This is a genomic window from Sphingomonas sp. NFR15, from assembly GCF_900103265.1.
Classification (GTDB): Bacteria; Pseudomonadota; Alphaproteobacteria; order Sphingomonadales; family Sphingomonadaceae; genus Sphingomonas; species Sphingomonas pollutisoli.
On record NZ_FMWX01000002.1, the window covers coordinates 172,778 to 285,310 of the forward strand.

Sequence of the window (112,533 nt, forward strand, 5' to 3'; positions counted from 1 at the left end):
CGGCATCGGCGCCTCGGCGCAGTGCGACGGGCAGGTGCTCGTCACCGAGGATATGCTCGGGCTATTCGAGCGCACGCCGCGCTTCGTCAAGACGTTCGACGACATGGCTGGCCGCATTTCCGCCGCGGTTGAGACCTATGCGCGCGATGTCCGGTCGCGCACGTTCCCGGGCGTGGACCAGACGTATCTGCCGAAGGACTGAGCCACTTCCCCTTGCTATCGCGGACCGCTAAGGTCCGCGCCTTCCCCGCCCGATTGGAGTTATGCGTTGGCTGTCCCGCCGAATACCGATGCCGCTTTCCTGCGCGAAGTCGATGAGGAGCTGCGCCGCGACCAGCTCGCTGGCGCGTGGCAACGTTACGGGCGGATCGCGATCGTCGCGATCGTCGCCGCGCTGGTCGCGTTCGGCGGCTATCTGCTGTGGCGCAGCCACCAGCAGTCCGAAGCGGGCGCCAAGGCCGAGACATTGCAGAAGGTGTATGACGGCATCGCCGCCAAGGATGCCGCCGCCGCCAAGCCGCTGCCCGATCTCGCCAAGGCGAGCGAGCCCGGCTACCGCGCGCTCGCGCAGTTCACCCAGGCCGATCTGCTGCTTCAGAAGAACGATCTGCCCGGCGCCGCCAAGCTGTTCGCGGCCATCGCCGCAGACAGCGGCGTCGGCCAGCCGTTCCGCGATCTCGCGCTGATCCGCCAGACCAGCGCCGAGTTCGACACGCTCAAGCCCGACGTGGTCGTCTCGCGGCTGCGCGATCTCGCCAAGCCGACCAACCCGTGGTTCGGCAGCGCGGCGGAGCTGGTCGCGATCGCCTATCTGCGCATGAACAAGCCCGATCTGGCCGGGCCGCTCTTCGCGCAGATCGCGCGCAATGAGGATGTACCCGGCACGATCCGCCAGCGCGCCGTGCAGATGACGGGCGCGCTCGGTGTGGATGCCGTCGATCAGGCTGAGGACAAGAAGGCGAAATGAAGACGAGGATATTCCTGGCCGCGACGGCATCGGCTGCACTCGCGCTCAGCGGCTGCGCCGCGCTGAAGGGCTCCGGCCGCCACAAGACGCCGACGCTCGGCGAGCGGATTCCGATCCTCGCCTCCGAAAGCGCCGCCGACGCCGACAAGACCATCGCCGACGTCCAGGTGCTGCTGCCCGAGGCGACCGCAAACGACACCTGGGCACAGCCCGGCGGCAGCGCCGCCAAGTCGCTCGGCCAGCTCGCGCTCGGCACGTCGCTGGCGCGGCAATGGACCGCGCAGATCGACGGCGGCTCGAACCGCCAGCGGCTCGGCTCGGCGCCGATCGTCGCCGACGGCAAGCTGTTCGCGGTCGATGTCGATGCGACGATCCACGCCTTCGACGCGGCGAGCGGCGCCAAGATCTGGACCGCAGACATCGCCAAGGGATCGGAAAAGAAGAACCGCTCCGCCCGCTTCGGCGGCGGCGCGAGCTTCGACGACGGCAAGATCTTCGCGACCGACGGCCTCGGCGATGTCGTCGCGTTCGATGCGAAGGACGGCAAGGAACTGTGGCGCGTCAAGCCCGGCGGCCCCTTGCGCAACGCGCCGACCGTCGCGCTCGGGCAGGTCTATGTGCTGAGCCAGGACAACCAGCTTTTCGCGCTTTCGCAGGCGGACGGCTCGATCGTCTGGTCGGGTTCGGGCTCGCTGGAGACGCAGGGCGTGTTCGGCGTGGCCGCACCGGCGGTCGCGCAGGGTACCGTGGTCGCGGGCTTCTCCTCGGGCGAATTGACCGCCTACCGCTATGAAAACGGCCGCACGCTCTGGCAGGATGCGCTGTCGCGCTCGAGCATCTCGACCTCGGTGTCCTCGCTCGCCGATATCGACGCCGATCCCGTGATCGATCGCGGCACCGTGTTCGCGGTCGGCCAGGGCGGCCGCACCGTCGCGATCGAGATCGCCTCCGGCCAGCGCCAGTGGGAGCAGAATTTCGCGGGCATTTCGACGCCGTGGGTCGCGGGCGAGTGGCTGTTCCTGGTCACCGACGACGCGCGGCTGGTCTGCCTCGCGCGCGGCACCGGCAAGGTGCGCTGGATCGCGCAGCTCCAGCATTACAAGAGCGACAAGATCGTCCCCGACGATGCGCCCAAGAAGAAAAAGAAGAAGAAGGAAAAGCACAAGAACCCGATCACCTGGTACGGCCCCGTGCTGGCCGGCGGGCGTCTGGTGCTCACCAATTCGCTCGGCCAGATCGTCTCGGCCGCGCCCGAGACCGGCAAGGTGCTCGCGACGATCAACGCCAAGCAGGGCTTCACCCTGCCGCCGATCGTCGCGAAATCGACGCTCTACGTGCTCGATCAAAAGGGGCATGTGACCGCGTACAAGTGAGCGGCCCCAACACACCGTTCGTGCCGAGCGAAGTCGCGGGACACGCGAGCGCCTCCCACAAGCCGTTCGTGTCGAGCGAAGTCGAGACACCTGCTTTGGGCTGATCCCCCGACTACGATCGGGACGAACGGGGTAGCGGACAAGCATACCGGCACGGGGGTGACGAAACCGCGCGCGTGCCGTAAGGGAGCGGGATGCCCAATCTCCCCGTGGTCGCGATCATCGGCCGGCCCAATGTCGGCAAATCGACTCTGTTCAACCGCCTCGTCGGCAAGAAGCTCGCGCTCGTCGACGATCGCCCCGGCGTCACGCGTGATCGCCGCGAGGGCGATGCGACGCTGATCGGGCTCGATTTCCGCGTCATCGACACCGCCGGCTATGAGGATCAGGACGCCGCCTCGCTGCCCGGCCGGATGCGCCAGCAGACCGAGGCGGCGGTCGCCCAGGCCGATGTCGCGTTGTTCCTGATCGACGCACGCGCCGGCATCGTCCCGCTCGACGAGGAAATCGCGCGATGGCTGCGCGGATCGACCACGCCGATCGTGCTCGTCGCCAACAAGGCCGAGGGCCGCGCGGGCGAAGCGGGCATCATCGAGGCGCTCGCGCTCGGCTTCGGCGACCCGGTGCAGCTTTCCGCCGAGCACGGCGAAGGCATGGGCGAATTGTTCGAGGCGTTGCTGCCGCACCTCGAACGCGACGAGGAAGCGCCCCTCGAAGAGCCCGAGGATGAGGAATTTTACGAACAAGGCCCGCTCAAGCTCGCCATCATCGGCCGGCCCAACGCGGGCAAGTCGACGCTCATCAACAAGATGCTCGGCGAGGACCGGCTCATCACCGGCCCGGAAGCGGGCATCACGCGCGATTCGATCGCGATCGACTGGACGTGGGAAGGCCGCCCGGTCCGCCTGATCGACACCGCCGGCATGCGCAAGAAGGCGCTGGTTCAGGACAAGCTCGAGAAGCTCTCGGTCGCCGACGCGCTCCACGCGATCGACTTCGCCGAAGTGGTCGTACTGCTGCTCGACGCCACGCGTGGGCTGGAGGCGCAGGATCTGCGGATCGCCGATGTGGCGTTGCAGGAAGGCCGCGCGCTGATCGTCGCGATCAACAAATGGGACGTCGCGGAAAACGCCAGCAGCCTGTTCAACGGCATCCGCAGCGCGCTCGAAGAGGGGCTCAGCCAGGTCAAGGGCCTGCCGGTGCTCACCGTCTCGGCGGCGACCGGCAAGGGCATCGACACGCTCATCAAGGTTGCGTTCGAAACGCGTGAGGCGTGGTCGCGCCGTGTCGGCACGGGCGAACTCAACCGCTGGTTCGAAAAGGCGGTCGACGCCAATCCCCCGCCCGCCCCCGGCGGCAAGCGGATCAAATTGCGCTATCTCACCCAGGCCAAGACGCGTCCGCCCGGCTTCGTACTGTTCGGTACGCGCGTCGATCAACTGCCGATGAGCTACCAGCGCTATCTCATCAACGGCATACGGCGCGATCTGGGCTTCGGCGCGGTGCCGGTGCGGTTGACGTTACGCGCGCCGAAGAACCCGTTCGATCGTTAGGAAACCGTCGCTCCGGCGCGGGCCGGGGCCGCTGGGTGTTGCGCGACCCGGGTGCCCGGCACGCACCGGCCTGGACCTGCGTCGGGGCGACGGCATCGTGGATATCGCGCCGGGCGGGCGGCTGAGGCGACGCGTGGCGCCTCAGCTTCGCAGCCGCTCGATCGCCTGCGCCAGCGCCACATAGAGCTTGCCCATGTCCGACGACAGCAATGTCACGCCCAGCGGCGAGCCATCGCGTTGCGCGAGAATCGCGCGCAGCATAGCTTCGAAATCGTGGATGTAGCGGTTGACGTGGTCGCGGAAGCGATCGTCATCGTCGTACAGCCGGGCGATTTCACGCGCCTCGCCGCCGTCGAGCAGCCGCACCGCGCGGCGCGTGAACACGCCGCGATCGCCGCGCAGATAGGCGGCCCAGGCGCTGTCGGCGACTTCGGTCGAAAAGGTCTTGGCGATGTCGATCGAGGCCGAATTGAGCGCTTCGATCAACAGCGAGACACGGCGCGCGAAACTTTCCTCCTCGGCCTTCTCGCGCTCGTTGCGCGCCTGTTCGACGCGCGTCTCGACGATCGCGCTCGCCGCGCTTATCGTGGCGATCTGCTCGGCGATCCGCGCGGCGACGCCTTCGGCGACACGCGCCGCCTCTTCCGCCGCCTCGCCGATCGCGGTGAGGTTGAGGTCGAGCGAGGAGGTCGCCGCGCGCTGCATCGCGTCCGCGCTCGCGGCTTCCAGCGCGGCGGCGGCCTCCGGGATCACGCTGGCGAGCGTCTCGCGCGCGCTCGCGGCGGCCGCGCTGGCGGTATCGCGCACGCGCAGCAACGCATCGACGAGGCGCGGCGCGGCATCCTCCGCGAACCGGTTGGCCTGTCCGATCGTCGCCTCGACCGAGGCGCCAAGCTCCGCCGCCTTGCCGGTACTCTCGGCGAGCGTCGCGCGCAGCGTGCCCGCGAGCGTCTCCGCCTGGTCGCGCTGGCCCGAGATGACGAAGGCGACCGATTCGATCGCGTCATGCGTGTCTTCGGCGGCGGTGACGAGCGCGGCCAACTCGGGCCGGGCGTCGCCGACCAGACGGCGGCTCGCGCCGATCCGCTCGTCGAGCCGCGCGAGCGCGGCGGGAACCGTCTCGTCGATCTCGCGCGTCGCCGAATCGAGCGCGACCAGCAGCCGCTCGGTCGTTCCGATCGTCGTCGTGGCGATCTCGTCGCCGGCGCGGATCGTTTCGGACATGCCCTGGGCCGAGGCGCGCAACGCCTCGATCGACACGGCGAGTTCGCGCGCGCGCGCGGCCTGACGGTCATGGAAGCCGTCGAACTCGGCGGAGAGATGATCGGCACCGGCGCCGAGCGTCTCGACCATGTCGGTGGTGGCGTCGCGCTGCGCCGCCAGCCGCGCGGCGATCCGGTCGATCACGGTCTCGATGTCGGCGATGCGTGCGGCGAGCGCCTCCGCGCTATGCTTGGCGGCATGGTCGAGCGCAGCCTGATGCGTGCCGAGCATCGCCAGCATCGCCTCGCCCTGCGCGCTGATCCCCTTGCGCGCCTCGTCGACCGCGCCGGCGGTGCGATCGAGCAGGCCGTCGACCGATGCCGACATCTCCGCGCTCACCTGTTCGAGCCGCGCCGCCGCCGATTCGCTGGTCGCCTTCATCCGCATCAGATTCGCGGCGAGCTTCTGCGCGGCACCGCCCGCGACCTGATCCGCCTCGCGCCCGCGCGCGGCGAGCGCGGCGAGCTGCGCGTCGAGCGCGGTCGCGCTCTCGCTCGCCACGATCGCGGTGTGCTTGAGCTGCTCGGTCAGCGACGCCGTCTCCTCGCCCGCGCGCGGCAGCATCGCGATCAGCGTCTCGAGCTTGGCGCAGGCATCCGCCGAGAGCGCGGCGAGCGACTTGGCGTTGGCATCGGCCCGCGCGATCTCGGCGGCGATGCCGCTGCCGATGCCGCCGAGCCGCGCGGTCGCGGTCTCGCCCAGCATGGTCAGGGTCGCGGCCTGCTCGGCGAGCCGTTCGCGATTGTCCTCGATCGTGCGCGACAGCGCCGCCACCGTGGTTTCGAGCGACGCCGCCTCGGCACGCATCGCGCGCGCGGTGCCGGCGAAGCGATTCGCCTCGGCGCGGCTGGTGCGCAACGCGAGCAACAACCCGATGCCGATCAGCGCGGGCGGCACGCACAGGGCGGCGATGAAGACCGCCAGCTCCATCGGCGGCGTCTCCGCGAGGCGGTTCCAGCTCAGCGCGAGCATCGCGCCGATCCAACCGACCGACACCACCGCGCCGAGCACCGGCAGCACCCGGCCCGATCGTGGTTCCGGCGCCTCGTCGAAATCGAGCAAGTCTTGCGGCGTGTCCGTCAGCGGCTCTTTGATATGCTCTCCGCCTCCGGCGCGGTCGCCGGCCGAAAAATCGCCCGCGCTCGGGCGAAGATCAATGATGCGAGAACCCCCGTTCATTTGCCCGTGTTTACCATGATTCACGCACCGGGGAAGCGAATTGCGAAACCTTGCCTTAACGTTCGTCGTGATATTCGCTCCATTATGGCTTATGATCCCGGAGCAATCGATGCGACCCTGGCGGCGGCGGTGGGCGACGAGCCCGAGCTGATCGCGGAGCTGCGCGGCGCCTTCCTCGACAGCGCCAACCGCGCGCTCGACCAGCTCGAAGCGGCACACCGGGCGCAGGAATGGCGGCTGGCGGCAAGCCGGCTCAAGGGTCTCGCCGCCAGCTTCGGCGCGGTCCGGCTGATGGCGGTGGCGAACGAAGCCGCCGAGGCTCAGCCGCTCGACATGGCGATCGTGCGCCGGCTGCGCCGCGCGGTGGAGCGGCTCTAACCCCCTCCGTTTGTCCCGGGCGCAGGTGCATTCGGCCCCGCTCGACATGGGCGGCGCGCCCATGTTTCCGCATCACCTTTGCCTTTGCCGGCAACACCGCCTAATGGCCCCCCGATGCTGGCGGGCCTGATTTTTGCGACGGAAGATGCCGAGGATCGTGCGGGGACGCTGGCGGAGACGCTTCCGTTCGGTGGACTGACACTCATCGAATTCCAGGCGCGGCTGCTGATCGCGGCCGGCGCGACCCAGATCGTGCTCGCGGTCGCGCGCATGACGCCGGGGCTGCTCGGCGCGATCAGCCGGATCGGGCGGCGCGGGGTCACCGTCGATGCGGTGCGCACCGCGGCCGAGGCGGTCGAGACGCTCCATCCGCTCGCGCGCGTCGCGGTGGTCGCGGACGGCGTGGTCACGACCGGGGACACGGTGGCGCTGCTCGCCGCCGAACGGGGCGACACCTTGCTCGTCGCCGACGACGGCGACGACCGGTTCGAGCGGATCGGCGTTTCGACCGCATGGGCCGGCCTCGCGCTGATCGAGGTCGCGCGGATCAAGGATGTCGCGGCGATGCCGCACGATTATGATTTCCAGTCGACCTTGCTGCGCATCGTCGCGCAATCGGGCGCGCGCCAGATCCGCCTGCCGAAGAGCGCGGAATCGACCCACGGCATCGAGCGCGATTCGCAGGCGCTGGCACGCTGGGGCAACGCGATCGTCGCGACGCTGATGGCACGGCCCGAGCGGTGGGCCGATCGCTATGCCACCGCCCTGCCCGCGCGCCTGTCGCTGCCGCCGCTGCTCGCGCGCGGCGCGCCGAGCTGGGCGTTCAGCCTGGGCGCCGCTGTCGCCGGGCTGGGCGGATTGGCCGCGATCCTGTCGGGCTGGCTCGCGATCGGCCTCGTCGTGCTGCTCGCGGCGATGCTGCTCGCGACGATCGGCCACACGCTCGCCTGGTTGCGCGACGAGGCGTTGCCCGCGCGCCTGCTCGCGGTCGCCGCGCCCGGCATGGCGGCGGCGAGCCTGCTCGCGGTCGGCGGCGCCACGCATTTGGCGCTCGGCTGGGCGCTGGCGCTCGGCGCGGTCATCGCCGGCGGACTGGTCGAGCGGATCGCGCTCGCCGCCTGGCCGCACCGTTGGTGGTCGAGCCTCACCGCCGCGCCGATCGTGATGCTGCCGTTCGCGCTGTTCGGCTATCCGCTGGTCGCGCTCGGCGCCGCCGGCCTATATGCCACAGCGACGCTTGCCGCCGCGATTGAGACGCTGATCGAAAAGCCTTAAGTCCGTCTTAACGATGCCCGGTTAAGCGTGCTGGCATGTCGATCAGCGATCGCGATCCGAATCCCGGCGGAAGGGCCGCCGCCCCCACGCTGCTGGCGCGCGCGGCGGCGGCGGATTTGCGCGCCGACCGGCGGCTCACCACCGCGATCGACGATATTTTCCTCGGCGACGACGGCCGACTCGACGATCGCGCGCGCGCCGCGCTCGCCACCACGCTCGAATCGGTGCTCGGCGCGATAGAGGCCGCGATTCGCATGCATGCCGCGCGCCTGCTCACCGCGCTCGCACAGCCGCGGCTCGCCGAACTGATCGCCGATGGCGTGTCCGCGCTCGATCGGCTGCGCGCGGCCGGGCTGCTGCGTGACCCGGAGCTGATGCACGAGCTGATCGGCCGCGTGCGCCAGGGCCTGATCGCCGACGCGCTGCCGATCGAACCGCCGGGCCGTGCCGACCAGCCGAGCCTGCTCGCCCGCCTGTCGCGCCATGCCGATCAGCGCGTCGCGCGCGCCGCCGTCGCGCTGCTCGCCGCGGAGGGGCATCGCAAGGCGCCGATCCTCGTCGGCGCGGCGCCGCGGGGCGATCTGCCGGCGCCGATCCACCGCCGGCTGGCATGGTGGATCGCCGCCGCGCTGCGCGCGCGCCCCGCCTCGGGCGACATCGACGCGCTCGACCGCGCGCTCGCCGAAGCGGCTCGGCACAGCATCGCCGCCTATGACGAGAACGATCGCCTCGAAGCGGTCGCGACTCGCCTCGCCGCCGCGCTCGACGCGGGCGCGGAAGAGCTCGCCGCGCTGCTTGGCGATGCGCTGGCCGACCAGCGGCTGTCGCTGTTCATCGCCCTGCTCGGCCATGCGCTGGGCCTCGCTTATGCCGATGTGCGCGATCTGGTGCTCGAGCCCGATGGCGAGCGGCTGTGGCTGGTGCTGCGCGCGCTGGAGCTGGACCGCGCGGCGATCGCGGCGATCGGGGTGGCGCTGTGCGAGGCCGATCCGCGCCGCGACATCGAACGTTTCGCCGAGACGCTCGACACGATCGCCGCGATCGAGCCCGAGCGCGCGCGCGCGGCCGTCGCCCCCCTCACGCTCCCGCCCGAATATCGCGCCGCGATGGTCGCGGTCGCGCGGGGGACATGGGCATGAACGCGCACGATCCGGTGCCGCCGCTGGTGCGCGGCCTCGTCGATCCCGATGGGCGATTGGTCGAGGCCGACCAGCGGCTCGAGGATCTCAACGCGCGCGCGGGCGGCGCGATCGGCGAACCCATGGCGGTGCCGCAACTGGCGCGGCTCGCGCGGCTCGCGCAGCGGCTCGGCATTCTCGTCTCGCGCGGCGTCGTCGCGGCGGACGGCGCGGACGATCTCGATTTGTGGGTGCGCGCCGAGCCGGGCGCGGCGGGCGTGTCGCTCGCCATCACCGGCTGGCGCGGCCGCCCCGCCTGGACCGCGCCCGATGCCAGCATCGAGGCCGACCACGCATCGCTCGCCACCGACGCGGACTGGCGCTGGGAGACCGATGCGGCGTTGCGGCTGACCTTCCTCACCCCCGATGTCGGCACGCGCCACGGCTTCGATGCCGATTCGCTGTTGGGGCAGCCGCTTACCGCCCTGTTCGTGCTCGGCGAGGACGAGAGCGGTGGCTTCCCGATCCTCGGCGGGCTGGCGATGCGCGAGCGGTTCGAGGATCAACCCGCGCGGCTGCGCGCGACGGGCGAGCCGCTGCGCCTCGCCGCCGCCCCGCGCAGCAACATGCGCGGCGAGTTCGTCGGTTTCATCGGCGCGGCGGCGGTCGATCGCCCGCAGGCCGCGCGGACGATCGACGATGCCGGCGGCGCGTTCGCCGCGAGGCTCGACACCGCGTTGCGCGCGCCGCTCGGACGGATCATCGCCAACGCCGACAGCATCAACGCCCGCTCGGACGGGCCGCTGCGGCAGGATTATGTCGATTACGCCGCCGATATCGCCAGCGCCGCGCGGCATCTGATCGGGCTGGTCGACGATCTGGTCGATTTGCAGGCGATCGAGCGGCCCGACTTCCAGGTCGCGATCGAGACGATCGACCTCGCCGATCTCGCGCGCCGCGCCGCCGGGCTGCTCGCGGTGCGCGCCGCCGATGCGAAGGTGCGGATCGACAAGCCCGCACTCGGCGAGGCCCTGCCCGCGCGCGGCGAGTTCCGCCGCGTGTTGCAGATCCTCGTCAACCTGATCGGCAATGCCGTGCGCTATTCGCCCGAAGGCGGCGTCATCTGGGTGCGGGCCGAGCGCGACGGCGCGGCGGCGGCGATCATCGTCGCCGATCAGGGCAAGGGCATCGCCGAGGCGGATCAGGCGCGGATCTTCGAGAAGTTCGAACGCGTCGATCCGCGCGAACCCGGCGGCAGCGGCCTCGGCCTGTATATCGCGCGGCGGCTGGCGCGCGCGATGGACGGCGAGATCACGCTCGACAGCGCCCCCGGGCACGGCGCCCGATTCGTCCTGACCCTGCCAGCAGCTTGATCCTCCCCGTCCCGGCAGGGATCACCCCAGCGCGGCCGCCGCGTAAACCTCGGGCTTGAACCCCGCCAGCAGCATGTCGCCGCTTTCCAGGACCGGCCGTTTGATCATCGACGGCTGCGCGATCATCAGGTCGATCGCCTTGTCGCGGGTGAGATCGGCCTTGTCCGCCTCGGGCAGTTTGCGGAACGTCGTGCCAGCGCGATTGAGCAGCGCCTCCCAGCCGAGCGTGTCGCTCCACCGCTCCAGCGTCGCCCGGTCGATCCCCGCCTTCTTGTAATCATGGAACGCATACGCCACGCCATGCGCGTCGAGCCAGCTCCACGCCTTCTTCATCGTGTCGCAATTGCGGATACCGTAGAGCGTCGTCATCGTACCTCATCACCCCCGAGAAAGCGCCCGAACACCACGATCGGCTGCCGCTCCAGCCCCAGCGCCTCATAGAAACCGAGCGCGGTCGCATTGCCCTCGCGCACCATCAACTGCACCTTCGGCACACCGCGCGCGGCGAGCCACGCCTGCGCCGCCGCCATCAGTGCGCGCCCCAGTCCGCTCCGCCGCCGCTCGGGCGCGACGGCGAGATAATAGATCCAGCCGCGATGCCCGTCGAACCCGACCATCACGCTGCCGATGGCGTCAGTGCCGTCGCGCGCCACCAGCACCGTCGAGGTCGCGGTGGCGAGCGCGAGCGCGAAATCGGCATCGGGGTCGTTCCACGGCCGCGTCAGCCCGCACGCGCGCCACAGCGCGACCACCGCGGCCGCGTCGCTGGCGCTCGCCTCCGCGATCATGCGATGCCCCGCAAGTGCAGCTTGTAGCCGATGTGGCTACGCTCCCAGCCGAGCCGCTCGTAGAAACGGTGCGCGTCGATGCGGTCGCGCTGCGTGGTGAGCTGCACCATCCCGCATCCCGCCGCGCGGCACTGCTCGACCGCCCAGTGCACCAGCTCGGCGCCCAGCCCCTGCCCGCGCAGGTCGCTCGCGATCCGCACCGCCTCCAGATGGCCGCGCGACGCACCTTTGCGCGAAAGGCCGGGCAGCACCGCGATCTGCACCGTGCCGACCACGCGCCCCTCGAACTCGGCCACCACCAGCCGCATCTTCGGGTTCGCGGTGATCGCCGCGAACGCCGCGAGATAGCCCGGATCGAGCGGCAGGCTGGCGTCCTCGCGCGCGGCCCCCTTGATATCGTCGGCGAGCATCGCAACGATCGCGGGCAGATCGTCGCGCGTCGCGTCGCGCATGTGCAATCGGGCCATCCGATCCTTCCGGCAAAGCGCGGCTGATAGCATAGCTGTAAGAAGACGAAAGTCCGTCGCCCCGGCGAAGGCCGGGGCCGGCTTGTTGTTTTGCGAGCCGGCTGACCCACACCCAACGGCCCCGGCCTCCGCCGGGGCGACGATCACCCGATCCGCGCCAGCGTCGCCGCGTCCCGCGTACCGTGATACCAACGATCGAGCGCCGCGCCGAACACCGCCCCACCGCCCGCCGCCTCGAACAGCGTCAGCGAGGAGCGCAATTTCACCGCGTCGACCGGTCCGAACACCGCCTCGGGCGCGCTCGGCGGCAGATCCTGCAGCGCCGCGGTGATCTCGCGCAGCCGCGCGCCCAGCACGGGATGCGCCAGATACGCCCGCGCCTCGTCGAGCGACTGGATCGCGTAGCGCCGCGCCATCGCGCTCGATCCCAGCCCGGCGATCTGCGGGAAGATGAACCACATCCAATGGCTGCGCTTGGCGCCGCGCCGCATCTCGGCGAGCGCGGTCGCATAGCTGTCGGCCTGCGCCTCCAGGAAGCGCTCGAGATCGAACGAGTCGCTCATTCGGCGAGCAAGCTGTGAATCTGCGACACCACCGCCGCGCCTTCACCCACCGCCGCGGCGACGCGCTTGGTCGATCCGGCGCGCACGTCGCCGATCGCGAACACGCCGGGCAGGCTGGTCTGGAGCGGCAGCGCCGATCCGCCGGTGACGATGAAGCCCTTGTCGTCGGTCTCCACACACCCGTCGAGCCAGTCGGCATTGGGGTCCGCGCCGATGAACAGGAACAGGTGGCGCAAGGCGCAGCGCTTGACCGCGCCGGTCGCCTTGTCTTGGAACAGCGCGGCGGTCAGCCCGGTCGCGCGGTCCCCTTCCAGCCCGATCACTTCGGAGCCGACATGGATCGTCACGTTGGGCAGCGCCGCGATCCGCTCAATGAGGTAGCGCGACATCGTCTCGCGCAGGTCGCGCCGCACGACCAGATCGAGATGATCGACCTTGCCGGCCAGGAACACCACCGCCTGCCCCGCCGAATTGCCGCCGCCGACCAGCGCGATCCGCTCGCCCTCGCACAATTTCGCCTCGATCGGTGAGGCCCAATAGGAAACGCCGTCGCCGTCGAACGTGGCGAGATTGTCGATCGCCGGCTTGCGATAGCGCGCGCCGCTCGCGACGATCACCGATCGCGCCTGGATCGTCCCCCCGCCCGCCAGCACCAGCGCGAGCGGATCGCCCGAGGCTTGGCGCTTGGTGCAGTCGAGCCGCTCCACCGCGAGCGGCACCGCCACCTCGGCGCCGAACTTGAGCGCCTGGCTGAACGCGCGCCCGGCCAGCGCACGCCCCGAAATGCCGGTCGGGAAGCCGAGATAATTCTCGATTCTGGACGACGCGCCCGCCTGCCCGCCAGTCGCGCGTTCGTCGAGCACCACCACCGACAGCCCCTCGGACGCGGCATAGACCGCCGCCGCCAGCCCCGCCGGCCCCGCCCCGACGATCGCGACGTCGTACAGCTTCTCGGGATCGAGCTTGGGGGTCATGCCTAGGCACGCCGCCGCCTCGGTGTCGCTCGGGCGCTTCAGGATCGTGCCGTTCGGGCACACCATCAGCGGCAATTCCTCGGGCAGCACGCCGATCCGCTCGATCAGCGCATGGCCCTCCGCATCGGTCTCGGCGTCGAGCACGAGGTTGGGATAGCCGTTGCGCGTCAGGAATCCCTGCAACCGCACGATATCGGCGCTGCCTGGCACGCCGATCAGGATCGATCCGGCCCCGCCTTCCTCGATCAGACCGACCCGGCGCAGGATCAGCGCGCGCATCACGATCTCGCCGAGATCGGCCGATCCGACCATCAGCGCGCGCAAATGCGCCGCGTCGAACGGCAGGGCGGTGCAGCCGTCGGCGCCCGCCACCCCGGCGGCGATCGTCGGCCGCCCGGAAAGCTGCGAGACCTCGCCGCTGAACTGGCCGGCGTGATGGACGGTGATGCCCGCTTCCCGGTTGAGCCCGTCGCGCCGCGTCACGTCGATCGTGCCGTCCAGCACCAGCCACGCCGGCGCGCCGACGTCGCCGATCTCGTACAGCGCCTCGCCCGGCGCGAAATGCCGCGCCGGCCCGCTCGCGAAGCGGCGCGCGACCTCGATCTGCCCCGCGTCGAGGGTCGGAAACATCTGGTGGCTGCGCGTGTCGAGCGTGCTCATGCGCCGAGTATCGGCGATCTGGCGGGCACCGCGCAAGCCGATACCTTCGGTTGGGTCCGTTACGGACGCGGCGGCGGTGCCGGCTCCAGGAAACCGCGCGACAGGCCGTGATACAGCCGCTCGGGCGAGATCACCGCGCTCACCGCGTCGGCGATCAGCGCGGTCGCGAACAAGGGCAGGATCATGCCCCGGCTCGCGGTCGTTTCGGCGATGATGATGACGGCGGTGAGCGGCGCGCGCACCACGCCGACGAAATACGCGACCATGCCGAGCGTGACCACCGCTCCGCCCGGATCGTTCGGAAACGCCGCCGCGACGAGATGGCCGATCCCGGCGCCCACCGCCAGCGACGGCGCGAAGATGCCGCCCGGCGTTCCGCTCAGCGTCGTCGCGAGCGTCGCGATCGCCTTGCCCGGCCCGAACCACAGGGAACCGCTGCCGCCCTCGACGAGATGCTTGGTCGCGTCATAGCCGGTCCCCCACAATTCCCCGCCGCTAGTGATGCCGAGCACCGCCACCACCAGCCCGCATCCCGCCGAGAACAGCACCGGGCGCGACCGCAGCCGCTTCAGCCACGGATGCCGGGGCGAGCCGAACGCCAGCACGATCCGGCTGAACAGCCCGCCGCTCACCCCGCCGACCACGCCCGCGACCGGGCAGATCAGAATCACCGACAGGATCGGCAGCGTCTGCCGCATCGTCCCGAAATAGACGTAGTCGCCCGCGATGCCGAGGCTCACCAGCCCCGAGATCATCACCGCCGCCATCACCAGCACCGCGACGCGCTGTTCGTAGGCGGAGGCGAGTTCCTCGATCGCGAAGGCGACTCCGGCGAGCGGCGTGTTGAACGCCGCCGCCACGCCCGCAGCACCACCCGCGATCAGCACGCCCGCGGTGATCGGCACGCGCAGCAGCCGGTGGACCGCGATCATGATCGCCGCGCTGATCTGCACCGTCGGCCCCTCGCGCCCGACCGAGGCGCCCGCGAACAGCATCGTCACCGTCATCGCGATCTTGGCGATCGCGGTGCGCAGCGACACCAGCGGCCCCAGCGAAGACCGTTCGGGCGTTCGGCTCGCCGCGATCACCTGCGGGATGCCCGATCCGCGCGCCTGCGGCACCCAGCGGAGTGTCGCCCAGGTGATACCCGCGAAGATCGCCGGGCTGAGCAGCAGCGGCGCATAGGGCCAGCGCGCCACGCCTTCAGCGAACAGATGCTGCGCCCAGTCGCCCGCCTTGGCGAACAGCAGCGCGACCAGCCCGAGCGCCACCGCGCCGATGCCGGTCGCGATCCGGCGGCGCAACACGCCGAGCGCGAGGTCGCGGCCGTCCTTGCGGCCACGCAGCCAGCGCAGCGCGCGCAGGCGTGCCACCGATATCCACGATCGCGTCATCCCCCGCCTGTGACAGATGGTGCGCCGCAGCGCCACCCGTGCGGACGCGGGAGATGACGTGAAACCTTCCTGTTCACCCGCGCACGCGCGAGTCCCGGGCCGCAAGAGCCGCCAATCGTCGTTCTGCTTGGCGCTGGGTTCCCGCGTTCGTGCGAAGAGAAGCTGACGATCCCCGCCCCGCCCGCTACGCTGCCTTATGCCCGATCTCTCCGCCATCGTCGCCGACATCGCCGCCGAAATGGCCGACGCGCCCGATCGCGGCGCGGTCGCCGATTACATCGCGCCGCTCGGCGCGGTCGATCCGCGCCGCTTCGGTATCGCCGTCATCGACGCGGACGGCGTCTGCCACATGGCGGGCGATGCCGACCAGCCGTTCTCGGTGCAGAGCGTCGCCAAGGTGTTCGGCCTCACCCTCGCGCTCGGCGCGGGTGGGGACGCGGTGTGGACGCGCGTGGGCCGCGAACCCTCGGGCACCGCGTTCAACTCGATCGTGCAGTTGGAGACCGAACGCGGCATCCCGCGCAACCCGTTCCTCAACGCCGGCGCGATCGTCGTCTCGGACATCCTGCTCGGCAACCGCCAGCCCGCCGAGGTGATCGCCGAACTGCTCCGCTTCGTCCGCGCGCTCGCCGGCGAGGACGCCATCTTCGTCGACGAGTCCGTCGCCGCCGCCGAGCAGGCGACCGGGTATCGCAACAAGGCGCTCGCCAATTACATGCGCGCGTTCGGCAACCTCCACCATGATGTCGATCGCGTGCTCGGCGTCTATTTCCACCAATGCGCGCTCGCGATGAGCTGCCGCCAGCTCGCGCTCGCCGGGCGCTATCTGATGCGGGGCGGGCGCAATCCCTCGACCGGTCATTCCGTCGTGTCGCCCCAGCGCGCGCGCCGCATCAACGCGCTGATGCTGACCTGCGGCCATTACGACGGTTCCGGCGAATTCGCCTTCCGCGTCGGCCTGCCCGCCAAATCGGGCGTCGGCGGCGGCATCCTCGCGGTCGCGCCCGGCAAGGCGAGCGTCGCGGTCTGGTCGCCCGGCCTCAACGAACGCGGCAATTCGCAACTCGGCACGCTGGCGCTCGAACGGCTGGTGCAGCGTACCGGCTGGTCGGTGTTCGAGGGGTGAAGCGCCCCCGTTCGTCCCGAGCGAAGTCGAGGGACAAGCCCCGAATACAGATGCCTCGACTTCGCTCGGCACGAACGGCTATGATCTGATCGCTCTGTCGATCAGGGAGGCGACACATGCGCGTGATGGTGATCGTGAAAGCCACCGAGGACAGCGAGCGCCCCCTGCTCCCGACCGCCGTAGCGCTCGCGGAAATGGGCGCCTTCAATCAGCGACTGATCGACGCCGGCATCATGCCGCCGGGCACCGGCATGGGGCTCAAGCCGTCGTCGGAGGGCAAGCGCGTCGCCTTCGACGGCGCGGACCGCACCGTCATCGACGGCCCGTTCGCCGCGACCCGCGAGTTGGTCGCGGGCTTCTGGGTCTGGACCGTCAAGGACATGGAGGAGGCGGTCGCGTGGGTGAAGCGTTGCCCCAACCCAATGCCCGGACCGAGCGAGATCGAGATCCGCCCGGTCTATGAGCTGGAGGATTTGCGGTAACGCCGTCGGTACGCCTCGGCATGCCCCGCCGCCAGCAACCGCTCAATCCACCGTCACGCGCCCGCGCCCGGCCTTGATTCCGGATCGCTTGACCTTGCCCTCCACGCGGCGCGTCTGCGAGGCCTTGGTCGGCTTGGTCGGCCGGCGCTTCTTGGGCACGATCGTGGCCTCCTGGATCAGCGCGATCAGCCGCTCGCGCACCTCCTGGCGGTTCTCGTGCTGCGAGCGCGACCCTTCGCTGCGCAGCACCAGCACCCCGTCGCGCGTCAGCCGCGATCCCGCCAGCACCGCGATCCGGTTCTTCACCGGCAGCGGCAATCCCGGCGAGTTGCCGACATCGAAGCGCAGGATCACCGCGCTGTCGGTGGTGTTGACATGCTGACCGCCCGGCCCGCCCGAACGCGTGGTCGATTCCTGAAGCTCGCTATCGTCGATCGAGATCGAGCGCGTGATGGGAATGGCGACCATCGCGTGATGATAGCCGATCGCGACCGCTTGGAAAACGGGCGCGTCGCGTTCAGCCGCCGAACCCGGCCTTGACGAACCGCTCGGGCAGCGGCGCCTCGGCGATGATCGGCTCCTTGCCCGCGCGCGGCACGGTCAGCGCGGCGGCGTGGAGCAAAGTCTCGCCGCCGCCGCGCCCATAGATCGGATCGCCGACCACCGGCGCGCCGAGCGCCTCGGCGGCATGGACGCGGATCTGGTGGGTGCGCCCGGTCTCGGGGGTGAATTCGACGAACGCGCGCCCGTCCTTCACCGCGATCACGCGCCAACCGGTGCGCGAGGGCTTGCCGGCGGGGTCGCCGCGCATCCGCCAGCCGGTCGCGGCGGTGCTCACCTTGGCGAGCGGCAGGTCGATCAGCCCCGATTCGCCGTCGGGCACGCCCTCCAGCACGGCGAGATAGCGTTTCTGCACCAGCCCCTGTTCGAACGCCTGCTGGAACCGCGCGTGCGCCTTCGGATTGCGCGACAGCAGCAGGCACCCCGAGGTGTCGCGATCGAGTCGATGCACCGGATGCGGCCAGCGCTTGAACCCGAAGGTGAGGCTGTCGAGATGGTTTTCGAGGCTGATCGAGCCGTCGCGCGGGCGATCGACCGGCAGCCCGGCGGGCTTGTCGATGACGAGCGCCTCGCCGTCGAGGAAGAGAACATGGTTGGCAAGCATGAACCCGCCTTGCCACCGCAAGCGCGCGCATGCCAGAGCGGTTCGACGATGCGACGCTACCTGACTTCCGGGAAGAGACTGTTGGCATGGGCTGCGCTCGCCGCGCCAGCGCTGGCGATGGCCGCCACCCCGGAGCAATTGTGCCCCGGCCAGTGGGTCACGCCCGGCCCCGACGGCCGCGTGCTCGGGCACATCCCGTACCGCGAGGCGCCGCTCAGCGATCTCGTGTCCGCCCCCGCCGGCTTCGCGCTCGGCCAGCCCTGCTATGTCCAGCGTGACGCCGCGCCCGATCTCGCGCGGATGCTCGCCGCCGCCGCGGTCGCACCCGGCGTCGGCAACCGGCTGCGCGGCGTGTCGTGTTTCCGCTCGATCGAGCATCAGCGCGCGGTGTTCTGCAGCCAGATCGGCCCTGGCAAGAAATGCCACGACGCCGCCGAGCGCGCGCGCTCGGTCGGGCCGCCGGGGCATAGCGAGCACGCCACCGGCTATGCGATCGACTTCGGAATCCGCCCCTCGGGCGGGTGCGGCGACGTCAACCCCTGCCTCGCGCGCACGCCGGCGGGGCAATGGCTGATCGCGCACGCCCATGAATATGGCTTCGAGCTGAGCTTCCCCGCCGGCAACGCGCAAGGCGTGACGTGGGAGCCGTGGCACTGGCGCTGGGTCGGCGCGTCGATCACCACGCCGGGCGCGGCGCGCGCGCGGCTGCTGTTCGCACGCGCGCGCCGTGAATTTCCGGCCATTCCGGCGGTCATCGACGTCGCCGACGGCTGGATCGGCGTGATCCGCCCGGCCGCCCCGGCCCCCGCGCCGAGCGTGCCCGCGCCGGGATCACCGTATCTGCAAGGCCATCCGCAAAGCTATTTCATCCAGCCGCTGCCCACCCCGACGCCACAGCCGAGCCCGCTCTATCGCCGGAACCGGCGGCGGGGGTGACGCCCACGTTCGTGCCGAGCGAAGTCGAGGCACGAACGGGTGAGATAAGGCACCTAAACCGCCTCGATCACGTCCTTGGCCGGCGCGCGGCGCCTCTCGGTGAACCAGATCGCGATCAGCGAGAGTTCGTAGAGCAGGATCAGCGGCACCGCGAGCATCACCATCGACCATGCGTCGGGCGGCGCCAGCACCAGAGCGATCGCGAAACAGCCGACGATCGCATAGCGCCGCGCGCCGGCAAGCTGCTTGCGCGTAACGATGCCGGCGCGTTCGAGCAGCATCAGCACCACCGGCAGCAGGAAGGCGATGCCGAACGCGAACAGGAACTGCATCACGAAATCGAGATATTTGTCGACCGCCGGAAGCGCGGTCTGCTCGATCCCGCCGACATTGCCCTGATAGCTCAGCAGGAAGTGCAGCGCCGCCGGCACCGCCGCGAAATAGGCCATCGCGGCTCCGGTCGCGAACAGGAACGGCGTCGCGATCAGGAACGGCAGCAGCGCGCGCTTTTCCTTGCGGTACAGGCCGGGCGAGACGAACTGCCAGAGCTGGTTGGCGATCACCGGGAACGAAACCATCAGCCCCGCGAACAGCCCCACCTTGATCTGAACGAAGAACGCCTCGAACAGACCGGTGTAATAGATCCGCTTCTGCCCCGCCTGGATCAGCGGGTGGACCAGGAAGCCGAAAATCGGCTCGGCGAAATACAAGCACACCGCGAACGCCACCGCCAGCGCGCCAAGGCTGTAGAGCAGCCGTCGGCGCAGCTCGGCGATATGCTCGAGCAGCGGCGCGCGCGACGCGTCCAGTTCATCGACCGGCGCGTTCACGACGCCGCCTTGTCCAGGTTCACCGGCGCCGGTGCCTCGGCGGCCACCACGGTCGGATGCTCGACATAGATCGGCGGCCCGTCCTCGCTATAGTGGCGTTCGGAATCCGGCAGCGCGGGCATCACCGGCGGCGCATCGAGCGCGTCCGGCTGCGGCGCGTCGAGCGCGGGGGTGGGCGGATGCTCGCGCATGATGCGCTCGTTTTCCGCCGCCCATTTCTTTTCCATCTCGTGCAGTTCGGCCTCGCGCACCATCGTGTCGAAGCCGCTGCGGAACTGCTGCGCCACCCCGCGCATGCGCCCGACCCAATAGCCGGCCACGCGCATCGCCTTGGGCAGATCCTTGGGCGGAATCACCAGGATCGCGACCGTCCCCAGGACGACCAACTCCATCGGCTGGAAATCGAACATGCTACGGCGCAACCTTCTTCGTGATACGCCTTAGCGGTCCTCGCGAACCTTCTCGCCGTGTGCGTCGAACGCAGGCTCGGCGGCGGGCTTCGCCTCGATCCGGCTCGGCGTGCGCGGCTCGTCGTCCTCGGCCATGCCCTTCTTGAACGATTTGATGCCCTTGGCGACATCGCCCATCATGCTCGAGAACCGGCCACCGCCCAGCACGAGGATGGCGAGCACGCCGAAAATGAGCCAGTGAATTGGACTACCGAAACCCATCATGTTTCTCCTAGGTATCCTTTCTATCTAGTCCTCTTCCAAGGGATTTGCCACCTCGTTCGTATCGGTGCCCGCATCCGCCGCGATCTCCAGCGCGAGATCGGCCGGATCGAGCAGCCCGGCCGCGCGCAAATCCTCCAGCCCCGGCAGGTCGCGGCGGCTGGCGAGTCCGAAATGGGCGAGGAATTCAGGCGTGGTCGCGTACAGCAGGGGCCGCCCCGGCACCTCGCGCCGCCCGGCCGGGCGGACCCAGCCCGCCTCCATCAGCACGTCGATCGTGCCCTTGGAGATCTGCACCCCGCGAATCGCCTCGATCTCGGCGCGCGTGGCGGGTTCGTGATAGGCGATGATCGCGAGCGTCTCGATCCCCGCGCGGCTGAGCTTGCGTGGCTCCTCGCGGTCGCGCCGCAGCAGATGCGCCATGTCGGCGGCGGTCTGGAAATGCCAGCGCTCGCCCCGCCGCACCAGCTCGATGCCGCGCCCGGCATAGTCGCTGGCGAGCGTTTCGAGCGCGGCGCGCACGTTCGCGCCCGCGCCGACATGCGCGCGGATCGCGTCGATCGTCAGCGGTTCGGTCGCCGCGAACACGATCGCCTCCACCGCGCGGACGAGATCGTCGGGCGCGTCGCCGCCGAAGCCGGTCATCGCGGCGCCCGCAGATAGAGCGGCGCGAACGGAGACTTTTGTTGCAGCTCGACCTTACCCTGCCGCGCCAGTTCGAGCGCGGCGAGGAACGACGACGCCAGCGCGGACTTGCGGAATACGCCGCTCGCGCTGTCGGGCAGGAAACTCTCGATCACCGCCCAATCGACCGCGCTGCCCACCAGCCGCGCGACCCGCTCCAGCGCCGCCTCCAGCGTCATCACCGGACGATTGGCGACGATGTGCATCACCGGCCGGGTCCGCGCGCTGATCCGGCCGTACGCGGCGATCAGATCGAAGATCTCCGCCTGCCACAGCGCCTTGCGCACGGTGCGCAAGCCCTCGGGCGCGCCGCGCGGAAACACGTCGCGCCCGATCCGGTCGCGCGCCATCAGCCGCGCCCCGGCCTCGCGCATCGCGTTCAACCGTTCGAGCCGCAATTGCAGCCGCAGCGCGAGTTCCTCCGGGCTGGGTTCGATCTCGGGGTCGCGCGGCAGCAGCAACCCCGATTTGAGATAGGCGAGCCACGCCGCCATCACCAGATAATCGGCGGCGAGTTCGAGCTTGATTTCGCGCGCCTGCTCGATGAACGCGAGATATTGATCGACCAAGGCCAGGATCGAAATCTCGCGCAGATCGACCTTCTGGTTGCGCGCCAGCGCGAGCAGCAGGTCGAGCGGTCCTTCCCAGCCATCGAGATCGAGCGTGAGGATTTCGGGTTCGCTCATCGCGCGCGCTCACCCACGGCCCGCCCCCCCGCCCACGCGCCAACCGTCACCCGGCCAACAACCGTCACCCCAGCTTTCGCTGGGGTGACGGAGTGGACCCGTTCCGGGAAGGATCACGCCAGCGCCAGCAGCGCGTCGCGCTTCGCGATCAGATCCGCGAACGCCACGCCGCTTCGCCGCCCGGCCACCGAGGCCATCGCGCGATCGAGCCGCGCGCGGGACACATCCGAGATCTCGCCCAGCCGCGCCGCGATCTCGACCATCTCGTCCATCCGCCCCCAGCAATCGAGCACCACGTCGCAGCCCGCCGCGATCGCCCCCGCCGCTTTCTCGCCAGCGGTCCCCGACAGCGCCTTCATGTCGATATCGTCGGTCATCAACAGCCCGTCGAACCCGATCCGGCCGCGAATGATCTCCTCGACCACCACCGGCGAGAGCGTCGCCGGGCGCGCGGCATCCCAGGCATCGAACACGATATGCGTCGTCATCCCCATCGCCGCGCCCGCGAGCCGGCGGAACGGCTCCAGATCGACCTCCAGTTCAGCATCGCCCGCCGTGACGCGCGGCAGTTCGAGATGGCTGTCGACCAGCGCGCGGCCATGCCCCGGCATATGCTTGACCACGCCCACCACCCCGGCGCGCGCCAGCCCGTCGAGGATCGCGCGCCCCAGCGCCGCCACCCGCATCGGCTCATGCCCGAGCGCGCGGCTGGCGATGATCTCGGCGGTATCGCCCTGCGCCACATCGAGCAGCGGCCAGCAATCGACCGTCACGCCGACCTCGGCCAGCATCGCCCCGGTCGCCTCCGCATGCGCGCGCGCCGCCTCGATCGCCGAGATCGGCGCGACATCGTAGAGCGCGTCGAACGCCGGCCCGGCGGGAAACGCGGGCCACTCGGGCGGCCGCATCCGCGCGACCGGCCCGCCCTCCTGGTCGATCAGGATCGGCAGATCGCCCCGCCCGGTCAGCGCACGCAGATCGTCCGTCAGCGCCCGCACCTGCGCGCGGGTCTCGATATTGCGGCGGAACAGGATGAAGCCGACCGGCTGGCTCTCGGCGAAGAACCGGCGTTCGTCGGCGGTAACGGTAAGGCCGGACAGGCCGAAGATGACGGGCTTCATGCGAAGCGCATATCAGCGGCGCGTGCTCAGTGCCACCACCCCAACCGTTCGTGCCGAGCGTAGTCGAGGCACCCGTGCGTAACCGCCCGCCCCGTTCGTGCTGAGCGAAGTCGAAGCAGGTGCCGGAGGCGGAGCGTATGTGGCACGTGCTTCGACTACGCTCAGCACGAACGGACTGACGGTTTCAGCCGCGCATATCAGCGGCGCGTACTAAGTGCCACTACCCACCGCTCGTGCCGAGCGTAGTCGAGGCACCCGCGCGTAACCGCCCGCACCCGTTCGTGCTGAGCATAGTCGAAGCACGCGCACACACACTTCGCCTCGGGCACGTGCCTCGACTATGCTCAGCACGAACGGCGTGGCGGTTTCAGCCGCGCCGGCCGTTCAATCCCGCGCCACGAAGCACGCCTCGCCCGCGACCTTGAGCTTGCCGCACAATTCGCTTGCCTGGCTCGCGCTGCCCGCGTTGACGCGCAGCCGATAGGTGGTGGCGCCGTTGACCTCGGCGACCTGCACCGATTTGCCGAGCGGCGCGAGATACGGAATCCGCCCCGACAGCTTCGTCCACGCCGCGTTCGCGGCCGCCTCGGACGGGAAGGCGCCGAGCTGGACGAGCGCGCCGCCGGCGGTGCCGTGCGCGACCGGCGGGGTCGCCGTCTTCGCCACGAGCTTGCCGTGCGAGGGCGGCAGCGCCACCACCGCCTTGCTCGCGCCGGCGCTTTCCTTGGGCGAAGGCGCCGCCTTCTTGCCGACGATCGGCGCTTCGGGCAACGCCCTCACGTTGATCGAGGCGTTGCCGGTGCCCGCGCCGTTGCTCGTCGCGATCGCGCTGTCGCCCTCGCCCTCGACCTTGAGCCCACCCGGCTCGTCGGGCTTGACCTTGTAATCGCCTTCCTGCGCGGCGATCAGCGCGCCGTTGCCACCGGCATCGCGCGCGCCGCGCAGCAACTGATAGCCCAGGATCGCCGCCGCGATCACCGCGAGCAGCGCCGCCACCACCAGCACGATATGCAGCGCCGATGGGCCTCTGTTGTCATAATCTTCGGCGGTTTCGAGCCACGGCAGCCGGTCCCCGTCGTCCGCATCGATCTTGCCGAAGGCCATCAGTTCATCTCCTCGACAGCGACGACCCCCATGATGCCGAGGCCGTTGCGAATGATCTGCCCGATCGCGTCGGCCAGGAAAAGCCGCGCGCAGGTGATCGCGGGATTATCCGCGATCAGGAAGCGCCGGTCCACCCGGTCGTTGCCGACGTTCCACTGCGCATGCAGAGATGCGGCCAAGTCATAGAGATAGAAGGCAATCCTGTGCGGTTCGCGCGCCGTCGCGGCGGTCTCGACGATGCGCGGGAACTGCGCGGCGAGCTTCACCAGCGCAAGGTCTTCCGTGTCAAGCTGGGACAGGTCGACGCCGTCGCACACGATATTCGCCTCCGCCGCGCGCCGGTGCAGCGAGGCGATGCGCGCGTGCGCGTACTGGACGTAGAACACCGGATTGTCCTTCGACGCCTCGACCACCTTGGCGAAGTCGAAATCCATCTGCGCGTCGGCCTTGCGCGTCAGCATCGTGAAGCGCACCACATCCTTGCCGACCTCGCGCACGACATCGGCGAGCGTCACGAAATTGCCCGAGCGCTTGGACATCTTGACCGGCTCGCCCGCGCGCAGCAGCCGCACCATCTGGACGAGCTTGACGTCGAAGCGGGTCTTGCCCCCGGTCAGCGCCTGCACGGCGGCGGTGATCCGCTTGACCGTGCCAGCATGGTCGGCCCCCCAGATGTCGATCAGCGCATCGGCCGACTGCGCCTTCTGGTAATGATAGGCGAGATCGGCGCCGAAATAGGTCCATTGCCCGTTCGACTTCTTGATCGGCCGGTCCTGATCGTCGCCGAACTGGGTCGAGCGGAACAGCGGCAGCACCACCGGCTCCCAATCTTCCGGCTCCTGCCCCTTGGGCGCTTCGAGCACGCCGTCATAGATCAGCCCGCGCGCGCGCAGTTCGGCCTCGGCCGCCTCGGGCTTGCCTTCCGCCTGCAACTCGGCCTCCGACGAGAACAGATCGTGGTGGATGCCGAGCAACGCGAGATCTGCGCGGATCATCTCCAGCATCGCCGCCACCGCCGCCTTGCGGAACAGCACCAGCCATTCGCTTTCGGGTGCTAAAATGTACCGATCGCCGAATTCCTCGGCAAGCGCACTGGCGACCGGGATCAAATACTCACCGGGATAAAAGCCACCAGGAAGCTGCGCCTGAAGATACTCTAACTTCGCGGCACCGAATCCTTCGATTTCCTGACGATAACGCAGATGCACGGAGCGCGCGAGAACATCGACCTGCCCGCCGGCATCGTTGACGTAATATTCGCGGATCACCTTATGCCCGGCGAATTCCAGCAGCGCGGCGAGCGCGTCACCAACCACCGCGCCCCGGCAATGCCCCATGTGCATCGGCCCCGTCGGATTGGCGGAGACATATTCGACGTTGACCGTAATGCCCCGCCCGATCGTCGCGCGCCCGTAATCGGCGCCGGCATCGCGGATCGCCGACAGTTCGGCGCGCCAGCTATCGTCGCTGAGCTTCATGTTGATGAAGCCCGGCCCCGCGATCGACACGTCCTCGACCTCGTCGAGCTTGCGCAATTCGACCGCGATCTTCTCGGCGAGCGCACGCGGGTTGGTCCCGGCCGGCTTGGCGAGCACCATCGCCGCGTTGGTGGCGAGATCGCCGTGACTCGCATCGCGCGGCGGCTCGACCGTCACGGGCGCGCGATTGAGCCCGGCGGGCAGATCGCCAGCGGCGACGAGCGTGTCGAGCGCCGCATCGAGATGCGCGGCGAAACGGGCGTAAAGGGTCATCTGAATTCCGGTCGTATCAAGCGAACGCGCGCCTTAGCGGAACAGCGAGCGCGGTTCAAACAGCACGCCATCCGGTGGCGCAGGCGATTCAAGCAGCCAACTGTATCGCGTTTTCCCGCGAACGCGGGAATCCAGAGCCAAGCAAACTACGCTTTCGGTTCCTGCTGCTTTGGACTCCCGCGTTCGCGGGAGAACAAGAAGCGTCTTAAAATTCCGCAACCGCCAGCATCACTTAATCTCGTCGATCCATTCCGGCAGCTCGGTCAGCGCCGCCAGCCGCCGGAATCGCGCATGCCCCTCCGGCGCATCCCCCGCCTCGTGCTGCCACGCATCCGGCTGCGGAATATACGCCGCCCACGCCCCAGCCCCGAGCGCGGGCAGCACGTCCGATCGCATCGAATCGCCCGCCATTACCGCCCGCTCCGGCGCCACCCCGAAGCGGTCGAACAGCCGCTCGAACGTCGCGACCGATTTGTCGCTGACGATCTCGATCGCGCTGAACAGTTCGCCCACGCCCGATGCGGCGATCTTGGTTTCCTGGTGGAGCAGGTCGCCCTTCGTCACCAGCACCAGCCGACCGCGATCGGCGAGCGCGGTCAGCGTCTCGGCGGTGCCGGGCAGCAGCTCGACCGGATGCGCGAGCAGATCGCGCCCGACCGCGAGGATATCCGCCACCGCGCGCCCCGCCGCAGCATCGCCGAGCAGATCGACCGCCGTCTCGATCATCGACAAGGTGAAGCTCTTTGCGCCATAGCCATACTGCGCGAGGTTGACCGCCTCGACCGCGTGCAGCCGCTCGCACGCGACCCCCGCCTCGACGAACGGCGCGAGGATCGCCGCGAACGCCGCCTCCGCGCCGTTGAAGTGGCGCATATTGTGCCACAGGGTATCGTCGGCATCGAGGCAGATGAGATCGATCGTCATACCCGCTTCGCTAAAGCCCGCCCGTCGCTCACGCCAGCCCGGTCACCGGCTTGCCGCCGCGCGCGCCCGGAAACAGCGCCGCCATCGCCCGCCCGCCCGAGAGGCCGAAATGCGCCGCCGTCGCCCCCGCGATGAAGCCGTCCAAAGCCATCGTCGCACGCAAATCTCGGTTCTCATAAAGCGCGCCCTGCCCCAGCCCCGGCCAATCGGCGATCACGCGCCCGCCCTTCACCGCGCCACCGAGCAGCATCGCGCACGCGCCCGTCCCGTGATCGGTGCCGCCGGTGCCGTTGACCGCGACGGTGCGCCCGAACTCGGTCGCGACCAGCACCATTGTGTCGGCCCACACCGGCCCGAGCCCGGTCTGGAGCGCGCCGATCATCGCGTCCAGCCCCTTCAACTGCGCCGCCAGCCGGCCGCGCTGGTCGGCATGCGTGTCCCAGCCGCCGGTCTCGATCATCGCGATCCGCGCGCCATCGGCGGGGGCGAGCAGCTTGGCGGCGAGCGCGCCGGTGGCGGCGGCGGTCTTGCCGTTGTCGGCGGCGAGATCGCCGGTAAGGTTGCGCGTCGCCAGCGCCTCGCTCCACAGCCCGTGCAACTGGCTGTCGCCGGCATAGAGCATCGACACGCGTTGCAGCAGATCGTCCGACGCCTGCGGCAACGCCGACGGTGCATAAGACGCCACCTCATGCGGCCCGCGCAGCGCCATCGGCACCGCCGTCGCGATCGCGATCGCCTTCGCTTCGCCGGGCGAGAGCAACCCGAGCATCCGGTTGAGCCAGCCGTCCCGGAGTTGATACGCGCTGGCGCCGCCCGTCTCCAACACGTTCTGCCCGTCGAAATGCGACCGGTCGCGATAGGGCGAGGCGACCGCGTGCGCGAACAGCGCCTGCTTCTGCCCGTACAGCGCGTTCACCCCCACCAGCGCCGGGTGCAGCGCGAAGGTCGCGTCGAGCTTGGGCGCGGTCGCGAAATCCTGCGCGAAGGCCCCCCGCGCGCCCGCGAACGCCGGATCACCGACCGGCGCGACGATATGCAGCCCGTCCGCCGCGCCGCGCTGGATGATGAAGATGAAGCGGCGGTCGGTCGCCGCCTTGGCGAACGCCATGCGCGGTGCGAGCGCGGCGGCGAGGCCGAGCGCGCTGGTACCGATGAAGCTGCGACGATCGAGCATGTCCTATCTCCGCTGGAATTCGGGCGCGACGAGCAGCAGCGCGAGCGCCTGCCCCTGGCTTTCGGCGCGCGCCAGCGCCTGTGTGGTGGCGGGGCTGAGCGCGCCGGGGAACAGCTTCGGCGCGAGCGAACGCGCGTCGATCGTGGTCGGCGCGCGTTGCGCGAACCGCTCCGCCGCCTCGACCCGCCGCATCACCGCGTCCGATCCCGCCCAGCTCGCGGCGATATCGTCATAGCCGACCGGCTGGCCGGGCTTCCACACCGGCTGGCCGAGCTGGGTCATCAGCCCCGTCACCGCCTGCGCATCCACGGTCTTCTGCCCGAGAGCGCGCATCGCCCCGATCGACCATTCCCAGGGGGTACGGAACTTGGCCGGCGTCTCGACCCACGCCTCGGGCGAGTCGATGATCGCACGGTACACGGTCGGCAGATCGCCGTGCGATTGCAGGTACGCCGCCTGCAACCGCGAAACCATCGCCGGCGGCGGCGAGTCGCCGGCGAAATGCCGCGCGAGCTTGGTGGCGAGATGCGTCGCGGTCGCAGGGTTCATCGCCACGTCGTCGAGCACCGCCTGCGCCTGCGCGACGCCGCCCGCCGGATAGACCTTGCCCAGGATCGTGCGATCGCCGGGCTGGTGCATCGCATCCACGAACAGGAAATCGCCGGGCAGGCCGTCGGTGCCCGCGAGCTTCGCCCCCGGCGCGCGACCGATCCCCGAGACCGTCCAGCCGGTCATCGCGCGGGCGAACTCGGTCACATCGGCCTGCGTATAGCCGCTGCGCACGCCGAGCGTGTGTAGCTCCAGGATCTCGCGCGCCAGATTCTCGTTGAGGCCGACCTTGCCGCCGCGTTTCTGCCCGATCACGCTGTCCGGCCCGACCGACACCGCCTGATCGAGATAGAGCAGCATCGCCGGATGCCGTTCGACCGCGCCGAGCATGTCGCCGAATTTGCCCAGCACATGCGGGCGGATCGCCTCGAATTCGAGCGTGCCGGCCAGCCCGGTCAGTTCGAGCTTGTCGGCGGAAACCGCGAAATGATTCGCCCAGAAATACACCAGCCGCTCGACGAACGGCGTGTCGGTGACGAGCGCGGTCTGCGCGCGCGCGCCGATCGCACCGGCATAGTCCTGCCGCCCGGCGCGCCGCGCGAACTGCGCCGCCGCGCGCATCGCATCGGTGCGCGGCGGGATCGCGCCGGGTGACGCCGCCTTCGCCTGTTCGCGCAGCGCCCGCTGGTCGCGGAAATAGGCGGCAAGCTCGGCCGACACGCCCGCGCTGGTCGGCGCGGCGAGGATCGCGTCAGGCTTGGGATCATATTTGGCGAACTGCCCGGTCAGCCACGCCTTCGGGTCAGCCGGGACCGGCTGGTCCGGGCGATTGCCGAGGCCGAAACGGTTCAAAGCGATACTCGCGGCGCTCATCAGCCATGCTCCTGCGCCCCCGGTCATCGCTACATAGGCCGGAATTGTCGCAAAATCATGCCGCGCCCGCGTTCTGGCGTTCGTTTCGTGCAACTGGTCGCGCAATCTTTGCGGTTGGCGATTTTGCTGCACCGCAATATCAGGTCTCTCGACAACGAGAAAATACAGGATGCTGATCTGGCTTTCGAACCCAACCGAAAGGAAAGATCATGAACAAGACCCTCCTTCTCGCCGCTTCGCTTTTCGCGGCCGTTTCGACCCCCGCTCTGGCCGACACCGCGCCGCAGCACACCTTCACGCGTGATGGCGACACCTATGTCTACACGACCAAGCAGGTCGCTGGCCGCACGATCATCTCGGGCCGCGTGCTCAACACCGGCGACACGTTCGAACTGGCCGTGCGCGGCAACCGCGTGACCGGCTTCACCGGCCGCCGCGAAGTCGCCTTCAACGTGCCCGCCGCTTCGGCCCGCGCCGTCGCTTCGACCGCGAACTGATCCAACAACAACGCCGCCGCGCGGAAACCCCGCACGGCGGCGTTCGTTTTCCTGGCGGGCGCCCGCCCACGGCGCCGACCCTCGCCCCTCGCCCCACGCCCCTCCGTTCCTCCCGAGCGAAGTCGAAGGACAAGCTCCGGGCGCCAGCGTCTCGACTGCGCTCGACGCGAACGGTGGTGATACGATCCGGCCCGCCTGCACAGCAACGCCGCCGCGCGGAAACCCGCACGCGGCGTTCGTGTTCCTGAAGACCGCCCACAGCGCTGACTCTAGCGCCTCCCCACCGTTCGTCCCGAGCGAAGCCGAGGGACAAGCCCCGCGCGCGAGCGTCTCGACTACGCTCGACGCGAACGGTGGTGATACGATCCGGCCCGCCCGCACAGCAACACCGCCGCACGGGAACCCCGCACGGCGGCGTTCGTGTTCTTGGTGAGCGCCCGCCCACGGTGCCGAGCCTCGCCGCCCCCCCGGTTCGTCCCGAGCGAAGCCGAGGGACTGGCCCAAAGCGCAGGTGTCTCGACTTCGCTCGACACGAACGGTCGGGGGCTGTGACGCGAACGACGATGGTAACGCCCCCGCCCGCATCGGGCGGGGGGCATCCGCATCAGCCGAACAGTTTGGCCGCCGTCTCGGCGATCCGCTTGCCCTGGTGGCGCGCGCCGCCCAGATCGACGTCGCTCGGCTGGCGGCTGCCGTCGCCGTCGGCGAGCGTGCTCGCGCCATATGGCGTGCCGCCATGGACTTCCTTCACGCCCATCTGGCCCTGATAGCCATAATCCAGCCCGACGATCGTCATGCCGTGATGCATCAGGTTGGTGATGATCGAGAACAGCGTGGTCTCCTGGCCGCCATGCTGGCTCGCGGTCGAGGTGAACGCGCCGCCGACCTTGCCGATCAGCTTGCCGGTGAACCACAGCCCGCCGGTGGTGTCCCAGAAGCTCGCCATCTGGCTCGGCATGCGGCCGAAGCGGGTCGGCGCGCCGACGATGATCGCGTCGTATTCGGCGAGCTTGTCAGGGCTCTCGATGACGGGATGCGCGGTGTCGGCCTTGAAGTGCGCGGCTTCGATAACCGCCTGTGGTGCGGTTTCCGCGACGCGACGGATATCGACCTCGGCACCGGCCGAGCGCGCGCCTTCGGCGACGGCGTCGGCCATCTGCTCGATATGGCCGTAGGACGAATAATAGAGCACCAGAACTTTAGCCATGTGTATGGTCCTTCGTCTAATCTCCCCTCCCGCTTGCGGGAGGGGCTGGGGGAGGCATGTCCTGAAACGCTAACGGGTGAGGTTGGACACGCCCTCCCCCGCCCCCTCCCGCAAGCGGGAGGGGAGTACCTTACTCCGAATCGACCAGCACCAGTTCGGCGTCCGCGATCGCGGTGATCGCGATCGTCTCGCCGCCGCCGATCGCGACGCCGTCGCGCGCCTCGTAGCGGACGCCCGCGATCTCGATCGCGCCGGTCGCCGGCACCAGATAGGCGTGGCGGCCCGGGCCGACCGCGTGGGTGATCGTCTCGCCCGCCTTCAGCGTGGCGGCGAGCAGCCGCGCATCGGCGCGGATCGGCAGCGCGCCCGCATCCTCGGCGAAGCCGCTCGCGAGCGTGACGAACTGGCCGCTGCGGTCGTCCTTGGGGAACGGCTTGGCGCCCCAGCTCGGCGATCCACCCGTGCGCTTGGGTTCGATCCAAATCTGGAAGAGCGTGGTCGTCTCTTTCTCCAGATTATATTCGGCATGGCGTACGCCGGTGCCCGCGCTCATCACCTGCACGTCGCCCGCGCCGGTGCGGCCCTGGTTGCCCATCGAATCCTGATGCGTGATCGCGCCGGTGCGGACATAGGTGATGATCTCCATGTCGCGGTGCGGATGCGGCGGGAAGCCGCTGCCGCCGGCGATTTCATCATCGTTCCAGACGCGGATCGCGCCCCAGCCCATCCGGGTCGGGTCATAATAATCGGCGAAGGAAAAATGGTGGCGCGCGTTGAGCCAGCCGTGATCGGCATGGCCCAGGCTCTCGAACGATCGTTTCTCGATCATGGCGGTGCTCCCGAAGGACTGACTATGCCGCGAAGATAGAGATTTCTATCAACTCGTAAATGGAAACACTGGAAACCAATCGTTTCCAACGATAAGCATTCCTCCCCTCCCTGGAAGGGAGGGGTCGGGGGTGGGTCGGCTCGTGGCCGACGAAACATATCCTCGCGAACCAACCCACCCCCAGCCCCTCCCTTCCAGGCAGGGGAGTGAAGAAGGGACATCCATGCGCCTTCCCGATCTCGAAGCCTGGGCGATCTTCGCGAGCGTGGTCGAACACCGCTCGTTCAGCGCCGCCGCCGATGCGGTCGGCACGTCCAAGGCCACCATCTCCAAGGCGATCAGCCGGCTCGAGGCGCGGCTCGGCCAGTCGCTGTTCCACCGCACCTCGCGCCGGCTCACGCTCACCGAAAGCGGCACCGCGCTCGCCGAACACGCGCGCCGCATCCTCGCCGACGCGCAGGCCGCCGAGGAAGCCGCGCACGACGCCGCCACCGCGCCGTCGGGGCTGATCCGCATGACCGCGCCTACCACGCTCGGCATGGTCCAGCTCGCGCCGATGCTCGCCGATTTCCTGGCTGCGCATCCCGGCATCGAGATCGACCTCCAGCTTTCCGACACCAAGGTCGATATCGTCGCCGAGGGGATCGACATCGCCTTGCGGATCGCGAACCTGCCCGACAGTTCGCTGCGCGCGCGCCGGCTCGGCCCGATCCGCACCTTCGTCGTCGCCGCGCCCGCCTATCTCGATCGGCGCGGGCGCCCGACGCATCCCGCGCAGCTCGGCGAACATGCCTGTTTCGCCTATACCAACGTCTCCGGTCCGTGGCGCTTCACCGGCGCCGACGGCGAGGAGGCGGCGCTGCGCCCGAGCGGGCCGATGCGCTCGAACAGCGGCGACGCGATGCTCTCCGCGCTGCGCGCCGGGCTCGGCATCGCGCTGCTCCCCGATTTCATCGTCGGTGAGGATCTCGCGCGCGGCACGCTCGAGGCGATCCTCCCCGGCTGGTCCGCCCCGCCGATCGCGCTCCACCTGATGACCCCGCCCAGCAACCTGCGCCCGGCGCGCGTCGAAACGCTGATCGCGTTCCTCACGGAGCGGTTCCGCGCCGTCTGCGTTACCTGACACCATGAACCGCCTTCGCCCCGACGCAGACGATACGCGGTTCGTGCGCCGCTGCATGCTCCTGATCCTGATCGTCGCGGTGCTCGTCGCGCTTTGGAAAGCGAGCGACCTGCTCATCCTCGCGTTCGGCTCGATCCTCGGCGCGATCGTGATCCACGCCTTCGCCGACCTGTACGCCGAGCGCCTGCACCTGTCGCGCCGGGGCGCGCTCGGCCTCGCCATCGCGACGATCCTCGCGGCGATCGCCTTCCTCGTCTGGCTGTTCGGCATCCAGTTCGGCGCGCAGATCAACGCGCTCGTGCTGCGGCTGCCTTCGCTCCTCCAGCAGCTCGGCGCATGGGCCTCGCAGAGCCCGGTCGGCGCCAAGATCGTCGATGCGGTGCAGGCCGCCTTCGCCGGTTCGCGCGTCGCGCGCGACATCGGCGGGCTGGTGACGGGCGGCGGCGAGCTCATCCTCAACTGCCTGCTTCTGCTGATCGGCGCGCTGTTCTTCGCCGCCGATCCCGGCATCTACAAGCGCGGCGCGCTGCTGATGATCCCGCGCGGCATCCGCCCCGCCATCTCGGACGCGATCGACGATGTCGAGGGCAACCTCCGGCTGTGGCTGCGCGCCGAACTGATCCTGATGACGACGATGGGGCTGCTCGTCGCTTTCGGCCTGTGGCTGTCGGGCGTGCCGTCCTGGGCGGCGCTCGGGCTGCTCGCGGGGCTGAGCGAATTCGTCCCCTATATCGGGCCGGCGGCGGCGATGCTGCCCGCGCTCGGGCTGGGCGCGAGCGTCGGCACCGGCCCGCTGGTCGGCGCGCTCGTCACCTATGCCGGCGTCCGCCTCGTCCAGACCAACTTCCTCACCCCCTGGGTGCAGAGCCGCGTCATCGCCATCCCGCCGGCGATCACGGTGTTCGCGATCATCGGCATCGGCACGGTGTTCGGCCTGTTCGGCCTGTTCTTCTCGGCGGCGCTGCTGGTGGTGATCTTCACGCTGGTACGCAGCCTGTATCTGCGCGAGATGCTGGGCGAGGATGTCGCCGCGCCCGAGGATTAACCGCGCGACTCGTGGATACAGGCGGGTTAGCGCTAAATTAACCTTTTGCGTTCACATCCGTTGCGGTTACTGTAACCGTCTTGAACGCGCCGAGCCTTAAGGGGGCGTCCGGGCCGCGAGACGACAGGGGAACTGCCAGATGCGCGTGCTACTGATTGAAGACGAGCCGACCACCGCCAAGGCGATCGACTTGATGCTCTCCGCCGAGGGGTTCAACGTCTATATGACGGATCTGGGCGAAGAAGGCATCGATCTGGCGAAGCTGTATGATTACGACATCATCCTGCTCGATCTCAACCTGCCCGACATGAGCGGCTATGACGTGCTCAAGAAGATCCGCGCCGCCCGCATCCAGACGCCGGTGCTGATCCTGAGCGGCATCAACGAGATGGATTCGAAGGTGCGCGGCTTCGGCTTCGGCGCCGACGATTACGTCACCAAACCATTCCACCGCGAGGAACTCACCGCCCGCATCCACGCCGTCGTGCGCCGCTCGAAGGGCCACAGCCAGTCGGTGATCCGCACCGGCAAGCTCGCGGTGAATCTCGACGCCAAGACGGTCGAGGTCGACGGCAGCCGTGTCCACCTGACCGGCAAGGAATATGCGATGCTCGAGCTGCTCTCGCTGCGCAAGGGCACCACGCTCACCAAGGAAATGTTCCTCAACCACCTCTACGGCGGCATGGACGAACCCGAGCTGAAGATCATCGACGTCTTCATCTGCAAGCTCCGCAAGAAGCTCAGCCTCGCCTGCGACGGCGACAATTACATCGAGACCGTCTGGGGCCGCGGCTACGTGCTGCGCGAGACCGAGGACGTCGTCGCCGCCGTCGCCTGACGCGCGCGCATACCGGCTACCGCGAGGCGGCCGCGATGCCGGGGGGCGTCGCGGCCGCTTTCGCGTTTGCCGGGAAGGACGCGGATTTCAGATCAGCAGCGACAAGGAATTGCCGAAATTGTGAAGCAGGACGGGCAGCACAATGCTCCCGGTCCTCAGCCGCAGCCACACCGCGATGAAGGACGGCAGCGCGGTGAGCGCCATCGTCATCGCGTCGAACGAGAAATGGCCGCCGGAGAAGCCGAACGCATGCGCCATTCCGAACAGCATGCAGGATAGCACCGCCCCCCAGCCCCACTCGACACCAAACAACCGCAGCCGGCCGGTGAAGGCACGGTCGAGCGCCAGCAGCAGGATGCCACGGTAGAAAACCTCCTCCTCGAAACCGGGCATGGTGAGTTGGAAAGCGATCTCCTCCGCATCGACCTTGCCGCCCGGAAAAGCCAGCGCGACCGCGAGAAAGAAAGCGCAATACAGCGCGGCGACCGGCACCGCCGCCTTCAGGCTGCCGGCGTCCTGCGAAAACCTCAGGCCCGAGCGGCGCCAGCCGAATGTCGGAAGCGCGGCTATGCCCAGGCTCGCGGCGAGCGCGAGCAACTTGCCCTGCCAATTCCAGTCCCCGCCGACGAGATCCGGCACCACGCCATAAGCGCGCGTCAGGCAGGCATCGTTGACGGCCACCAAGAGGCCCGCGACCAGCAGCCAGCGCGGAGCGAAGGCCCGCCGGTCGGCGAACCCGATCGCGCCACCCAGCACTAGCAGGATCACCACCGTTCCACCCAAGCCGATCAAGCCATCCACGCCGCCGCCCCCGGTCCCGTATTGCCGATGCAACACGGCATATCGGCGCGAAGTCGCCCGGGCAATGGCGGGTTTGTGGGACGGACCAACGCTCTCGAGGTCCGGCCATACGTGGGGGCCGCCGGGCAGCCTTTCTTCCGGTTAGCCGCCGGTGGGCTTTCGGACTGGCTGGCCGTACATTTGTGGCGGGAACGGGGAAACTGGTGGGAAGCCGACGTCGCGTGTATCCAATGCGCTAGCGCGCTCGATGACGGCGGCTATGATGGATCGATGCTGTACCTCGCCCTCAAAGCCGCCATTTCGGGCATCCTCGTCGCGCTGGCGTCCACTCTGGCCAAACGCTACCCTGGCTTCGGCGCCTTGATCGCGTCGCTTCCTTTGGTTTCCGTTCTGGGCATGATCTGGCTTTGGGGCGAGCGACCGGATGCGGCGAACATGGCCGCGCACTCGCAAGCGACCTTTTGGTACGTCCCGCCGTCGCTCCCGATGTTCCTCGTGATCCCCGCTGTGTTGCGACACGGAACACCATTCTGGGCGGCTTTGCTTATTGGATGCGGGCTCACCGTTGCGCTGTACGCTGCCATGACGTGGATCGCTCCTCGCCTCGGCTTGCAACTCTAAATGGCCGACTGTGGGCGGCAGCCATCCATCCGCCTTGTCGATCCCGAACGCCGTGATCTGGTGGAGAGCGGTCATTCGCCGAGAGCTGGGATCAATCTCTCCCGACCGTCATAGGTCCAGACCGATACGTGTGTCTCCATCCATTGGCGGAAATGATCCTACCGCCGTTGAACGTGAAGATGACCGGAAAGAGGTTGCCGCCGGAGGTGTCGATAAATTCAACCTCAATCTTCTGTTCCCCACATCGGTCCTGCACGGGCGTCGGAATACCATCCCAGCCAACAAACCGGTATGTGTCAGCTTTCATTTCGCGTGCGAGCGCTATCGCACCGGCCACTCCGCTCGCAAGAGGTAGGCGAACATCTCTGCCGCCAGACGAGAACAAAGCTGTGGGATCAATTAGTCGTTGTAGTTTGGCCGCAGGCTTACCGTCCCATGCAGCCGCCAAACTAATCGCTTCGACAGCGCGATAGCTCAATATGTTTCGGAGTTCACCGACGTATTCGACGGGGGGCACGTCGCAAGCTATACGGGCCACATCAGCGGCCTTCGGCTGTTGCGCGAGGGTCAATGAAGCCGCGAGAAGAGCAAGAATTAGTGTCGGCATGAGCGTGAACTAGCGGATCCTCCTCCCCACACAAGCGCTGAACGTCTTCTAATGGGGCGGGAGCCGCCATGGCGGAAAATGGATGGAAAGCGGACATTTCCTCATCAAGTCGATACGTCTAGTTAAGGGGCATCAACGGGGAGCGGGCGAGCGTGCGCACTTATTTCAAACGTCTAGGTTTAGCGCTGGGTGGTGTCATAGGTGCGGTTGCGGTCGGTATCGCGCTTGAAGATCACTTAGGAATTCCGTTTGATACAAGCTATCGTGTCATCTGCGCGATCGCATGTCTCGTTTTCGTCTTCAAGCTACACCGCGACTATCCGACGGAGGTATGGCCTAAAATCGGCCTTCTCGGCTCCGCAATAGTCAATATCATAATATTTTTCACGCCGCTAGTTTCTCGTCCCGCCTCGCGAGGCGAGCTTATGATTTTCGCGCTACCGGATTCCATAGTCGTGCTAGCGGCTCTGATTGCGTCTTATAAAGTCGAAAGCGTGCATGAGCGAGCGATGCGCCAGCAAATGATCTTCGGTTTCATTATAGCGCTTGGATTCAGCGCCGTCATGTTTACTCTTATTTTGATCGGCCCGCACCCTCAAAGGGTGCGATGACAGAATGTCCCCTATTGGGCGCAAGCCGCCAATGCGACCTCCCGCAACGATCCTTGATCGAGACGCCCTTACGCTACCCGGTACGATTACCGCGATCCGCTAGTTTGGCACTCGCCGGCCTGCACTTCCGTTGCGAGCACGCCTCTTAAAATCGTCTCCGATCTGCGCTGACCGTAGCCGTGCCCATAGGCGGAAGACGTGATGGCAACCACAAGATGGCACGCTGGGATGACGTAAATCTTGTTGCCGCCATTGCCCGATGCGAACGACACCGGAAGGGCCTTGCCTGCGACGTGCTGCACCTTTCCGTACCAGAAATAGCCGTACTGATCGGCGTAGGGATCATCTGCCCCGATGCTGACATGCGGGGCGAGCATCGCCGCGATCCAATGGGCGCTGACGATTTGGCGCCCCTGAAACCGTCCATTGTTGCGGACCATCTCGCCGATCGATGCAAGCTCGCGCGTGGTCAGGGAAAGATTGCCCTGACCCTTCGTCATGCCGGAAGCGTCGCTCTGCCAGTCCCAGCGGGTGATCCCGAGCGGCCGGAACAGGCGCGCGCGCGCAAAGCTGCTCATCGTCTCTCCGGTCGCCTTCGCGACCACCACGCCGGCCGTGTAGGCCGTCGCCGAATTGTAGCGATAGCGCGTGCCGGGCGCCTCGGCGGATGGAATGTGGCGGACGAAGGCCATGGGATTGTCCGACGCATCCATACGATCTTCGTTACCCGAAGAGGCGGGGTCTTCATCGAACGCCGCCAGGCCGGAGCGCATCGACACCACGTCGCGGAGGGGGACCGCGCCGATAGCGCTGCCGGACGCCTCCGGCCAGTATTTCGACACGGGATCATCAACCGAAGCGATCGCGCCGCGGTCGATGGCGATGCCCACCAGCAGGGCGGTGATGCTCTTACCGGCTGACCGGATATCGTGTAGCTCGCTCGGGGATGCCCCGTTGTAATATCGCTCCGCGACCCGGCGGCCGTCACGTACGACGACGACGCCGCGAAGGTCCGGATGCTCGTCGCGATCCCAACGCGCCAGAACGGCATCCAGGTCGGGTCGCCCGGATGCGTGAGCGGAGGTGGCGAGAAATCCGGCAAGCGCAGCAAGCCCAAAGGCGACACCAACCCTCATCCCCTCCCCCACCGCAGCCTTGCGTCCTGTCCCTAGCATCGCGCTCTGCTGCGGGTCAGCCCTTCCCGAAACCATGCGCGCCGATCCACGCGCCGATCTTCGCCACCACCGCGTCCTCGATCCCGTAATAGCCATGCGGCGTCAGCGAGCCGCAGGCCTTGGCCGATCGCGTCACCCCGCCCGAGACCATCAGCACGCGCACGTCGCGGCTCGCCTTCATCGCGGCGGCGATTCTGGGCGCGGCCTGCGGCGGCGCGACATCGCAGCGGTCGTCGCGGTTGGCGACGATCAGCGCGGGCGCGCGCACGCGCTCGGGGCTGGCATCGAACACCGTCTCCCCGCTCCCGCCCCGCACCGAGACCGATTCGGTCAGCACCACCCCGGCGATGCTGCCGGCGGGCGCGTGCGCCGCGCCGTTCATCGCCGCGATCGCGCCCTGGCTGGTGCCGAGCAGGAACACCGGCCCGGCGACCTGCCGATGCGCGAAGCCGACCAGATCACCGACGAGCCGCGCATAGCCCGGCGAACTGCGCACGCCGCGAAGATTCGCGCGGTCGATCGTGTCGGGGATCAGCACCGCATAGCCGCGGCGCGCCCACAGCGCGCGCGTCCGCACCACGAAATTGTCGCCGTGCCGGATATCGCCGTCGCGTTCGAGCCCGACATCGCCCGCCCCGCCCGGCAGCATCACGATCGTCCCGCGCGCGTGCGGCGGCATCACCAGCAGCGCCTTCTGCGTCGCGCCGCCCGCCAGCGGCAGATCGAACAGCCGTTCGGAGACGCCCTGATCGTCCCCGCGCGCACGTTGCTGCGCGAACCCCGCCGCCGGCAGCAGCGCCAGCGCGAGCGGCGCCAGCAGCATCGGTGTGATCTTCGAACGCGAACCCATCATGTCATCCTTCGCCATCCCCCCCGCCCGCGCCTTGCGCCGCCCGACATGGCGCCCGCATGACACGCGCGTGTGATCTCGCGTCGGAATCGGCGCGCCCCTGTCCTACACGCGCCCGCGCTGGCATGTTCGCGGCCGCGCTTTCCCATCGTCGCCGCCACCGCAATCGTGGCAAACGTCGCTCGGGCTGTCACGTTTCGTCCCGCGCGCGGCATAGGCAACGTTAGCCATCTTTGCCGCGCTACTTGCGGACCCACACCTTCTCGCCGCCCACCCAGGTCTGCAGCACCTTGGTCGCACGCAGATCGCCGGGCGAGGCGAGCAGCGGGTCGCGATCGACGATGATGAAGTCCGCGCGCTGGCCCGGCGCGAGCCGTCCGAACTTCGCCTCCGCGAAGCCCGCATAGGCCGCGTCCATCGTATAGGCGCGCCACGCCGCCTCGCGCGAGATCGCCTCCTGCGGCTGCCACCCGCCGGAGGGCTGGCCGTCCGCCCCCTGCCGGGTGAACGCCGCCGCCCAGCCCGCGAACGGATCGGGGCTTTCGACCGGATAGTCGGTGCCGAACGCGAGGCCAGCGCCGTTCGCCAGCATCGATTTCCAGGCGTAAGCGCCCGCCAGCCGCGCCGGCCCGAGCCGCGCCTCGGCCATCACCCGGTCCGACGTTTCGTGGACCGGCTGCATCGAGGCGATCGTGCCATATTTGCCGAAGCGTGGCAGATCGGCGGGGTCCACGATCTGCGCATGTTCGACGCGCCAGCGCCGGTCGCCCTTATAGGTCTGCGCCATCTCATCGATCGCGTCGAGCACCTGCGCGTTGGCCTTGTCGCCGATCGCATGGACCGCGACCTGATAATGATCCATCGCCGCGCGGCTCATCAGGTTGCGGATCACGTCGTCGCTCATGAACCCAGCGCCCGACTGGCCCGGCGCATCGCTGTACGGCGCCTTCAGCCACGCGCCGCGCGAGCCGAGCGCGCCGTCGGCGAACAGCTTGACGCCGCCCATGCGGAGCTTGTCGTTGTACAGCCACGGCGTCGGCCCGGTTCCCCCGATTCGGATCGCGGTTTCGACCCCGCCCGCGTAGCTCATGATCCGTACGCGCAAAGCGCCAAGATCGCCCATCCGCCGGTACGAGAGCCATTCGTCGAGGCTCGTGCCCATGTCCGACGTGGCGGTGATGCCGTAACTCAGCAGCGTCTCCTGCGCGCGCAGGAAGGCCGCGTCTAGTTCCTTGGGCAGCGGCTGCGGCACGACTTTCTCGACCAGGTTCTGCGCGGCGTCGACGAACACCCCGCTCGGCGCGGTACCGGTCTTCTCGATCCGCCCGCCGGCCGGCGAGACGCTCTTGGGCGTGACGCCCGCCGCCTTCATCGCCGCGCTGTTCGCCCAGCTCGCATGGCCATCGACGCGCGACAGCCACACCGGCCGGTCGGCGACCACCGCGTCGAGATCGGCGGCGGTCGGGAACCGGCCCAGCCCCCACGCCTCCTGATTCCAGCCGCCGCCGATAATCCACTTCCGCTCCGGATTGGCGGCGGCATAAGCGGCGATCTTCGCCTTCGCCTCGTCGAGCGAATGTGTGTCGGACAGATCGAGTTCGAGCGCGCGGAATCCCAGGCTCATGACATGGCCGTGCGCATCGACGAAGCCGGGCAGCAGCACCTTGCCCTTCTCGTCCGCGCGCCAGTCGAGCCGCTCCGGCCGCTTGTCACCGGCTTGCAGCAGCTTGAGAACCTTCCCGTCCGGGCTGATGAGCAAGGCGTTGAAGCGGATAACGCGACCGTCCTTGTCCAGCGTCATGCCGTTGACGTTATCGACCAGCGCATCGGCGAAGGCGGGAGTGGGGGCGAGCGCGACGAGCGCGACGAGAGGGATGAGCGAACGCATATCGATGTGCGATAAGGCGTGTTCCTTCGCTGCGCCAGATGGTCTAGGGCGCGCGCTCGGCCGCGCTCTGGCCGCGCACGGAACGAACGATGGCGACGCAAGCGAAGATGGACACGGAAACCCTCCCCGTCACGATCGAGGATGTGCGCGCCGCGCATGCGCGCATCGCCGACGCGATCGTCCGCACGCCGACCTTCATCAGCCGCACGCTCTCGAACCTGACCGGCGCGACCGTCTATCTCAAGTTCGAGAACCTGCAGTTCACCGCCGCCTATAAGGAGCGCGGGGCGCTCAACACGCTGCTCCAGCTCGGGCCGAACGCGATGGGCGTGATCGCCGCCTCGGCCGGCAATCACGCACAAGGCGTCGCCTATCACGCCAGCCGGCTCGGCATCCCGGCGACGATCGTGATGCCGACCACCACGCCGACCGTGAAGGTGATGCAGACCGAGAGCCACGGCGCCAACGTCGTTCTGTTCGGGCAGACCTTCGATGCCGCTTACGCCCATGCCCGAGAACTGGAGGCGGAACGCGGCTATACCTTCGTCCACCCGTTCGACGATGCCCGCGTGATCGCCGGGCAGGGCACGGTCGCGATCGAGATGCTCGCCGACGTGCCCGCTCTCGACACGCTGATCGTGCCGATCGGCGGCGGTGGCCTGATCTCGGGCATGTCGACCGTCGCGCGCGCGATCAGCGCCGAGCGCGGCGGAGCGCCGATCGAGGTGATCGGCGTGCAGGCCGAGTTGTTCCCTTCGATGTACAACCGCATCCACGGCACCGACATGCCGTGCGCCGGGGATACCTTGGCCGAGGGCATCGCGGTCAAGGAACCGGGCACGATCACCTCGGGCATCGTGCGCTCTCTGGTCGATGACATCGTGCTGGTGAGCGAACGTAGCCTCGAAAGCGCGGTCAGCCTGTTGCTCCAGATCGAGAAGACCGTCGTCGAGGGCGCTGGCGCCGCCGGTCTTGCCGCGCTGCTCCAGCACCCCGAGCGGTTCCGCGGACGCACCGTCGGTATCATCCTGTGCGGCGGCAACATCGACACGCGGCTGCTCGCCAACGTGCTGCTGCGCGACCTTGCCCGCTCGGGGCGGCTGGCGCGGCTGCGGATCGTGCTGCGCGACCAACCCGGTGCGCTCTACGGCGTGGCGCGGATCTTCGAGCAGGAGCGAGTCAACATCCTCGAACTCGCGCACCAGCGGATCTTCACCAACTTGCCGGCCAAGGGGCTCAGCCTCGATGTCGAGTGCGAGACGCGCGACCTCGCGCATCTCGAGCGGCTCAAGGCGGCGCTGCGGACCGAGGGCTATGAGGTGAGCGCGGTCGAACTTGGCTGACGGTGCGGATGCCGCGTGTCTTGCGCCCCGTTCCGGGGCGCGGCTCCGCGAATCGGCACGACAGGACGCTTTCGGCGCGTTAACTCTCTTTGGTGGTAAAGCCGCTTTTCATCACGCGTGGAGCGATTCATAAGAGCTTCCAGCCCCGCATCCGTGGCGGCGGTGAAAGGACCATCCGGCGGTGAGTGCGCCTTTTCGTTTCCCCCGATTCTTCGTCACAAGCCCGTCGCCGTGCCCGTATCTGCCCGGCCGCCACGAACGCAAGGTCTTCACCGAACTGCGCGGCCCGCACGCCGGCGATCTCAACGACGCGCTGGGGCGGATCGGCTTCCGGCGCAGCCAGTCCGTCGCCTACCGGCCGAGTTGCGCGGGCTGTTCGGCGTGCGTGTCGGTGCGCGTGATCGCATCCGAATTCGCGCCGAACGCGACCCAGCGCAAGCAGATCCGCCGCAACGCCGATCTCGACATCGCGGTGTGCCGCCCGTGGGCGACCGAGGAGCAGTTCGACCTGCTGCGCCGCTATCTCGGCGCGCGCCACCCCGGCGGCGGCATGGCCGAGATGGACGAGCAGGATTATGCCGACATGGTCGAGCATTCGCCCGTCAACAGCTTCGTCATCGAATATCGCGAGCCGGCGGCGAGCGGCGCGGCGGGCAAGCTGATCGGCGCTTGCCTGACCGACCAGCAGGCTGACGGCCTCTCGATGATCTACAGCTTCTTCGACGCCGACGCCGGCGCGCGGCCGGGCTTCGGGAGCATGATCATCATGGATCATATCCTGCGCGCGCGGGCCGCGGGGTTGGCCTATGTGTATCTCGGCTATTGGGTGAAAGGTTCCGCGCGGATGGCGTACAAGACGCGCTACCGCCCGATCGAGGCGCTCGGGCCGAAAGGCTGGGCGCTGCTCGTCGACGAGGACGCGACCTACCATCCGCCGGCGCAACATTATTCGATGCTGGCCGACGAGATCGCGTGACCGCGTTCGGCGCAACGTGGCAAAGGTCGTCCATCCGCGTCGCGGTTCGGCGGTGCGACGTTTGGCCATCCCCGGCGCGCGGGCACGCGCCGCGCGGCGTGTTGAAGGAGGCGAGACTGTCGAGGAGCATGGCCGCCGGTCTGCCGGAAACGGAGCCTGTAGGACAGGCCGGCCGCCAAGCCGGGATCAGGCGCCGTGTTGCCGCCACGTCACCGGGATGCGCAGATAGGTGACGCCATTTTGTCGGGCTGGTGCGAGATGGCGAAGCTGCTGCGCGTAATGCCGTGGAACCGGCGCGGCGTCGCTTGAGGCGATCATGAGCGGCGGCGCCCGCTGGTGGGCATGCTTATGATCGAGGCCGGAATGTCGATGCTGGGCAATGTTTAAGCGCGGCGTATGAGCAAGCCGCCCTGTGAGCCAGAAAGCCCCCGACCTGGTATCACGCGAGCAATGACCGCGCGTGACCTGACAGTCACGCAATGCCCTTCCGACGCAGCGAGCGGGCCGTCCAACGTTGGATGTGAGCCGTCTAGCCGCTTTCGGGAAGAACAGGTATCGGATAGTCGATACGTCTGCAGAGATGAAAGAACTTCGCGCGCGACAGCGCCGCTCGTCTTACGCACGCGGTAATTGAGAGAGAGCAGGAGGGCTATGGGGTCACAGCGCGCTCATCCTCGCAAATCTCCGCAAGTTGCAGATCACGGGGTCGGCGCCTCTCGACCAACACATATAAAATGATAAGCTTATGAAAACAGGGAGGCTGAATGTGACGCTGTTCGAGCTTGTGAAGGTCGCGTTGGATGAGTTGTATGACGAGGGCAAAGCGCAGCACGGTGCATCACTTGATGACAAGATCAAGGCAAAGATTAGCTACCTAGCGGGTGGTTACAGAGGCCTGACCGATTCCAGCCGACGAGCGATCAGCTATCGCGATCCTGCGACCCGTTTTGCCTACGTGATGAAGTATGTCGCGACACACGGCGATTACGTCGTCCAAACTCTCGAAGCTCTCCGCGACGTGAATGGGGGTAAGGTATTTAGCGCTGAGTCTGCTCGCCTATCGTGCGTCGGCGGTGGACCGGGCAGCGACGTTATGGGCGTCCTAAAGTACCTTTCGGAAAACAAGAAGGAGCCTGTCAAGAAGCTGACGTGTTACCTTTTAGATGGAGAGCAAGCTTGGGCAGATACGTGGACCGAGATTGGCGACGCACTCCAAAGCCCGGTGTCCATCAATGTCAATTTTCAACCTCTTGATGTGACAAAACCTGAATCGTGGAATAGTCAGAAGAAGTTTCTTTTGGCCGATCTGTTCACATTCAGCTATTTTGTCTCAGAGGTGAAAGCTTTCGATAAGGGCGGTGTTGTTGGCGATTTTTGGGACAAGATATTCACAGAGGCATCTATTGGAGCTAATTTTTTATACATTGATAACGGCTACAAAGAGTTCAATGAATTTTTTGATAGTTTTTGGAGGGGTAGAAAAGACGTAGAGTGTCTTTATGAGGATGATAACCAATGGACAACACCTCGCGGCTCCGAGCAATCCGACGAACTTGGTGAGTATAAAACCAAATTTGGCCAAAGCCCTAAACTTAAATCTATGATCTCGACCCGCATACTTAAGAAGATCAAATAGTGGACCTATTCTCTGCCTTCACCGATCTTGAGCGGATACCACTTCCCGGCGCCGAGGTCTACTATCAGTCCTCGTTCGATATCGGCTTACCTCACGACGTTATTCTTAAACGATTGATCGACGAAGTGCCTTGGCGGCAACAAGATGTGAAGCTCTGGGGAAAGACGTTCAAACAACCTAGGCTTGTCGCTTGGTTTGGCGATGAGGGCACGGCTTACCGTTACTCCGGCATATATCTCAGCCCATTACCTTGGACGGATATTCTCATTGGTATCAAACGGAGAGTTGAATCTGTAACAAAAAATAAATTCAACAGTGTATTGCTAAATTATTATCGCGATAACAACGATAGTATGGGAATGCACAGCGACGATGAGAAAGAGCTTGGACATAATCCGACTATTGCGTCGGTGTCTCTGGGGGCTGAGCGCCCACTTCTCCTTAAGAGCAAACGCATTCCCGAATCTCGGACAATCAAGATCGTTCTAGCTTCGGGAAGTCTTCTGATTATGAAGGGAGAAACGCAGCATAATTACCGACACGGTATCGCAAAAGAGCGTCAGGCTATAGGGCCAAGGGTCAACCTGACATTCCGAACCATTCTCGTATAGTCGGCAAAGGCTCTGCCGCATGTTACGTTGCCGAGTCAGCGTTGCGACACTCTAGACCAAACTCCATTTTCGCATATCCGTATGGCGTCGCGAACGTCTGAGTTGCGGGCGACCGCCGCCCTCGCCGACCGGCGCCGTCGCCCCCGGCGAGCCGTGCCGGCTCACCCGAACCGGAACTGTCCCGCGATCGCGAAGTGGAGTTCGTCGTTCTCGGCGAGGAAGCGTTCGAGATATTGGTGCAGCCCGCCCGCGATCACCGCTTTCGAATGGGTCTTGACCATGCGGGCGTGGCGGTCCCGCGCCATCTGGTCGGCCTCGCCGTGCAGGCCGGTGCGCTTGGCGAGCAGATCGAGGATTTCGACGGTTTCCTCCGCCGAGGCGGCGAGGCTGCGTGGCAACTCGGCGCGGGCGATCAGCAGGTCGATGACGTTCGCGGGCTGGAGGCCCTCCGAATAGAGCCAGCGATAGGCGGTGACCGCGGAGACGGTCTGCAGGATCGTCGTCCACTGGTCGCGATCGACCACGCCGCCGACCGGCTCGCCGGCGGGCAGCAGGATGTGATATTTGACATCGAGCAGCCGCGCGGTGTTGTCGGCGCGTTCCACCGCCTGCCCGAGCCGGATGAACCAAGTCGTCTGGTTGCGCAGCATGCGGTGGATCGCGCCCTCGAAGCCGCGCGTCGCGGTCTTGACCGCTTCGGTGAGCGCGAGCGTGGCGGCGGCGCCGCCAGGCATCGCGCGGTTCTGGAACAGTAGCCACGCCTGATTGATGCCGGTCCACGCCTCGCGCGTGAGCGCGGTGCGGACCGCGCGGGCGTTGTTGCGCGCCATGTCGAGCGAGCGGACCAGCGAACCCGAATGCGTCGCATCGAGCGTGAGGAAGCGCGCGACCGCATCCTGTCCGACCTCTTCGCCGGTCTTGGCGAAGGCGGCGACTGTATCGGTGACGGCGAGCGCGCTTTCCCACGCGACCCGGCCTGCCGGGCGCGGTGAGAGCGCGTCGAGGCGGATCGTCGCCTCGACGAGCCGCGCGATGAAGTCGGCGCGCTCGACATAGCGCCCGAGCCAGTAGAGCGACGAAGCGGTGCGCGCGAGCATCAGTTGCCGCCCATGCGCTGGGTCATGCCGCCGATCGACTGGGTCATGCCGCCCGGTCCCTGCGCTTGCAGCATCGCGCCGTCGTCCATCAGGACGAAACTGTCCTTGGTGCCGCCGCCCTGTGACGAATTGACCACCAGCGACCCTTCCTTGAGCGCGACGCGGGTCAGCCCGCCGGGCACGACCTGGACCCCGCACGATCCGGTGAGGACGAACGGGCGGAAATCGACGTGGCGGGGCGCGAGCCCCGCGTCGCCGAGCGTGGGGACGGTCGAGAGCGCGAGCGTGGGCTGGGCGATGTAGCGGTGCGGCTCGGCGATCAGCGCGGCGCGGAACGCCTCGATCTCGGCGCGGGTCGCGGTGGGGCCGACGAGCATGCCGTAGCCGCCCGAGCCGTCGACCAGCTTGACGACGAGATCGTCGAGGTTGTCGAGCACGTAGCGGAGCGCCTGGGGTTCGCGGCAACGCCAGGTTTCGACATTGGGGAGCTTCGCCGCGCTGCCGGAATAATATTTCACGATCTCGGGCATGTAGCTGTAGATCGCCTTGTCGTCGGCGATGCCGTTGCCGGGCGCGTTGATGAGCGCGACGTTGCCGGCGGCATAGGCGCCGATCAGGCCCGGCACGCCGAGCATCGAATCGGGCCGGAACACGCGCGGATCGAGGAAATCGTCGTCGATGCGGCGGTAGATCACGTCGACCTTCACCAACCCGCCGATCATCCGCATCCAGACGACATCGTCCTCGACGACGAGATCGGCGGCCTCGACCAGCTCGATCCCCATCGAATCGGCGAGGAAGCTGTGTTCATAAAAGGCCGAGTTGTAGTGGCCCGGCGTCAGCACCACGCAGACCGGCGCGGCGACGCCCTCCGGCGCGACCGAGCGCATCGTCTCGAGCAGCCGGTCCGGGTAGGAATCGACCGCGGCGACGCGGAAATGGTGGAACAACTCGGGGCACAGGCGCAGCATCGCCTCGCGGTTTTCGAGCATGTAGCTGACGCCCGAGGGCGTGCGGGCATTGTCCTCGAGCACGAAGAAGTCGTCCGGGCCGGTGCGGACGAGGTCGATCCCGCAAATATGCGCCCAGATGCCGTGCGGCGGGCGGATGCCGGCGATCTCGGGGCGGAATTGCGGGTTGCCGAGGATCAGGTCGGCGGGCAGCACACCGTCCTTGAGGATACGCTGCGGGCCGTAAATGTCGTCCAGGAAGGCGTTGATCGCCTCGACGCGCTGGACCAGCCCTTCGGACAGCCGCGCCCATTCGCTGGCGAGGAAGATGCGCGGGACGATGTCGAAGGGAATGATGCGTTCGCTGGCGTCGCTGTCGCCATAAACGGCGAAGGTGATGCCGAGCTGGCGGAAGGTCGCTTCGGCGGACTGCTGGCGGCGGCGCAGATCCTCGGGAGGCGTGCCCGCGATCCAGGTGCCAAGCGCCGCGAGTTCGGATCTGGGTATCGTCGACCCGGCCTGCCCCATGATCTCGTCGAACGCCTGACGTATTCCCATCGAACCGGTAACGCTCCTATGTGCCGTTGGCCCCATGCTGCGACGGATTATTGCGGCGCACAAGACGGTTTCTTGCGGAGAAACCTTCGGCGTGGACGCTCTTGTCGAAATCGGCCCGCGCCTCGGTGGCGATCCGCCGCAACAGCGCCGGATCGACGAACGCCGCGGTGCCCGCGCCGGCGCGCGCCCGCGCCGCGCGACCGAGCACGTCGGCGATCTCGGGGTGCATCGGCAGGACGATGTCGGCGGGCATCGCCGCCATGCGCGCGAAGCTGCGGCGATAGTCGGCGACGATGCCCGGATAGGCGCGGTTGCCGCGCAGCACGTTGCCCGCGACGGTGATGCTGCATGGGAACACCACGCGCAGCGTCCGCCCGCGATCGGCGACGGGCATCGACCAGGTCGTGCAGCCCGGCGTGTGGCCGGGGGTGAGCGTGGCGGTGATGCCGACGCCGCCGAGCCGGATCGTCTCGCCGTCGCGGACGATGCGATCGACCGGCACGGCGGGGAAGCGGGTGTGGCCGTTCTCATTGTCGGCTTCGTGCCGGCCGCGCCGCAGCGCGGGCGCGTCGGCGGCGGAGGCGACCAGCCGCGCGCCGGTGTCGTGGCGGAGCGCGGCGAAGGCGGCGGCATGGTCGAAATGCGCGTGCGAGTTGAGCATCAGCTTGAGCTGCGCGGGCGCGACGCCGATGCTCTTGAGGTTGCGTTCGACCAGCGGCGCGCTCTGCGCGAGCGGACCGCTGACGAGGATCGCGCCGGCATCGGTCTTGATCGCGTACACGGCGAGCCCGCGCGTGCCGACATACCAGATCGGGCCGACGATATGGTACGGCGCGATCGGCTGCGACCAACTGGCCGGGGACTCCGCCAGCGCGGGAGTCGCCGCCAGCGCGAGCAGCGCGGCAAGGGTGCGTCGGATCATAGTGCGGCCAGCATTCCAGAGGTCAGCACCTGCGGCAAGACCTGCGGTTCGGCCGCGCCGGGGGCGTAATAGAGGTACAGCGGCACGCCGGCGCGGTTGTGCGCCTCGATGAAGCGGCCGAGCGCGGCGTCGCCGTTGGTCCAGTCGCCGACCAGCACTACGACGTTCTTCCTCGCGAACGCAGCGCGAGTCGCATCGGTCTCGATCGCCGCCTTCTCGTTGACCTTGCAGGTGAGGCACCAGTCGGCGGTGAAATAGGCGAACACCGGGCGGTTGGCGGCGCGGAGCCGCGCGAGCCTGGCGGTGCTGAACGCTTGCTCATCGGCGCTTGCCACCACCGGGGCCGGGGCATGGAGCCGCGCGGCGGAGGCGCTGGAGACCGTCACGACCGCGACGATCCCGACCAACGCCGCGACGCCGAAAGGCTTGCCCTTGCGCTGGCGCAGCCCACCCCACCACAGCAGCAGCGCGACCGCCAGCGCGGCGACCATGCCCGCGGCCAGACCATTCACCCCGACCTGCCGCCCGAGCACCCAGGCCAGCGCGATCGCGGTGAGCCACATCGGGATCGACAGGATGCGCCGGAACGTCTCCATCCAGCCGCCGGGCTTGGGGAGCAGCTTGCGCAAAGCGGGCACGAAACCGAGCGCGAGGAACGGCAGCGCGAGGCCGATGCCGAGCCCCGCGAACACCGCCAGCGCGGCATACCAGGGCAGCACCAGCGCCGCGCCGAGCGCCGCGCCCATGAACGGGCCGGTGCAGGGCGTCGCGATGAACGCCGCGAGCGCGCCGGTCGCGAAGGCACCGCCCGCCCCGCCCGCCGCGTTGACGAAGCGCGGGGTGGGGATTTCGAACAACCCGCCGAGATTGAGCGACAGCGCGACGACGAGCAGGAGCAGCACGACGATCGCCCGCGGGTCTTGCAACTGGAACGCCCAGCCGATCGCGCTGCCGCCAGCGCGCAGCGCCAGGATGACCGCGCCGAGCGCGATGCACACCATGACCACGCCCGCCGTATAGGCGAGCGCCTCGTGCCGCGCCGCGCGCTCATCGAGATGCCCGCGCGCGAGGCTCAGCGCCTTGAGGCTCAGGATCGGGAACACGCAAGGCATGATGTTGAGGATCAGCCCGCCGAGCATCGCGCCGCCGAACGCGAGCAGCGCGGCGAGCAGCGCGCCCGGCGCGGGCGCCTCTGCAGGCGCGGCGCTCGGCGCGGCGACGATACCGGGCTTGGCATCCACGACCAGCCCCTGTCCGCCGCCGATCGCCAGCACGCCACTCAGCGTGCCGCTCCCGCCTGCGCCTGGCTTGGTGGTGATGACGATGCGGTCGCCGTCGCGCGCGATCGTCTGCGGGGCGGCGTAATCGACGAGGCCGGTCGAGACCGGATAGAAATAGGCGTCCGCGAGCGGGGCGCCCCCCGGATACGGCACCGCGATCCGCAACGCGCCATTCGCAGACTGGACCGTCGCCGCCGCGCCGAGCGGCTTGGGGATCGCGCGCCGCCACGCGTCGAAACGCGCGCGGGTCTCCGCCGTCGCCGCGCCGTCGCCGACGGTCAGGTCGGTCGCGAGATCGGCGGCTTCGGGCACGCACACGGTCTGCGTGCAGACGAGGTACGACATGTGGAGCTCGACCGGCAGCGCGGTTCCGGCCGCCAGCCCCGCCGGGACATGCAGCTTTACCAGCGGCGCATAGGGTTTCTCGAACACATAGTTCATCAGCCCCGCGACAAGCAGCCGCTCGGGCACCGGATATAGCGGCGGATCGGCGGTGACGCCCTTGGGCAAGCTCCAGTCGAGCTTCGCCGGGAAGCCCGCATCGCCCGGATTTTGCCAATAGCCGTGCCAGCCGGGCTCGGGCCGGGTGTCCAGCGCGAGCGTCACCGTGCTGCCGGCCGCCGGTGTCGTGCTCTCCGCGACCAGCCGGATCGCGAGGTGTGGACCCGCGCCGAGCGCACCGGGGGCATCGGCATGCGCCGCACTCGCGGCGAAGACCGCCAGGATCGTCACGAACAGGTAATGAAGCGCACGCATCGGGCAGTCCTTGTCGGCAAACCACGTCTCGGCCATAGCCGCGCGCGGGAGTGCTTCGTTACGCCGCGAAAGGAAAGCCATGAATCGCCTCACCTCCCTGATCGCCCTTTCGCTCGCGCTCGTCGCCGTGCCGCTTGCCGCGCAAACCGCACCGCAGGCGCCCTCGCCCGAGACGCCGCCCAAGCTGATCGTGGCGATCTCGGTCGATCAGTTCTCGGCCGATCTGTTCGCCGAATACCGCAACCATTTCACCGGCGGGTTCGCGCGGCTGCTGACCGGCGACGTCTTTCCCGCCGGTTATCAGAGCCACGCCGCGACCGAGACCTGCCCCGGCCATTCGACGATCCTGACCGGCTTCCGCCCCGCCCGCACCGGCATCATCGCCAACACCTGGTACAACCTCAAATCGCCGCTCGCCGACAAGGTGATCTATTGCGCCGAGGACGAGAGCGTGCCGGGCAGCACGCATGACGCCTATACCGTCACCGACCAGCACCTGCTGGTGCCGACGCTCGGCGAGCGGATGAAGGCGGCGAATCCGGCTTCGCGCACCGTCTCGGTCGCCGGCAAGGACCGCGCGGCGGTGATGATGGGCGGGCACAAGGCGGCGCTCGACGAAATCTGGTGGTGGGATGGCAAGGCCTTCGTCAGCTATGCCGGGCGCAAGGCGCCCGAGATCGTTACGCGCACCAACGCACTGGTCAACGCGCGCATCGCCGAGGCGCAGCCCGCGTTCGAGGTGCCCGATTTCTGCGTGCCCCACGACCGCGCGATCCCAATCGGCGGCGGCAAGACCGTGGGCGCCGGGCATTTCGAGCGTGAGGCGGGCAACCGCGCCAAGTTCCGCGCGTCGCCCGAGTTCGACAACGCGATCCTCGCGCTCGGCGCGGGGATGGTGCGCGAGATGAAGCTCGGCCAGGGTCCGGCAACGGACATCATCGACATCGGCGCATCGGCGACCGATTATATCGGTCACACCTATGGCACCGAAGGCGCCGAGATGTGCATCCAGCTCGCCAATCTCGACCATTCGCTCGGCGAGCTGTTCGACCAACTCGACCAGACCGGCGTCGATTACCTGGTCGTGCTGACCGCCGATCACGGCGGCCACGACCTGCCCGAGCGCAACCGTGAACACGCCGCGCCGACCGCGGTGCGGATCGACCCGGCGTTCACCACCAAGGCGGTGAGCGACTCGGTCGCGGCCAAGCTCAAGCTGCCGGGGCAAGTGTTGTTCGGCGATTCGGGGTCGGGCGACCTGTGGATTGACCCCAGGCTGAGCAAGCCGCAGCACGACGCGGTGCTGGCCGAAGCGCTCAAAATCTATCGCGCCAACCCGCAGGTCGCCGCCGCTTTCTCGGGCGCCGAGATCGCCGCCTCGCCCGAGCCGAGTGGGCCGCCCGAGACTTGGCCGCTCATCATGCGCGCCAAGGCGTCGTACAATCCGCGCGTGTCGGGCGACATCGTCGTCGCGCTCAAGCCGCGGGTGATGCCGATCGCCGACCCGACGCACGGCTATGTCGCGACGCACGGCAGCTTCTGGGACTATGACCGGCGCGTGCCGATCCTGTTCTGGCGCAAGGGCATGACCGGATTCGAACAGCCGTTGTCGGTCGAAACGGTCGATATCGTGCCGACGCTCGCGGCCGCGATCCACCTACCGCTGTCGGCACCGCTGCCGGACGGGCGCTGTCTCGATCTCGACGGCGGGGTGGCATCGACCTGCCCGTAAGGGCGGCACGCGCACCCGTTCGTGCCGAGCGTGTCGGAGCACTTGCCCGAAGGGCTGCCGCTTCGGACGCGCACTTCGACTTCGCTCAGTGCGAACGGTGGGTTTGCTGTGCTCAACCGCCTCGACCTGGGTAAAGGCGCCGGCTCGACCCGGTTCTTGAATCCTCCCCGTTCGTGCTGAGCTTGTCGAAGCACGTGTCCCGAGTGCCGCGCTTGCTTTGGGCACGCCCTTCGACACGCTCAGGGCGAACGGTGGGTTCGTTGCTCTGCGGTTAATCGACCCAGTGCCGTAAACTCATACAAAAGCTTGTCCAAGCGCGGCTCGACACGGTATAGGCATTACTTGCTGCGAGTTCATCGCAATAGCACGTGCGCGCGAGCGATGGTTCGCGGCGACGCGCATTTTGCCGTGTCGCACACCCTTCCCCATTGGGCGCACCATTGCTAAGGCCACCCGCGACTCTTGCATTCGCCCTAACCGGGGCGCGCTCGTGCGGCCCACCCGGCCGTCTTCCCGCCGCGCTCCCGTCTCGGGGCTTCACTTGGGAAGGACTAGCATGACCGCCATCGGCCAGGATACGCTCGGGGCCCGCGCCACGCTCGACGTGAACGGGATCACCTATGATTATTACTCGCTGGCCACCGCGGCGGAAAAGCTCGGCGACATCAGCCGCCTGCCTTTCTCGATGAAGGTGCTGCTCGAGAACCTGCTGCGTTTCGAGGACGGCGTGACCGTCACCGGCGACGATATCCAGGCGATCGTCGACTGGCAGACCGAGCGCAAATCCGATCGCGAGATCCAGTACCGCCCGGCGCGCGTGCTGATGCAGGATTTCACCGGCGTGCCCTGCGTGGTCGATCTCGCGGCGATGCGCGACGCGATCACCAAGCTCGGCGGCGACGCAGCCAAGATCAATCCGCTCGTTCCCGTCCATCTCGTCATCGACCATTCGGTGATGGTCGACGAGTTCGGCACGCCCAAGGCGTTCGAGGATAACGTCGAGCTCGAATATCAGCGCAACAACGAGCGCTACGAATTCCTGAAATGGGGTTCGAAGGCGCTCGACAATTTCAAGGTGGTGCCGCCCGGCACCGGCATCTGCCACCAGGTCAACCTCGAGAACATCGCGCAGGCGGTGTGGTCCTCGGTCGCGCCGGACGGCAAGAAGATCGCCTATCCCGACACCTGCGTCGGCACCGACAGCCACACGACGATGGTCAACGGCCTCGGCGTGCTCGGCTGGGGCGTCGGCGGGATCGAGGCCGAGGCGGCGATGCTCGGCCAGCCCGTCTCGATGCTGATCCCCGAAGTGGTCGGCTTCAAGCTGACCGGCACGCTCGCGGAAGGGATCACCGCGACCGATCTCGTGCTCACCGTCACGCAGATGCTGCGCGCCAAGGGCGTGGTCGGCCGCTTCGTCGAATTCTACGGCCCCGGTCTCGACGCGCTTTCGCTGGCCGACCGCGCGACGATCGCCAACATGGCGCCCGAATATGGCGCGACCTGCGGCTTCTTCCCAATCGACGACGCCACGCTCGACTATATGCGCCTGACCGGCCGTGACGAGGACCAGATCGCGCTGACCGAAGCCTATGCCAAGGCGCAGGGCTTCTGGCGCGGCGCCGATGCGGTCGAGCCGGTCTTCACCGACACGCTCGAACTCGACATGGCGAACGTCGTGCCGTCGCTCGCCGGCCCCAAGCGGCCGCAGGACAAGGTGGTGCTCACCGAGGTCGACGACACGTTCAACGCCGATCTCGCCAAAATCTATCATCACGCCAGCGCCAAGCGTGTTCCGGTCGATGGCCGCGAGCATGACATCGGCGATGGCGATGTCGTGATCGCCGCGATCACGAGTTGCACCAACACCTCGAACCCGTCGGTGCTGGTCGCCGCCGGTCTGGTCGCGCGCAAGGCCAACGCGCTCGGCCTCAAGCCCAAGCCCTGGGTCAAGACCTCGCTCGCCCCGGGGTCGCAGGTGGTTACCGATTACCTCAACAAATCGGGGCTAAGCGCCGATCTCGACGCGGTCGGCTTCAACCTGGTCGGCTATGGCTGCACCACCTGCATCGGCAATTCGGGTCCGCTCGCCGAGCCGATCTCGAAGGCGATCAATGGCAACGACATCGTCGCCGCCTCGGTGCTGTCGGGCAACCGCAACTTCGAAGGCCGCGTCTCGCCTGACGTGCGCGCCAACTTCCTCGCCTCGCCGCCGCTGGTCGTCGCCTATGCGCTGAAGGGCACCGTGGTCGAGGATTTCACCACCACCCCGATCGGCCAGTCGAGCGACGGCAGCGACGTGTACCTCAAGGACATCTGGCCTTCGAACGCCGAAGTCCGCGAGTTGATGGACGCCAATATCGACCGCGCGATGTTCCAGTCGCGTTACGCGAGCGTGTTCTCGGGCGATGCGCGCTGGCAGGCGATCGACGTTACGGGGTCTGACACCTACGCATGGCGCGCCGGTTCGACCTATGTCGCCAATCCGCCCTATTTCGAGGGCATGACGATGACGCCGGTGCCGACCGAGGACATCGTCGAGGCGCGTCCGCTCGCGATCTTCGCCGATTCGATCACCACCGATCACATCTCGCCGGCCGGATCGATCAAGGCGGACAGCCCCGCCGGCAAGTTCCTGCTCGACCACCAGGTCAGCAAGGCGGACTTCAACAGCTACGGCGCGCGCCGCGGCAACCATGAAGTGATGATGCGCGGCACCTTCGCCAACATCCGCATCAAGAACGAGATGACGCCGGGCATCGAAGGCGGCGTGACCAAATACGTGCCGACCGGCGAAGTGATGCCGATCTACGACGCGGCGATGCGCTACAAGGCGGATCACACCCCGCTCGTGGTGATCGCGGGCAAGGAATATGGCACCGGCTCGTCGCGCGACTGGGCGGCGAAGGGCACCAACCTGCTCGGCGTGCGTGCGGTCATCACCGAGAGCTTCGAGCGCATCCACCGCTCGAACCTGGTCGGCATGGGCGTGCTGCCGCTCCAGTTCGCCGACGGCGTGACGCGCCAGACGCTCAAGCTCGATGGCACCGAGACCTTCACGATCATGAAGGTCGCCGAAATCCGCCCGCGTCAGGACGTCGATGTGACGCTGACCCGCGCCGACGGCACCGTCGAGACGTTCAAGACGCGCTGCCGCATCGATACCGTCAACGAGCTCGAGTATTTCCTCAACGGCGGCATCCTCCAGTACGTGCTGCGCAAGCTGGCGGCATAAGCCGACGAACTCCGGCCCGGACGGTGTCGTCCGGGCCGGAGCGTTTTTCGACGATCTTCGCGGAGCGCGTTACTTCGCGGCGTTCTGTACGTCGCCCTGCCCCATTGCCGAGACGAGCAGGTTGCCGTTGCCGCTGAAATTGGCGGCCGGCAGGGTGGCGAGCTTGTTACCGACCTTCATGGTGATCGTCTCGATGCGCCCACGCGCATCGGTTGCCACCGCGTTGACACGTCCAATCACGTTGCCGGCGGTATCACGCACCTTCATGCCGCGCGTAACGGTGAAACCGCTTGATCCGGCAGCATCGCCACCGCTCGCCAGCCCAAGCCCGTCGGCACCGCCATCCGCGCTGCCTGCCGCACTCCCGCTCGCCGACCCGTTCGTCGTACCCGAGCCGGCCAGGTTGGCGGCGCGGTCGCGCAGCGTGCCGACGGCGGTGCCGGCGCGATCGCCAATCGCACCAGCCGTCCCGCGCGCCGTGCCGACCGCACCGCGTGCCGCGTTGCCGACAGCATCGGTGCCGATCAACTGCGCGCTGCCGTTGCCCGATGCCGAACCGCTCGCGGTGCCAGACGCGGCGCCGCTGACCGGGCCAGTCGCATTGGCGACGGTGCCGCCCAGCGAACCATCGACCGAACGGCTGGCGGACACGCTGCCCTTGCGGCGATCGACCTTGGTCGAGCCACTGGTCGATGCGGTGTTGTCGAGCGTGCCCTGCGTGGTCGAACGCAGGCTGCGTGAGACCGTCGATGTGCCGTTCAGCGTGCCGCCGAGCATGCCGGTGCCGTTGCCGCCGATGCCGCCTACCCCGCCGCCGAGCGCACCGCTTAGGCCGCCGCCCAGTCCGCCACCAAGTCCGCCACCACCGAGCAACTGAGCCGATGCGGGAACTGCGCCGAATGCGAGAACGATCGCGGCCGTACCGATGAGGAACGTCTTCATGATGCTGTCCTTCCTGTGGTCTTGCGGGCAGCTTTCGCTACCCTCACAGAAAGAACGGATGCCGCGTGCGGTTTAATCCGCCGCATCCGAAAATCTTATTTTGCGGGTGTCCGGCAGCTCTCACACAGGATGCCGCGGCCATAGCGGCTGGCGGGGCCGGCCTTGCGCGCTTCGCTGTCGGCCGCCTTGACCGCCGCCGCCCTGTTGCCGCCCAGGCGCGCGAGCCGCGCGGCGACGAGCGGCGCCGCGAACGACGTGCCACGCACCGGCGCCGAACCGCCCTGCGCGGTGGCAGCGAGCATGTCCGCACCCGGCGCCGCGTAATCGAGATGGAGCGACCGCCCCGCCTCGATGAGCGCGCGCCCGCGCCCATCGACGCCGGTCACCGCGATCACGCCGGGGTAGGATGCGGGATAGGATGGCGGCGCGGCGGGACCATCGTTGCCCACCGCCGCGACCACGATCATACCGCGCGTCTGAACCGCCGCCACCACCCGCGCGAGCAACGGATTGGCGGGTCCGACCAGGCTGATGACCGTCACCGGCACATGGACGCTGGCGAGCCACGCCAGGGCCTTGGCGATGGCGAGCGCATTGCCGCCAGCGGGATCTTTGCCATAGACATCGGCCGCGTACAGCCGCGCGCCCACAGCGGCGCCGCGCACGCCGCCGCCGCCGATCAGCAGCGACGCGATCGCCGTGCCGTGGTTGTCCGGCGAGGGCGCGCCCGCAGCGAACCCTCGGCGCGTGACCGGCGCATCGACCGCTCCCACCCCGCCGTCGATCATCCCGATCGCACCGGACATCGGCCCTTGCGCCGCACTTGCGGACGGCGTGGCGGCGTGCGCGACGGCGCCGCTCTCGAAATGCACCTGATCGGCCGAGACATCATGCCCCCGCGCCAGCTTTCGCATCGTGCGGAGACCATCGACCAGCGACTTGCCTAGCGGCACGTCGAACCGGGCGAAGCCGATGCCCAGCCCCTCCAGGTCACCGCGTTCCGCCAGCACGAAACCCGCCGCTGTCGCGGCCGCGATCAGCGCGTCATCGGGGTCGCTCACCAGAACGGTGCCGGCGCGCGCTGGGTCGCCGTGATCGTCGGGCGCGAGGTCCGTGCGATGCTCGCGCAACATCGTGGCGATGCGGTCGAGCCGGGTCTGCGCCAGCGCGGCGACTCGCGACGGGATTTCGGGCGCGGCCCGGACGGTATCGGTCACCGTCCGCAAGGTGCCACTTACGACATCCGGTATGTGCGGCAGCGCCAGTTGCGCCGCCACGGGCGTCGCGGTCAGCAGCAAGGCAGGGATCATCGCGCGCCGCACCATCGTGCGCACGACCCTAGGCGGATCGGGAAGATCTGTCATGTCCCGGATGAAACGGATCGGGCCGTTCGTTTCATCCGCATCGACAGGCGAAAGGAGGGCGCGTGCATTTCGAGGACGAACTGATCGGTCTGCTGCCGCGCCTGCGGCGGTTCGCCCGATCCCTCGCGTTCGCGCCCGCCGATGCCGACGATCTGTGTCAGGCGACCGTCGAGCGCGCGTTGAAGGCACGTGACCAATGGCAACCCGGAACACGACTGGATAGCTGGATGTACCGTATCATGCGCAACACCTGGATCGACACCGCCCGCGCGAGCCGGCGTCGCGGCGAGACCTTCGTCGCGGCGGAAGCCGGCGAGAGCATTGGCGACGCGGGCGATCGCGCGATCGAGGCGCGTGTCGAACTCGGCAAGGTCGGACGGGCGATGGCGATGCTGCCGCCAGAGCAGCGCGAGGCGGTCGCGCTCGTCCTGGTCGAAGGTCTCGCGTACAAGGAAGCGGCGATGGTGCTGGAGATTCCGATGGGCACGCTCACCTCGCGGCTGGTGCGCGGCCGCGAAGCCTTGATGCGAACGTTGGAGGAAGCGGCATGAGCGGCGAGATTGATCCCGAAATGCTGATGGCCTTTGCCGATGGCGAACTCGATCCGCTCGCGGCCAAGCGCGTCGAACACGCCATCGCCGGCGATGCCGAGGCCGCCGCGACGGTGGCGCGTCATCGCGCGCTGCGCGCGACGCTGACGCAGGCGTTCGATCCGGTGACGGCGGAACCCGTGCCGCCGGCCCTGTTGGCCGCCGCGAAAAGCCCGAACGTGGTCGATCTCGCCCCGATCCGAAACGCGCGGCGCGTGTCCGGCAGACGCTGGTGGCCGGTCGGCGGCGCGATCGCGGCGAGTCTCGCTCTCGGGCTGGTCATCGGCGGACAGCTTGGCGGCGGCGCGCCGGTGACGAACCGCGACGGTGCGCTCATCGCCTCGGGCAACCTCGATCACCTGCTCAACACCCAGCTCGCCGCAACGCAGGACAGCGCTGCGGCGATGCGCGTGCGCGTTACCTTCCGCGACCGATCGGGCGCGATCTGCCGGACGTTCACGACGCCGGCGCTTGGCGGGATCGCCTGTCGCGACGGGGATGCGTGGCTGTTGCGCGAGACCCGTAACCGGGTTGCGACGGGAACCACCGAATATCGTCAGGCCGGTTCCGATGACGCGGCGATCATGGCCGATGCCGAAGCCGCGATGTCGGGCGAACCGCTCGACGCTGCCGCCGAAGCGCGCGCGCGGGCGAACGGCTGGCGGCCGCAGTAGCGCGCACGCGCCGAAGCGCGATCTCAGCCCCGGTCGATCCGCGCCGCGAAGCAGCCGCGCTTGGCGTTGTGCGCGTGCAGGTAGGCGACCGTCGGATCGGCGAACATGCGTGCGATCGCCGGCGCGAGGTCGGCGCCGTCGATCACGTCGGCGTCGGTCATCATGCCCGCCGCGTCGAACGCGCGCAGCGACAGCAGCCGCCGGGCGAGCACGTCGGGCACCGCATCCTCGTATCGCGCCGGCGCGTCGGCGCCCTCGCGCACGAAGATCGCGTGGCGCGCGCGATACGGCGTCGCCACCGGCAGATGTTCGAAATTGAGCAGCAGCACGTCCGCGCTGGGCGCGACATCTTCCAGCGTCACCCGACACGGAAAGCCGGGATGGGCATCCACCCGCATCCGGACCACACCCCGGTCGGCGAGCGCCGCATCGCTCAGGCCGTAGAGTTCCCGGAACGGCGCGGGATCGAGGCCCTGGATCACGAAGCCGCTCACTCCACGCCCTCGCGCTTGCGCAGCGCGACCTTGCGGTCGATGCCCCAGGCATAGCCCGCCATCGACCCGTCGGCGCGCTGCGCGCGGTGGCAGGGAATGACGATCGAGACCGGGTTGGCGCCGCACGCGGTTCCCGCCGCGCGCACCGCCTGCGGGTTGCCGGCCGCGGCGGCGAGTTCGCGGTAGGTGCGCGTCTCGCCGAAGGGGATCGCGCGCAGCGCCTGCCACACCGCCTCCTGGAAGGCGGTGCCGCGCACGTCGAGCGGCAGATCGATGTCACGCTCGGGCGATTCGACCGCCGCCGCCACCTGCGCGGCGAGATCGGCGAGCGCCGCGCCGCCGGGGACGATCTCGGCGTTTTGGAAGCGCGCGCGCAAGGCCGCCTCACCCTCATCGAACGACACGCGGCACAGCCCCTTGTCGGTGGCGGCGACCAATAGCGGGCCGAGGCTGGTCGCCGCGATCGTCCAGCGGATCACGACGCCCGCGCCGCCCTTCCGCCACAGGCTCGGGGACATGCCGAGCCGCGCCGCGCCCTGTTCGTAGAAACGGCTCGGCGCGGAATAGCCAGCCTCGTAGATCGCGTTCGTCACGCTATCCTCCTCGGTGAGCGCCTGCGCGGCGCGGGTCGCGCGTAGGCCGCGCGCATAGGCGGCGGGCGTCACGCCGGTGGCGCGCTTGAACAGCCGGTGGAAATGGTGCGGCGCATAGCCGACCGCCGCCGCCAGCGCGTCGAGCGCGGTCGCGGCGTCCGCCTCGATCAGCGTGATCGCGCGCGCGACGGCGACCTGATCGCGCGCCGCATCGTCGGGCTTGCAGCGCAGGCAGGCGCGATAGCCGGCCGCCTGCGCCTCGGCGCCGTCATGATAGAAGGAGACGTTCTCGCGCTTGGGGCGCCGCGCCGGGCAGCTCGGCTTGCAATAGATGCCGGTGGTGTGGACCGCGACGACGAAGCGGCCGTCACGGCGACGGTCACGCGCATCGAAAGCGGTCCAGGCGGCGTCGGTGTCGATGGGGAGCGTCTCGGGCATGCCGCCGGTATAGGCGTGTCGCAGCGCGCGTCACATCCCGCCGCTTGCGGTCAAAGCCGGGTTGCGGGTAGCGGGGGCGCATGCCCGTTCTGCCCCTGATTCCGGTTGCGACCGCCGCCGATGCGACCTGGCCCGATACCCGCATCGCCCGGCTGGAAGCGCTGGCGATGGTGCAGGAGCTTGAACTCGCGCTCCTGACGCATGACAGCGCGACGCTCGTGCTCGACGATTGGTGCGTGCGCCATGATCTCGCGCCCGCCGGCACCCAAATCGTCGCCGATCGCCAGCCGGGTGCCGAACGCCCCGCCCCGCCAGAGGTGCGCGCGGCGCTGCACGTTGGCGCGGACGAGCCGGTTCGCTATCGACTCGTCCATCTGCGCTGCGGCGCGCGTGTGCTGTCGGTCGCGGAAAACTGGTACGTGCCCGCGCGGCTGACCCCCGAGATGAACCACGCGCTCGATTCGACCGACGTGTCGTTCGGGCGAATCGTCCGGCCGCTCGGCTTTCGCCGGGTGGGGCTCGGTTCGCGGATCCTGTGGGCGCCGCTCGGCGAGGATTGGGACGCGCACACAGGTGATAGCGCTATCAAAGATCGCACCGGCAAAAACCTCGTGATCCCGGCGCGGGTAATCGAGAACCGCGCGGTGCTGGTGCTGCCCGACGGCACACCGTTCTCGCAAGTCATCGAGAACTACACCGGCGCGGTGCTGGGTGCGCAACCACCAGCGGCGCGCCGCTGAATTCATCACGCACGCGCACCGATTGCCTTCGCGCGCGCGCCATGACTATCCACAGGACTTGACCGCCCCGCCCCGCTTGCGCATTGCGGAGCCCGATGCTAACCGCCCGCCAACCCATCGGCAGGTGCTTGGCGCCAGCCTGTTATCGCATGGGGCCATCTTCTGTTCGCCCTTACCTGAGGAACCTGATCGCGTGGAGACATCCGGCGGTATTCAAGCCAGTTTAAGCGGTCGCTACGCGACGGCTTTGTTCGAGCTGGCACGCGAGACCAAGGCGATCGACACCGTCGAGGCCAGCCTCGCGACGGTGCGCGCCGCGCTCGACCAGTCGGACGATTTCAAGCGGCTGACGCAGAGCCCGCTGGTCTCGCGCAAGGACGCCGCGCATGCCGCCGCTGCGGTGGCCGACGAACTCGGCCTCGACGCCACGACCAAGAATTTCCTCGGTGTGCTCGCCGACAACCGCCGGCTGTCGCAGCTTCCCGCCGTGATCCGCGCCTTCCGTGAGCTCGCCGCCAACTTCCGCGGCGAGACGACCGCCGAGGTCACGTCTGCGCACCCGCTCGCGCCCGATCAGGTCGATGCGCTCAAGCAGCAGCTCCGCACCCGTGTCGGCCGCGACGTTTCCGTCGACCTTTCGGTCGATCCCTCGCTCCTCGGTGGGCTGGTCGTCAGGATCGGCAGCCAGATGATCGATTCGTCGATCAAGACCCGTCTCAATACGCTCGCGCACGCAATGAAAGGCTGACAGCCGAGGCTGTCAGTGGGAAAGGCTGAAACATGGATATCCGCGCCGCAGAAATCTCGAAGGTCATCAAGGACCAGATCGCCAGCTTCGGCACCGAGGCGGAAGTCTCCGAAACCGGCCAGGTGCTGTCGGTCGGCGACGGCATCGCGCGCATTCACGGGCTCGACAACGTCCAGGCGGGCGAGATGGTCGAATTCTCGAACGGCGTGCAGGGCATGGCGCTCAACCTCGAGGCCGACAATGTCGGCGTCGTGATCTTCGGGTCGGACTCGGAGATCAAGGAAGGCGACGTCGTCAAGCGCACCGGCACGATCGTCGACGTGCCGATCGGCAAGGGTCTGCTCGGCCGCGTGGTCGATGGTCTCGGCAACCCGATCGACGGCAAGGGCCCGATCGTCGCGGACCAGCGCAGCCGCGTCGAGGTGAAGGCGCCGGGCATCATCCCGCGCACCTCGGTCCACGAGCCCGTCCAGACCGGGCTCAAGGCGATCGATGCGCTCGTTCCCGTCGGCCGTGGCCAGCGCGAGCTCATCATCGGCGATCGTCAGACCGGCAAGTCCGCCGTCGCGATCGACACGTTCATCAACCAGAAGACCGCGAACGCGGGCGATGACGAGAGCAAGAAGCTCTATTGCATCTACGTCGCGGTCGGCCAGAAGCGCTCGACCGTCGCCCAGCTCGTCCGCACGCTGACCGAGAATGGCGCGATGGACTATTCGATCGTGGTCGCCGCGACCGCGTCGGACCCCGCCCCGCTCCAGTTCCTCGCGCCCTACACCGGCACGGCGATGGGCGAATATTTCCGTGACAACGGCATGCACGCGCTGATCGTGTTCGACGATCTCTCCAAACAGGCGGTCGCCTATCGCCAGATGTCGCTGTTGCTGCGCCGTCCGCCGGGCCGCGAAGCCTATCCCGGCGACGTGTTCTATCTCCACTCGCGCCTGCTCGAGCGCGCGGCGAAGATGAACAAGGACAATGGCTCGGGCTCGCTGACCGCTCTGCCGATCATCGAGACGCAGGCGGGCGACGTGTCGGCCTACATCCCGACCAACGTGATCTCGATCACCGACGGCCAGATCTTCCTCGAAACCGATCTGTTCTTCGCGGGCATCCGCCCGGCGATCAACGTCGGCCTGTCGGTGAGCCGCGTCGGCTCGGCCGCGCAGACCAAGGCGATGAAGAAGGTGTCGGGCTCGATCAAGCTCGAGCTGGCGCAGTATCGCGAGATGGCGGCGTTCGCGCAGTTCGGCTCGGACCTCGACGCCTCGACCCAGAAGCTGCTCAACCGCGGCGCGCGCCTGACCGAGCTGCTCAAGCAGCCGCAGTTCTCGCCGCTGCCGTTCGAGGAGCAGACCGCGTCGATCTTCGCAGGCACGCAGGGCTATCTCGACACCGTGCCGGTCGCCGACGTGGTGCGCTATGAGGCGGCGATGCTCGCCGATCTGCGCGCCAACCACGCCGACGTGCTGGGCAAGATCCGCGATACCAAGGATCTCGGCGACGAGGCCAAGGCGGGTCTGAAGTCGGCGCTCGACGCGTTCGCGAAGACGTTTGCGTAAAAGTCCGTCACCCCAGCGCAAGCTGGGGTCTCCAGTCGCACGCGCGCGGCCAGAGGCACAAGATCCCGGCGTACGCTGGGATGACGAAGTGGGAAGCTAAATGGCGTCGTTGAAGGCCCTCAAGATCCGCATCGGCTCGGTAAAGTCGACGCAGAAGATCACCAAGGCGATGAAGATGGTCGCCGCCGCCAAGCTGCGCCGCGCGCAGGAAGCGGCGATCGCCGCGCGTCCCTATGCCAGCCGGCTCGAAAAGGTGATGGCGAGCCTCGCCGCGAAGGTAACGGTCGGCGAGAGCGGGCCGAAGCTGCTCGCGGGCACCGGACGCGATCAGGTGCATCTGCTAATCGTCGCGACCTCGGAGCGGGGTCTGGCGGGCGCGTTCAACTCGAACATCGTCCGCGCCGCGCGCCGCAAGGCCGAGGAGCTCGAGAACGCCGGCAAGACCGTCAAGATCTACCTCGCCGGCAAGAAGGGCCGCGTCATCAAGCGCTTCTACCCGACGCAGGTCGTCGTCGATCACGAGATGAGCCACATCAAGACGGTGTCGTTCGCCGACGCCAAGGCGATCACCGACGACGTGATCGCGCGCTACGAAGCGGGCGAGTTCGACGTCGCGCACCTGTTCTACGCGCGCTTCCAGTCGGCGCTGGTGCAGGAGCCGATCGGCCGGCAGATCATCCCGGTCGCCCTCCCCGCCAACGATGCGGCGGTGGTGGACGACGGCGGCGCCGCGGTCGAGTACGAGCCCGACGAGGAATCGATCCTCGCCGATCTGCTGCCGCGCAACATCGCGATTCAGATCTTCGGCGCGCTGCTGGAGAATGCCGCGTCCGAACAGGGCAGCCGCATGACCGCGATGGACAATGCCACGCGCAATGCGGGCGACATGATCCAGAAGCTGAGCATCCAGTACAACCGCACCCGCCAGGCCGCGATCACGACCGAACTGGTGGAAATCATCTCCGGCGCGGAAGCGCTGTAAGAATCGCAAGAAGGTAGGACGAGCAATGGCAACCGCCCCCGACATGATCGCTCCGGTAGCGACCACCAACAACGTAGGCCGCATCAGCCAGGTGATCGGCGCGGTCGTCGACGTGGCGTTCGATCAGGGCAATCTGCCCGCGATCCTGAACGCGCTCGAGACCAACAACAACGGCACGCGCCTGGTTCTCGAAGTCGCGCAGCATCTCGGTGAGAACACCGTCCGCACGATCGCGATGGACTCGACCGAGGGCCTGATGCGCGGCCAGACCGTCACCGACACCGGCGCGCAGATCCGCATGCCGGTCGGCCCGAAGACGCTCGGCCGCATCATGAACGTGATCGGCGAGCCGATCGACGAACGCGGCCCGATCGGCAACACCGACACCGCCCCGATCCATGCCAAGGCGCCCCTGTTCGTCGATCAGTCGACCGAGAGCGCGATCCTCGTCACCGGCATCAAGGTGATCGATCTGCTCGCGCCCTACGCCAAGGGCGGCAAGATCGGCCTGTTCGGCGGCGCCGGCGTCGGCAAGACCGTGCTGATCCAGGAACTCATCAACAACATCGCCAAGGGCCATGGCGGCACCTCGGTGTTCGCGGGCGTCGGCGAGCGCACGCGCGAGGGCAACGATCTCTACCACGAGTTCCTCGACGCGAACGTGATCGCCAAGGATGCCGAAGGCAACGCGATCTCGGAGGGTTCGAAGGTCGCGCTGGTGTACGGCCAGATGAACGAGCCGCCCGGCGCCCGCGCCCGCGTCGCACTCTCGGGCCTGACGATCGCCGAATATTTCCGCGACGTCGAAGGCCAGGACGTGCTGTTCTTCGTCGATAACATCTTCCGCTTCACGCAGGCGGGCGCCGAGGTGTCGGCGCTGCTCGGTCGTATTCCGTCGGCGGTGGGCTATCAGCCGACACTCTCGACGGACATGGGTGCGCTCCAGGAGCGCATCACCTCGACCAACAAGGGCTCAATCACCTCGGTGCAGGCCGTGTACGTGCCGGCGGACGATTTGACCGATCCGGCGCCGGCGACCTCGTTCGCGCACCTGGACGCGACCACCGTGCTCAACCGCGCGATCTCGGAACTGGGCATCTACCCGGCGGTCGATCCGCTCGATTCGACCAGCCGCGTGCTCGAACCGCGCGTCGTCGGCCAGGAGCATTACGAGACCGCGCGCGCGGTGCAGTCGACGCTCCAGAAGTACAAGTCGCTTCAGGACATCATCGCGATCCTCGGCATGGACGAGCTTTCCGAAGAGGATAAGCTGACCGTCAGCCGCGCGCGGAAGATCCAGCGCTTCCTGTCGCAGCCGTTCCACGTCGCGGAGGTCTTCACCGGCATTCCGGGCAAGTTCGTCCAGATCGAGGACACGGTGAAGTCGTTCAAGGCGGTGGTCGAGGGTGAATATGACCACCTTCCCGAAGCCGCGTTCTACATGGTCGGCGGCATCGAGGAAGCGATCGCCAAGGCCGAGAAGATGGCACAGGAGGCGTAAAGCCGCCTCTACGCCCCGTCCCGTTCGCGGGAGGGGCTGAGGGAGAGCCTGTGGGCATGGCTCTCTCGACATGACACGCCCTCCCCCGACCCCTCCCGCACGCGGGAGGGGAGTAGGAAACCGAAATGCTGCACTTCGAACTCGTCACGCCTGAAAAGCTCGTCCGCTCGGAAGAGGTCCATATGGTCGTCGTGCCTGGCACCGAGGGCGATTTCGGCGTGCTCGAAGGCCATGCGCCGGTGATGTCGACAATCCGCGACGGCGCCATCCAGATCTACCGTACCGACAAGGGCGAGCCCGAACTGCTCGCGATCGAAGGCGGTTTCGCCGAGGTCAATGCGGGCGGGCTGACCGTCCTCGCCGAGCGGGTCGGCTGAGACTTTTCCCAAGGCATAGCGGCGGCCGGCCGGGCATCACGATGATGATGCCGCCGCCGAAATTTTCGACAGCAAATATCCTCTGCGCTCGGGCGGTGCCCGTGACCGGCTGAGGCTTCCGTCGTCCTCTCGGCAGTTCGCGGCGCGTGATCCTTTCCGCGCGATTCAGCAAATCTCAAGCCTTCGCGCTTAGCGGTGCGGTCTTCATGAAGGACCGCGAAGAATGAGTGCATTTGGCCGACGCCCCGGCGCCGCCGGCAACCGCCCCGCGTTCGGCGTCGCTCGCCCGATGCAGGGCGCCGCCCGCCCCGCCCCCGACGCCGATACCTACGCCGACTCATTCCCGTCGCTGATCGACCTGCCGATGCCCGGAGAGATCGACGGGACGGCAATGAGCGCCCTGGCCGGCGCCTCGCAGGACGCGATGCTGCGCCTCGCCGAGCGGCAGGCCGCCTCCGGCGAGGCCGGCAACAGCCGGGTCGAAGGGTTCGAGGCGTCGATCCACAGGATCAAGGAACAGGTGCTGCCGCGCCTGCTCGAACGGGTCGATCCCGAGGCCGCGGCGACGCTCGACAAGGACGAACTCGCCGAGGAATTCCGCCCGATCATCGGCGAGGTGCTCGCCGAGTTGAAGTTGACGCTCAACCGCCGCGAGCAGTTCGCGCTGGAGAAGGTGCTGGTCGACGAGTTGCTCGGCCTCGGGCCGCTCGAGGAATTGCTCAACGACCCGAACGTGACCGACATCATGGTCAACGGCCCCAATCAGACCTTCGTCGAGCGCAAGGGCAAGCTCGAACTCGCGCAGATCCAGTTCCGCGACGAGGAGCATCTGTTCCAGATCGCGCAGCGCATCTGCAACTCGGTGGGGCGCCGGGTCGACCAGACCACGCCGCTCGCCGACGCGCGTCTGAAGGACGGCAGCCGCGTCAACGTGATCGTCCCGCCGCTGAGCTTGCGCGGGACCGCGATCTCGATTCGCAAATTCTCCGACAAGCCGATCACGCTCGATATGATGGCGGGCTTCGGCTCGATGAGCGTCAAGATGGCGACCGCGCTCAAGATCGCGGGAGCCTGCCGGTTCAACATCGTCATCTCCGGCGGCACCGGCTCGGGCAAGACGACGATGCTCAACGCGCTGTCCAAGATGATCGACCCCGGCGAGCGCGTGCTGACGATCGAAGACGCCGCCGAATTGCGCTTGCAGCAGCCGCACTGGCTGCCGCTCGAAACGCGCCCGGCCAATCTGGAAGGCCAGGGCGAGATCAGCATCCGCGATCTCGTCAAGAACTCGCTGCGTATGCGGCCCGACCGGATCATCCTAGGCGAAATCCGCGGCGCGGAATGTTTCGACCTGCTCGCCGCGATGAACACCGGCCATGACGGCTCGATGTGTACGCTTCACTCGAACTCCCCGCGCGAATGCCTCGGGCGCATGGAGAACATGGTGATGATGGGCGACATCAAGATGCCCAAGGAGGCGATCAGCCGCCAGATCGCCGATTCGGTCGATATGATCGTGCAGGTGAAGCGACTGCGCGACGGCTCGCGCCGGGTGACCAACATCACCGAAGTGATCGGCATGGAAGGCCCGGTGATCGTCACGCAGGAGCTGTTCAAGTTCGAATATCTGGAGGAGAGCGCCGACGGCAAGATCATCGGCGAATATCGCTCGATGGGGCTACGGCCTTACACGCTGGAGAAGGCGCGGCAGTTCGGGTTCGACCAGGCGTATCTGGAGGCGTGTTTGTAAGGGCGGAATAGAGGCGAGTCCCTTACCGTCGCGCCGGGGCGACGGTATCCCGCCTTGTTTCGCTTACTCGCCGAGCTTGTCGATCTTCTCGACCAGCTTGCCCAGCTCGGCCTTCAGCGCAGCGATTTCCTCGTCCTTGCTGACCGGCGTGCCCTCCTCCGCCGGCTTGGCGGGGGGTGCGCCGGCCGCGCCGGGCTTGAACGCCTGGGTCGCCGCCTCGAACATCGCCATGTTCTGCTTGGCGAGTTCGGCGAAGGGCGAGTTGGCGAACGCGCCTTCGACCGCCGACTTGAATTGGAGCTGGTTGCGGCGGAAGCTGTCCATCGAGGCTTCCAGATAGCCCGGCACCATCGCCTGCATCGAATCGCCGTACATCGAGATCAACTGGCGCAGGAAATTGACCGGCAGCATCGTCTCGCCACGGGCTTCCTCCTCCATGATGATCTGGGTGAGGATGTTGTGCGTGATGTCCTCATCGCTCTTCGCATCGACGACCTTGAAGTCGCGCCCCTCGCGCGTCATCGCGGCAAGGTGTTCCAGCGTGATGTAGGATGAGGTTTCAGTATTATAGAGCCGGCGGTTGGCGTATTTCTTGATGATCGCCGGGCCATCGCCCGCAGTGTGTTTTTTCATGAAGAAAGGCCCCAAGCCCCAGTGGTTGTCTCACGTCTAACACCTTTCGATACCGCATCGCAACACGGACCGAGGCCACTGCCGTTATTCCTGGAAATGCTGCAAAGCGAGACGGCGGAATCGCCCGAGCGCCGCGCCGCGGCACTTGCCGGCTTGCGCGCTTTTCAGGAGGCGCCGCGCGGGCGGCCGCGCAGGCTCGCGCCGGTGCGGTTCCGCAAGGGCCGCGCGCGGCTGCGCGATTATGGCGTGAAGGGCGAGACGGGGCGGCCGGTGATCGTGGTGCCGTCGCTCATCAACGGCCCGAACATTCTCGACCTGACGCCCGAGGTGTCGCTGCTGCGGTGGCTGGCGAGCACCGGCGTTCGCCCGCTGCTGGTCGATTGGGGCACCCCGCCGCCGCGCGACCGCGGCATGGACCTGACCGGGCATGTCGAAGATTTGCTGCTGCCGCTGATCGCGAAGGTGACCGAGCGGCTCGGAACACCCCCCGTCCTCGCGGGCTATTGCCTCGGCGGCACGATGGCGCTGGGCGCGGCCTGTGCCGCCGAGGTGGCGGGACTGGCGCTGATCGCCGCGCCGTGGCGCTTCAGCGGATTCGGCCCCGGCCGCGCCGACATCGGATCCTTGTGGACCGCCGCCAAGCCGAGCTGCGAAATCATGGGGCTGGTGCCCGTCGAGGTGCTGCAAAGCGGATTCTGGCGGCTCGATCCCGCCAAGACGATCGCCAAGTACGAGGCGTTTGCGCGGATGGAGCCGGGCGGTTCCGCCTGGAAGGCGTTCATCGCGGTGGAGGACTGGGCCAATGGGGGCGCGCCCCTGCCCTATGGCGCCGGTCGGCAGTTGATGGAGGATTTCATCGCGCGCGACCTGCCGGGCAGCGGGGCGTGGCGGGTCGCGGGCACCGCGGCCGACCCGGCGCGGCTCGCATGCCCGGCGATCGAGTTCGTTTCGCGCCATGACCGGATCGTCCCCGCCGCGAGCGCCGCCGACCTGCCCCACCGGCACGATGTCGTGGCCGGACACGTCGGCATGATCGTGGGCAGCCGACGCCGCGCCACGCTGTGGGAGCCGCTTGCGGACTGGCTAAGCGCCCTGCCGCACCCTAGATAACCGCCATACGTTCCACCTGACGGAGACTCAGCAGACATGACCGATATCGTCATCACCGCCGCCAAGCGCACCCCCGTCGGCAGCTTCCTCGGCGCTTTCGCGGGCGTGCCCGCGCATGAACTCGGCCGTCAGGCGATCGTCGCCGCGCTCGCGCAGGCGGGCGTGTCGGGCGAGGAGGTGTCGGAGGTCATCCTCGGCCAGGTTTTGACTGCGGCACAGGGCCAGAACCCGGCGCGGCAGGCGTCGATGGCGGCGGGCATTCCGCGTGAAGTCACCGCGATGAACGTCAACCAATTGTGCGGATCGGGCCTGCGCGCGGTCGCGCTCGCCGCGCAGGCGATCGTGGCGGGTGATTCGCGCATCGTCGTCGCGGGCGGACAGGAATCGATGTCGATGGCGCCGCACGCGCAATATCTGCGCGGCGGACAGAAGATGGGCGATCTCACGCTGATCGACACGATGCTGAAGGACGGTCTGATCGACGCGTTCAACCAGTATCACATGGGGATCACCGCCGAGAACCTCGCCGAGCAATATCAGGTGACGCGCGGCGAGCAGGACGCTTTCGCGGTGCGCTCGCAGAATCTCGCCGAGGCGGCGCGCAGCGGCGGCCGTTTCAAAGATGAGATCGCTCCGGTGACGGTCAAGGGCCGCAAGGGCGACACCATCGTCGATGCCGACGAATATATCCGCGCCGGCGCGACGCTCGAGGGCATTTCCGGGCTGCGCCCCGCCTTCAAGAAGGACGGCAGCGTCACCGCCGCCAACGCATCGGGCCTCAACGATGGTGCCGCCGCGGTCGTGGTGATGACCGCTGCCGAGGCGGCCAAGCGGGGCGCGCCGGTGCTCGGGCGCATCGCGAGCTGGGCTACCGTGGGCGTCGATCCGTCGATCATGGGCATCGGCCCGGTTCCCGCGACGCGCCGCGCGTTGGAGAAGGCCGGCTGGACGCTCGCCGACCTCGACCTGATCGAAGCGAACGAGGCGTTCGCGGCACAGGCGCTGTCGGTCGGCAAGGAACTCGGCTGGGACGCGGACAAGGTCAACGTCAACGGCGGCGCGATCGCGATCGGCCATCCGATCGGCGCGAGCGGCGCGCGCGTGCTGACCACCCTGCTCTACGAAATGGGCAAGCGCGACGCGAAGAAGGGCCTGGCGACGCTGTGCATCGGCGGCGGCATGGGCATCGCCATGTGCATCGAGCGCTGAGGCAGGCGCACGGGGGCGGGCGCGCAGGCGCCCGCTACCCGACCCATATCGGATCGAACCGCCGGCCCAGCCCGGTCAGCAACTCATATTGCGACATGCCCGACAGCGCCGCCGCCTGCGGCAGCGCATAGTCGATCGTCACCCAATCGCCCTCGGCGAGATCCGGCGCCGCATCGACCGAGATGGCGGTGAGGTCCATCGAGACACGGCCTAGCACGGGAAGGCGCGCGTCGCCGTGCCGCGCCGCGCCGCGGCCGGAGAAGCCACGCCAATAGCCGTCGGCATAACCGAGGTTGAGGATCGCCACCTCGGTCGGGCGCTCGGCGGTGAACAGCGCGTTATAGCCGATCACGTCGCCAGGCTGGAGGCGGCGGCGCTGGAGGATTTGCGCTTCTGGCGTCACCACCTGACGCAGCGTGCCGGCAAGTTCGCCACGCGGCACGCCGCCGTAGAGCGCGATGCCAGGGCGGGTGAGATCGAACGCATACTCCCGACCGAGCGCGATCGCGGCGGAATTGGCGAGACTCATCCGCGCGGCCGGGCGGCGCCCCTTGAGCGCGGCGAATGCGGCGAGCTGGCGCGCGTTGAGCGGGGAATCCTCGTCGGCGCTGGCGAGATGGCTCATCACCGTGCCGATCTCGAGCCCGTCGAGCGTGCCGTCCGACACGGCCGTTGGAGAGATGCCGAGACGGCTCATGCCGGTATCGACCATCACATCACACCGCCCGCCCCCGGCGGCACGCCAGCGCGCGACCTGAAGGTCGGTGTTGAGCACCGGCCAGGCGAATCCTGCGCGCGCGCGCGGCATGTCCTCTTCGCGAACGCCGTGCAGCACCGCCACTGGCAGACCGAGCGTGGCAAGCGCCTCGGCCTCCGCCCAGGTGGCGACGAAGAAGTCACGGCAACCGGCCTCCGCCAAGCGGCGGGCGACTTCGACCGCGCCGAGGCCGTAGCCATCGGCCTTGATCGCCGCGCCACAGGCGGCGGGGCCGCTCAGCGCCGCGAGGGCGCGCCAGTTGGCGACGAGGGCGGCGCTATCGAGCCGCAAACGATGGGGTGCGTTCATGCCGCCCGATTAGCGCCGTGGCGCGGGCGGGGCCAGCGCCGCGCATACCCAGTTGCCGTCAAATCGCCGCCGGACGCGGCGATCGGTTCGTCTCAGCGACGCTCACCGCCGCCGCCGCGATGGCCGCCGCCGCCGTGCCAATTGCCACCACCGGGCCGGCCACCACCGTTGCCGTGCCAGTTGCCGCCACCCGGCCGGCCGCCGCCGTTGCCCTGCCAATTACCGCCACCGGGCCGGCCGCCGCCGTTGCCCTGCCAATTACCGCCACCGGGCCGGCCGCCGCCGTTACCCTGCCAATTACCGCCACCAGGCCGGCCGCCCTGCCAACTATTACCGCCGCGGGGGCCGCCGAAATCGCGCCACATCGGGCGGATGTCGCGATGCGCGTTGTTCCAATGTTGCGAGCGGTTGCGCCAATAATTCTGCTGGCTGCTGTTCCAGCGATAGCGGCGGTGATCGCGGCCATAGACGTAATAGCCGGTTCCCGGATAATAATAGTCGCCGTACCAGCCCCAATAGGGATCGCCGCTGAAGCCGCCATAATAGGGATCCCAGCCGGCACTGGCGTAGCCGATACCGCCGCCGCCATATCCATAGCCGTCATCCACACAGGCGGAGAGGCCCAATGCGGCGCTAAGGCCGAGACCGGCGATTAAGAGTTTCCTGGGGATCATGCTGCGTACTCCGACAGGATGCGGAGCCGAGACCCTGGCGGCGCATCGTGTGGAAGAAACGATGAAGCGCGGCGACGGTTCCGTTCTTGAAACATCGCAGACACATACCGGCGCGCACGACGTGCGTGTCAGCGCGGGATCAATGCCCCTCGAACGCGATCAGCGCATCCACCGACAGCCCCTCCGCGCGGAGCGCGTCGGCGCCGTCGAGATCGGGGAGGTCGAGCAGGAATTGCGCCTGCTCCACCACCGCGCCCGCCTTGCGTAGCAGCCGCACTGCTGCGCGCGCGGTGCCGCCCGTGGCGATCAGATCATCGACCAGCAGCACGCGCTGGCCGGGCACGAGCGCGTCCTCGTGCATCGCGATCCGGTCGGTACCATATTCGAGCGCATAGTCCTCGGCGATCGTCGCGCCGGGCAGCTTGCCGTCCTTGCGGATCAGCAGCACGCCGGCGCCGAGCGGGGCCGCCAGCGCGGCGGCGAAGATGAAGCCGCGCGCCTCGATCCCCGCGACGAGATCGACCTTGCCAACGGTCGCCGCCGCCATGCGCGCGATCGCCTCGGCGAACCCTTTGGCATCGAGCAGCAGCGTCGTGATGTCGCGGAACTGGATGCCGGGCTTTGGGAAATCGGGGATGGTGCGGATCAGCGCCTTCAGATCGTCGTTGCGCTGATCCTGGCGGGCCTCGGTCTCGACTGCGATCATTCTCAATGTTTCATGTTGCGCCAGACATTCTGATACGCGCCGTATGCGAGGAAGCAGAACACCAGCAGGAACCCGAGCACGGCAAAGCCGGCGCCGTGGCGGGTATCGAGATTGGGTTCGGCTGTCCACGTCAGAAACGCCGCGACGTCCTTCGCCATCTGGTCGACGGTCGGCTTGGTGCCGTCGAGATACTGGACCTGCCCGTCCTGCGTCAGCGGCGGCGGCATCGCGATGTTGAGGTTGGCGAAATACTGGTTGTAGTGGAGGCCCTTGGGCGTCTTCGCATCGGGGAACTTCGCCAGCAGATCGGCGGGCTGGTTCACATAGCCGTGGCCGACCAGCGAATAGACATAGTCCGGCCCCTCGTGGCGCGCCTTCGTCATCAGCGACAGATCGGGCGGAACCGCATTGTTGTTGGCGGCGCGTGCCGCCACGTCGTTGGCGAACACCAGCGGGAAGTGATCGGACGGCAGGTTCTTGCGCGTCGCGACCTCGCCGGTGTCGGGGTTCACGCTCGGCTGCTCGATCTGCCATCCCTGAGCGATCGCCTTGACCTGACCATCGTCATAGCCGAGCTGCTTGAGGTCGCGGAACGCCACGAGCCGGATCGAATGGCACGCCGCGCACACTTCCTTGTAAACCTGGAAGCCGCGCTGGAGCTGGCGCAGGTCGTATTTGCCGAACAGCCCTTCGGAGGGAAGCTCCGCGTTGAGCAGCGGGCGCTGCGCGTGGACATAATGTTCGGCCGAAGCGGGCGCGCCCGTCCAGGTCTTGGCGGACGAATCCCCGGCCACGCCGACGATGGTCCATAGCAGCGACCAGCCCAGCACGGCGACAATGCCCGCGCCGATGACAGCGGAAATCCAGCGGATCATGGTCGTCCCCTTTATTCTGCTGCGAGCGGCGAGCCGCTGACGGCGGTCTCACTCGGGCTGGTGCCGCCCTTCTTCGCCAGCACCGCCTCGGTGATCGAGTTCGGCAGCGGCCGGGGCCGCTCCATCCGCGACACGATCGGCAGGATGACGAGGAAATGCGCGAAGTAATAGGCCGCGCAGATTTGCGCGAGCACGATGTAGAGCGGGTCCGCCGGCGAACCGCCGCACCAGCCGAGCACCAGAACATCCGCCACCAGCACCCAGAAGAAGGTGCGATAGACCGGCCGGTAGTTGGTCGACCGGACGGGCGAACTGTCCAGCCACGGCAGGAAGAACAGCAGCACGATCGACCCGAACATCGCCAGCACGCCCCACAGTTTCGCGGGCAGGATGAAGTCCGACGTGAACGAGCGCAGGATCGCGTAGAATGGCCAGAAATACCATTCGGGCACGATATGCGCGGGCGTCGCGAGCGGATTGGCCGGGATGTAATTGTCGGGGTGGCCGAGATAATTCGGCTGAAAGAAGATCATGAAGGCGAAGATCAGCAGGAAGATGCCGAGCCCGAACCCGTCCTTGGCGGTATAATAGGGGTGGAAGGGCACCGTATCCTGCTCGCCCTTCACGTCCACGCCGGTCGGGTTGTTCGAGCCGGGGATGTGCAGCGCCCAGATGTGCAGCACGATGACGCCCGCGATCACGAACGGCAGCAGATAATGGAGCGAGAAGAAGCGGTTGAGCGCGGCATCGTCGGGCGCATAGCCGCCGAGCAGCCACACGCGGATCGTGTCCCCCACGATCGGGATCGCCGAGAAGAAGCCGGTGATGACCTGCGCGCCCCAGAAGCTCATCTGCCCCCACGGCAGCACATAGCCCATGAACGCGGTCGCCATCATCAGCAGGAAGATGACGACGCCGAGCAGCCACACCATCTCGCGTGGCGCCTTGTACGATCCGTAATAGAGGCCGCGGAAGATGTGGATGTAGACGACGATGAAGAACATCGACGCGCCGTTGGCGTGGGCATAGCGCATGAACCACCCGGCATTGACGTCACGCATGATATGCTCGACCGAATCGAACGCCACGCCGCCGTTGGCGGCATAGTGCATGGCCAGCACGATGCCGGTGACGATCTGCGCGGCGAGCGCGGCGCCGGCGAGTACACCGAAGTTCCAGAAATAGTTGAGGTTGCGCGGCACCGGATAGCCGGCGCCGACCGCATTGTAGACGAGGCGCGGCAATGGCAGCCGTTCGTCGACCCACTTCGTCAGCGCGAATTTCGGTTCGTAATGTTTCGCCCAGGGAAAGCTCATCTCTGTGACATCCTCAACCGACGGTGACCGTCGTGTCCGACGAAAAGGTGTACGGCGGCACGGCCAGGTTCTTCGGCGCCGGGCCTTTGCGGATGCGCGCGGCGGTATCGTATTGCGATCCGTGGCACGGGCAGAAATAGCCGCCGAACTGGCCGCGGTTCTCGCCTTCGTGGATGCCGAGCGGGATGCAGCCGAGATGGGTGCAGACGCCGAGCGTGATGAGCCAGTTGGTCTTGCCGGGCTTGGTGCGCTGTTCGAGCGTCTCGGGATCGCGCAGCTCGCCGAGCGGCACCGCATCGGCCTCGGCGATTTCCTTGGGCGTCAGATGGCGCACGAACAACGGCTGTTTGCGGAACGACGTGACGACGCCCTGCCCGGCTTCGATCTTGGACAGATCGACCTCGGTGGTCGACAGCGCCAGCACGTCGGCGGAGGGGCTCATCTGGTTGATGAGCGGCAGCACCACGATCGCGCCGCCGACGCCCGCCCAGGCGACCGCCGCGATGTTGATGAAATCGCGCCGGCGCGGATCATCGACCGCTTCGTGGAACGGTGCCGGATCCTCTCCAGGTGGCACGGCATTATCGACTGTTGCCATTTCTCTGCCCTTGTCTTCGCCGTGTCGACGATCGGGTTTGCTCTTCGGATGACGCTGCCGCCGCCCTGATCTCCTCCGTCCCCACGGGAAGCCCAGACCTGATAGACGGAGCCAACGGGCTTTGCCAACAGCATTTTGCCCCTGTAACGACGCGCCCGTGCGCATCGCCCTCCACCAGCCCGAAATCGCCGGCAATGTCGGCACGATCCTGCGCATGGCCGCGTGCTTCGGCGTCGCGGTCGATCTGATCGAGCCGATGGGGTTCGCGTTCAGCGATCGTGCGCTCGCGCGCGCCGGGATGGATTACGCGCGCGCCGCCGAGGTGCGCCGCCACATCGACTGGCCGGCGTTCGAAGCCAGCGCGCGCGGGCGGCTGGTGCTGCTCACCACGCGCGGCGGGGTTCGGCTCGATGCCGCCGCCTTCCGCGAGGACGACATCCTGCTGTTCGGCTCCGAGGGCAGCGGCGTGCCGGCGGCGGTGCATGACCGGGCCGACCTCCGCGTGCGCATCCCGCTCGCCGCGGGCATGCGCTCGCTCAATCTCGCGGTCGCGTGCGGGATCGCGCTTGGCGAGGCGCTGCGCCAGACCGGCGGCTGGCCCGCCGACGACGACACCGTCTCGACTTAGCCGCCGGGCGCGGGCAAAGGTCGCCGCCATGCAGCCGCTCGACGCCCAGCAAACCGCCGCCCGCACGTGGTTCGAACATCTGCGCGACCGGATCTGCGCCGAGTTCGAGGCGATCGAGGCCGAGGCCGGATCGGACGCGCGCTTCGTCTATACGCCGTGGGACCGCACCGACCCTTCCGGCGAGCCCGGCGGCGGCGGCGTGCGCGGGGTGATGAAGGGCAAGGTGTTCGAGAAGGTCGGCGTCAACGTCTCGACCGTCGGCGGCGTGCTCGAGGGCGAGTTCGGCAAGACCATCCACGGCGCGGGTGACGATCCGCGCTTCTGCGCGACCGGCATCAGCCTCGTCGCGCATATGGCGAACCCGCATGTGCCCGCCGTCCACATGAACACGCGGTTCCTGGCGACGACCAGGCGATGGTTCGGCGGCGGTGCCGATCTCAACCCGCCGCTTCCGGTCGCGGAAGATACCGCCGACTTCCACGCGGCGCTGCGCGCGGCGTGCGACGCGCACGATCCGGCCCATTATCCGCGCTTCAAGCAATGGGCGGACGACTATTTCTACATTCCGCACCGGCAGGTGCATCGCGGGGTCGGCGGGATATTCTACGACCATCTCGAAGGCGATTTCGCGCGCGATTTCGCGTTCACGCAGGATGTCGGCCGCGCCTTTCTCGACATTTATCCCGCTCTCGTGCGGCGGCGGATGGCGACGCCGTTCACCGAGGCCGATCTGGCACAGCAGCGCGCGTGGCGCGGGCGCTATGCCGAGTTCAACCTCGTCTATGATCGCGGCACGCTGTTCGGGCTGAAGACCGGCGGCAACATCGACGCGATCCTGATGAGCCTGCCCCCGGTCGCGACATGGGACTGACCGGCGTCCGCGGCGAGGAGGTGGCGACGATCGTCACCACGCTGGAGATGCGCGCGCGGCCGGAGCCGATGCCGGTGCCGGAGGCGCCGCTGCGGCTGGTCGCGCTGGAGCGCCCCACCCTCGATCGCTACCGCGCGCTGTTCCGCAGTGTCGGCGCGCCGTGGCTGTGGTTCTCGCGGCTGGTGATGGACGATGCGGCGTTGACCGAGATCATCCACGATCCCGACGTGGCGATCTTCGCGGCGGTCGATCAGGCGGGCCGCGATGCCGGCATGCTCGAACTCGACTTCCGCACCCCGCGCGAGTGCGAATTGTCGTATTTCGGGCTGGTGCCCGATCTCGCCGGGAAAGGTCTCGGCCGCTGGCTGATGGCGCACGCGCTCGAACGCGCATGGCGCGCGGGGATCGAGCGCGTGTGGGTCCACACCTGCACGCTCGATCATCCGACCGCGCTCGGCTTTTATCGGCGATCGGGGTTCACCGCGATCCGGCGCACGATCGAAACGTTCGCCGACCCGCGGCTGATCGGCGCGCTGCCGCCCGACGCCGCGCCGCAAATCCCGTGCCTCAAACCTCGCGGTTGAGCGCCAGCGCCTCGCGGTAAAGGGCGACGCGCGCCAGGACCGTCGCGATCAGCGCCGCCGTCAGCGCGGCCGCCGCCATCGCGTCGAGCAGCGCCGCCGTCACCGGGTTCGCCATCGGCGCGCCGCCGAGCATGTGCCCCGCCGCGACGAACGGCCAGGCGGCGAGTTGCCCCCCGAACAGCAACAGCCCGGCGACGCCCATCATCACCATGCCGTTGCCGCGCGTCAGCCGCGCGCTGCGCTGAAGCGCGGGGATCGCGCCGATTGGCTGCTCGGCGGCGATCACCGCGCCGGTCAGCAGCAGCCGCCCGAAGATGTACATCGCCGGTAGCACCAGCACGAAGCCGATCGTCGGCACCAGGAACAGCCCGACCGGCAGCGACACGATCAACGCGGCGAGCAGATAGCGCGGGAACAGCCGCAGCGACCCGGCCAGCGCGACGCCGAGCGGCGGACGATTGGTGCCGAGGTACAGCGACAGCATCACCAGGCTGCCGAACAGCGTCAGGATTTCCGCACCGAACAGCCATGGGCCAAAGGCGCCGAACCAGGCGGTGAACGCCTCGACCCAGCCGCGCACCGCCGCCTCGCTGGTGTCGCCCTCGGGCAGCGCCGGCGCGAGCGGCACCAGCAACAGCGACGCGAATTGCGGCAGGAACACGAACAGCCCCGCCACGCGCAGCAGCAGATCCCAGTCGGTCTTCCACATGGACCACGCGGTGTTGAACGCGCGGGCGACATTCATCTTCATATCGGCATTTTCATAACGGGCATTTCATTCGAGTTCGACGATCGTCTCGCGGACATCGCGCACCGCGACGAACAGCCATGCGGTGAACAGCGTGGCCAGCGCGGTGAAACCGGTCTGGACGAGCGCGACGAGGGTCGTTGTGGTGACGGTGGCGACGGCGACCGTATCGGCGCCCAGCGTGAGCAGGCCGAGCACCGCGCCGAACACCATCTTGGCGGCGAGCGCGGCGACCTGTGAAACGATCAGGTAGAGCAGCACGAGGCCGACCAGCTTGAGCGTCATGCCGCGTGTCAGCGCGAGCGAACGGATCAGCGCCGAGACGCCGCGCCGTTCCCCGACGAGCGCCGCGTTGACCAGCCGTAGCCGCGCGAACACGATCAGCCCGACGACCGCAAAAAGCGCCGAATAAAGCAGGATGAACATCGCGGTCGCGACGTCCATCGGCGGCAGCGAGCCCGCCGGCGTCTGGCCGGGCACGATCCCGCTCATCGCGAAGGCGACGAAGATCGGCATGGCCGCGAGCACCAGCACCGCCATCTCGATCAGCGAGACCAGCACCGCGACCGGCAACCGGCCCGCCCCCGTGCGCGCCGCGGCCTTCCAGCCGCGCGCGCCCAGCACCAGCGCGGTGAGCGCGAGATGCCCCCAGATCGTGACGATCGCGAGCGCGACCGACGCGATGCCGAGCGCGACGTTGCGCGCGCTCATATCGCGCCCGACCAGCGGCATCAGGTTGCTCATCAGCGCCAGCGGCACGAACAGCAGCAGCGCGACGATCGGGATCACCTCCGTCCGGCGTTCCGCGACGAACTCGGATGTCCTGTCCCAAACGGCTTCAAGATTGACCATTGGTTCCCCCCGACCCGCGACGCGCGTGGGCCTGCGTTAGCGCAACGCGCCGATCCTCGCCACTGATCCCGTCCGATCTTGCACTCGGGCGCGCATCGGCGCAATCGCGCGTCATGGATCAGGCCAATACAATCGAGTGGCGTGTCGAGCCGGGCCAAATCGGCTATGAGGACGCCCTCGCGATCATGGAGGCGCGTGCCGCCGCCGTTTCCGCCGGCGAGGCGCGCGAGCTGGTGTGGCTGCTCGAACATCCGCCGGTGTACACCGGCGGCACCAGCGCCGACCCCGCCGAACTGCTCGATCCGCGCTTTCCGGTGGTGAAGACCGGGCGCGGCGGGCGCTTCACCTATCATGGCCCGGGCCAGCGCGTCGGCTATCTGGTGCTCGATCTCAACGCGCGCGGGCGCGACATCCGCCACTTCATCTGCTCGCTAGAAGGCTGGCTGATCGACGCGTTGGGCGCGCTCGGCATCACCGCCTTCCGCGCGCCGGGGCGGATCGGCATCTGGACCCGCGACGGCGGCGAGGAGGCCAAGATCGGCGCGATCGGGGTGCGCGTGCGGCGTTGGGTGACGCTGCACGGGTTCGCGGTGAACCTCGCGCCCGATCTCGCGCACTTCGCGGGGATCGTGCCGTGCGGCATCGCCGAATATCCGGTCACCAGCGCGCGGGCGCTCGGCCGGCCGGGCGATTTCGGCAGTTTCGATGCTGCGCTCGCGGCAGCGTTTCCGGCATTTCTGGAGCGCTTGCGCCGCGGTGCGGAAAACTGTGCTTGAGGGCAAGTGGCTATCCGACTAATGTCCACCCTGATGCGGGTAAATAAGGTCAACCAGACCGCCTAAATCACCTTCTAGGGAGCTTTTCTCATGCGTACCATTCTTTCCAAGATCGCCGCCGTTTCGCTCGCCGCCGCCGCTGCGGTTTCGCTGTCGGCTTGCGGCAAGACCGAGACCCCCGTCGACAACACCACCGTCACGGACCTGAACTCGACCGAGAGCACCGACACGATGTCGGACAACATGACCGCGGTCGACGGCACGATGGCCGACAACGGCGCGATGATGTCGAACGAAGCATCGAACGCGATGTAATCACCGGTAAAACGGTGATGCTTGAGGGCCGTCCGGATCGTCCGGGCGGCCCTTTCGATTCCCGTATGTTTCCCGTCCAAATTCGACGAGACGTTGGTCGCATGCTTAAAAAAGCATTTGGGCTGAAACGCAAAAAGCCGTAATCATGCGAACACGACTGCCATTCAGTGAGAAAAAGATGAAACTGTCCCGTGCGTTAAGCGGATGTGCTGCGATGTATGCGGCGGCGTTTTCCCTGCCCGCCCAGGCACAGTTCTTTTTCACCCCCCACGACATGACCGCGCCGCCGATCACCGGCAGCGAGCCGCGCTATGCGACCGATTTCCCCGGCGCGACGCCGGTCGAGGTGCGTTCGGCGCTGGTTTGGCAGATGCGCGCGGCGCTCAACGTGGCCGCGCTGCAATGCCAGTTCGAGCCGACGCTGATGTCGGTGCCCAATTACAACGCGATCCTGTTCAACCATAAGGACGAGATCAAAAAGTCCTACGACACGCTGACCAAATATTTCATCCGCATCAACAAGACGGTTCGCGCCGGGCAGAACGCGCTCGATCATTTCGACACGCGCAATTATTCGACCTTCACCACCGTTGATGCGCAATATGGCTTCTGTCAGACCGCCGCCCGGATCGCGCTGCGCGCGGCGATCGCGCCGCGCGGACAGTTCAGCAAGATCGCGCTCGAGGAAACCGGCACGCTGCGCAACGCGCTCGTATATTGGGGCGACCAGCGCTTCCCGCGCCACCCCTCGCTGATCGCCGCATCGCGCGTTCCCAATCTCGACCCGCAATGCTGGGGCAAGAAGGGCGAATGGGTCGAGAAGAAATGCGGCCCGATGGACATGAGCCTCGCGAGCAACACCATCGGCACACGCTGACCGCCCGATCCGTTCGCCCTGAACGCACCGAGGGCGAACGGCGGACGGTTCAGCTACCGCAACGTCGCCCAGGTCGGCGCATGGTCGCTGGCCTTCTCACGACCGCGATACGCCTTGTCGACACCGGCATCGACGAGCCGGTCGGCGGCGATCGGCGAAAGCAGCAGATGGTCGATGCGGAAACCCGCGTCGCGCTGCCACGCACCCGCCTGATAATCCCAGAAGGTCCACACCCCGCCCTTGGGATGGCGGGTGCGCAGCGCGTCGGTCCAGCCTTGCGCGACCAGGGCGCGGAAGCCCGCCCGACTCTCCGGCTGCATCAGCGCATCATCCGCCATCGCGCGCACCGAATAGGTGTCGTCGTCATTGGGGATGACGTTGTAATCGCCCGCCAGCACCACCGCCCGCTCCTCGGCAAGCAGCGCACGCGCGCGCGCCGCGAGCCGGTCGATCCAGCGTAGCTTATAGTCGAACTTGGGGCCGGGCTGCGGGTTGCCGTTGGGCAGATACAGCGAGGCGATGACGACGCCGTCCACCTCGGCTTCGAGGTATCGGCTATGATCGTCCTCGGTTTCACCAACGAGGCCGCGCTGGCGCTCGAGCGGGTCGGCGCCCTTCGCCAGCACCGCGACGCCGTTCCAGCTCTTCTGGCCGTGCCACACCGCACCGTAGCCAGCGGCGCGGATTTCGGCGATCGGGAAGGTCTCGTCGCTCGCCTTGAGCTCCTGAAGGCAGACCACGTCGGGCTGCTGCTCGGCGAGATATTCGAGCAGGCGCGGCAGGCGCGCCTTGATCCCGTTGACGTTGTAGGTGACGATCTTCACGTGCGCGGGGCGTCAGATCGAGAAGCTGGCGCCGCAGCCGCAGCCCGAGGCCGCCTGCGGGTTGGTCACGCGGAACGCCGCGCCGCCGAGCTCCTCGACGTAATCCACCGCCGCACCACGCACCAGATCGAGGCTTACCGAATCGACTACCAAGCGTACCGCGCCATTCTCCGCGACGGTATCGTCGCTTTCAACGGCATCCGCGAAACCGAACTTATACTGGAAGCCAGAACAGCCGCCGCCATCGACAGACAGCCGCAGGATCGCCGGTTTGCCCTGTTTGGCGGCGATCGCCGCGACACGGGCGGCGGCGGAGTCGGTGAGGGCGATTTCGGGAGCGAGCGTGGCCATGCGCCTCAGATAAGCGGTGGCCCGGCCAACGGCAACCGCCCGCGACCGAAAAGCGAAGGGCGCCGGTCTCGCGACCGACGCCCTGCGCGGACTGGAAAGCGGGCGGCCCGCCTCAGTCGGTGGATTCGTCCGCCGCGGGGCCGACGCCGACCGGGATCGTCTTGATCGAACGGTCCTGCGCGGCGAGCAGATAATCGGCGTTCTGGAGGAACGGGACCGGATTGACCGCATGCCCGTCGATGCGGACCTCATAGTGAAGATGCGGGCCGGTCGAGCGACCGGTCGAACCGATCAGCGCGATCAACTGGCCGCGATGGACACGGGTGTTGGCGGGCACGAGAATCTTCGAGAGGTGGCCGTAGCGCGTCTGGATGCCCTTGCCGTGGTCGATCTCGACCATGTTGCCGTAACCGCCGGCGCGCTCGGCGCGATCGACATAGCCATCGGCGGTGGCATAGACCGGGGTACCGATCGGGCCGGGGATGTCGACGCCCGCGTGCATCGCCGCGGTGCCGCGGAACGGATCGGAGCGGATGCCGAAATTGCTGGTGTAGGCGAGATGCTCGACCGGCTGGACCGAGGGGATGGCGATCAGGCCATGATCGACCGTATCGAGTTTCTTCCACGTCTGGAACAGCGAGCGGAACTGCACGTCGGCGCGCATGTCGGCGGCGGCATCGGCGCTGTCGGCGGCGCGGGCGACACCGCATGCGGAGAAGCACATCGCAACGCCGGCGACACCCGCCAGCATCGTGAAGGCTTTATCTGCGACGGACTTCCGGGCGGTGAAGAAAGACCCGAGACGCGCGATGAGGTGCGCGCCAGACATAGTGGTAAGTTTGTTCATCTGTCCCCGGCGACCGTTATGCGTATGCCGGAAGACGACGGCACCCGCCCCATGTGTCCGGCTCGCAGCCCCTCCACGTCCGGACGCACAACACCTGCCCTGCTTTGTTATGCGGTAGCAAGCGCCTGATAGTAATCACGCGTCAAACCGGCTGCGTCGCGCGCCGAGTCGTTGAACGGCGGTTTCAGTTCCCCGCGGAAATGCCGCGAAAGCAGCTCTTTCCAATAAGGTTCGGGGGCTATGCCACGGTCGGCGCAACCGGATTCGAACCATTTGGTTCCCATCCTGACGTGGCGAATCTCATCGGCGAAGATCCGGCGAAGGATCGCTGCGGTAGCGCTATCGCCGGCGGCATCGGCGCGCGCGATCATGTCGGGCGTTACGTCGAGGCCGCGCGCCTCCAGCACCATCGGCACGATCGCGAGCCGCGCGAGCGGATCGGCTGCGGTTTCGAGCGCCGCTTCCCATAATCCGTCGTGCGCGGGCAGCGCGCCGTAGCGGCTGCCGAGCGCGCGCAGGCGGCGGTCGATCAGCGCGAAGTGCATCGCCTCGTCGGCGCCGACCGCGAGCCAGTCGGTCGTGAACTCGGGCGCGAAGCGCGCGCCGAACCGGCCGGCCATGTCGAAGGCGAGATCGATCGCGACGAACTCGATATGGGCGAGCGCGTGCAGCAGGGCGATCCGGCCGTGCAGCGAGCCCTTGCCGCGCCTCGGCATCCGATTGGGGGCGAGCAGTTTGGGTTCGGCCGGGCGGGCGGGCCGATCGGGCATCGCGCCGCCATCCACGCTTGCGAATTGGCCGCGCCGCCACCCGCGCGCGGTGGCACGCGCGCGCTTGACCTTGGCCGCTGGATCGGCGGTCTCCAACACCTCGCGGATCGCGGCGGAGACGCTCGGCAGGGTCACCCCAGCGCCCGCGCCGCCGCCAGCACCTGCTCGGCATGGCCCGCGACGCGCACCTTGCGCCACGCCTGCGCGAGCGTGCCGTCGGCGGCGAACAGGAAGGTCGCGCGTTCGACGCCCATATAGGTGCGGCCGTACATGCTCTTTTCGACCCACACGCCGAACGCCTCCATCACGAGATGCGCCTCGTCGCTGGCGAGCGGCACGGTCAGATCATATTTGGCGGCGAACTTGGCGTGCTTTGCGGGCGTGTCCGGCGAGACGCCGAGCAGCTCGACGCCGGCGGCGCGAAAGTCGGGCAAGAGCGCGCTGAAGTCCTGCGCTTCGCGGGTGCAGCCGGTGGTGTCGTCCTTGGGATAGAAATAGAGCACGAACGGCGCGCCGACCTTGTCGCACAGCCGCAGCACCGCGCCGTCCGCGCCGGCCAGTTCGAGATCGGGGAGCGCGTCACCCTGTTCAATCGCCATCATCGTCTCCTGTCGCCACGCTGGCCAGACATGCGACGACCTCCTGCCGGGTCGCGGCGAAGCTGGCAACCACCGCATCCCAATCCGCCATGCCTAGCGCGCGGGCGATCAGCGCCTGCGTCGGCGGCGGCGGCGTTTCCGCATCGGGTGCGACCAGCCGGAGCGTCACGATCAGGCGGGTGAGGAACTGTTCGGCCGCGATCAGCCCCGCCGGGGCGAGCCCCTGCCCCACCAATGCGGCGATGGCGCGGCCGAGATCGGTATCGAAGCCGGTACGCCGGGTGAGTTGGAGGATGTGGACCGCGAATTCCAGATCGACGAGGCCGCCGGGGAGCAGCTTGGCGTCGAGCGGACCGGTCGGCGGCTTGTGCTTGGCCATTTCGGCGCGCATGCCCCGCGCCTCAGCCGCCACATCGCGCTCGGGCCGCTCGCCGCGCAGCACCGCGTCGATCACCGCCGTCACCGCGCCGCGCGCTTGCGGAGAGCCGAACACCGGCCGCGCGCGGGTGAGCGCCATATGCTCCCATGTCCACGCGCTCTCGCGCTGATAGCGCGCGAAGCCGTCGAGCGAGACGCTGAGCGGCCCCTGCGTCCCCGACGGGCGCAGCCGCGTGTCAACATCATAGAGCGGCCCGAATGCGGTCGCGGCGGACAGCGCGCTCGTCACGCGCTGCGCGAGGCGATTGTAGTAGAGGACCGCGCCGAGCGGCTTGGGACCGTCGGATTCGGCACGGTAATCGCCGGTGAAGAGATAAACGAGGTCGAGATCGGACGCATGGGTAAGCACGCCCCCGCCGAGCCGGCCGAACGCGAGGATGACCAGTTCGCTTGCCGGCACCACGCCATGCGCGGCGACGAACTCGGCGATGGTCGCCGCCGCCAGCACCTCGATCGCCGCCTCCGCGACGCGCGCATAGCCGGCCCCCACCTCCAGCGGATCGCTGACGCCCGCGACGATCTGCGTGCCGAGCGCGAACCGCTTTTCACCGACGATGCGGCGGACATGATCGAGCCGCGCCTGATAATCGCTGCCGCCGCGCATTTCGGCGGCGAGCGCGGCGACATCGCCGACCGGGCCGAGCGCGCTCGCGTCGATCAGCCCGTCGATCAGTTCGGGCCGGCGCGCCAGCGCATCCGCGAGCGTGGACGCATGACTGAGGATCAGCGCGAGCAGCCGCGCGAGCGCGGGACGCGCCTCCAGCAAGCGGAAGAAGTTGATCGCGCTGGACAGGTGCGAGAGCATCGTGTCGAGCCGCGCGATCGCGACGCCGGGATCGGGTGCGCGGCCCAGCGCCTCGATCAGCCCCGGCAGCACCGCCTCCAGCGCCGAACGCGCGGCTTCGCTGCGCAGCGCCGGATAGGTGCCCGCGCGCCATTGCCCGATCGCCCGCGCCGCCGCGGCCGGATCGACGAAACCGGCAGTGGCCAGTTGCGCGGCGAGGTGAGCGGCATCGAACGACATCGCATCGCCCTCGGGTGGGTCGAGCGCGTCGTAGCTGGCGCCAACGCGCGCGACATGGGGGCGTAGCAGCGCAAGCAGCGCCGCCCCGTCGCCGAGGCCGTGCAGGCGCGCGAGCGCGTCCAGCGCATCGCCTTGCGGCAAGTGATGTGTCTGACGATCCTCGACCATCTGGACGCGATGCTCGAGCGTGCGCAGCAGGACGTAAGCCTCCGACAGCGTCGTTGCCTCGTCCCGGCCGATCCGGCCGGCGTTCGCGAGCGCAGCCAGCGCATCGCGCGTCGCCGGCGCGCGCAACGCGGGATCGCGCCCACCGTGGATCAACTGGTGAATCTGCGCAAAGAATTCGATCTCGCGAATGCCGCCGCGCCCGCGCTTGAGATCGAAGCCCGCGCCAAACGCCTGCCCGCGCGCATGATGATCGCGGATGCGGCGCGAGATGCCGCGAATCTCCCCGATCGTGCCGAAATCGAGCGCGCGCCGCCAGATGAACGGCTGGATCGCGCCGAGAAAGCGCGCGCCCAACGCAAGGTCGCCCGCAGCCGCGCGCGCACGGATGAACGCGGCGCGCTCCCACGGAAGCGCGAGCGATTCGTAATAGGAGATCGCGGCATCGACGGGCAGCGCGATCGGGGTCGCTTCGGGCGACGGGCGCAGCCGCAGATCGACGCGCAGCACATAGCCGTCGCCGTCGCGCGCCTGGAGCAGTTCGACCACGCGCCGCGCGATGCGCACCGCCGCCTCGCCGACATCCTCGCGCGGGCGGCACGGCAGCGTTGCGGGATCGAAGATCAGAATCGGATCGATATCGGACGAATAATTGAGTTCGCGGCTCCCCTGTTTGCCGAGCGCGATGGCCGCGAAGCCGCGCGGCTCGGCCTCGGGCGTGCGTTCGGCGATGGCCGCGCGGATCGCGGCGTCGAGCGCGCGATCGGCGAAATCGCTCAGCGCGTGGGTCACCCCCGTGAGATCATAGACGCCGGCGAGATCGGCGATCGCGACAATCAGCGCGAGCCGTCGCCGCTCGCGGCGCAGCCGGGTCGCGATCGGCAAGCCGGTTTCGGACACCGCGACCGCATCGAGCGCTGGGAGCACGCCTGCGGCGAACTGCTCGGCGAGATCGGGTTCGCGCTGCAGCGACAGCGCCAGATACGGCGCATATGCGCGCGCACGCCCGAGCGCATCGATGACGTTGGAGGCTCGAACCGTGTCCTGCATGTTACGCCATCGGTTTCATGTTGCCGTTTCGTGGCGGAAAGCAACAAATTCGCTGTTGATTGGTTTTTATCGTCATGACGATGAAGTCAAACCATACCACAGGGACCGCGACGCCGATGCGCTTCGCCATCCCGACCCCGCGCCGCAGCGACGCGATCAGCGGCGCGCTTCGCTGCGCGTTCGAAGCGCCCGCCGACGAGCGCGACTTCATCATGCTGCTTCATCATATCGATCATGCCGACGAGATGATGCGGCGGATCTGAACGAACGGCCGCCCGTCGGTCAGGCGTCGCGATCGCGGCTCAGATCGTCGACCTCGCCCATGATCGTGTCAAGCGCGGTCATGCCGGGTTCGTTGCTGTGGGTGCGGCGCGACGGCAAGCTATTGTCGCTCATCAGCGCCTCGAGCGCGACGCGGCCGCGCGCGACGCGGCTCTTGATCGTGCCGACCGCGACGCCGCAGATTTCGGCCGCTTCCTCATAAGCGAAGCCACCCGCGCCGACCAGGATCAGCGCCTCTCGTTGCGGCTGCGGCAGATGCAGCAACGCGCGCTGCATGTCGCCGAGCTCGACGTGGCGATCCTGGCTCGCGGGCGCGGCGAGAATCCGGTCGGCGACGAGATCGTCCCACTCGCCCTTGAAGCGCGCGCGGCGCATCTGCGAGAGATAAAGGTTGCGCAGGATGATGAAGGTCCAGGCGCGCATGTTGGTGCCCGCCTGAAAACGCTGGCGCGCCGCCCACGCCTTCATCAGCGTTTCCTGCACCAGATCGTCGGCGAGATCGCGGCTGCCCGACAGCGAGCGACCAAACGCGCGCAGATGCGGGATCACTTGCGCGAGCTGCGCCTTGAAGTCCTTATCGGAGAGCGCGACGTGCTCCACCGCGGCGGGGGCTTCCTCGTCATCGGTATCGCGAGCGTCAGTCATCAACATCCGTTTCCATTCCCGGTACACAACATGGTGATGGGGGCGTGCAAAGTCCATCCACTGTTCAGGCGCCAATCCCGCACGGAACTGGCCCTAACGACCGCCCCATAGCAGAACGATCGCAAACAGCACGATGACAAGAATCAAGGATATACCCAGAACATAGCGCGTGACGTGCGGGGTCGCCCCACTGCGCGCCTCGGTTCCACTGATCTCGGTGGGGTCTTCTTCCTGGGCCATGCGGGTTTCAACCGACGAAAACCGTTTTGGCTCCGTACTGGTTGGAACCCGCGTAAAAAAATCAGGCCGGTACGGTCGCCGAATCGAAGAACAGCGCCTGGCTGATCGCCGCCTTCACCGTCGAGCGCTGGAACGGCTTGGTGATGAGGAAGGTCGGCTCGGGCCGTTCACCGGTCAGCAGCCGCTCGGGGAAGGCGGTGATGAAGATCACCGGAACCGAGAACTCGGCGAGAATGTCCTTCACCGCGTCGATGCCGGAGCTGTCGTCGGCGAGTTGGATGTCGGCGAGAACAAGGCCGGGGCGATCCTCCATCGCGAGCGCCACCGCTTCGTCACGCGTTACCGCGACGCCGGTGACGTCGTGGCCGAGATCGCGCACGATCGTCTCGATATCCATCGCGATGATCGGCTCGTCCTCGATGATGAGGACGCGGCTGCGGGTTTGCTTCTCGATTTCGGTGAGCGCCTCGGCGACGAGTGCCTCGACCTCATTGACATCGACGTCGATCAGATAGGCGGCGTCCTCGGGCGTGAAGCCCTCCATCGCCGTGAGCAACAGCGCCTGGCGCGACAGTGGCGTCATCCGCGCGAGGCGCGCGCGGGCGATCGCCTCGGCATCGGCCTGCGGATCGACATTCGCCTCGTCGGCGGCCTCGTCATAATTCGCCGAGGTCCAGATCGCCTGGAACATGCGGTACAACCCGAGCCGCGGATCGACATCGCGGGGGAATTCGGCCGGCGCGGCGACGATCGCCTCGAGCGTGGCGCGCACGTAGCGATCGCCCTGCGCCTGGCTGCCGGTCAGTGCGCGCCCATAACGCCGGAGGAAAGGGAGATGGGGTGCGAGCTGTTGTCCTAGCGACATGACTGTCGTTGTCCTCCGTGAGATAAGGCCGCCCCTTCTGGAAGCGCGGGGTCGGCAATGCAACGCGAAACGGGCGGAAAACGACGCCCCGGCTTTTTCGCATCGCAGGTGGAACAATCAAAGCGCTCTTTGGTTTCATTGCCGCTACACGACGTGTACTAACCACCGCTTCCAGCCGAAAACCGGCTGGCCATGTTTCGAAAACCCGGCGTTGCCGGATGCCAAAGGGGACGACATTGCGTTCGGGCGACGAGTCTTCAAAAAAGCCGCCGGCCGCGCGTGCGAAGGTACAAAGCAAGGATCGCGACATGGGCGCGGCCCTTCGCAGCGTATATGAGAAAACGGTCGAAGAAACGATCCCGCCCGAGATGCTCGATCTTCTGGGCAAGCTCGACTGACGTCATGGACCAGGAAGCCGGCGCATCCGCGGCCAGTCCGACGGAGCAGCGCCGCCTCGCCGAGCGTCTCCCGACCGGGGCCAAGGTCTTTCTGATCCTGAGCGCAGCGCTGCTGCCGCTCGCGATCATTGCCTTCTTCGCTTCGCTGCGCACCACCCAGATCGCCGACGACAGCACGCGTGCGGCGCTTCGGATCGCGTCGGTCGAGAGCGCGCGCAAGGTCGGCATCGAACTGATCGGTGACATGACGGCACTTCGGGTCGCGCTCAACGCGCTCGACACCGACGCCGCCGACGCGCCGAGCTGCGCGCGCGCGCAGGGCGTGTTCGCACCGCAGGTGGCGAGCGGGTCGCGTTTCGTGATCTCGGATGCGAAAGGCCGCCCGATCTGCGGCGCCGCCCTGCCCGACGGCATTTCCGTCAAACCCTCACGCGCCGAGCCGATCGCCGCGCGGGTGATTCCCGGGCGCGGCGTCACGCTGGCGATCTCGGGGGCGACCTCGGGCAATCGCGGCCGCACGCATGCGGAGGCGTTCTTCCCGGCATCCTTCCTCGCGCGCACCGCCAAGCCGAGCGCCTTCGCACCGGACTATGAGGCGCAGATCCTCGGCGGCGGGGAGACGTTGACGCTGTTCGATCTGCCGCCGCGCGAAGCACTCGAACGGCGCGGCACGCTCCGCATCGATCTCGGCATCGGCGACCTCGTCTTGCAGACGCGCGCGCGCAGCGCTCCGATCACCTCGCCGGTGCTGATCGCGATGCTGCTGCCGATCGTGATGTGGGCCGCCGCCGCCGGCATCGCCTGGCTGGTGGTCGATCGCCTGCTGATCCGCCCATTGCGCAGCCTGCGCGCCAGCGTCGCCTCGTTCACCCCCGGCGAGGAGATCAACCCCGACGCGATCACGCTGCTGCCCGCGCAGGAGATCCGCGAACTGGGCGACACGTTCCGCGCCATCAGCCGCACCGTGGCCGAGCATGAGGCGGGGCTGGCCGAAGGATTGGTGCGCCAGACCAAGCTGACCCGCGAGGTGCATCACCGCGTAAAGAACAACCTTCAGGTGATCTCGAGCCTCATCAACTTCCACGCGCGCGGCGCGCGCAGCGCGGAGGCGACCGCCGCCTATGCGTCGATCCAGCGCCGCGTCGATGCGCTGGCGGTGGTGCATCGCCACCATTTCGCCGAACTGGAGGTCAATCGCGGCCTGTCGCTGCGTTCGGTGATCGGCGAACTCGCCTCGAACATCCGCGCGACGGCACCGGAGGGAGCGACCAAGCTCAGCATCGCGATCGAGATCGCGCCGGTGCTGGCGACGCAGGACATCGCCATCGCGATATCCTTCCTCGTCACCGAGATCGTCGAGCTGTCGATGACGTCGAACCCGTCGGCGCCGATCCGCATCTCGGTGCGCGAGGGCGATACGCCCGACCGCGCGATCCTGCGCGTCGTGTCGCCGGGCCTGATCGACGGCGACGCGTTGCAGACGCTGATCGCCGAACGCTATGGCCGCGTGATCGAGGGCCTGTCGCGTCAGTTGCGATCGAAGCTGCATTACGATCCCTTCGTCGGCGCTTATGAGATCGCGGTCGCGATTACCGGCCGCGACTGATCGGCTTGCGAAGAGCGCGAACAAAACCCTTTTAATGAATCGCTTTTTTCTCGGCGCCCCCGGAACCCGATCTGACAAGCGACGTTCTACACCTCGGATAGCGACTTTATGCCCCCCCCGCTCTCGCTATCCAAGACACGGGTCTGGAAGCGCCACCCTCCCCCCCCCCGGTGGCGCTTCCAGACCCACAATCGTTTTGGGGCATTGACCTTTTGATACTGATGGCAAGCCGCCCAAATCGTTCTTCTCACGGAACGGACGGTGCCGCCGATCATTATCCAAACGGAAGGTGTTTTCTTCCAGAGGTCAGGAGATACTCAAATGCGTAAGCTCGTCGGATTGGCGCTGGTCGCCGGTGCATTGCTCGTCAGCGCCTGCAACACGGTCGAAGGCGCAGGCAAGGACGTCAGCTCGGCGGGTGACGCCGTCGCCAAGACCGCACACGACACGAAGTAAGTTTCGCCCCGTGCCGCCGGACGGTTTCGCGATCCTTGATCGGCGAAACCGGTCCGGATTGGCTGGGACTATCGTCCGCGCGCAAGCGGACGAATACGGACCGCGCGCGGCGGGACGCGCCGAGAGCTCCCGCCCCCGCTAGAACCCGTCGGGCAAATCGATCTGCCCCACCCACTCGCGATAGCGCGAGGCCGCGTAACGATCGGTCATCCCCGCGATGAAATCCGCGATGTGGCGGCTGCGCCACGGCTCTTCCGCAGGCAACCGCGTCGCCCATTCCGCGGGCATCAGATCGGGCGCGTCGCGATAGGCGGCGAACAGCCCGGCGACGATCTTCTCAGCGGCGTCCGCCGCTTCGAGCTGGCGCGGATGATAATAGAGATTTGCGTACATGAAGCGCTTGAGATCGCGCTCCTCCTCACGCAGTTTGGGCGAGAACGCCGCGAGGCAGCGCCCCACCGCGCGCACATCCGCGGCGCTCTCGACGCGATGTTCGGCAACGAGGCGCTGGGTCTCGGCGATCAGGTCGTTGACCATCACGCCGATCTGGCTGCGGATCAGCTCGCCCGTCAGCCGCGCGGGCGCGACATCCTCGAACCGCGCGCAGGCCCCGGCCCAGTTGCGCGCCACCAGCGGCACCTCCAGCAACTGATCGAGCGTGAGCAGCCCGGCGCGCAGGCCGTCATCGATATCGTGATTGTCATAGGCGATATCGTCGGCGATCGCGGCGACCTGCGCCTCGAGCGACGACCATTGGCCCAATTCGAGCGGGAACATCGCATCAGCCTCGGCGAGTGCCCAGCCCGGACGGGTGATCGGCCCATTGTGCTTGGCCAACCCCTCCAGCGTCTCCCACGAGAGATTGAGGCCCCGCCAGCGCGGATAGGGGCTGTCGATCCACATCAGCGCGCGCAAGGTGTTGCCATTATGGTCGAACCCGCCCGCCTCCGCGAGCGCGGCGCTCAGCGCCTTCTCACCCGCATGGCCGAACGGAGGATGGCCGATATCGTGCGCGAGCGCGAGCGCCTCGGTGAGATCCTCGTTGAGGCCGAGCACGCGCGCGATCGTCCGCGCGATCTGCGCGACTTCGAGGCTGTGCGTCAGGCGGACGCGGAAATGGTCGCCGTCGGGCGCCATGAACACCTGGGTCTTGTGGCGCAACCGGCGGAAACTGATCGAATGGATGATGCGGTCGCGGTCGCGCTGGAACGCGTCGCGCGGGCCGCGCAGATCGCCACCCGCTTCGGAGTGGAGCCGGCCACGGCTGTGCGCCGGGTCCGAAGCGAGGAAGGCGAGCGGCTGCGCCCCGACGCGCATGCTCATTTGGCGGGCAGCTTGCTGATCTTCTGGCCGGCATCGCTCGTGAAGAGGAAGCCCGACAGCCCTTCCTTCGCGAGCTTGTTGACGAACGCCTGCGCCTCCGATTCCGACGCGAACGGGCCGGTCAGGATACGGTTGGTGGCGCGGAGCGGGGTCGACCAGCCTTGCCGCCCCTTGAACACTGCCGGCTGATCGGCACGCAGCTTGTTCCACTGCTTGGGCAGATCGTGCTCATTGGCGCCGCCCGAGACCTGCACCCAGACACGCGAGGGTTCGAGGATCTTGGGGTCTTTCTTTTTCGCCTCGGCGAGCTTCTTGGCCTCGGCGGCCTTTTTCGCGTCAGCGGCTTTCTTGGCGTCGGCAAGCTTTTTCGCGTCCGCCGCCTTCTTGGCGTCGGCGGCGGCTTTGAGCTCGGCGGCCTTGGCGTCGGCTTTCTTCTTGGCTTCGGCCTTTTCGTCGATCACCGGCGCGTCGGGCTTTTTGTGGACCGGCTCGACCCTGGCGATCTCGACCGGCGCGGCCTTCACCGGTTCGGCGGTCGCGATCGGTGCGGGCGCGGGCCTCACGAGAGGAGCGACGCCGAGTTCGGCGCCCGGTACGCCGATCTTCGCAACGATGCCCGACAGGATCGCGTCCTCCCCTTGCGCCTTCACGGCGTTGACCGACGCGCTACGGGCGTCCTGGACCGGCGCCGGCGTTGTCACCGCCGGAGCCGGGGTGGCTGGACTAAGCGCGCGGGGACTGGCGGTGGCGGGCGTCGGCACGGCGGTCACGCTCGCCCCGGCGGCGGGTTGCGCACGCGCGCTGCTCGTCGATGCGCCTGCTGGCGTGGCATCCACACGCGTCACGGCTTCGGCGGGCGGCGTGGCCGGCACGTACACCGGCGCCGGCGCACGCGGGGCCGGTACCGTCGCAGACGGGAGCGGCTGGGGCTGCAACGGCGCGAGCGGCATCACGCGCCCGCCCGCCGGCCGCACCGGCTGATACGAATGCGTCTCGGTCGCGCGCGCCGGCGGCGCGGTGACGGACCGGGTCTCGGTCGCCGGCACGGTCTGGGCCGTCGCGGCGGCGGACGCACGGTTGGCCTGGGCGACCGCGCTGTTACCGGATGAATATGTGTTCTGCGTATAGGTGTTCGGCCGATACGGGCTCGGCGTGTAAGCGCGCGGCGTCGGCAGCGGCTGCACGTAATAGCCGTTTTGCGCGGTTGCGGTGCGACGCGCCGCCGTCGAATCGACATAGGCGGGGGGAGCCGGCAACGGCAGCGCCACGGGCGGGGGCGCCGTCTGTACCGCGAGCTGGACCGGCTCGCGACGGCCGCGCTTGCGCTTGGCCGGCTTGGCCGGGCTGGCCTCCTCGACACGTGTGGGCTTCTCGCGTGCCTTGGCGGCGGCCGCCAGCTCGACCGCATCGGGGTCCGGGCCGAGCGGCGGCAACGCGGGGACGAGGCGCGCGTCGGCGATCCGCACCGGTGACGGGCGGATCTCGCCGAAATGCACCGCGAAAGCGCGATCGACCGGCGACAGCGCGGCGAGGCGATCGAAGAACGGCTGCAGCCCTTGCGAAAGGCCGGCCGGCATCATCGTGGTCGCGATCTTCTCGGCATCGGCCTTCTCGCCGCTCATCGCGAGGATGAAGGCCCGCGCGCGCCACGCGCCGCGGTCGCTCTTGCGCAGCAGCGGATCGAGCAAGGCGAGCGCCTCGTCGCGCTTGCCCGAAATACCGAGCGACAGCGCGTAGCGGCGGGTCGTCTCGTCGTTCGGGCCGTTCTTGAGCGCGAGGCGATAGTCGCGCTGCGCGCGCTCCTGCTCACCGATCAGATCGAAGGCGAGGGCGCGATCGGCCGCGAAGGTGGCGACGCGGCCGCCATAGCCTTCGGCTTCCGAAAAGCGACGCAGCGCCTCGCCGGGGCGCTCGGCCTGCACCAGCAGCACGCCCAGCCCCGCCTTGATGCGCGCATTGTGCGGATCGATTCGCTCGGCGCGCGCGAAGAAGCTGGCGGCGGCGGTGGGATCGTCGAGCTTGAGCGTGAGTTCGCCAGCGCGGATCAGGGCGTTGAGGTCTTGCGGGTTGGACGCGAGCGCGCGCACCTGATCGGCGAGCGCATCGGCATCGCCGGGCGCGGGCAGCGGCTGGATGAACTGCGCGGCGAGCGGCGAGGTGGACGCGAGCGCAAGCGCCAGCGCGAAGGAACGGAATCGTCGCACGCGGGCAGTGCCGGTCATCATTTTCACGCGAATTGCACCATTTGCTCCGTTCGTCCCGAGCGCACCCGGGGACGTGCCCAAGCGCCATGCCCGGCGTCCCGACTCGCTCGACACGAACCGCTGGCAAAGCGCAATTGGAAACAAGCCGCACCTAAGCGCAAATGCGACTGAACAGGAGCTGTATTGCGACGATCCGGTTCGCGCGGACGACGCGGCACGCCGGCAAGGGCGCGCCGCGCGTCACATCACTGATTGTTCTGACGGTGCAGGAAGCGCGGAATCTCGACGGCGTCCTTGTCGGCACCTTCGTCCTCGCGCGCCGCGCCGCGCGACACGCTCGACATGCGCTCGAACAGCGTGCCGCCGAGCTTCACACGCGGTGCCGGCGGGGTCGGCTCGGTCGCGGCCACCTCGGGCGCATTGCCCGACGAGAGCCAGCGGCGACGGCCCTGAGCCTCGGTGGGCTCGCCCGCGTCGTCGCCGAACACCAACGGCGCGGCGGGTGCCGGTGCGGGCGTCGATGGGACTTGGGTGTCGCTGCCGAGGATGAGTTCATCGGCTTCTGCCGGCGCGGGCGCCGGCGCTTCGGTCCGCGGTGTCGGCGTTTCGGCGCGCGGCGCCGGCTCGACGGGAGCGGGCGCCGGCTCTGGCGCGGCGGCGACCGGCTCGGCCGCGCGGGTCGATCCGAAGCTGAACGAGCGCGACGCAGGTGCCGGTGGCGCGGTCTGCGCCTCGGCTTCGATGCCGGTGGCGACGACCGAGACGCGGATCTTGCCTTCGAGTTCGGGATTGAACGCCGAACCCCAGATGATGTTGGCGTCCTCATCGACCAGCTCGCGAATGTGGTTCGCGGCCTCGTCGACTTCGAGCAGGCGCATGTCGTCGCCGCCGGTGATCGAAACGATCACACCCTTGGCGCCCTTCATGCTGACGCCGTCGAGCAGCGGGTTGGCGATCGCCTTCGATGCGGCCTCGATCGCGCGGTTGTCGCCCTCGGCCTCGCCGGTGCCCATCATCGCCTTGCCCATCTCCTGCATCACCGAGCGAACGTCGGCGAAGTCGAGGTTGATGAGGCCGGGCATCACCATCAGATCGGTGATGCCGCGTACGCCCTGCTGGAGCACTTCGTCGGCCATCTCGAACGCCTGTTTGAACGTGGTGTTCGCATTGGCGACGAGGAACAGATTCTGGTTGGGGATGACGATCAGCGTATCGACGTACTTCTGGAGTTCCTCGATGCCTGCGTCGGCGCTCTTGGCGCGGCGGTTGCCCTCGAACGCGAACGGTTTGGTGACGACGCCGACGGTCAGGATGCCCATGTCGCGCGCGGCCTTGGCGATGACGGGCGCGGCACCCGTGCCGGTGCCGCCGCCCATGCCGGCGGCGATGAAGCACATATGCGAACCCTGGAGCAGCTTGGCGACCTGGTCGATCGTTTCCTCAGCCGCCGCGCGGCCGATCTCGGGCCGGGAGCCCGCGCCGAGGCCTTGGGTGATCTTCGCGCCAAGCTGAATCTTGGTCTCCGCGCTGGACTGTTTCAGCGCCTGCGAATCCGTATTCGCGACGAAGAAATCGACGCCCTGCACATCGGCGCGCATCATGTTGGCGATGGCGTTGCCGCCAGCCCCGCCGACGCCGATCACCGCGATCCGCGGCGTGAGTTCATCCACTTCGGGCGCAAGAAATTCGATACTCATTCTACGGTCTCCTGCGCGCCTCCCCACAACACTTGGCACGCTATACGCTTAACTATCCTGCACCATCGAATGCTGCGGTTCCAGCCCGAATGCTGCGCGGAGTCGCAATTCTTTAATAATTCGCCCGCGCCGCCGCCATCATCCGGCGGAAGATCGCGAAGCCCTTGGGACGATGCACCGTCTGGTGCCCGCGCGGCAAAGCGCGCAAATCGACCGGATCGGACGCGGCATAGAAAGCGAGGCCCGCGAGCGTCGCGAACGCCGGCCCGGAATGCGCTTCCGGCAGCGCCGACAGGCCGCGCGGGCGACCGACGCGCACCGAACGGCCGAGCGCGGCCTGGGCATAATCGGCGATGCCGTTCAGTTCGGCGCCGCCGCCGGTCAGCACGACCTGCCGCCCGACCGGACCTTCGAACTTCAGCTCGACCAACGCCTTGCGCACCTCGCCGATGAGATGATCGAGCCGCTGGCGGATCACGCCGATGAGCTGCGCGCGGGTGATGCGCGTGCCGTCGCCCTGTCCGTCCTCGGACGAGATCGGCGCGACGTCGATCATCTCGTGATTGTCCCGAGGCGACGCGTTGGCCGAGCCGTGGACGCACTTCATCCGCTCGGCGTGGGCGCGGCGCGTGCCGAAGGCGGAGGCGATGTCGTCGGTGATGTCGGCGGCGCCAATCGGGATCGAGGTCAGCCCGACCAGCATCCCGCCCGCGAACAGCGAGACATTGGTGATGCCCGCGCCCAGCTCGACCAGCGCGACGCCAAGCTCGCGCTCTTCATCGGAGAGGCAGGCGAGTCCGGTCGCCACCGGCGAGGCGATGATCGACTTCACCTCCAGATGCGCGTTGGCGACGCACAGCCCGAGGTTGCGCACCGGCGACCCGTCCGCCGCGACAACGTGGATATGGACGCCGAGCCGGTCGGCATGCAGCCCGAGCGGGCGCTTGACGCCGGTCAGCCCGTCGAGCGTGTAAAGCGCGGGCTGCGCGTGCAGCACGATCCGCCCGGCTGGGTCGATCGAATCGCGGCCTGCTTGCAGCAGTGCGTCGATATCGGCCTGCTCGACACGGTGCCCGCCAAGTTCGAATTCGACCGAGGCGACATCGGAGACGAGGCCGCCCGCCGAGAAGCTGACCCAGACATTCTCGATATTGGTGCCGGCGATCCGCTCGGCCTGCTCGACCGCCTCGCGCACCGCCGCCTCGGTCGCGGCCGCGTCGGCGATATAGCCGCGTTTGACGCCACGGCTCTCGCGCTGGCCGGTGCCGAGCACGATCAGCTCACCGCCGTCGCCCTTCTGCGCGATCATCGCCGAAACCTTCGACGAGCCGATGTCGAGGGCGGTAATCAGTCCTTCCGGTGCGATCTTCGCCATACGCTGTACCCCTGCTTGCCCCAACTAGCCCTGCGCGAACGGTAGCGCGGCCGCCCTCGCTTCGGTAGCATTCGATTTCGGCTTGGCTGGCTGCGCGATGGCGGGTGTCGGCAGTGCACCGCCGGCGGTATCGCCTGGCTTGCGTGCCACCAGCCGCGCCGGATCGCGCATGTCGAAGCCGACCCAGCCCTTGCCGAGCAGCGGCTGGACGCCGTCCATCTGCGCGAATTTCACCAGGGCACGCGCGGCGGCATCATCGCCTTCGGGCAATTCGAGCGTCTCGCCGCTGTCGAAGGTCAGGTTCCAGCGCCGGTTGCCGACCCAGATCGCCGCCTTGACCTGCGGGCGCAGCGCCGGCGCGGCGGCGAGCAGATGATCGTACGACTCCTGCTGTTCGTTGGCATGATCGCCGACCACGAGCGGCAGATCGGGCATCGCATCGGGCTGCACCGGCTCGAGATAGGTGCCGTTGGCGGCGATCAGCGCGAGTTGGCCCTTGTTCTGCCAGACCGCGGCGGGCGTGCGCTCGACGATCTGGACGAGCAGGGTATCGGGCAGGCGGCGCGAGACGTGCGCATCCTCGATCCAGCCGCTGTGCGCGACCAGCCGCTCGCGGGTCTTTTCGAGATCGACCAGCGGCATCGCCAGCGAGGGCTGTTCAAGCGCGATCTTGTAGATCGTGTTCTGGTCCATCCGCGCGAGCCCGGTGATCTGGACGTTGTTGACGCGGAAGCCCGCCTCGCCGATCCCCTCGCCCACCGCCGTGCCGACCGCGCCGGGGATACCCATCCACACCCCCATCGCCAGCACGCCGCCGCACACGATCGCGACGATCGTCCAGGTCGCGATGCGGGTGAGCGTCGCCTCGCTGACCGGGAGCGCGGCGATGATCCGGTCGATGATCGAGACCTTGGGCGCCTTGCGGCGCTTCTGCTGGACCGGGCGGCGCGGAGTACCGCGTTTGATGGTCTTGCTGGTCACGGCGCGGCGCCCGCAAGGGCTTCGTCGACGATCGCCTCGACGAGATCGGCGTAGCTCATGCCGATGTGGCGCGCCTGTTCGGGGACGAGGCTGAGCGGCGTCATGCCGGGTTGGGTGTTGACTTCGAGCAGGAACAGCCCGTCGACGCCACACTCGTCGTCCCAGCGGAAATCGGAGCGCGACGCGCCCTTGCAGCCGAGCACACGGTGCGCTTCGAGCGCGATTCGCTTGCAGGCGTCGGCCACGTCATCGGGGATCTGCGCGGGGCAGATGTGCTCGGTCAGGCCCTCGGTATATTTCGCGTCGAAATCATACCAGCCGTTCTTGGGCCGCAGTTCAGTGACGCCGAGCGCCTGCCCGCCCAGCACCGCCGTCGTCAGTTCCCGGCCACGAATGTACGGCTCGGCGAGCAGTTCGTCGAACTCGGTCCAAGGGCCGGCGACATCGCGGCCGATCGGATTGCCGTAATTGCCCTCCGCCGTGACGATCGCGACACCGACCGACGAGCCTTCGTTGACGGGTTTCAGCACATACGGGCGCGGCAGCGGATCGGCTTCGTACAACGTCTCGGACTTGACGATGCGGCCGCCCGGCATCGGGATGCCGGCGGGGACGAGCAGCAGCTTGGTGAGTTGCTTGTCGATCGCGATCACCGAAGTGGCGAGGCCGCTGTGGGTGTATTTCAGGCCCATCAGATCGAGCATGCCCTGCACCGATCCGTCCTCGCCGGGGGTGCCGTGGAGCGCGTTGAAGACGATGTCGGGCCGTGCGGCGGCGAGCTTCGCCGCCACGTCGCGGTCCATGTCGATCCGCGTGACGCGGTGGCCGCGCGATTCGAGCGCGTCGGCGACGCCGGTGCCGGACATCAGCGAGACCTCGCGCTCGGCCGACCAGCCGCCCATGAGGACGGCGATGTGGGGGGGGGCGGTCATGCACGCGTCTCCACATCCGTCATCCCAGCGCAAGCTGGGATCTCTCGCGACAGACGCGCTACACGCACAACGAGATGCCAGCTTCCGCTGGCATGACGGTGGTTGGCGCCGCTCACTTGGCCACCCCCACCCGCTGTATCTCCCACTCCAGCGTCACGCCCGAATGCGCCTTCACCCGTTCGATCACATCGTCTCCCAAGGCTTCGATGTCACTGCTCGTCGCGTCGCCGAGATTGAGCAGGAAGTTGCAATGTTTCTCGCTCACCTGCGCGTCGCCGTGGCGCAGGCCGCGACAGCCGGCGGCGTCGATCAATTCCCACGCCTTATGGCCGGGCGGGTTCTTGAAGGTCGAGCCCCCCGTCTTCGAGCGCAGCGGCTGCGACGCCTCGCGCGCTGCGGCGATGCGCAGCATCTCGCCCTGGATCACCGCGGTCTGCTCGGGGTGGCCCCGGAAGGTCGCGCTCACCACGATCGCGCCTTCGGGCAGCGCGCTATGGCGATAGGTGTAGCCGAGATCCTTGAGCGCCAGCGTGGCGCGCTCGCCCGAGCGCAGCACCACGTCACACGCGACGAGGATGTCCTTGACCTCGCGGCCATAAGCGCCGCCATTCATCCGCACGAACCCGCCGACCGTGCCAGGGATCGAGCGCAGGAACTCGATACCGCCGATGCCGGCGTCGCGCGCCTTGGACGAGACGAGGATGCCTGTCGCGCCGCCGCCGCAGCGCAAGCTGGTCGCGTCGATCTGCTCGACGGTCGCGAACGGCTTGCCGAGCCGCACGACCACGCCGGGCCAGCCGCCATCGCGGACGATGAGGTTCGACCCGAGCCCGAGCGCCATCACCGGCACCTTAGGATCGAGCGCGCGCAGGAACGCGGCGAGATCGTCGGCATCCTGCGGCTCGAACAGCCACTCGGCCGGGCCGCCGGTCTTGAACCAGACGAGGGGGGCGAGCGGAGCGCCGGGGGTGAGTTGGCCGCGCACTTCGGGGAGTGTGTTCGGCGCAGACACGACGGTCATCGCCTGTCACCTCCCCACCCGTTCGTGCTGAGCGAAGTCGAAGCACGTGCCCCAAGTGCTGCGCCCGTGGCACGCCCTTCGACTTCGCTCAGGGCGAACGGCGTGGGTGTGGCGCACCGCGCGCAAACACCCGTTCCCCCGCGCACGCGGGGGTCCAGAGCCACCAGCGTGGCGCTAGCCGGTGTTGGACTCGCGATTCCGCTCATGCCCGCGCGGCCTCGATCGCGGGGGCGAGACCCGCCGCCCATTTGGTGATGTCGCCCGCACCCAGACACACCACCATATCGCCCGGCTGCACCACGCCGGCAAGCGTGCCCGCGAGCGAGTCGGCGTCGGCGATCGTCGCGGCCGAGCGGTGGCCGCGCCGCTTGAGCCCCTCGACCAAAGCCTCTGCATCGACACCTTCGATCGGCGCTTCGCCGGCCGCATAGACCGGCGCGACATAGACCATGTCGGCGTCGTTGAACGCGCCCTGGAACTCCTCCATCAACGCGCCGAGCCGTGAATAGCGGTGCGGCTGCACCACTGCGATCACCCGGTTCTGAACGCCTTCGCGCGCTGCCGCCAGCACCGCGCGGATTTCGACCGGATGGTGGCCGTAATCATCGATCACCGTCACCCCGCCGGTCTCGCCGACCTTGGTGAAGCGCCGCTTGACGCCGTGGAACTTGGCGAAGCCCTGCTGGATCGTGGCATCGTCGATGCCGAGTTCGAGCGCCACGCCGATCGCGGCGAGCGCGTTCTGGACGTTGTGGCGGCCGGGCATCGGCAGTTCGATCCCCTCGATCGAGCGCGTGGTGCCGTCGCGCTGGCGCACGATCGTCTCGAAGCGGTTGCCGCCGGGGATCGGCGTCACGTTGACCCCGCGCACGTCGGCCTGGGTCGAGAAGCCGTAGGTAACGATGCGACGATCCCGCACACGCGGCAGGATGCCCTGCACTTCGGGGTGATCGAGACACAGCAAGGCCGCGCCGTAGAAGGGCACGTTCTCGACGAACTCGACGAACGCGTCCTTGACCTTGTCGAACGATCCATAGTGATCGAGATGTTCGGGATCGATGTTGGTCACCACCGCGATCGTGCCGTCGAGCCGCAGGAAGCTGCCGTCGCTCTCGTCGGCCTCGACCACCATCCAGTCGCTCGCGCCCAGCCGCGCGTTCGAGCCGTAGCTGTTGATGATGCCGCCGTTGATGACGGTCGGATCGACACCGCCGGCATCGAGCAAAGCCGCGACCATCGAGGTGGTGGTGGTCTTGCCGTGCGTGCCCGCCACCGCGACGGTCGATTTGAGCCGCATCAGTTCGGCAAGCATTTCCGCGCGGCGCACCACCGGCACGCGGTTGGCGAGCGCCGCCTCGACCTCGGGGTTGCCGCGCTTGATCGCGGTCGACGTGACGATCACCGCCGCGTCACCGAGATTCTCCGCCTTGTGGCCGATCGCGACGGGGATGCCCTTGGCGCGCAGCCCTTCGACGACATAGCTCTCGGCCACGTCGGAGCCTTGCACGTTATAGCCGAGGTTTTTCATCACCTCGGCGATGCCGGACATGCCGATGCCGCCGATGCCGACGAAATGGATCGTACCGATATCGGTCGCGACGCCCTTCATGCGAACGCCGCCTTGTCCCGGAACTGCGCGGGGAGCGGTACGCCGATCGGCAGGTCGCCCCTGGTCTCCCCGAGGCTTTCGACGAGATCGGCGAGGTCGCGCGCCGCATCCGGCCGGCCGCAGCCCCGCGCGCGCGCCGCCGCATTTTGAAGCGCGGCGGGATCGAGCCCGAGCCGCTGCATCTGCTTGGCGAGTTCGACCGGCGTGAACGCGCGCTGGTCGATCGTGCGCGCGCCGCCCGCCAGCGTCATTTCACGCGCGTTGACGGTCTGGTGATCGTCGGTGGCGCTAGGCAGCGGCACGAGGATCGCGGGGCGACCGGCGCAGGTCAGCTCCGACAGCGTCGAGGCGCCCGCGCGCGCGATGACGAGGTGCGACCACGCGAGATGCTCGGGCAGATCGGGCAGATAGGTGGCGAGATCGGCGGCGATGTCGAGTTCCTTATATTTGGCGCGGCACGCCTCGATATCCTCGACGCGCGCCTGGTGAGTCACTTGCAGGCGGCGGCGGAAGCTGACCGGGAGCATCGCCAACCCCTCGGGCACGACCTTGCTCAGCACGCTCGCGCCCTGGCTGCCGCCGGTCACCAGCACGCGGAAGATGCCGTCCTCCTCCAGCAGCGGATAGGGTTTGGCGCGGATCGCGATCACCGAATCGCGCACCGGATTACCGACGAGATGGATCTTGTCGCTCAGGCTCTCCTTGAGCCGCTCGACCTTGGCGTAGGAGGTCGCGATCGCATCGACCTTGCCCGCGACCAGCCGGTTGACGCGGCCGAGCACCGCGTTCTGCTCGTGGATCGCGGTCGGGATCTTCTGGTTGAACGCGGCGAGCAGCGCGGGCAGCGCCGGATAGCCGCCAAAGCCGATCACGGCGGCGGGGCGGAAGGTCTTGTACAGCTCGATCGCCATCGCCCGGCCGCGCCACATCTCCCGCACGGCGCGGTAATAGCCGAGCGGGCCGCCGCCGAGCCGGCCGGCTGGCAGGATATGCGTCTGGATGCCCTCGAACAGATCGGGGAAGCGCACGCCGCGCTCGTCGCTGACCAAGGCGACATAATGGCCGCGCCGGATCAGCTCGGCGGCGAGCGCCGCCGCGGGGACCATGTGGCCGCCCGTCCCGCCGGCGGCGAGGACGAAGTGACGGGGTTTGCTCATACGCCGCTCCATTTGGCGATATACGGGGATCGCAACACGAACGGATTGCGCCGGGTGAACGCCAGCAGCAAGCCCATTCCCGCCGACAAAGCGACGAGCGACGATCCGCCATAGCTGATGAACGGCAAGGTCATGCCCTTCGACGGCGCGAGGCCGGTGTTGACCGCCATCGAGATCAACGCCTGCACGCCGAACTGCGTGGCGAGTCCGGCAGCGGCGAACAGGCGGAATTCATCCAATTCGTCGAGCAGCTTGACGAACACGCGCACCACGATCGCGAAGAACAGCAGCGCGATGATCATGCACGCGATCAACCCGAACTCTTCGCCGATCACCGAGAAGATGTAGTCGGTATGCCCTTCGGGCAGGCGGAACTTCATCGTGCCGCCGGCGGGGCCGGTGCCGCGCCAGCCGCCGTGGGTGATCGTCGCATGCGCGGCGTTGGTCTGGAAATGGTCCGACGCGCCCTCGCCCTCCACGTCCGGGAACAGGAAGGCGTTGATCCGTTTCTGCGCGGTCGCATAGAAAAAGTAGGCCGAGACCAGTCCGGCCGGCGCGAGCGCGATCAGCCCGAGGATCACCTTGGTTGATGTCCCCGAGATCATCAGCAGCGCGAACCATACCCCCACGAACACGATCGTCTGGCCGAAATCGGGCTGCATCATCAGCAGCACGCCGACGAGCGCGGTCAGCGCGCCGGTGATGAACACCACCGGCAGCGCCTCGTCCTGCGCGCGCAACGACAGGATCCATGCCACCGTGACGATGAAGAAGGGCTTGAGGAACTCGGAGGGCTGGAGCAGCGACACGCCGAGGTTGAGCCAGCGCGTCGCGCCGTTCTTCGACACGCCGATGAAGGGCACCGCGGCGAGCGCAACCAGGAACACGGCGGCGCCGAGCAACGCCAGCCGCCGCGCCACCGCGACCGGCAGCATCGAGATCAGCAGCATCACCGGGATCGACACGCTCACCCAGGCGAGCTGCCACCACAGATAGTAGAGCGGCGCGATATGGTGCTTCTCGTCCGAATAGCGCGAGGCGGCGGAGGGCGAGGCCGAACCGACCGCGATCACCCCGACCCCGATCAGCAGCAGCACCAGCAGCAGCAACACGCGATCGATGTCCCAGAACCACATCCCGAGCCACGAACGGTCGGATCGGCCGCCGCTTCCTTGCATGCGCTTCCAGAGGGAGACCTTCTTCTCGCTCACCGCAACGCCTCGACGGCGGCGCGGAAGGCGTCGCCGCGCTGTTCGAAGTCGCGGAACTGGTCGAACGACGCGCAGGCGGGGGAGAGCAGCACTGTGTCGCCCGGCTGCGCCTGCGCGGCGGCGCGGGCGACGGCGGCGGCGAGCGTACCGGCTTCCTCCACCGGCATCGTGTCGCGCAACAGCGACGCGAACAGCGGCCCGGCATCGCCGATCGTAAAGGCGCGGGCGACATGGCCGAAATGCGGGCGGCAGGCGTCGAGATCGGCGCCCTTGGCCTTGCCGCCGACGATCCAGTGAATGCGATCGAACGCGGCGAGCGCCGGCGCGGTGCTTTCGGGGTTGGTGGCCTTGCTGTCGTTGACAAAGGTGACGCCGTTGCGGGTGGCGATGCGCTCCATACGGTGGGGGAGGCCGGTGAAGCTGGTGAGAGCAGACCGTATCGTCTTGATATCAACCCCGAGGATATCGCACACCTCGATCGCCGCTTGCGCATTAAGCAGGTTGTGCGGGCCCTGCAGCGACGGCCAATTCTGCTGTTCGCCGGCGCGGATCGGTTTAAAATCCAGCACATCTTCTATGAAGCTGGCTACGAGACCGGGTGAAGACGACAGCACCTCATAGTTGGCGGCCGACACAACATCCACAACCGCGTTACGACCGGGCGATTGCATCGCGAACAGCCGCGCCTTGGAGGCCGCGTAGCCCGCGAACCCATCGTAGCGATCGAGGTGATCCGGCGTGATGTTGAGCAGCACCGCGACATCGCAATCGAGGCTGTAGGTCAGGTCGATCTGGTAGCTCGACAGTTCGAGCACGTACACGCCACCTTCCGGCAACGGCTCCTGCGCGAGAATGGGGAGGCCGATGTTGCCACCCATCAGGCTCGGGATGCCGGCGGTCTGCAGGATGTGGTGGATCAACGCGGTCGTGGTGGACTTGCCGTTGGTGCCGGTGATGCCGACGACCTTGTGCGGCGGCAGCGCCGCGCGCGCCTGCGCGAACAGCTCGATATCGCCGATGATGGGGATGCCGGCGGCGCGGGCCTTGGCGGCGACCGGGTGCCGGTTGAGCGGCACGCCCGGCGAGACGACCAGGCCGTCGAAACCGGTGAGATCGATCGATTCCGGATCGGCGAATGAAAGACTCCCTCTCCCCGCTTGCGGGGAGAGGGTGGCCGAGCGCAGCGAGGTCGGGAGAGGGGCAGCCACGAGCGACACCGCTTCGGACTGCCCCTCTCCCCGCACGCGGGGAGAGGGAGAAAGAGCCTCGCGCTTCGCCGCGTCCGAATCCCACGCTACTACCTCCGCACCGCCCGCCAGCAGCGCGCGCACGGTCGCCACGCCGGAGCGCGCGAGCCCCAGGACAGCGAAGCGTTTGCCGCGCCAGTCGGGGCTTGCGATCACCGCAGCTTCAGCGTCGAGAGACCCGCCAGCGCCAGCACCAGCGCGACGATCCAGAAGCGCACGACGACGGTCGATTCGGCCCAGCCGAGCTGTTCGAAATGGTGATGGATCGGCGCCATGCGGAACACGCGCCGGCCGGTGCGTTTGTACCAGAACACCTGGATGATGACCGACAAAGCCTCGACCACGAACAGCCCGCCGATGATGCCGAGCACGATCTCATGGTGCGCCGTGACCGCGATCGCACCCAGCGCGCCGCCGAGCGCGAGGCTGCCGGTGTCGCCCATGAACACCGCCGCCGGGGGCGCGTTGAACCACAGGAACGCCAGCCCTGCCCCGACGATCGCGCCGCAGAAGATCGCCAGATCGCCCGCGCCGAAGACGTGCGGAATGCCTAGATAGGCCGCGAACTTGGCGTTGCCGGCGAGATAGGCGATCAGCATGAACGCCACCGCCGCGATGATGACCGGCATCGTCGCGAGCCCGTCGAGCCCGTCGGTCAGGTTCACCGCGTTGCCGAACGCGACGATCGTGAACGCGGCGAACAGGATGTAGAAATAGCCGAGGTCGATCGACACGCCGGTCACGAACGGCAGGTACAGATGCGTGCCGTTCTGATGGACGATCATCGCGCTCGCCGCGATCGCGATCGCGAATTCGCCGAGCAGCCGCACGCGGCCCGACACCCCCGCCGTGCTCGCCTTGCGGACCTTGTCGTAATCGTCGAGGAACCCGATCGCGCCGAAGCCCAAAGTCACGAAGGTGCAGGCCCAGACGAAGGGGTTGGTCAGGTCCATCCACAGCAGCACCGAGACCACCAGGCTGGTGAGGATCATCAGCCCGCCCATCGTCGGCGTGCCGCGCTTGGCGAAATGCGTCTGCGGGCCGTCACTGCGGATCGGCTGCCCCTTGCCCTGCCGCACGCGCAGCCAGCCGATGAAGCGCGGGCCGATCAGCAGCCCGAGGAACAGCGCCGTCGCCACGGCGCCGCCGGTGCGGAAGCTCAGATAGCGGAACAGATTCCAAGCGCCGTGGAAGTGGAACAGCTCGGCGATGAAATAGAACATTTACCCAATCCCGCTCCGCAAGGCCGCGACCACCGCCGACAACCCCACGCCGTTCGACCCCTTGATGAGAACCGCGTCGCCCGGCGCGAGCAGCGCCCGGAGGCACCGCTGCGCGGCTGCGGCGTCGGGCACATGGACGAAATCGCCCTGCCCCTCAAGCGCGTTCGAAAGCGCGCGCATGGATTCGCCGACCAATATGCCCGTCTCGACGCCCGCCGCACGGATCGGACCGGCGAGCGCGGCGTGATAGGCGTCGCTCTCCACGCCGAGCTCGCGCATCTCGCCGAGCACGACGAGTTTGCGCGGCGCGTCCTGCTGCGCCAGCACCGCCAGCGTAGCGCGCATCGAAGACGGATTGGCGTTGTAGCTTTCGTCGATCACCAGCGCCGCGCCGCCGGCCACGGGCACGGTGAAGCGCGCGCCGCGTCCGGCCAGCCCTTCCAGCTCGGCGAGCGCGAGCCCGGCGCGCGCGAGATCGCCGCCCGCCGCGCGCACCGCCGCCAGCACTGCAAGCGTGTTCGACACCCAATGCGCACCGGGCTGGCTGATCGTGTAATTGAGTTCGGTGTCGCCGAGCCGCGCGCTGACGAAGGTGCCGCCCGAGGCGACCGGCATCGTCTCGATCGCGCGCACATCGGCGCCCGCGCCGAACCCGAAGGTGACGATGTGCGCGGCATAGGGGGTGGCGGCGGCGATCAGCCGGTCGCGGTGCGGACTGTCGAACGGCACGATCGCGGTGCCGCCGGGTTCGAGCCCCTGGAAGATTTCGCCCTTGGCATCGGCGATCGCCTCTTCACCTGAGAAGAAGGCGGTGTGCGCGGGCGCGATCGCCGTCACCAGCGCGATATGCGGGCGGACGATCCGCGTGAGCGCGGCGAGCTCGCCGGCGTGGTTCATGCCCATTTCGAACACGCCGAAGCGGCTTTCGGCGGGCATGCGGGCCAGGCTGAGCGGCACGCCGGTGTGGTTGTTGTAGCTTTTGACCGAGCGGTGCGCTTGGCCCCGCGCGCCGCGATCGAGCGCGGCGAACAGCGCTTCCTTGGTACCGGTCTTGCCGACCGAGCCGGTGACGCCGATGATCCTGGCGTGCGTGCGGGCACGCGATGCGCGGGCCAGCGCTTCGAGCGCCGCGGTCGTATCGGCGACGCGGACGTGCGGGTGCGCGGTTTCGGCGCTAACGATCGCACCGGCGGCGCCTTGCGCGAAACACTGGTCGAGGAAGCGATGCCCGTCGGTCGCTTCGCCCTTCATGGCGATGAACAGATCGCCGGGGCCGACTTCGCGCGAATCGAACGCGACGCCCGAGACGGTGAAGTCGGCCGAGGCGATGCCGCCGGTCGCGGCGGCGATCTCGGCGGAGGTCCAGAGACTCACTTCTCCCCTCCCGCTTGCGGGAGGGGCTGGGGGAGGGCCTGTCCGGGGGATGCATGTTTTGACATGCCCTCCCCTAACCCCTCCCGCGCGCGGGAGGGGGATTTTGTTGCGAACGGGGCTGTCATCACGCCGCCATCTCGCGCGCGACACTCACATCGTCGAACGGCAGGACGAGATCGCCGACGATCTGGCCTTGCTCGTGCCCCTTGCCGGCGATCAGCACGATATCCTGCGGCCCCGCACCCGCGATAGCCGCGCCGATCGCCTCACGGCGCGCGCCGATTTCCATCGCATCGGGCGCGCCGGCCAGCACCATCGCGCGGATCGCGGCGGGGTCTTCGCCGCGCGGATTGTCGTCGGTGACGATGACCTGGTCGGCCTTGGCGGCGGCGATACGGCCCATCTCGATTCGCTTGCCCTGGTCGCGGTCGCCGCCCGCGCCGAACACGACGATCAGTCGCCCACCGACATGCGGGCGCAGCGCCGCGATCGCGGCGTCGAGCGCATCGGGGGTGTGCGCGTAATCGACATAAACCGGCGCACCGCTGCGCGCGATCACCGCGCGTTCGAGCCGTCCACGCACCGGCTGGAGCCGCGCGAGCGCACCGAGCGTCGCGCCGGGGTCGCCGCCGGTGGCGATCACCAGCCCGGCCGAGACCAACGCGTTCGCGGCCTGATAGGCGCCGATCAGCGGCAGCGTGACGCGGTGCGACTTGTCGTCATGCGCAATCGTCAGCGTCTGGCCGAGCAACGTCGGCTCGCGCGACACCAGCCGCAGCGTCTCGCCCTGCGTGCCGACCGACAGGACGGTAATCCCGCGCGCCTTCGCGACGTGCGAAACCTCCGCCGACACGGCATCGTCGGCCCACAGCACCGCGGTCGCGCCGGGTTCCAGCACCTCGCCGAACAGCCGCAGCTTGGCGGCGAGATACGCCTCCATCGTGCCGTGGTAATCGAGATGATCGCGGCTGAGGTTCGTGAACGCCGCCGCCTTCAAGGGCACGCCTTCGGTACGATATTGGTCGAGCCCGTGGCTCGACGCTTCGAAGGCGAGATGCGTCACGCCTTCGCGCGCGAGGCCCGCGACGTTCGACAGGAAGGTGACGATGTCGGGCGTGGTGAGCCCGGTCGAGACGCGCTCGTCGGCGGTGGTCACGCCGAGCGTGCCGATCGACGCGGCGTGGAAGCCCGCCATCCGCCAGAGCTGGCGCACCATCTCGACGGTCGAGGTCTTGCCGTTGGTGCCGGTCACCGCGACCGCCGTCTGCGGAAACGGCGCGAAGAAGCGCGCGGCGAGCGCGGCGAAGCGGCGGCGCGGGTTCGGATCGGCGATATGCACCGCGCCTTCCACCACGGCTTGCGCGCGCGCGACGACAGCAACAGCGCCGCTCGCGACCGCCGCCGCGATATAATCCTCGCCGTTGAAGTGCGTGCCGG

At 68.0% G+C, this 112,533-nt stretch carries 111 protein-coding genes (2 of these 111 only partly in view); 44 read left to right on the top strand and 67 right to left on the bottom strand.

The features are described 5' to 3' along the window. The 4 genes from panB to der form a co-directional block, all read left to right on the top strand. On the top strand, window positions 1-202 hold the 3' end of the coding sequence (gene panB / locus BLS81_RS06185) for a 3-methyl-2-oxobutanoate hydroxymethyltransferase (RefSeq protein ID WP_093222176.1). 671 nt of this gene lie to the left of the window's left edge; only the last 202 of its 873 coding nucleotides appear in the window; its start codon lies off the left edge, out of view; its stop codon occupies window positions 200-202. 66 nt (window positions 203-268) lie between these two features. After that, entirely contained in the window at window positions 269-967 is a 699-nt protein-coding gene (locus BLS81_RS06190; protein WP_093222179.1) for a tetratricopeptide repeat protein, read from the top strand. Next, window positions 964-2,340: an outer membrane protein assembly factor BamB family protein gene (locus BLS81_RS06195; protein ID WP_093222183.1), complete on the top strand. Its 1,377-nt coding sequence runs from the start codon at window positions 964-966 to the stop codon at window positions 2,338-2,340. The genes BLS81_RS06190 and BLS81_RS06195 overlap by 4 nt, the downstream gene beginning before the upstream one ends. Window positions 2,341-2,534: 194 nt before the next feature. After that, window positions 2,535-3,893 (top strand): ribosome biogenesis GTPase Der, encoded by a 1,359-nt coding sequence (gene der / locus BLS81_RS06200; protein WP_093222187.1) that lies wholly within the window; start codon window positions 2,535-2,537, stop codon window positions 3,891-3,893. Between the two features lie 141 nt (window positions 3,894-4,034). Here der and BLS81_RS06205 read toward each other — a convergent pair whose 3' ends face one another. Beyond that, a complete protein-coding gene (locus BLS81_RS06205) occupies window positions 4,035-6,335 on the bottom strand; it encodes a coiled-coil domain-containing protein (protein ID WP_093222190.1) in 2,301 nt (766 codons plus the stop codon). Window positions 6,336-6,419: 84 nt separating this feature from the next. On the opposite strand from BLS81_RS06205, the gene BLS81_RS06210 reads away from it, so the two are divergent. The 4 genes from BLS81_RS06210 to BLS81_RS06225 all read left to right on the top strand — a co-directional run bounded on the left by BLS81_RS06210 (window position 6,420) and on the right by BLS81_RS06225 (window position 10,479). Continuing rightward, a complete protein-coding gene (locus tag BLS81_RS06210) occupies window positions 6,420-6,713 on the top strand; it encodes an Hpt domain-containing protein (protein ID WP_093222194.1) in 294 nt (97 codons plus the stop codon). A gap of 114 nt (window positions 6,714-6,827) precedes the next feature. Continuing rightward, window positions 6,828-7,988, top strand: coding sequence for a hypothetical protein (locus BLS81_RS06215; RefSeq protein ID WP_093222197.1), 1,161 nt, complete (start codon window positions 6,828-6,830; stop codon window positions 7,986-7,988). 35 nt (window positions 7,989-8,023) lie between these two features. Then, entirely contained in the window at window positions 8,024-9,127 is a 1,104-nt protein-coding gene (locus BLS81_RS06220; protein WP_093222201.1) for a DUF2336 domain-containing protein, read from the top strand. Beyond that, window positions 9,124-10,479 carry a sensor histidine kinase gene (locus tag BLS81_RS06225; protein WP_093222942.1) on the top strand — a complete coding sequence of 452 codons (1,356 nt, stop codon included), beginning with the start codon at window positions 9,124-9,126 and terminating at the stop codon, window positions 10,477-10,479. The genes BLS81_RS06220 and BLS81_RS06225 overlap by 4 nt, the downstream gene beginning before the upstream one ends. Before the next feature lie 21 nt (window positions 10,480-10,500). Here BLS81_RS06225 and BLS81_RS06230 read toward each other — a convergent pair whose 3' ends face one another. The 6 genes from BLS81_RS06230 to BLS81_RS06255 all read right to left on the bottom strand — a co-directional run bounded on the left by BLS81_RS06230 (window position 10,501) and on the right by BLS81_RS06255 (window position 15,325). Then, window positions 10,501-10,848, bottom strand: a complete 348-nt coding sequence (locus tag BLS81_RS06230; protein WP_093222203.1) for an ArsC family reductase — start codon at window positions 10,846-10,848, stop codon at window positions 10,501-10,503. Beyond that, window positions 10,845-11,267, bottom strand: a complete 423-nt coding sequence (locus BLS81_RS06235) for a GNAT family acetyltransferase (protein ID WP_093222206.1) — start codon at window positions 11,265-11,267, stop codon at window positions 10,845-10,847. Before BLS81_RS06235 ends, BLS81_RS06230 begins: the two co-directional genes overlap by 4 nt. Further along, window positions 11,264-11,734, bottom strand: coding sequence for a GNAT family N-acetyltransferase (locus tag BLS81_RS06240; RefSeq protein ID WP_093222208.1), 471 nt, complete (start codon window positions 11,732-11,734; stop codon window positions 11,264-11,266). Before BLS81_RS06240 ends, BLS81_RS06235 begins: the two co-directional genes overlap by 4 nt. A 143-nt stretch (window positions 11,735-11,877) precedes the next feature. Continuing rightward, the gene (locus tag BLS81_RS06245; RefSeq protein ID WP_093222212.1) at window positions 11,878-12,297 is read right to left on the bottom strand and encodes a DUF1810 domain-containing protein; all 420 of its coding nucleotides are present in this window, start codon (window positions 12,295-12,297) and stop codon (window positions 11,878-11,880) included. Beyond that, the gene (locus BLS81_RS06250; protein ID WP_093222214.1) at window positions 12,294-13,931 is read right to left on the bottom strand and encodes an FAD-dependent oxidoreductase; all 1,638 of its coding nucleotides are present in this window, start codon (window positions 13,929-13,931) and stop codon (window positions 12,294-12,296) included. Before BLS81_RS06250 ends, BLS81_RS06245 begins: the two co-directional genes overlap by 4 nt. 59 nt (window positions 13,932-13,990) lie before the next feature. Then, a complete protein-coding gene (locus BLS81_RS06255) occupies window positions 13,991-15,325 on the bottom strand; it encodes a chloride channel protein (protein ID WP_093222218.1) in 1,335 nt (444 codons plus the stop codon). 196 nt (window positions 15,326-15,521) lie between these two features. On the opposite strand from BLS81_RS06255, the gene BLS81_RS06260 reads away from it, so the two are divergent. Continuing rightward, a complete protein-coding gene (locus BLS81_RS06260) occupies window positions 15,522-16,451 on the top strand; it encodes a glutaminase (RefSeq protein ID WP_093222222.1) in 930 nt (309 codons plus the stop codon). Between the two features lie 116 nt (window positions 16,452-16,567). Beyond that, window positions 16,568-16,933: a YciI family protein gene (locus tag BLS81_RS06265; protein ID WP_093222226.1), complete on the top strand. Its 366-nt coding sequence runs from the start codon at window positions 16,568-16,570 to the stop codon at window positions 16,931-16,933. Between the two features lie 42 nt (window positions 16,934-16,975). On the opposite strand, the gene arfB is transcribed toward BLS81_RS06265, so the two are convergent. After that, on the bottom strand, window positions 16,976-17,401 hold the full coding sequence (gene arfB, locus BLS81_RS06270) for an alternative ribosome rescue aminoacyl-tRNA hydrolase ArfB (protein ID WP_093222228.1): 426 nt from the start codon (window positions 17,399-17,401) through the stop codon (window positions 16,976-16,978). A gap of 49 nt (window positions 17,402-17,450) precedes the next feature. Continuing rightward, window positions 17,451-18,098, bottom strand: coding sequence for an RluA family pseudouridine synthase (locus tag BLS81_RS06275; protein ID WP_093222230.1), 648 nt, complete (start codon window positions 18,096-18,098; stop codon window positions 17,451-17,453). 81 nt (window positions 18,099-18,179) lie between these two features. On the opposite strand from BLS81_RS06275, the gene BLS81_RS06280 reads away from it, so the two are divergent. Next, on the top strand, window positions 18,180-19,034 hold the full coding sequence (locus BLS81_RS06280) for a M15 family metallopeptidase (RefSeq protein ID WP_338061592.1): 855 nt from the start codon (window positions 18,180-18,182) through the stop codon (window positions 19,032-19,034). 53 nt (window positions 19,035-19,087) lie between these two features. On the opposite strand, the gene tatC is transcribed toward BLS81_RS06280, so the two are convergent. The 11 genes from tatC to BLS81_RS06335 form a co-directional block, all read right to left on the bottom strand. Further along, a complete protein-coding gene (gene tatC / locus BLS81_RS06285; protein WP_093222233.1) occupies window positions 19,088-19,864 on the bottom strand; it encodes a twin-arginine translocase subunit TatC in 777 nt (258 codons plus the stop codon). Continuing rightward, window positions 19,861-20,274: a twin-arginine translocase TatA/TatE family subunit gene (locus BLS81_RS06290; protein ID WP_093222237.1), complete on the bottom strand. Its 414-nt coding sequence runs from the start codon at window positions 20,272-20,274 to the stop codon at window positions 19,861-19,863. The genes tatC and BLS81_RS06290 overlap by 4 nt, the downstream gene beginning before the upstream one ends. Window positions 20,275-20,304: 30 nt before the next feature. Beyond that, window positions 20,305-20,535: a twin-arginine translocase TatA/TatE family subunit gene (locus tag BLS81_RS06295; protein ID WP_093222239.1), complete on the bottom strand. Its 231-nt coding sequence runs from the start codon at window positions 20,533-20,535 to the stop codon at window positions 20,305-20,307. 27 nt (window positions 20,536-20,562) lie between these two features. Next, a complete protein-coding gene (gene scpB, locus BLS81_RS06300) occupies window positions 20,563-21,180 on the bottom strand; it encodes an SMC-Scp complex subunit ScpB (RefSeq protein ID WP_093222242.1) in 618 nt (205 codons plus the stop codon). After that, a complete protein-coding gene (locus BLS81_RS06305) occupies window positions 21,177-21,905 on the bottom strand; it encodes a segregation and condensation protein A (protein ID WP_093222244.1) in 729 nt (242 codons plus the stop codon). The genes scpB and BLS81_RS06305 overlap by 4 nt, the downstream gene beginning before the upstream one ends. A 113-nt stretch (window positions 21,906-22,018) precedes the next feature. Continuing rightward, window positions 22,019-23,026, bottom strand: a complete 1,008-nt coding sequence (locus BLS81_RS06310; protein ID WP_093222247.1) for a glycoside hydrolase family 3 N-terminal domain-containing protein — start codon at window positions 23,024-23,026, stop codon at window positions 22,019-22,021. 384 nt (window positions 23,027-23,410) lie between these two features. Beyond that, window positions 23,411-24,130, bottom strand: a complete 720-nt coding sequence (locus BLS81_RS06315; RefSeq protein WP_093222249.1) for an SPOR domain-containing protein — start codon at window positions 24,128-24,130, stop codon at window positions 23,411-23,413. Continuing rightward, window positions 24,130-25,881 carry an arginine--tRNA ligase gene (argS, locus tag BLS81_RS06320; RefSeq protein WP_093222251.1) on the bottom strand — a complete coding sequence of 584 codons (1,752 nt, stop codon included), beginning with the start codon at window positions 25,879-25,881 and terminating at the stop codon, window positions 24,130-24,132. Before argS ends, BLS81_RS06315 begins: the two co-directional genes overlap by 1 nt. A gap of 228 nt (window positions 25,882-26,109) precedes the next feature. Beyond that, window positions 26,110-26,805: an HAD family hydrolase gene (locus tag BLS81_RS06325; protein ID WP_093222254.1), complete on the bottom strand. Its 696-nt coding sequence runs from the start codon at window positions 26,803-26,805 to the stop codon at window positions 26,110-26,112. A 28-nt stretch (window positions 26,806-26,833) separates the two neighbouring features. Next, window positions 26,834-27,979, bottom strand: a complete 1,146-nt coding sequence (locus tag BLS81_RS06330) for a DUF1501 domain-containing protein (RefSeq protein WP_093222257.1) — start codon at window positions 27,977-27,979, stop codon at window positions 26,834-26,836. Between the two features lie 3 nt (window positions 27,980-27,982). After that, window positions 27,983-29,401 carry a DUF1800 domain-containing protein gene (locus BLS81_RS06335; protein WP_093222259.1) on the bottom strand — a complete coding sequence of 473 codons (1,419 nt, stop codon included), beginning with the start codon at window positions 29,399-29,401 and terminating at the stop codon, window positions 27,983-27,985. Between the two features lie 209 nt (window positions 29,402-29,610). Between BLS81_RS06335 and BLS81_RS06340 the strand changes: the two genes are divergently transcribed. Then, window positions 29,611-29,898, top strand: coding sequence for a hypothetical protein (locus BLS81_RS06340; RefSeq protein ID WP_093222262.1), 288 nt, complete (start codon window positions 29,611-29,613; stop codon window positions 29,896-29,898). 604 nt (window positions 29,899-30,502) lie between these two features. Here the strand turns inward: BLS81_RS06340 and wrbA are convergent. Beyond that, a complete protein-coding gene (wrbA, locus tag BLS81_RS06345; RefSeq protein WP_093222264.1) occupies window positions 30,503-31,105 on the bottom strand; it encodes an NAD(P)H:quinone oxidoreductase in 603 nt (200 codons plus the stop codon). A gap of 130 nt (window positions 31,106-31,235) precedes the next feature. Beyond that, a complete protein-coding gene (locus BLS81_RS06350) occupies window positions 31,236-31,934 on the bottom strand; it encodes a pirin family protein (RefSeq protein ID WP_093222267.1) in 699 nt (232 codons plus the stop codon). Between the two features lie 223 nt (window positions 31,935-32,157). Between BLS81_RS06350 and BLS81_RS06355 the strand changes: the two genes are divergently transcribed. The 3 genes from BLS81_RS06355 (at window position 32,158) to ctrA (ending at window position 34,940) form a co-directional block, all read left to right on the top strand. Further along, window positions 32,158-33,057, top strand: a complete 900-nt coding sequence (locus BLS81_RS06355) for a LysR family transcriptional regulator (RefSeq protein ID WP_093222270.1) — start codon at window positions 32,158-32,160, stop codon at window positions 33,055-33,057. A gap of 4 nt (window positions 33,058-33,061) precedes the next feature. After that, window positions 33,062-34,102: an AI-2E family transporter gene (locus BLS81_RS06360; RefSeq protein WP_093222274.1), complete on the top strand. Its 1,041-nt coding sequence runs from the start codon at window positions 33,062-33,064 to the stop codon at window positions 34,100-34,102. 139 nt (window positions 34,103-34,241) lie between these two features. Then, window positions 34,242-34,940, top strand: coding sequence for a response regulator transcription factor CtrA (gene ctrA / locus BLS81_RS06365; protein ID WP_093222277.1), 699 nt, complete (start codon window positions 34,242-34,244; stop codon window positions 34,938-34,940). Window positions 34,941-35,027: 87 nt separating this feature from the next. On the opposite strand, the gene BLS81_RS06370 is transcribed toward ctrA, so the two are convergent. Then, complete coding sequence (locus tag BLS81_RS06370; RefSeq protein WP_093222945.1) at window positions 35,028-35,741, bottom strand: CPBP family intramembrane glutamic endopeptidase, BDIM_20840 family; 714 nt, start codon at window positions 35,739-35,741, stop codon at window positions 35,028-35,030. Window positions 35,742-36,011: 270 nt separating this feature from the next. Between BLS81_RS06370 and BLS81_RS06375 the strand changes: the two genes are divergently transcribed. Beyond that, window positions 36,012-36,362, top strand: a complete 351-nt coding sequence (locus tag BLS81_RS06375; protein WP_093222946.1) for a DUF3147 family protein — start codon at window positions 36,012-36,014, stop codon at window positions 36,360-36,362. Between the two features lie 91 nt (window positions 36,363-36,453). Here BLS81_RS06375 and BLS81_RS20335 read toward each other — a convergent pair whose 3' ends face one another. Beyond that, window positions 36,454-36,969, bottom strand: a complete 516-nt coding sequence (locus BLS81_RS20335; protein ID WP_143023305.1) for a hypothetical protein — start codon at window positions 36,967-36,969, stop codon at window positions 36,454-36,456. A gap of 152 nt (window positions 36,970-37,121) precedes the next feature. Between BLS81_RS20335 and BLS81_RS20340 the strand changes: the two genes are divergently transcribed. Further along, entirely contained in the window at window positions 37,122-37,580 is a 459-nt protein-coding gene (locus BLS81_RS20340) for a hypothetical protein (RefSeq protein ID WP_143023306.1), read from the top strand. Between the two features lie 86 nt (window positions 37,581-37,666). Here BLS81_RS20340 and BLS81_RS06385 read toward each other — a convergent pair whose 3' ends face one another. The 3 genes from BLS81_RS06385 to BLS81_RS06395 form a co-directional block, all read right to left on the bottom strand. Further along, the gene (locus BLS81_RS06385; protein WP_093222948.1) at window positions 37,667-38,716 is read right to left on the bottom strand and encodes a serine hydrolase domain-containing protein; all 1,050 of its coding nucleotides are present in this window, start codon (window positions 38,714-38,716) and stop codon (window positions 37,667-37,669) included. A 55-nt stretch (window positions 38,717-38,771) separates the two neighbouring features. Next, window positions 38,772-39,605, bottom strand: a complete 834-nt coding sequence (locus tag BLS81_RS06390) for an alpha/beta hydrolase (protein WP_256326100.1) — start codon at window positions 39,603-39,605, stop codon at window positions 38,772-38,774. Window positions 39,606-39,846: 241 nt separating this feature from the next. Then, window positions 39,847-41,493, bottom strand: a complete 1,647-nt coding sequence (locus BLS81_RS06395) for an amidohydrolase (RefSeq protein ID WP_093222283.1) — start codon at window positions 41,491-41,493, stop codon at window positions 39,847-39,849. Window positions 41,494-41,582: 89 nt separating this feature from the next. Between BLS81_RS06395 and BLS81_RS06400 the strand changes: the two genes are divergently transcribed. The 4 genes from BLS81_RS06400 to BLS81_RS06415 all read left to right on the top strand — a co-directional run bounded on the left by BLS81_RS06400 (window position 41,583) and on the right by BLS81_RS06415 (window position 46,059). Continuing rightward, complete coding sequence (locus BLS81_RS06400; protein WP_093222286.1) at window positions 41,583-42,836, top strand: threonine ammonia-lyase; 1,254 nt, start codon at window positions 41,583-41,585, stop codon at window positions 42,834-42,836. Between the two features lie 181 nt (window positions 42,837-43,017). Further along, window positions 43,018-43,812, top strand: a complete 795-nt coding sequence (locus BLS81_RS06405) for an arginyltransferase (protein ID WP_093222290.1) — start codon at window positions 43,018-43,020, stop codon at window positions 43,810-43,812. A gap of 766 nt (window positions 43,813-44,578) precedes the next feature. Continuing rightward, window positions 44,579-45,448 (top strand): hypothetical protein, encoded by an 870-nt coding sequence (locus BLS81_RS06410; protein WP_143023307.1) that lies wholly within the window; start codon window positions 44,579-44,581, stop codon window positions 45,446-45,448. After that, window positions 45,448-46,059 carry an alpha-ketoglutarate-dependent dioxygenase AlkB family protein gene (locus BLS81_RS06415; protein ID WP_093222295.1) on the top strand — a complete coding sequence of 204 codons (612 nt, stop codon included), beginning with the start codon at window positions 45,448-45,450 and terminating at the stop codon, window positions 46,057-46,059. Before BLS81_RS06410 ends, BLS81_RS06415 begins: the two co-directional genes overlap by 1 nt. Window positions 46,060-46,220: 161 nt before the next feature. On the opposite strand, the gene BLS81_RS06420 is transcribed toward BLS81_RS06415, so the two are convergent. The 4 genes from BLS81_RS06420 to BLS81_RS06435 are packed head-to-tail and all read right to left on the bottom strand — an operon-like array spanning window position 46,221 to window position 51,622. Then, on the bottom strand, window positions 46,221-47,156 hold the full coding sequence (locus BLS81_RS06420) for an alpha-E domain-containing protein (RefSeq protein ID WP_093222300.1): 936 nt from the start codon (window positions 47,154-47,156) through the stop codon (window positions 46,221-46,223). Next, window positions 47,156-48,664 (bottom strand): circularly permuted type 2 ATP-grasp protein, encoded by a 1,509-nt coding sequence (locus BLS81_RS06425; RefSeq protein ID WP_093222304.1) that lies wholly within the window; start codon window positions 48,662-48,664, stop codon window positions 47,156-47,158. The genes BLS81_RS06420 and BLS81_RS06425 overlap by 1 nt, the downstream gene beginning before the upstream one ends. A 16-nt stretch (window positions 48,665-48,680) precedes the next feature. After that, complete coding sequence (bla, locus tag BLS81_RS06430) at window positions 48,681-49,586, bottom strand: subclass B3 metallo-beta-lactamase (RefSeq protein ID WP_093222307.1); 906 nt, start codon at window positions 49,584-49,586, stop codon at window positions 48,681-48,683. Beyond that, window positions 49,583-51,622 carry a protein-disulfide reductase DsbD family protein gene (locus BLS81_RS06435; RefSeq protein ID WP_093222951.1) on the bottom strand — a complete coding sequence of 680 codons (2,040 nt, stop codon included), beginning with the start codon at window positions 51,620-51,622 and terminating at the stop codon, window positions 49,583-49,585. Before BLS81_RS06435 ends, bla begins: the two co-directional genes overlap by 4 nt. Before the next feature lie 79 nt (window positions 51,623-51,701). Between BLS81_RS06435 and BLS81_RS06440 the strand changes: the two genes are divergently transcribed. Then, window positions 51,702-53,354 (top strand): alkaline phosphatase family protein, encoded by a 1,653-nt coding sequence (locus tag BLS81_RS06440; RefSeq protein WP_093222310.1) that lies wholly within the window; start codon window positions 51,702-51,704, stop codon window positions 53,352-53,354. A gap of 556 nt (window positions 53,355-53,910) precedes the next feature. Beyond that, window positions 53,911-56,589 (top strand): aconitate hydratase AcnA, encoded by a 2,679-nt coding sequence (acnA, locus tag BLS81_RS06445; RefSeq protein WP_093222312.1) that lies wholly within the window; start codon window positions 53,911-53,913, stop codon window positions 56,587-56,589. Between the two features lie 69 nt (window positions 56,590-56,658). Here the strand turns inward: acnA and BLS81_RS06450 are convergent, their stop codons facing one another. Both BLS81_RS06450 and BLS81_RS06455 read right to left on the bottom strand, forming a co-directional pair. Beyond that, complete coding sequence (locus BLS81_RS06450; RefSeq protein WP_093222315.1) at window positions 56,659-57,531, bottom strand: hypothetical protein; 873 nt, start codon at window positions 57,529-57,531, stop codon at window positions 56,659-56,661. A gap of 95 nt (window positions 57,532-57,626) precedes the next feature. Beyond that, window positions 57,627-58,895 carry a S8 family serine peptidase gene (locus tag BLS81_RS06455; protein WP_256326101.1) on the bottom strand — a complete coding sequence of 423 codons (1,269 nt, stop codon included), beginning with the start codon at window positions 58,893-58,895 and terminating at the stop codon, window positions 57,627-57,629. A 62-nt stretch (window positions 58,896-58,957) separates the two neighbouring features. Here BLS81_RS06455 and BLS81_RS06460 point away from each other — a divergent pair, with 62 nt between their 5' ends. Together BLS81_RS06460 and BLS81_RS06465 are read left to right on the top strand one after the other, a co-directional pair. Further along, entirely contained in the window at window positions 58,958-59,446 is a 489-nt protein-coding gene (locus BLS81_RS06460; RefSeq protein ID WP_093222320.1) for a sigma-70 family RNA polymerase sigma factor, read from the top strand. Beyond that, on the top strand, window positions 59,443-60,159 hold the full coding sequence (locus BLS81_RS06465; protein WP_093222324.1) for an anti-sigma factor family protein: 717 nt from the start codon (window positions 59,443-59,445) through the stop codon (window positions 60,157-60,159). The genes BLS81_RS06460 and BLS81_RS06465 overlap by 4 nt, the downstream gene beginning before the upstream one ends. Before the next feature lie 23 nt (window positions 60,160-60,182). On the opposite strand, the gene BLS81_RS06470 is transcribed toward BLS81_RS06465, so the two are convergent. Continuing rightward, the gene (locus BLS81_RS06470) at window positions 60,183-60,653 is read right to left on the bottom strand and encodes a DUF1203 domain-containing protein (protein ID WP_093222327.1); all 471 of its coding nucleotides are present in this window, start codon (window positions 60,651-60,653) and stop codon (window positions 60,183-60,185) included. Continuing rightward, window positions 60,650-61,684 carry a bifunctional DNA-binding transcriptional regulator/O6-methylguanine-DNA methyltransferase Ada gene (ada, locus tag BLS81_RS06475; protein WP_093222329.1) on the bottom strand — a complete coding sequence of 345 codons (1,035 nt, stop codon included), beginning with the start codon at window positions 61,682-61,684 and terminating at the stop codon, window positions 60,650-60,652. Before ada ends, BLS81_RS06470 begins: the two co-directional genes overlap by 4 nt. A gap of 80 nt (window positions 61,685-61,764) precedes the next feature. Between ada and BLS81_RS06480 the strand changes: the two genes are divergently transcribed. From BLS81_RS06480 to BLS81_RS06510, 7 genes are all read left to right on the top strand, one after another. Next, window positions 61,765-62,424, top strand: a complete 660-nt coding sequence (locus BLS81_RS06480) for a hypothetical protein (protein ID WP_218123098.1) — start codon at window positions 61,765-61,767, stop codon at window positions 62,422-62,424. Window positions 62,425-62,617: 193 nt separating this feature from the next. Beyond that, window positions 62,618-63,172 (top strand): F0F1 ATP synthase subunit delta, encoded by a 555-nt coding sequence (locus tag BLS81_RS06485; protein WP_093222332.1) that lies wholly within the window; start codon window positions 62,618-62,620, stop codon window positions 63,170-63,172. A gap of 32 nt (window positions 63,173-63,204) precedes the next feature. After that, window positions 63,205-64,734 (top strand): F0F1 ATP synthase subunit alpha, encoded by a 1,530-nt coding sequence (gene atpA / locus BLS81_RS06490; RefSeq protein WP_093222334.1) that lies wholly within the window; start codon window positions 63,205-63,207, stop codon window positions 64,732-64,734. Between the two features lie 100 nt (window positions 64,735-64,834). Continuing rightward, window positions 64,835-65,716 carry a F0F1 ATP synthase subunit gamma gene (locus BLS81_RS06495; protein WP_093222336.1) on the top strand — a complete coding sequence of 294 codons (882 nt, stop codon included), beginning with the start codon at window positions 64,835-64,837 and terminating at the stop codon, window positions 65,714-65,716. 46 nt (window positions 65,717-65,762) lie between these two features. Continuing rightward, window positions 65,763-67,217, top strand: coding sequence for a F0F1 ATP synthase subunit beta (atpD, locus tag BLS81_RS06500; protein WP_176787083.1), 1,455 nt, complete (start codon window positions 65,763-65,765; stop codon window positions 67,215-67,217). A 125-nt stretch (window positions 67,218-67,342) separates the two neighbouring features. Next, entirely contained in the window at window positions 67,343-67,594 is a 252-nt protein-coding gene (locus BLS81_RS06505) for an ATP synthase F1 subunit epsilon (RefSeq protein WP_093222339.1), read from the top strand. Between the two features lie 223 nt (window positions 67,595-67,817). Then, window positions 67,818-69,344, top strand: coding sequence for a TadA family conjugal transfer-associated ATPase (locus BLS81_RS06510; protein ID WP_093222341.1), 1,527 nt, complete (start codon window positions 67,818-67,820; stop codon window positions 69,342-69,344). A 63-nt stretch (window positions 69,345-69,407) separates the two neighbouring features. Here BLS81_RS06510 and phaR read toward each other — a convergent pair whose 3' ends face one another. Next, window positions 69,408-69,977, bottom strand: a complete 570-nt coding sequence (phaR, locus tag BLS81_RS06515; RefSeq protein ID WP_093222344.1) for a polyhydroxyalkanoate synthesis repressor PhaR — start codon at window positions 69,975-69,977, stop codon at window positions 69,408-69,410. A gap of 96 nt (window positions 69,978-70,073) precedes the next feature. Here phaR and BLS81_RS06520 point away from each other — a divergent pair, with 96 nt between their 5' ends. Beyond that, on the top strand, window positions 70,074-71,087 hold the full coding sequence (locus tag BLS81_RS06520) for an alpha/beta fold hydrolase (protein ID WP_256326102.1): 1,014 nt from the start codon (window positions 70,074-70,076) through the stop codon (window positions 71,085-71,087). 36 nt (window positions 71,088-71,123) lie between these two features. Continuing rightward, entirely contained in the window at window positions 71,124-72,296 is a 1,173-nt protein-coding gene (locus BLS81_RS06525; RefSeq protein WP_093222349.1) for an acetyl-CoA C-acetyltransferase, read from the top strand. Window positions 72,297-72,330: 34 nt separating this feature from the next. Here BLS81_RS06525 and alr read toward each other — a convergent pair whose 3' ends face one another. From alr to petA, 6 genes are all read right to left on the bottom strand, one after another. Then, complete coding sequence (alr, locus tag BLS81_RS06530; RefSeq protein WP_093222351.1) at window positions 72,331-73,362, bottom strand: alanine racemase; 1,032 nt, start codon at window positions 73,360-73,362, stop codon at window positions 72,331-72,333. Window positions 73,363-73,454: 92 nt separating this feature from the next. Further along, window positions 73,455-74,036: a hypothetical protein gene (locus tag BLS81_RS06535; protein ID WP_093222355.1), complete on the bottom strand. Its 582-nt coding sequence runs from the start codon at window positions 74,034-74,036 to the stop codon at window positions 73,455-73,457. A gap of 139 nt (window positions 74,037-74,175) precedes the next feature. Then, on the bottom strand, window positions 74,176-74,742 hold the full coding sequence (locus BLS81_RS06540) for an adenine phosphoribosyltransferase (RefSeq protein ID WP_093222359.1): 567 nt from the start codon (window positions 74,740-74,742) through the stop codon (window positions 74,176-74,178). Between the two features lie 2 nt (window positions 74,743-74,744). Beyond that, window positions 74,745-75,617, bottom strand: coding sequence for a cytochrome c1 (locus BLS81_RS06545; RefSeq protein WP_093222365.1), 873 nt, complete (start codon window positions 75,615-75,617; stop codon window positions 74,745-74,747). Between the two features lie 11 nt (window positions 75,618-75,628). Next, complete coding sequence (locus tag BLS81_RS06550; protein ID WP_093222366.1) at window positions 75,629-76,933, bottom strand: cytochrome b; 1,305 nt, start codon at window positions 76,931-76,933, stop codon at window positions 75,629-75,631. 13 nt (window positions 76,934-76,946) lie between these two features. Then, window positions 76,947-77,531 (bottom strand): ubiquinol-cytochrome c reductase iron-sulfur subunit, encoded by a 585-nt coding sequence (gene petA, locus BLS81_RS06555; RefSeq protein ID WP_093222369.1) that lies wholly within the window; start codon window positions 77,529-77,531, stop codon window positions 76,947-76,949. Between the two features lie 157 nt (window positions 77,532-77,688). On the opposite strand from petA, the gene BLS81_RS06560 reads away from it, so the two are divergent. Genes BLS81_RS06560 through BLS81_RS06570 form a run of 3 tightly spaced genes read left to right on the top strand, consistent with a single transcriptional unit; the run spans window position 77,689 to window position 79,614 of the window. Then, complete coding sequence (locus tag BLS81_RS06560; RefSeq protein WP_093222371.1) at window positions 77,689-78,159, top strand: tRNA (cytidine(34)-2'-O)-methyltransferase; 471 nt, start codon at window positions 77,689-77,691, stop codon at window positions 78,157-78,159. Window positions 78,160-78,187: 28 nt separating this feature from the next. After that, on the top strand, window positions 78,188-79,030 hold the full coding sequence (gene hemF, locus BLS81_RS06565; protein WP_093222375.1) for an oxygen-dependent coproporphyrinogen oxidase: 843 nt from the start codon (window positions 78,188-78,190) through the stop codon (window positions 79,028-79,030). Next, a complete protein-coding gene (locus BLS81_RS06570) occupies window positions 79,021-79,614 on the top strand; it encodes a GNAT family N-acetyltransferase (RefSeq protein ID WP_093222380.1) in 594 nt (197 codons plus the stop codon). Before hemF ends, BLS81_RS06570 begins: the two co-directional genes overlap by 10 nt. Here BLS81_RS06570 and BLS81_RS06575 read toward each other — a convergent pair. Continuing rightward, entirely contained in the window at window positions 79,598-80,365 is a 768-nt protein-coding gene (locus tag BLS81_RS06575) for a hypothetical protein (RefSeq protein WP_093222384.1), read from the bottom strand. The genes BLS81_RS06570 and BLS81_RS06575 overlap by 17 nt on opposite strands. Before the next feature lie 24 nt (window positions 80,366-80,389). Then, window positions 80,390-81,214 carry a hypothetical protein gene (locus tag BLS81_RS06580; protein WP_093222387.1) on the bottom strand — a complete coding sequence of 275 codons (825 nt, stop codon included), beginning with the start codon at window positions 81,212-81,214 and terminating at the stop codon, window positions 80,390-80,392. Window positions 81,215-81,327: 113 nt separating this feature from the next. Between BLS81_RS06580 and lipB the strand changes: the two genes are divergently transcribed. The 3 genes from lipB to BLS81_RS06595 all read left to right on the top strand — a co-directional run bounded on the left by lipB (window position 81,328) and on the right by BLS81_RS06595 (window position 83,182). Beyond that, entirely contained in the window at window positions 81,328-81,990 is a 663-nt protein-coding gene (lipB, locus tag BLS81_RS06585) for a lipoyl(octanoyl) transferase LipB (protein WP_093222390.1), read from the top strand. A 90-nt stretch (window positions 81,991-82,080) separates the two neighbouring features. Further along, on the top strand, window positions 82,081-82,305 hold the full coding sequence (locus BLS81_RS06590; protein ID WP_093222393.1) for a hypothetical protein: 225 nt from the start codon (window positions 82,081-82,083) through the stop codon (window positions 82,303-82,305). Between the two features lie 274 nt (window positions 82,306-82,579). Continuing rightward, complete coding sequence (locus BLS81_RS06595) at window positions 82,580-83,182, top strand: hypothetical protein (protein ID WP_256326103.1); 603 nt, start codon at window positions 82,580-82,582, stop codon at window positions 83,180-83,182. Between the two features lie 53 nt (window positions 83,183-83,235). Here BLS81_RS06595 and xth read toward each other — a convergent pair whose 3' ends face one another. The 6 genes from xth to BLS81_RS06625 all read right to left on the bottom strand — a co-directional run bounded on the left by xth (window position 83,236) and on the right by BLS81_RS06625 (window position 89,250). Further along, complete coding sequence (gene xth, locus BLS81_RS06600; RefSeq protein WP_093222399.1) at window positions 83,236-84,006, bottom strand: exodeoxyribonuclease III; 771 nt, start codon at window positions 84,004-84,006, stop codon at window positions 83,236-83,238. A gap of 12 nt (window positions 84,007-84,018) precedes the next feature. Then, on the bottom strand, window positions 84,019-84,357 hold the full coding sequence (gene erpA, locus BLS81_RS06605) for an iron-sulfur cluster insertion protein ErpA (RefSeq protein ID WP_093222403.1): 339 nt from the start codon (window positions 84,355-84,357) through the stop codon (window positions 84,019-84,021). A 112-nt stretch (window positions 84,358-84,469) separates the two neighbouring features. After that, window positions 84,470-85,204 (bottom strand): M23 family metallopeptidase, encoded by a 735-nt coding sequence (locus BLS81_RS06610; protein WP_256326104.1) that lies wholly within the window; start codon window positions 85,202-85,204, stop codon window positions 84,470-84,472. Between the two features lie 107 nt (window positions 85,205-85,311). After that, on the bottom strand, window positions 85,312-86,109 hold the full coding sequence (locus BLS81_RS06615; protein ID WP_093222408.1) for a ferritin-like domain-containing protein: 798 nt from the start codon (window positions 86,107-86,109) through the stop codon (window positions 85,312-85,314). Then, on the bottom strand, window positions 86,106-86,576 hold the full coding sequence (locus BLS81_RS06620) for a peroxiredoxin (protein WP_093222411.1): 471 nt from the start codon (window positions 86,574-86,576) through the stop codon (window positions 86,106-86,108). The genes BLS81_RS06615 and BLS81_RS06620 overlap by 4 nt, the downstream gene beginning before the upstream one ends. Beyond that, window positions 86,563-89,250 carry a bifunctional [glutamine synthetase] adenylyltransferase/[glutamine synthetase]-adenylyl-L-tyrosine phosphorylase gene (locus tag BLS81_RS06625; RefSeq protein WP_093222414.1) on the bottom strand — a complete coding sequence of 896 codons (2,688 nt, stop codon included), beginning with the start codon at window positions 89,248-89,250 and terminating at the stop codon, window positions 86,563-86,565. Before BLS81_RS06625 ends, BLS81_RS06620 begins: the two co-directional genes overlap by 14 nt. 74 nt (window positions 89,251-89,324) lie before the next feature. On the opposite strand from BLS81_RS06625, the gene BLS81_RS20345 reads away from it, so the two are divergent. Next, window positions 89,325-89,513, top strand: a complete 189-nt coding sequence (locus tag BLS81_RS20345) for a hypothetical protein (RefSeq protein ID WP_176787060.1) — start codon at window positions 89,325-89,327, stop codon at window positions 89,511-89,513. A 19-nt stretch (window positions 89,514-89,532) separates the two neighbouring features. On the opposite strand, the gene BLS81_RS06630 is transcribed toward BLS81_RS20345, so the two are convergent. The 3 genes from BLS81_RS06630 to BLS81_RS06635 form a co-directional block, all read right to left on the bottom strand. After that, on the bottom strand, window positions 89,533-90,177 hold the full coding sequence (locus tag BLS81_RS06630; RefSeq protein WP_093222952.1) for a sigma-70 family RNA polymerase sigma factor: 645 nt from the start codon (window positions 90,175-90,177) through the stop codon (window positions 89,533-89,535). Window positions 90,178-90,270: 93 nt separating this feature from the next. Continuing rightward, on the bottom strand, window positions 90,271-90,417 hold the full coding sequence (locus BLS81_RS20700) for a hypothetical protein (protein WP_176787061.1): 147 nt from the start codon (window positions 90,415-90,417) through the stop codon (window positions 90,271-90,273). 61 nt (window positions 90,418-90,478) lie between these two features. Beyond that, complete coding sequence (locus tag BLS81_RS06635) at window positions 90,479-91,282, bottom strand: response regulator (RefSeq protein WP_093222416.1); 804 nt, start codon at window positions 91,280-91,282, stop codon at window positions 90,479-90,481. Window positions 91,283-91,518: 236 nt separating this feature from the next. Between BLS81_RS06635 and BLS81_RS06640 the strand changes: the two genes are divergently transcribed. The 3 genes from BLS81_RS06640 to BLS81_RS06650 all read left to right on the top strand — a co-directional run bounded on the left by BLS81_RS06640 (window position 91,519) and on the right by BLS81_RS06650 (window position 93,742). Further along, the gene (locus BLS81_RS06640) at window positions 91,519-91,680 is read left to right on the top strand and encodes a NepR family anti-sigma factor (protein ID WP_256326105.1); all 162 of its coding nucleotides are present in this window, start codon (window positions 91,519-91,521) and stop codon (window positions 91,678-91,680) included. A 4-nt stretch (window positions 91,681-91,684) separates the two neighbouring features. After that, window positions 91,685-93,286 carry a sensor histidine kinase gene (locus BLS81_RS06645; RefSeq protein WP_093222421.1) on the top strand — a complete coding sequence of 534 codons (1,602 nt, stop codon included), beginning with the start codon at window positions 91,685-91,687 and terminating at the stop codon, window positions 93,284-93,286. A 321-nt stretch (window positions 93,287-93,607) separates the two neighbouring features. Next, entirely contained in the window at window positions 93,608-93,742 is a 135-nt protein-coding gene (locus tag BLS81_RS06650) for an entericidin A/B family lipoprotein (protein WP_069205119.1), read from the top strand. A 138-nt stretch (window positions 93,743-93,880) separates the two neighbouring features. On the opposite strand, the gene BLS81_RS06655 is transcribed toward BLS81_RS06650, so the two are convergent. The 14 genes from BLS81_RS06655 to BLS81_RS06720 form a co-directional block, all read right to left on the bottom strand. Beyond that, entirely contained in the window at window positions 93,881-95,065 is a 1,185-nt protein-coding gene (locus tag BLS81_RS06655; protein WP_256326106.1) for a deoxyguanosinetriphosphate triphosphohydrolase, read from the bottom strand. Further along, a complete protein-coding gene (locus BLS81_RS06660) occupies window positions 95,062-97,290 on the bottom strand; it encodes an SPOR domain-containing protein (protein ID WP_093222426.1) in 2,229 nt (742 codons plus the stop codon). Before BLS81_RS06660 ends, BLS81_RS06655 begins: the two co-directional genes overlap by 4 nt. 224 nt (window positions 97,291-97,514) lie before the next feature. Beyond that, window positions 97,515-98,966, bottom strand: coding sequence for a cell division protein FtsZ (gene ftsZ / locus BLS81_RS06665; RefSeq protein WP_093222429.1), 1,452 nt, complete (start codon window positions 98,964-98,966; stop codon window positions 97,515-97,517). 112 nt (window positions 98,967-99,078) lie between these two features. Further along, the gene (gene ftsA / locus BLS81_RS06670; RefSeq protein ID WP_093222431.1) at window positions 99,079-100,341 is read right to left on the bottom strand and encodes a cell division protein FtsA; all 1,263 of its coding nucleotides are present in this window, start codon (window positions 100,339-100,341) and stop codon (window positions 99,079-99,081) included. A gap of 24 nt (window positions 100,342-100,365) precedes the next feature. Continuing rightward, a complete protein-coding gene (locus BLS81_RS06675; RefSeq protein WP_093222434.1) occupies window positions 100,366-101,322 on the bottom strand; it encodes a cell division protein FtsQ/DivIB in 957 nt (318 codons plus the stop codon). Next, the gene (locus tag BLS81_RS06680) at window positions 101,319-102,254 is read right to left on the bottom strand and encodes a D-alanine--D-alanine ligase (protein ID WP_093222436.1); all 936 of its coding nucleotides are present in this window, start codon (window positions 102,252-102,254) and stop codon (window positions 101,319-101,321) included. Before BLS81_RS06680 ends, BLS81_RS06675 begins: the two co-directional genes overlap by 4 nt. 112 nt (window positions 102,255-102,366) lie before the next feature. Further along, window positions 102,367-103,275, bottom strand: a complete 909-nt coding sequence (gene murB, locus BLS81_RS06685; RefSeq protein WP_093222439.1) for a UDP-N-acetylmuramate dehydrogenase — start codon at window positions 103,273-103,275, stop codon at window positions 102,367-102,369. A gap of 202 nt (window positions 103,276-103,477) precedes the next feature. Beyond that, window positions 103,478-104,884, bottom strand: a complete 1,407-nt coding sequence (murC, locus tag BLS81_RS06690; protein WP_093222442.1) for a UDP-N-acetylmuramate--L-alanine ligase — start codon at window positions 104,882-104,884, stop codon at window positions 103,478-103,480. Then, a complete protein-coding gene (gene murG / locus BLS81_RS06695; protein ID WP_093222444.1) occupies window positions 104,881-106,041 on the bottom strand; it encodes an undecaprenyldiphospho-muramoylpentapeptide beta-N-acetylglucosaminyltransferase in 1,161 nt (386 codons plus the stop codon). Before murG ends, murC begins: the two co-directional genes overlap by 4 nt. After that, window positions 106,038-107,219 carry a peptidoglycan glycosyltransferase FtsW gene (locus BLS81_RS06700; RefSeq protein ID WP_093222954.1) on the bottom strand — a complete coding sequence of 394 codons (1,182 nt, stop codon included), beginning with the start codon at window positions 107,217-107,219 and terminating at the stop codon, window positions 106,038-106,040. Before BLS81_RS06700 ends, murG begins: the two co-directional genes overlap by 4 nt. 29 nt (window positions 107,220-107,248) lie before the next feature. After that, a complete protein-coding gene (murD, locus tag BLS81_RS06705) occupies window positions 107,249-108,655 on the bottom strand; it encodes a UDP-N-acetylmuramoyl-L-alanine--D-glutamate ligase (protein WP_093222447.1) in 1,407 nt (468 codons plus the stop codon). Next, window positions 108,652-109,722, bottom strand: a complete 1,071-nt coding sequence (gene mraY / locus BLS81_RS06710) for a phospho-N-acetylmuramoyl-pentapeptide-transferase (RefSeq protein WP_093222449.1) — start codon at window positions 109,720-109,722, stop codon at window positions 108,652-108,654. Before mraY ends, murD begins: the two co-directional genes overlap by 4 nt. Beyond that, complete coding sequence (murF, locus tag BLS81_RS06715; protein WP_093222452.1) at window positions 109,723-111,096, bottom strand: UDP-N-acetylmuramoyl-tripeptide--D-alanyl-D-alanine ligase; 1,374 nt, start codon at window positions 111,094-111,096, stop codon at window positions 109,723-109,725. A 124-nt stretch (window positions 111,097-111,220) separates the two neighbouring features. Beyond that, window positions 111,221-112,533, bottom strand: partial view of a UDP-N-acetylmuramoyl-L-alanyl-D-glutamate--2,6-diaminopimelate ligase gene (locus BLS81_RS06720; RefSeq protein WP_093222455.1) — the 3' portion only. 103 nt of this gene lie beyond the right edge of the window; 1,313 of the gene's 1,416 nt are visible here — the last part of the coding sequence; its start codon lies off the right edge, out of view; the stop codon is at window positions 111,221-111,223.

Excerpts from the sequence above, each read along its gene's own strand:
- murB (WP_093222439.1), bottom strand. The coding sequence starts at position 103,275 with ATGACCGTCGTGTCTGCGCCGAACACACTCCCCGAAGTGCGCGGCCAA.
- argS (WP_093222251.1), bottom strand. The coding sequence starts at position 25,881 with ATGACCCTTTACGCCCGTTTCGCCGCGCATCTCGATGCGGCGCTCGAC.
- BLS81_RS20335 (WP_143023305.1), bottom strand. The coding sequence starts at position 36,969 with ATGCCGACACTAATTCTTGCTCTTCTCGCGGCTTCATTGACCCTCGCG.
- BLS81_RS06225 (WP_093222942.1), top strand. The coding sequence starts at position 9,124 with ATGAACGCGCACGATCCGGTGCCGCCGCTGGTGCGCGGCCTCGTCGAT.
- murC (WP_093222442.1), bottom strand. The coding sequence starts at position 104,884 with ATGAAGGGCGTCGCGACCGATATCGGTACGATCCATTTCGTCGGCATC.
- BLS81_RS06550 (WP_093222366.1), bottom strand. The coding sequence starts at position 76,933 with ATGAGCTTTCCCTGGGCGAAACATTACGAACCGAAATTCGCGCTGACG.
- BLS81_RS06650 (WP_069205119.1), top strand. The coding sequence starts at position 93,608 with ATGCGTAAGCTCGTCGGATTGGCGCTGGTCGCCGGTGCATTGCTCGTC.
- scpB (WP_093222242.1), bottom strand. The coding sequence starts at position 21,180 with ATGACCGGCTTCGGCGGCGACGCGCCCGACGATCTCGTCCGCGCGGTG.
- BLS81_RS06195 (WP_093222183.1), top strand. The coding sequence starts at position 964 with ATGAAGACGAGGATATTCCTGGCCGCGACGGCATCGGCTGCACTCGCG.
- BLS81_RS06205 (WP_093222190.1), bottom strand. The coding sequence starts at position 6,335 with ATGAACGGGGGTTCTCGCATCATTGATCTTCGCCCGAGCGCGGGCGAT.
- BLS81_RS06610 (WP_256326104.1), bottom strand. The coding sequence starts at position 85,204 with ATGAACAAACTTACCACTATGTCTGGCGCGCACCTCATCGCGCGTCTC.
- murG (WP_093222444.1), bottom strand. The coding sequence starts at position 106,041 with ATGAGCAAACCCCGTCACTTCGTCCTCGCCGCCGGCGGGACGGGCGGC.
- BLS81_RS06220 (WP_093222201.1), top strand. The coding sequence starts at position 8,024 with ATGTCGATCAGCGATCGCGATCCGAATCCCGGCGGAAGGGCCGCCGCC.
- hemF (WP_093222375.1), top strand. The coding sequence starts at position 78,188 with ATGCAGCCGCTCGACGCCCAGCAAACCGCCGCCCGCACGTGGTTCGAA.
- BLS81_RS06595 (WP_256326103.1), top strand. The coding sequence starts at position 82,580 with ATGACCGCGCCGCCGATCACCGGCAGCGAGCCGCGCTATGCGACCGAT.
- BLS81_RS06535 (WP_093222355.1), bottom strand. The coding sequence starts at position 74,036 with ATGATCCCCAGGAAACTCTTAATCGCCGGTCTCGGCCTTAGCGCCGCA.
- phaR (WP_093222344.1), bottom strand. The coding sequence starts at position 69,977 with ATGAAAAAACACACTGCGGGCGATGGCCCGGCGATCATCAAGAAATAC.
- BLS81_RS06275 (WP_093222230.1), bottom strand. The coding sequence starts at position 18,098 with ATGCTTGCCAACCATGTTCTCTTCCTCGACGGCGAGGCGCTCGTCATC.
- BLS81_RS06635 (WP_093222416.1), bottom strand. The coding sequence starts at position 91,282 with ATGTCGCTAGGACAACAGCTCGCACCCCATCTCCCTTTCCTCCGGCGT.
- BLS81_RS06440 (WP_093222310.1), top strand. The coding sequence starts at position 51,702 with ATGAATCGCCTCACCTCCCTGATCGCCCTTTCGCTCGCGCTCGTCGCC.
- BLS81_RS06630 (WP_093222952.1), bottom strand. The coding sequence starts at position 90,177 with ATGACTGACGCTCGCGATACCGATGACGAGGAAGCCCCCGCCGCGGTG.
- BLS81_RS06425 (WP_093222304.1), bottom strand. The coding sequence starts at position 48,664 with ATGGGAATACGTCAGGCGTTCGACGAGATCATGGGGCAGGCCGGGTCG.
- mraY (WP_093222449.1), bottom strand. The coding sequence starts at position 109,722 with ATGTTCTATTTCATCGCCGAGCTGTTCCACTTCCACGGCGCTTGGAAT.
- ftsA (WP_093222431.1), bottom strand. The coding sequence starts at position 100,341 with ATGGCGAAGATCGCACCGGAAGGACTGATTACCGCCCTCGACATCGGC.
- BLS81_RS06540 (WP_093222359.1), bottom strand. The coding sequence starts at position 74,742 with ATGATCGCAGTCGAGACCGAGGCCCGCCAGGATCAGCGCAACGACGAT.
- BLS81_RS06315 (WP_093222249.1), bottom strand. The coding sequence starts at position 24,130 with ATGGCCTTCGGCAAGATCGATGCGGACGACGGGGACCGGCTGCCGTGG.
- BLS81_RS06620 (WP_093222411.1), bottom strand. The coding sequence starts at position 86,576 with ATGATGGCGATTGAACAGGGTGACGCGCTCCCCGATCTCGAACTGGCC.
- arfB (WP_093222228.1), bottom strand. The coding sequence starts at position 17,401 with ATGGTCGCCATTCCCATCACGCGCTCGATCTCGATCGACGATAGCGAG.
- wrbA (WP_093222264.1), bottom strand. The coding sequence starts at position 31,105 with ATGGCTAAAGTTCTGGTGCTCTATTATTCGTCCTACGGCCATATCGAG.
- BLS81_RS06505 (WP_093222339.1), top strand. The coding sequence starts at position 67,343 with ATGCTGCACTTCGAACTCGTCACGCCTGAAAAGCTCGTCCGCTCGGAA.
- ftsZ (WP_093222429.1), bottom strand. The coding sequence starts at position 98,966 with ATGAGTATCGAATTTCTTGCGCCCGAAGTGGATGAACTCACGCCGCGG.
- ada (WP_093222329.1), bottom strand. The coding sequence starts at position 61,684 with ATGCCCGAGACGCTCCCCATCGACACCGACGCCGCCTGGACCGCTTTC.
- BLS81_RS06255 (WP_093222218.1), bottom strand. The coding sequence starts at position 15,325 with ATGACGCGATCGTGGATATCGGTGGCACGCCTGCGCGCGCTGCGCTGG.
- BLS81_RS06625 (WP_093222414.1), bottom strand. The coding sequence starts at position 89,250 with ATGCAGGACACGGTTCGAGCCTCCAACGTCATCGATGCGCTCGGGCGT.
- BLS81_RS20345 (WP_176787060.1), top strand. The coding sequence starts at position 89,325 with ATGACGATGAAGTCAAACCATACCACAGGGACCGCGACGCCGATGCGC.
- BLS81_RS06265 (WP_093222226.1), top strand. The coding sequence starts at position 16,568 with ATGCGCGTGATGGTGATCGTGAAAGCCACCGAGGACAGCGAGCGCCCC.
- BLS81_RS06700 (WP_093222954.1), bottom strand. The coding sequence starts at position 107,219 with ATGCAAGGAAGCGGCGGCCGATCCGACCGTTCGTGGCTCGGGATGTGG.
- BLS81_RS06465 (WP_093222324.1), top strand. The coding sequence starts at position 59,443 with ATGAGCGGCGAGATTGATCCCGAAATGCTGATGGCCTTTGCCGATGGC.
- BLS81_RS06655 (WP_256326106.1), bottom strand. The coding sequence starts at position 95,065 with ATGAGCATGCGCGTCGGGGCGCAGCCGCTCGCCTTCCTCGCTTCGGAC.
- BLS81_RS06545 (WP_093222365.1), bottom strand. The coding sequence starts at position 75,617 with ATGATCCGCTGGATTTCCGCTGTCATCGGCGCGGGCATTGTCGCCGTG.
- BLS81_RS06435 (WP_093222951.1), bottom strand. The coding sequence starts at position 51,622 with ATGCGTGCGCTTCATTACCTGTTCGTGACGATCCTGGCGGTCTTCGCC.
- BLS81_RS06580 (WP_093222387.1), bottom strand. The coding sequence starts at position 81,214 with ATGGTCAATCTTGAAGCCGTTTGGGACAGGACATCCGAGTTCGTCGCG.
- BLS81_RS06375 (WP_093222946.1), top strand. The coding sequence starts at position 36,012 with ATGCTGTACCTCGCCCTCAAAGCCGCCATTTCGGGCATCCTCGTCGCG.
- BLS81_RS06645 (WP_093222421.1), top strand. The coding sequence starts at position 91,685 with ATGGACCAGGAAGCCGGCGCATCCGCGGCCAGTCCGACGGAGCAGCGC.
- BLS81_RS06395 (WP_093222283.1), bottom strand. The coding sequence starts at position 41,493 with ATGCGTTCGCTCATCCCTCTCGTCGCGCTCGTCGCGCTCGCCCCCACT.
- acnA (WP_093222312.1), top strand. The coding sequence starts at position 53,911 with ATGACCGCCATCGGCCAGGATACGCTCGGGGCCCGCGCCACGCTCGAC.
- BLS81_RS06455 (WP_256326101.1), bottom strand. The coding sequence starts at position 58,895 with ATGACAGATCTTCCCGATCCGCCTAGGGTCGTGCGCACGATGGTGCGG.
- petA (WP_093222369.1), bottom strand. The coding sequence starts at position 77,531 with ATGGCAACAGTCGATAATGCCGTGCCACCTGGAGAGGATCCGGCACCG.
- erpA (WP_093222403.1), bottom strand. The coding sequence starts at position 84,357 with ATGGCCACGCTCGCTCCCGAAATCGCCCTCACCGACTCCGCCGCCGCC.
- BLS81_RS06510 (WP_093222341.1), top strand. The coding sequence starts at position 67,818 with ATGAGTGCATTTGGCCGACGCCCCGGCGCCGCCGGCAACCGCCCCGCG.
- BLS81_RS06240 (WP_093222208.1), bottom strand. The coding sequence starts at position 11,734 with ATGGCCCGATTGCACATGCGCGACGCGACGCGCGACGATCTGCCCGCG.
- BLS81_RS06235 (WP_093222206.1), bottom strand. The coding sequence starts at position 11,267 with ATGATCGCGGAGGCGAGCGCCAGCGACGCGGCCGCGGTGGTCGCGCTG.
- BLS81_RS06520 (WP_256326102.1), top strand. The coding sequence starts at position 70,074 with ATGCTGCAAAGCGAGACGGCGGAATCGCCCGAGCGCCGCGCCGCGGCA.
- atpA (WP_093222334.1), top strand. The coding sequence starts at position 63,205 with ATGGATATCCGCGCCGCAGAAATCTCGAAGGTCATCAAGGACCAGATC.
- BLS81_RS06480 (WP_218123098.1), top strand. The coding sequence starts at position 61,765 with ATGCCCGTTCTGCCCCTGATTCCGGTTGCGACCGCCGCCGATGCGACC.
- ctrA (WP_093222277.1), top strand. The coding sequence starts at position 34,242 with ATGCGCGTGCTACTGATTGAAGACGAGCCGACCACCGCCAAGGCGATC.
- BLS81_RS06210 (WP_093222194.1), top strand. The coding sequence starts at position 6,420 with ATGGCTTATGATCCCGGAGCAATCGATGCGACCCTGGCGGCGGCGGTG.
- BLS81_RS06290 (WP_093222237.1), bottom strand. The coding sequence starts at position 20,274 with ATGTTCGATTTCCAGCCGATGGAGTTGGTCGTCCTGGGGACGGTCGCG.
- alr (WP_093222351.1), bottom strand. The coding sequence starts at position 73,362 with ATGAACGCACCCCATCGTTTGCGGCTCGATAGCGCCGCCCTCGTCGCC.
- bla (WP_093222307.1), bottom strand. The coding sequence starts at position 49,586 with ATGATCCGACGCACCCTTGCCGCGCTGCTCGCGCTGGCGGCGACTCCC.
- BLS81_RS06525 (WP_093222349.1), top strand. The coding sequence starts at position 71,124 with ATGACCGATATCGTCATCACCGCCGCCAAGCGCACCCCCGTCGGCAGC.
- BLS81_RS06680 (WP_093222436.1), bottom strand. The coding sequence starts at position 102,254 with ATGACCGCCCCCCCCCACATCGCCGTCCTCATGGGCGGCTGGTCGGCC.
- BLS81_RS06420 (WP_093222300.1), bottom strand. The coding sequence starts at position 47,156 with ATGCTCGCGCGCACCGCTTCGTCGCTCTACTGGCTCGGGCGCTATGTC.
- lipB (WP_093222390.1), top strand. The coding sequence starts at position 81,328 with ATGGATCAGGCCAATACAATCGAGTGGCGTGTCGAGCCGGGCCAAATC.
- BLS81_RS06590 (WP_093222393.1), top strand. The coding sequence starts at position 82,081 with ATGCGTACCATTCTTTCCAAGATCGCCGCCGTTTCGCTCGCCGCCGCC.
- BLS81_RS06385 (WP_093222948.1), bottom strand. The coding sequence starts at position 38,716 with ATGAGGGTTGGTGTCGCCTTTGGGCTTGCTGCGCTTGCCGGATTTCTC.
- BLS81_RS06350 (WP_093222267.1), bottom strand. The coding sequence starts at position 31,934 with ATGATCGAGAAACGATCGTTCGAGAGCCTGGGCCATGCCGATCACGGC.
- BLS81_RS06230 (WP_093222203.1), bottom strand. The coding sequence starts at position 10,848 with ATGACGACGCTCTACGGTATCCGCAATTGCGACACGATGAAGAAGGCG.
- der (WP_093222187.1), top strand. The coding sequence starts at position 2,535 with ATGCCCAATCTCCCCGTGGTCGCGATCATCGGCCGGCCCAATGTCGGC.
- BLS81_RS06325 (WP_093222254.1), bottom strand. The coding sequence starts at position 26,805 with ATGACGATCGATCTCATCTGCCTCGATGCCGACGATACCCTGTGGCAC.
- BLS81_RS06450 (WP_093222315.1), bottom strand. The coding sequence starts at position 57,531 with ATGAAGACGTTCCTCATCGGTACGGCCGCGATCGTTCTCGCATTCGGC.
- BLS81_RS06660 (WP_093222426.1), bottom strand. The coding sequence starts at position 97,290 with ATGATGACCGGCACTGCCCGCGTGCGACGATTCCGTTCCTTCGCGCTG.
- BLS81_RS06400 (WP_093222286.1), top strand. The coding sequence starts at position 41,583 with ATGGCGACGCAAGCGAAGATGGACACGGAAACCCTCCCCGTCACGATC.
- BLS81_RS06305 (WP_093222244.1), bottom strand. The coding sequence starts at position 21,905 with ATGAGCGAACCCGAAATCCTCACGCTCGATCTCGATGGCTGGGAAGGA.
- BLS81_RS06260 (WP_093222222.1), top strand. The coding sequence starts at position 15,522 with ATGCCCGATCTCTCCGCCATCGTCGCCGACATCGCCGCCGAAATGGCC.
- BLS81_RS06245 (WP_093222212.1), bottom strand. The coding sequence starts at position 12,297 with ATGAGCGACTCGTTCGATCTCGAGCGCTTCCTGGAGGCGCAGGCCGAC.
- BLS81_RS06390 (WP_256326100.1), bottom strand. The coding sequence starts at position 39,605 with ATGGGTTCGCGTTCGAAGATCACACCGATGCTGCTGGCGCCGCTCGCG.
- BLS81_RS06250 (WP_093222214.1), bottom strand. The coding sequence starts at position 13,931 with ATGAGCACGCTCGACACGCGCAGCCACCAGATGTTTCCGACCCTCGAC.
- BLS81_RS06495 (WP_093222336.1), top strand. The coding sequence starts at position 64,835 with ATGGCGTCGTTGAAGGCCCTCAAGATCCGCATCGGCTCGGTAAAGTCG.
- BLS81_RS06360 (WP_093222274.1), top strand. The coding sequence starts at position 33,062 with ATGAACCGCCTTCGCCCCGACGCAGACGATACGCGGTTCGTGCGCCGC.
- BLS81_RS06335 (WP_093222259.1), bottom strand. The coding sequence starts at position 29,401 with ATGAGCGCCGCGAGTATCGCTTTGAACCGTTTCGGCCTCGGCAATCGC.
- BLS81_RS06355 (WP_093222270.1), top strand. The coding sequence starts at position 32,158 with ATGCGCCTTCCCGATCTCGAAGCCTGGGCGATCTTCGCGAGCGTGGTC.
- BLS81_RS06330 (WP_093222257.1), bottom strand. The coding sequence starts at position 27,979 with ATGCTCGATCGTCGCAGCTTCATCGGTACCAGCGCGCTCGGCCTCGCC.
- BLS81_RS06575 (WP_093222384.1), bottom strand. The coding sequence starts at position 80,365 with ATGAAGATGAATGTCGCCCGCGCGTTCAACACCGCGTGGTCCATGTGG.
- BLS81_RS06340 (WP_093222262.1), top strand. The coding sequence starts at position 29,611 with ATGAACAAGACCCTCCTTCTCGCCGCTTCGCTTTTCGCGGCCGTTTCG.
- BLS81_RS06215 (WP_093222197.1), top strand. The coding sequence starts at position 6,828 with ATGCTGGCGGGCCTGATTTTTGCGACGGAAGATGCCGAGGATCGTGCG.
- BLS81_RS20700 (WP_176787061.1), bottom strand. The coding sequence starts at position 90,417 with ATGGCCCAGGAAGAAGACCCCACCGAGATCAGTGGAACCGAGGCGCGC.
- BLS81_RS06310 (WP_093222247.1), bottom strand. The coding sequence starts at position 23,026 with ATGAAGCCCGTCATCTTCGGCCTGTCCGGCCTTACCGTTACCGCCGAC.
- BLS81_RS06295 (WP_093222239.1), bottom strand. The coding sequence starts at position 20,535 with ATGGGTTTCGGTAGTCCAATTCACTGGCTCATTTTCGGCGTGCTCGCC.
- BLS81_RS06570 (WP_093222380.1), top strand. The coding sequence starts at position 79,021 with ATGGGACTGACCGGCGTCCGCGGCGAGGAGGTGGCGACGATCGTCACC.